This window comes from Pedobacter jeongneungensis, from assembly GCF_039538295.1.
In the GTDB taxonomy this organism is placed as follows: Bacteria; Bacteroidota; Bacteroidia; order Sphingobacteriales; family Sphingobacteriaceae; genus Pedobacter; species Pedobacter jeongneungensis.
In genome coordinates this window covers 288,358-403,700 of record NZ_BAABBY010000002.1, presented here as the reverse complement: position 1 = coordinate 403,700, position 115,343 = coordinate 288,358, and the positions used below count along the sequence as shown (strand labels likewise).

The 115,343-nt window shown below is 39.9% G+C and carries 86 protein-coding genes and 4 tRNA genes (1 of these 90 running past the window's edge); 45 read left to right on the top strand and 45 right to left on the bottom strand.

The window, feature by feature from the left end; translation table 11 throughout:
* The first annotated feature begins 301 nt into the window (after nucleotides 1-301).
* The 7 genes from lpdA (at nucleotide 302) to asnS (ending at nucleotide 8,263) form a co-directional block, all read left to right on the top strand.
* Complete coding sequence (gene lpdA / locus ABD769_RS05400) at nucleotides 302-1,690, top strand: dihydrolipoyl dehydrogenase (RefSeq protein WP_344850034.1); 1,389 nt, start codon at nucleotides 302-304, stop codon at nucleotides 1,688-1,690.
* A gap of 35 nt (nucleotides 1,691-1,725) precedes the next feature.
* Entirely contained in the window at nucleotides 1,726-2,967 is a 1,242-nt protein-coding gene (locus tag ABD769_RS05395; RefSeq protein WP_344850032.1) for a porin family protein, read from the top strand.
* 101 nt (nucleotides 2,968-3,068) lie between these two features.
* The gene (locus tag ABD769_RS05390; RefSeq protein ID WP_344850030.1) at nucleotides 3,069-3,908 is read left to right on the top strand and encodes an MBL fold metallo-hydrolase; all 840 of its coding nucleotides are present in this window, start codon (nucleotides 3,069-3,071) and stop codon (nucleotides 3,906-3,908) included.
* Nucleotides 3,909-4,469, top strand: a complete 561-nt coding sequence (locus tag ABD769_RS05385; RefSeq protein WP_344850029.1) for a GNAT family N-acetyltransferase — start codon at nucleotides 3,909-3,911, stop codon at nucleotides 4,467-4,469.
* Nucleotides 4,470-4,581: 112 nt separating this feature from the next.
* Nucleotides 4,582-4,941, top strand: coding sequence for a hypothetical protein (locus tag ABD769_RS05380; RefSeq protein WP_344850027.1), 360 nt, complete (start codon nucleotides 4,582-4,584; stop codon nucleotides 4,939-4,941).
* 436 nt (nucleotides 4,942-5,377) lie between these two features.
* Nucleotides 5,378-5,905: a ferritin gene (locus ABD769_RS05375; RefSeq protein ID WP_344850023.1), complete on the top strand. Its 528-nt coding sequence runs from the start codon at nucleotides 5,378-5,380 to the stop codon at nucleotides 5,903-5,905.
* A 909-nt stretch (nucleotides 5,906-6,814) separates the two neighbouring features.
* Complete coding sequence (gene asnS / locus ABD769_RS05370; protein WP_344850021.1) at nucleotides 6,815-8,263, top strand: asparagine--tRNA ligase; 1,449 nt, start codon at nucleotides 6,815-6,817, stop codon at nucleotides 8,261-8,263.
* 413 nt (nucleotides 8,264-8,676) lie between these two features.
* On the opposite strand, the gene ABD769_RS05365 is transcribed toward asnS, so the two are convergent.
* The gene (locus ABD769_RS05365; RefSeq protein ID WP_344850019.1) at nucleotides 8,677-10,338 is read right to left on the bottom strand and encodes an FMN-binding glutamate synthase family protein; all 1,662 of its coding nucleotides are present in this window, start codon (nucleotides 10,336-10,338) and stop codon (nucleotides 8,677-8,679) included.
* Nucleotides 10,339-10,421: 83 nt separating this feature from the next.
* Between ABD769_RS05365 and ABD769_RS05360 the strand changes: the two genes are divergently transcribed.
* From ABD769_RS05360 to nhaA, 7 genes are all read left to right on the top strand, one after another.
* Nucleotides 10,422-11,042: an L-threonylcarbamoyladenylate synthase gene (locus ABD769_RS05360; protein ID WP_344850017.1), complete on the top strand. Its 621-nt coding sequence runs from the start codon at nucleotides 10,422-10,424 to the stop codon at nucleotides 11,040-11,042.
* Between the two features lie 1,004 nt (nucleotides 11,043-12,046).
* Nucleotides 12,047-17,803, top strand: coding sequence for a CehA/McbA family metallohydrolase (locus tag ABD769_RS05355; RefSeq protein WP_344850015.1), 5,757 nt, complete (start codon nucleotides 12,047-12,049; stop codon nucleotides 17,801-17,803).
* Between the two features lie 8 nt (nucleotides 17,804-17,811).
* A complete protein-coding gene (locus ABD769_RS05350; protein WP_344850013.1) occupies nucleotides 17,812-18,732 on the top strand; it encodes a PorP/SprF family type IX secretion system membrane protein in 921 nt (306 codons plus the stop codon).
* Between the two features lie 1,624 nt (nucleotides 18,733-20,356).
* On the top strand, nucleotides 20,357-26,440 hold the full coding sequence (locus ABD769_RS05345) for a discoidin domain-containing protein (protein WP_344850011.1): 6,084 nt from the start codon (nucleotides 20,357-20,359) through the stop codon (nucleotides 26,438-26,440).
* Entirely contained in the window at nucleotides 26,397-28,817 is a 2,421-nt protein-coding gene (locus ABD769_RS05340; protein ID WP_344850009.1) for a T9SS type B sorting domain-containing protein, read from the top strand. The genes ABD769_RS05345 and ABD769_RS05340 overlap by 44 nt, the downstream gene beginning before the upstream one ends.
* Before the next feature lie 8 nt (nucleotides 28,818-28,825).
* Complete coding sequence (locus ABD769_RS05335; protein ID WP_344850007.1) at nucleotides 28,826-29,746, top strand: PorP/SprF family type IX secretion system membrane protein; 921 nt, start codon at nucleotides 28,826-28,828, stop codon at nucleotides 29,744-29,746.
* 1,118 nt (nucleotides 29,747-30,864) lie between these two features.
* Nucleotides 30,865-32,022: a Na+/H+ antiporter NhaA gene (gene nhaA, locus ABD769_RS05330; RefSeq protein ID WP_344850006.1), complete on the top strand. Its 1,158-nt coding sequence runs from the start codon at nucleotides 30,865-30,867 to the stop codon at nucleotides 32,020-32,022.
* A gap of 597 nt (nucleotides 32,023-32,619) precedes the next feature.
* Here nhaA and ABD769_RS05325 read toward each other — a convergent pair.
* The 4 genes from ABD769_RS05325 to ABD769_RS05310 form a co-directional block, all read right to left on the bottom strand.
* Entirely contained in the window at nucleotides 32,620-34,026 is a 1,407-nt protein-coding gene (locus ABD769_RS05325; protein WP_344850004.1) for a TolC family protein, read from the bottom strand.
* Nucleotides 34,013-37,210 (bottom strand): efflux RND transporter permease subunit, encoded by a 3,198-nt coding sequence (locus ABD769_RS05320; RefSeq protein ID WP_344850002.1) that lies wholly within the window; start codon nucleotides 37,208-37,210, stop codon nucleotides 34,013-34,015. The genes ABD769_RS05325 and ABD769_RS05320 overlap by 14 nt, the downstream gene beginning before the upstream one ends.
* 22 nt (nucleotides 37,211-37,232) lie before the next feature.
* The gene (locus ABD769_RS05315) at nucleotides 37,233-38,435 is read right to left on the bottom strand and encodes an efflux RND transporter periplasmic adaptor subunit (RefSeq protein WP_344850000.1); all 1,203 of its coding nucleotides are present in this window, start codon (nucleotides 38,433-38,435) and stop codon (nucleotides 37,233-37,235) included.
* Nucleotides 38,436-38,507: 72 nt separating this feature from the next.
* A complete protein-coding gene (locus ABD769_RS05310) occupies nucleotides 38,508-39,113 on the bottom strand; it encodes a TetR/AcrR family transcriptional regulator (RefSeq protein ID WP_344849999.1) in 606 nt (201 codons plus the stop codon).
* Between the two features lie 181 nt (nucleotides 39,114-39,294).
* Between ABD769_RS05310 and ABD769_RS05305 the strand changes: the two genes are divergently transcribed.
* A complete protein-coding gene (locus ABD769_RS05305; RefSeq protein ID WP_344849998.1) occupies nucleotides 39,295-39,735 on the top strand; it encodes a GNAT family N-acetyltransferase in 441 nt (146 codons plus the stop codon).
* 147 nt (nucleotides 39,736-39,882) lie between these two features.
* Here the strand turns inward: ABD769_RS05305 and ABD769_RS05300 are convergent, their stop codons facing one another.
* The 5 genes from ABD769_RS05300 to trpD all read right to left on the bottom strand — a co-directional run bounded on the left by ABD769_RS05300 (nucleotide 39,883) and on the right by trpD (nucleotide 44,704).
* Nucleotides 39,883-40,533 (bottom strand): NAD(P)-dependent oxidoreductase, encoded by a 651-nt coding sequence (locus ABD769_RS05300; protein WP_344849997.1) that lies wholly within the window; start codon nucleotides 40,531-40,533, stop codon nucleotides 39,883-39,885.
* Nucleotides 40,534-40,998: 465 nt separating this feature from the next.
* Nucleotides 40,999-41,766: a tryptophan synthase subunit alpha gene (gene trpA, locus ABD769_RS05295; protein ID WP_344849996.1), complete on the bottom strand. Its 768-nt coding sequence runs from the start codon at nucleotides 41,764-41,766 to the stop codon at nucleotides 40,999-41,001.
* A 93-nt stretch (nucleotides 41,767-41,859) separates the two neighbouring features.
* Complete coding sequence (gene trpB / locus ABD769_RS05290; protein WP_344849995.1) at nucleotides 41,860-43,041, bottom strand: tryptophan synthase subunit beta; 1,182 nt, start codon at nucleotides 43,039-43,041, stop codon at nucleotides 41,860-41,862.
* Nucleotides 43,042-43,091: 50 nt separating this feature from the next.
* A complete protein-coding gene (locus ABD769_RS05285) occupies nucleotides 43,092-43,721 on the bottom strand; it encodes a phosphoribosylanthranilate isomerase (protein ID WP_344849994.1) in 630 nt (209 codons plus the stop codon).
* Nucleotides 43,715-44,704 carry an anthranilate phosphoribosyltransferase gene (gene trpD / locus ABD769_RS05280; protein ID WP_344849993.1) on the bottom strand — a complete coding sequence of 330 codons (990 nt, stop codon included), beginning with the start codon at nucleotides 44,702-44,704 and terminating at the stop codon, nucleotides 43,715-43,717. The genes ABD769_RS05285 and trpD overlap by 7 nt, the downstream gene beginning before the upstream one ends.
* Before the next feature lie 366 nt (nucleotides 44,705-45,070).
* On the opposite strand from trpD, the gene ABD769_RS05275 reads away from it, so the two are divergent.
* Nucleotides 45,071-46,012: an ion channel gene (locus ABD769_RS05275; protein ID WP_344849992.1), complete on the top strand. Its 942-nt coding sequence runs from the start codon at nucleotides 45,071-45,073 to the stop codon at nucleotides 46,010-46,012.
* Between the two features lie 371 nt (nucleotides 46,013-46,383).
* On the opposite strand, the gene ABD769_RS05270 is transcribed toward ABD769_RS05275, so the two are convergent.
* From ABD769_RS05270 to recR, 3 genes are all read right to left on the bottom strand, one after another.
* Entirely contained in the window at nucleotides 46,384-47,232 is an 849-nt protein-coding gene (locus ABD769_RS05270; RefSeq protein WP_344849991.1) for an alpha/beta hydrolase, read from the bottom strand.
* Nucleotides 47,233-47,424: 192 nt separating this feature from the next.
* Complete coding sequence (locus ABD769_RS05265; RefSeq protein ID WP_344849990.1) at nucleotides 47,425-48,243, bottom strand: SDR family oxidoreductase; 819 nt, start codon at nucleotides 48,241-48,243, stop codon at nucleotides 47,425-47,427.
* Between the two features lie 117 nt (nucleotides 48,244-48,360).
* Nucleotides 48,361-48,978 (bottom strand): recombination mediator RecR, encoded by a 618-nt coding sequence (recR, locus tag ABD769_RS05260; protein ID WP_344850280.1) that lies wholly within the window; start codon nucleotides 48,976-48,978, stop codon nucleotides 48,361-48,363.
* A 424-nt stretch (nucleotides 48,979-49,402) separates the two neighbouring features.
* Between recR and ABD769_RS05255 the strand changes: the two genes are divergently transcribed.
* From ABD769_RS05255 to ABD769_RS05240, 4 genes are all read left to right on the top strand, one after another.
* Nucleotides 49,403-50,911, top strand: coding sequence for a sodium:solute symporter (locus ABD769_RS05255; protein WP_344849989.1), 1,509 nt, complete (start codon nucleotides 49,403-49,405; stop codon nucleotides 50,909-50,911).
* 17 nt (nucleotides 50,912-50,928) lie between these two features.
* A complete protein-coding gene (locus ABD769_RS05250; RefSeq protein ID WP_029278019.1) occupies nucleotides 50,929-51,636 on the top strand; it encodes an LOG family protein in 708 nt (235 codons plus the stop codon).
* A 244-nt stretch (nucleotides 51,637-51,880) separates the two neighbouring features.
* Nucleotides 51,881-52,381, top strand: coding sequence for a hypothetical protein (locus ABD769_RS05245; protein ID WP_344849986.1), 501 nt, complete (start codon nucleotides 51,881-51,883; stop codon nucleotides 52,379-52,381).
* Between the two features lie 25 nt (nucleotides 52,382-52,406).
* Nucleotides 52,407-52,901: a hypothetical protein gene (locus ABD769_RS05240; RefSeq protein WP_344849985.1), complete on the top strand. Its 495-nt coding sequence runs from the start codon at nucleotides 52,407-52,409 to the stop codon at nucleotides 52,899-52,901.
* Nucleotides 52,902-53,046: 145 nt separating this feature from the next.
* On the opposite strand, the gene arsC is transcribed toward ABD769_RS05240, so the two are convergent.
* The 3 genes from arsC to ABD769_RS05225 form a co-directional block, all read right to left on the bottom strand.
* Nucleotides 53,047-53,391, bottom strand: a complete 345-nt coding sequence (gene arsC, locus ABD769_RS05235) for an arsenate reductase (glutaredoxin) (RefSeq protein ID WP_344849984.1) — start codon at nucleotides 53,389-53,391, stop codon at nucleotides 53,047-53,049.
* Between the two features lie 11 nt (nucleotides 53,392-53,402).
* Nucleotides 53,403-53,993, bottom strand: a complete 591-nt coding sequence (locus ABD769_RS05230; protein WP_344849982.1) for a DUF502 domain-containing protein — start codon at nucleotides 53,991-53,993, stop codon at nucleotides 53,403-53,405.
* A 251-nt stretch (nucleotides 53,994-54,244) separates the two neighbouring features.
* Complete coding sequence (locus ABD769_RS05225) at nucleotides 54,245-56,704, bottom strand: bifunctional UDP-N-acetylmuramoyl-tripeptide:D-alanyl-D-alanine ligase/alanine racemase (RefSeq protein WP_344849981.1); 2,460 nt, start codon at nucleotides 56,702-56,704, stop codon at nucleotides 54,245-54,247.
* Nucleotides 56,705-56,765: 61 nt separating this feature from the next.
* On the opposite strand from ABD769_RS05225, the gene ABD769_RS05220 reads away from it, so the two are divergent.
* The 3 genes from ABD769_RS05220 (at nucleotide 56,766) to ABD769_RS05210 (ending at nucleotide 57,577) form a co-directional block, all read left to right on the top strand.
* Nucleotides 56,766-57,254 (top strand): regulatory protein RecX, encoded by a 489-nt coding sequence (locus ABD769_RS05220; protein WP_344849980.1) that lies wholly within the window; start codon nucleotides 56,766-56,768, stop codon nucleotides 57,252-57,254.
* A gap of 94 nt (nucleotides 57,255-57,348) precedes the next feature.
* Nucleotides 57,349-57,424 (top strand) — tRNA-Gly (locus tag ABD769_RS05215).
* 69 nt (nucleotides 57,425-57,493) lie between these two features.
* A tRNA-Leu gene (locus tag ABD769_RS05210) sits at nucleotides 57,494-57,577 on the top strand.
* Between the two features lie 57 nt (nucleotides 57,578-57,634).
* On the opposite strand, the gene ABD769_RS05205 is transcribed toward ABD769_RS05210, so the two are convergent.
* On the bottom strand, nucleotides 57,635-57,904 hold the full coding sequence (locus tag ABD769_RS05205; protein ID WP_344849979.1) for a nuclear transport factor 2 family protein: 270 nt from the start codon (nucleotides 57,902-57,904) through the stop codon (nucleotides 57,635-57,637).
* Between the two features lie 220 nt (nucleotides 57,905-58,124).
* On the opposite strand from ABD769_RS05205, the gene ABD769_RS05200 reads away from it, so the two are divergent.
* Nucleotides 58,125-58,385: a hypothetical protein gene (locus ABD769_RS05200; protein WP_344849977.1), complete on the top strand. Its 261-nt coding sequence runs from the start codon at nucleotides 58,125-58,127 to the stop codon at nucleotides 58,383-58,385.
* Between the two features lie 48 nt (nucleotides 58,386-58,433).
* Here the strand turns inward: ABD769_RS05200 and ABD769_RS05195 are convergent, their stop codons facing one another.
* From ABD769_RS05195 to ABD769_RS05155, 9 genes are all read right to left on the bottom strand, one after another.
* A complete protein-coding gene (locus ABD769_RS05195) occupies nucleotides 58,434-59,945 on the bottom strand; it encodes a transglutaminase domain-containing protein (protein ID WP_344849975.1) in 1,512 nt (503 codons plus the stop codon).
* Between the two features lie 32 nt (nucleotides 59,946-59,977).
* A complete protein-coding gene (locus ABD769_RS05190; protein WP_344849973.1) occupies nucleotides 59,978-62,374 on the bottom strand; it encodes a TonB-dependent receptor in 2,397 nt (798 codons plus the stop codon).
* A complete protein-coding gene (locus tag ABD769_RS05185) occupies nucleotides 62,374-64,134 on the bottom strand; it encodes an O-antigen ligase family protein (protein WP_344849971.1) in 1,761 nt (586 codons plus the stop codon). Before ABD769_RS05185 ends, ABD769_RS05190 begins: the two co-directional genes overlap by 1 nt.
* 1 nt (nucleotide 64,135) lies before the next feature.
* Nucleotides 64,136-65,071 (bottom strand): hypothetical protein, encoded by a 936-nt coding sequence (locus tag ABD769_RS05180; RefSeq protein ID WP_344849970.1) that lies wholly within the window; start codon nucleotides 65,069-65,071, stop codon nucleotides 64,136-64,138.
* A complete protein-coding gene (locus tag ABD769_RS05175) occupies nucleotides 65,058-65,699 on the bottom strand; it encodes a hypothetical protein (RefSeq protein WP_344849968.1) in 642 nt (213 codons plus the stop codon). Before ABD769_RS05175 ends, ABD769_RS05180 begins: the two co-directional genes overlap by 14 nt.
* Nucleotides 65,692-66,057 (bottom strand): hypothetical protein, encoded by a 366-nt coding sequence (locus ABD769_RS05170; protein WP_344849966.1) that lies wholly within the window; start codon nucleotides 66,055-66,057, stop codon nucleotides 65,692-65,694. Before ABD769_RS05170 ends, ABD769_RS05175 begins: the two co-directional genes overlap by 8 nt.
* Before the next feature lie 82 nt (nucleotides 66,058-66,139).
* Entirely contained in the window at nucleotides 66,140-66,424 is a 285-nt protein-coding gene (locus ABD769_RS05165; protein ID WP_344849964.1) for a hypothetical protein, read from the bottom strand.
* A gap of 489 nt (nucleotides 66,425-66,913) precedes the next feature.
* On the bottom strand, nucleotides 66,914-67,219 hold the full coding sequence (locus ABD769_RS05160; RefSeq protein ID WP_344849962.1) for a hypothetical protein: 306 nt from the start codon (nucleotides 67,217-67,219) through the stop codon (nucleotides 66,914-66,916).
* Between the two features lie 181 nt (nucleotides 67,220-67,400).
* Entirely contained in the window at nucleotides 67,401-68,003 is a 603-nt protein-coding gene (locus ABD769_RS05155; protein WP_344849960.1) for a TetR/AcrR family transcriptional regulator, read from the bottom strand.
* An 898-nt stretch (nucleotides 68,004-68,901) separates the two neighbouring features.
* On the opposite strand from ABD769_RS05155, the gene ABD769_RS05150 reads away from it, so the two are divergent.
* Nucleotides 68,902-68,974 (top strand) — tRNA-Gly (locus ABD769_RS05150).
* A 72-nt stretch (nucleotides 68,975-69,046) separates the two neighbouring features.
* Nucleotides 69,047-69,130, top strand: a tRNA-Leu gene (locus ABD769_RS05145).
* Nucleotides 69,131-69,297: 167 nt separating this feature from the next.
* On the opposite strand, the gene ABD769_RS05140 is transcribed toward ABD769_RS05145, so the two are convergent.
* Nucleotides 69,298-70,590, bottom strand: coding sequence for a hypothetical protein (locus tag ABD769_RS05140; protein WP_344849958.1), 1,293 nt, complete (start codon nucleotides 70,588-70,590; stop codon nucleotides 69,298-69,300).
* A gap of 259 nt (nucleotides 70,591-70,849) precedes the next feature.
* On the opposite strand from ABD769_RS05140, the gene ABD769_RS05135 reads away from it, so the two are divergent.
* From ABD769_RS05135 to ABD769_RS05120, 4 genes are all read left to right on the top strand, one after another.
* The gene (locus ABD769_RS05135; RefSeq protein WP_344849956.1) at nucleotides 70,850-74,227 is read left to right on the top strand and encodes a SusC/RagA family TonB-linked outer membrane protein; all 3,378 of its coding nucleotides are present in this window, start codon (nucleotides 70,850-70,852) and stop codon (nucleotides 74,225-74,227) included.
* Nucleotides 74,228-74,243: 16 nt separating this feature from the next.
* Nucleotides 74,244-76,010 (top strand): RagB/SusD family nutrient uptake outer membrane protein, encoded by a 1,767-nt coding sequence (locus ABD769_RS05130; protein WP_344849954.1) that lies wholly within the window; start codon nucleotides 74,244-74,246, stop codon nucleotides 76,008-76,010.
* A gap of 76 nt (nucleotides 76,011-76,086) precedes the next feature.
* Nucleotides 76,087-78,279 carry an alpha-N-acetylglucosaminidase gene (locus ABD769_RS05125; RefSeq protein ID WP_344849952.1) on the top strand — a complete coding sequence of 731 codons (2,193 nt, stop codon included), beginning with the start codon at nucleotides 76,087-76,089 and terminating at the stop codon, nucleotides 78,277-78,279.
* A 189-nt stretch (nucleotides 78,280-78,468) separates the two neighbouring features.
* Entirely contained in the window at nucleotides 78,469-78,813 is a 345-nt protein-coding gene (locus ABD769_RS05120; RefSeq protein WP_344849950.1) for a lipocalin-like domain-containing protein, read from the top strand.
* A 164-nt stretch (nucleotides 78,814-78,977) separates the two neighbouring features.
* On the opposite strand, the gene ABD769_RS05115 is transcribed toward ABD769_RS05120, so the two are convergent.
* The 5 genes from ABD769_RS05115 to ABD769_RS05095 form a co-directional block, all read right to left on the bottom strand.
* On the bottom strand, nucleotides 78,978-79,328 hold the full coding sequence (locus ABD769_RS05115; protein WP_344849948.1) for a cupin domain-containing protein: 351 nt from the start codon (nucleotides 79,326-79,328) through the stop codon (nucleotides 78,978-78,980).
* A gap of 36 nt (nucleotides 79,329-79,364) precedes the next feature.
* Complete coding sequence (locus tag ABD769_RS05110) at nucleotides 79,365-79,868, bottom strand: VOC family protein (RefSeq protein WP_344849947.1); 504 nt, start codon at nucleotides 79,866-79,868, stop codon at nucleotides 79,365-79,367.
* A 141-nt stretch (nucleotides 79,869-80,009) separates the two neighbouring features.
* Nucleotides 80,010-82,184 carry an alpha-galactosidase gene (locus ABD769_RS05105; RefSeq protein WP_344849945.1) on the bottom strand — a complete coding sequence of 725 codons (2,175 nt, stop codon included), beginning with the start codon at nucleotides 82,182-82,184 and terminating at the stop codon, nucleotides 80,010-80,012.
* 256 nt (nucleotides 82,185-82,440) lie between these two features.
* Complete coding sequence (locus tag ABD769_RS05100) at nucleotides 82,441-83,418, bottom strand: YeiH family protein (RefSeq protein ID WP_344849944.1); 978 nt, start codon at nucleotides 83,416-83,418, stop codon at nucleotides 82,441-82,443.
* Nucleotides 83,419-83,520: 102 nt separating this feature from the next.
* Nucleotides 83,521-84,417, bottom strand: a complete 897-nt coding sequence (locus ABD769_RS05095; protein ID WP_344849942.1) for a LysR family transcriptional regulator — start codon at nucleotides 84,415-84,417, stop codon at nucleotides 83,521-83,523.
* A 207-nt stretch (nucleotides 84,418-84,624) separates the two neighbouring features.
* Here ABD769_RS05095 and msrB point away from each other — a divergent pair, with 207 nt between their 5' ends.
* Nucleotides 84,625-85,134 (top strand): peptide-methionine (R)-S-oxide reductase MsrB, encoded by a 510-nt coding sequence (gene msrB / locus ABD769_RS05090; RefSeq protein WP_344849940.1) that lies wholly within the window; start codon nucleotides 84,625-84,627, stop codon nucleotides 85,132-85,134.
* A gap of 68 nt (nucleotides 85,135-85,202) precedes the next feature.
* Here the strand turns inward: msrB and ABD769_RS05085 are convergent, their stop codons facing one another.
* Nucleotides 85,203-85,457 carry a hypothetical protein gene (locus tag ABD769_RS05085; RefSeq protein ID WP_344849937.1) on the bottom strand — a complete coding sequence of 85 codons (255 nt, stop codon included), beginning with the start codon at nucleotides 85,455-85,457 and terminating at the stop codon, nucleotides 85,203-85,205.
* 309 nt (nucleotides 85,458-85,766) lie between these two features.
* On the opposite strand from ABD769_RS05085, the gene ABD769_RS05080 reads away from it, so the two are divergent.
* Complete coding sequence (locus ABD769_RS05080; protein WP_344849935.1) at nucleotides 85,767-86,129, top strand: response regulator; 363 nt, start codon at nucleotides 85,767-85,769, stop codon at nucleotides 86,127-86,129.
* On the opposite strand, the gene ABD769_RS05075 is transcribed toward ABD769_RS05080, so the two are convergent.
* Nucleotides 86,126-86,944 carry an alpha/beta hydrolase gene (locus ABD769_RS05075; protein ID WP_344849932.1) on the bottom strand — a complete coding sequence of 273 codons (819 nt, stop codon included), beginning with the start codon at nucleotides 86,942-86,944 and terminating at the stop codon, nucleotides 86,126-86,128. The genes ABD769_RS05080 and ABD769_RS05075 overlap by 4 nt on opposite strands.
* 186 nt (nucleotides 86,945-87,130) lie before the next feature.
* Between ABD769_RS05075 and ABD769_RS05070 the strand changes: the two genes are divergently transcribed.
* The 8 genes from ABD769_RS05070 (at nucleotide 87,131) to ABD769_RS05035 (ending at nucleotide 97,942) form a co-directional block, all read left to right on the top strand.
* The gene (locus ABD769_RS05070; protein ID WP_344849930.1) at nucleotides 87,131-88,219 is read left to right on the top strand and encodes an AI-2E family transporter; all 1,089 of its coding nucleotides are present in this window, start codon (nucleotides 87,131-87,133) and stop codon (nucleotides 88,217-88,219) included.
* Between the two features lie 212 nt (nucleotides 88,220-88,431).
* Nucleotides 88,432-89,625, top strand: coding sequence for an SGNH/GDSL hydrolase family protein (locus ABD769_RS05065; protein WP_344849928.1), 1,194 nt, complete (start codon nucleotides 88,432-88,434; stop codon nucleotides 89,623-89,625).
* Between the two features lie 144 nt (nucleotides 89,626-89,769).
* Nucleotides 89,770-90,291, top strand: coding sequence for a protease (locus tag ABD769_RS05060; protein WP_344849926.1), 522 nt, complete (start codon nucleotides 89,770-89,772; stop codon nucleotides 90,289-90,291).
* Between the two features lie 115 nt (nucleotides 90,292-90,406).
* Nucleotides 90,407-90,826 carry an SRPBCC family protein gene (locus ABD769_RS05055; protein WP_344849924.1) on the top strand — a complete coding sequence of 140 codons (420 nt, stop codon included), beginning with the start codon at nucleotides 90,407-90,409 and terminating at the stop codon, nucleotides 90,824-90,826.
* Between the two features lie 346 nt (nucleotides 90,827-91,172).
* Nucleotides 91,173-92,564 (top strand): TolC family protein, encoded by a 1,392-nt coding sequence (locus tag ABD769_RS05050; RefSeq protein ID WP_344849923.1) that lies wholly within the window; start codon nucleotides 91,173-91,175, stop codon nucleotides 92,562-92,564.
* Between the two features lie 13 nt (nucleotides 92,565-92,577).
* Nucleotides 92,578-95,862, top strand: a complete 3,285-nt coding sequence (locus ABD769_RS05045) for an efflux RND transporter permease subunit (RefSeq protein WP_344849921.1) — start codon at nucleotides 92,578-92,580, stop codon at nucleotides 95,860-95,862.
* 14 nt (nucleotides 95,863-95,876) lie between these two features.
* Nucleotides 95,877-96,977 carry an efflux RND transporter periplasmic adaptor subunit gene (locus tag ABD769_RS05040; RefSeq protein WP_344849920.1) on the top strand — a complete coding sequence of 367 codons (1,101 nt, stop codon included), beginning with the start codon at nucleotides 95,877-95,879 and terminating at the stop codon, nucleotides 96,975-96,977.
* A gap of 23 nt (nucleotides 96,978-97,000) precedes the next feature.
* A complete protein-coding gene (locus ABD769_RS05035; RefSeq protein ID WP_344849919.1) occupies nucleotides 97,001-97,942 on the top strand; it encodes a helix-turn-helix domain-containing protein in 942 nt (313 codons plus the stop codon).
* 390 nt (nucleotides 97,943-98,332) lie between these two features.
* Here ABD769_RS05035 and ABD769_RS05030 read toward each other — a convergent pair whose 3' ends face one another.
* From ABD769_RS05030 to ABD769_RS05020, 3 genes are all read right to left on the bottom strand, one after another.
* Complete coding sequence (locus ABD769_RS05030; RefSeq protein WP_344849918.1) at nucleotides 98,333-98,638, bottom strand: GIY-YIG nuclease family protein; 306 nt, start codon at nucleotides 98,636-98,638, stop codon at nucleotides 98,333-98,335.
* A 579-nt stretch (nucleotides 98,639-99,217) separates the two neighbouring features.
* Nucleotides 99,218-102,739, bottom strand: a complete 3,522-nt coding sequence (locus ABD769_RS05025; RefSeq protein WP_344849917.1) for an ABC transporter permease/M1 family aminopeptidase — start codon at nucleotides 102,737-102,739, stop codon at nucleotides 99,218-99,220.
* Nucleotides 102,736-103,635, bottom strand: a complete 900-nt coding sequence (locus ABD769_RS05020) for an ABC transporter ATP-binding protein (protein ID WP_344849915.1) — start codon at nucleotides 103,633-103,635, stop codon at nucleotides 102,736-102,738. The genes ABD769_RS05025 and ABD769_RS05020 overlap by 4 nt, the downstream gene beginning before the upstream one ends.
* A gap of 258 nt (nucleotides 103,636-103,893) precedes the next feature.
* Between ABD769_RS05020 and ABD769_RS05015 the strand changes: the two genes are divergently transcribed.
* Nucleotides 103,894-105,390, top strand: coding sequence for a sensor histidine kinase (locus tag ABD769_RS05015; RefSeq protein ID WP_344849913.1), 1,497 nt, complete (start codon nucleotides 103,894-103,896; stop codon nucleotides 105,388-105,390).
* Nucleotides 105,387-106,112 (top strand): LytR/AlgR family response regulator transcription factor, encoded by a 726-nt coding sequence (locus ABD769_RS05010; RefSeq protein WP_344849911.1) that lies wholly within the window; start codon nucleotides 105,387-105,389, stop codon nucleotides 106,110-106,112. Before ABD769_RS05015 ends, ABD769_RS05010 begins: the two co-directional genes overlap by 4 nt.
* Nucleotides 106,113-106,115: 3 nt before the next feature.
* On the opposite strand, the gene ABD769_RS05005 is transcribed toward ABD769_RS05010, so the two are convergent.
* Nucleotides 106,116-106,709, bottom strand: a complete 594-nt coding sequence (locus ABD769_RS05005; RefSeq protein ID WP_344849909.1) for a 2OG-Fe(II) oxygenase — start codon at nucleotides 106,707-106,709, stop codon at nucleotides 106,116-106,118.
* A gap of 107 nt (nucleotides 106,710-106,816) precedes the next feature.
* On the opposite strand from ABD769_RS05005, the gene ABD769_RS05000 reads away from it, so the two are divergent.
* The 3 genes from ABD769_RS05000 to ABD769_RS04990 all read left to right on the top strand — a co-directional run bounded on the left by ABD769_RS05000 (nucleotide 106,817) and on the right by ABD769_RS04990 (nucleotide 109,502).
* Nucleotides 106,817-107,566: a peroxiredoxin family protein gene (locus ABD769_RS05000; RefSeq protein ID WP_344849907.1), complete on the top strand. Its 750-nt coding sequence runs from the start codon at nucleotides 106,817-106,819 to the stop codon at nucleotides 107,564-107,566.
* 9 nt (nucleotides 107,567-107,575) lie between these two features.
* A complete protein-coding gene (locus tag ABD769_RS04995) occupies nucleotides 107,576-108,577 on the top strand; it encodes a phosphotransferase enzyme family protein (protein WP_344849906.1) in 1,002 nt (333 codons plus the stop codon).
* A 61-nt stretch (nucleotides 108,578-108,638) separates the two neighbouring features.
* Nucleotides 108,639-109,502 carry a dienelactone hydrolase family protein gene (locus tag ABD769_RS04990; RefSeq protein ID WP_344849905.1) on the top strand — a complete coding sequence of 288 codons (864 nt, stop codon included), beginning with the start codon at nucleotides 108,639-108,641 and terminating at the stop codon, nucleotides 109,500-109,502.
* Between the two features lie 870 nt (nucleotides 109,503-110,372).
* Here the strand turns inward: ABD769_RS04990 and ABD769_RS04985 are convergent.
* The 7 genes from ABD769_RS04985 to ABD769_RS04955 all read right to left on the bottom strand — a co-directional run.
* Entirely contained in the window at nucleotides 110,373-111,335 is a 963-nt protein-coding gene (locus tag ABD769_RS04985; RefSeq protein WP_344849904.1) for a hypothetical protein, read from the bottom strand.
* An 8-nt stretch (nucleotides 111,336-111,343) separates the two neighbouring features.
* Nucleotides 111,344-112,441: a toxic anion resistance protein gene (locus tag ABD769_RS04980; RefSeq protein WP_344849902.1), complete on the bottom strand. Its 1,098-nt coding sequence runs from the start codon at nucleotides 112,439-112,441 to the stop codon at nucleotides 111,344-111,346.
* Between the two features lie 27 nt (nucleotides 112,442-112,468).
* Nucleotides 112,469-113,083, bottom strand: coding sequence for a TerD family protein (locus ABD769_RS04975; protein WP_344849900.1), 615 nt, complete (start codon nucleotides 113,081-113,083; stop codon nucleotides 112,469-112,471).
* Between the two features lie 4 nt (nucleotides 113,084-113,087).
* Nucleotides 113,088-113,642 carry a TerD family protein gene (locus ABD769_RS04970; protein WP_344849898.1) on the bottom strand — a complete coding sequence of 185 codons (555 nt, stop codon included), beginning with the start codon at nucleotides 113,640-113,642 and terminating at the stop codon, nucleotides 113,088-113,090.
* A gap of 1 nt (nucleotide 113,643) precedes the next feature.
* A complete protein-coding gene (locus ABD769_RS04965; RefSeq protein WP_344849896.1) occupies nucleotides 113,644-114,480 on the bottom strand; it encodes a phosphoribosyltransferase family protein in 837 nt (278 codons plus the stop codon).
* Entirely contained in the window at nucleotides 114,467-115,171 is a 705-nt protein-coding gene (locus ABD769_RS04960) for an HAD family hydrolase (protein ID WP_344849894.1), read from the bottom strand. The genes ABD769_RS04965 and ABD769_RS04960 overlap by 14 nt, the downstream gene beginning before the upstream one ends.
* 104 nt (nucleotides 115,172-115,275) lie before the next feature.
* Nucleotides 115,276-115,343, bottom strand: the final stretch of a protein-coding gene (locus tag ABD769_RS04955; RefSeq protein WP_344849892.1) for a TerC family protein. 748 nt of this gene lie beyond the right edge of the window; 68 of the gene's 816 nt are visible here — the last part of the coding sequence; its start codon lies beyond the right edge, outside the window — the gene reads right to left on this strand; the stop codon is at nucleotides 115,276-115,278.

Sequence of the window (115,343 nt, the reverse complement as noted above, 5' to 3'; positions counted from 1 at the left end):
AAAACAATATTCATCCATTGTAATTTTTAAATGCTATCTCAACATTGCCCTATTCAATTGACATTTTTTTTTTAGTTTTGAGCGATTATTAAGGAAATAGTATTCCTTTAATTTTCATGATGCAAAAGGTTTAATCCTTTATCCGGTAAAGAATCGGAGCATACATTATAAAATGCAGAACAATTAAGAAACAAATCTCTTTAAAATTAGATATGAACCGTCCATGATTATAAGTCTGTTAAATGATGATTAATTATGGTAAGCTCCATCTGACAGATAAATAACAAATTAAAAAAAACAGATGAATTACGACGTTATTGTTTTAGGCAGCGGCCCAGGTGGTTATGTAGCTGCAATCAGAGCTTCACAATTGGGACTAAAAGTTGCCATTGTAGAGCGTGAATCATTAGGTGGTATTTGTTTAAACTGGGGCTGTATCCCTACTAAAGCACTTTTAAAAAGTGCTCAGGTTTTCGAATATATTAATCATGCTGCTGATTACGGAATTACGACTGCCGGTGCCACTGCAAATTTTGCAGCTGTGGTAAAACGCAGCCGTGGTGTTGCCGATGGCATGAGCAAAGGCGTTCAGTTTTTGATGAAAAAAAATAAAATTGACGTGATTATGGGAACTGGTAAAGTTAAACCAGGGAACAAATTAGAAGTTAAAGGTGCTGATGGATCTCAACAGGAACTAAGTGCTAAAAATATCATCATTGCTACTGGTGCCCGTTCGAGAGAATTGCCAAACCTTAAACAGGACGGCAAAAAAATCATAGGCTACCGCCAGGCCATGGTACTTCCCGAATTACCAAAAAGTATGGTGGTAGTGGGTTCTGGTGCTATCGGTGTAGAATTTGCCTATTTCTACGCTACTATGGGCACTAAAGTAACCATCGTAGAGTTTATGGATAACGTTGTTCCGGTAGAAGACGAAGATGTGTCTAAACAATTATTGCGCAGCCTGAAAAAAGTGGGTATCGATGTAATGACTTCGGCAAGTGTTGAATCGGTTGATACCAGTGGTGCAGGTTGTAAAGTTTCAGTTAAAACAGCTTCAGGTATGCAAACCATCGAGGCCGATATCGTGCTTTCGGCAGCTGGTATTGTAGCCAACATCGAAAACATTGGTTTAGAAGAAGTAGGCATCAAAACTGAAAAAGGTAAAATTGTTACTGATGAGTTTTACAATACTTCAGTAAAAGGTTATTATGCCATTGGTGATGTAGTTGGCGGACAAGCTTTAGCACACGTTGCTTCTGCAGAAGGAATTATCTGTGTAGAAAAAATTGCTGGTCAGCATGCTGAGCCTTTAGATTATAACAACATCCCGGGATGTACTTATTGTACACCGGAAATTGCTTCTGTTGGTTATACCGAAAAAGCGGCAAAAGCAGCAGGTTACGAATTAAAAATCGGTAAATTCCCCTTCTCAGCTTCGGGTAAAGCAAGTGCTGCCGGTGCAAAAGATGGTTTTATCAAATTAATTTTTGATGCTAAATACGGCGAATTATTAGGTGCACATATGATCGGTGCGAACGTTACCGAAATGATTGCAGAAATTGTAGTGGCCCGTAAATTAGAAACTACCGGACATGAAATGATAAAATCTGTTCACCCTCACCCAACCATGAGCGAAGCCATTATGGAAGCTGCTGCTGATGCATACGGTGAAGTAATACATTTATAAAATAAACATCTGGATTAACGTCTCATTTTTTTACATTGAAAAAAACTTTCTTTTTAGCTGTGCTTTCTATCGTAAGCACAGCTCAATTTTTATATGCTCAAAAAAACATCCTTAAAGGCTATATCATTAAATTAAATAACGATACAGTTAAAGGATATATTGATTATAAAAACTGGAATAAAAATCCTGTATCAATTAATTACTACCCTACTTTAAATGATAAAGCACAAAGCCTGGATGTAAAAAGTATTAATGGTTTTGGAATTACCGACGATAAATACGTGGAATCGTATGTTTCAAAAGCGGTAAAACTTGAAACATCTCCACAACAATTAGGTAAACTAGGCTTCGATAAAGAACCTTCATTTGAAGATAAAGTTCTTTTTCTCCGTGTTTTAAATGAAGGCGATCTAACTTTACTTAAATATGTGGACGACCGAAGCCATTTTTTTATCTACGACGGGAACAAGACCGAAGAATTGATCAACAAGCGATATTATGTTAATGAATCAAAAAATCAGATCGCATATAATTCAGCTTATAAAGAACAACTTAAGGATCTGTTTATCAACAATAAAGACATCAATGAAAATGATATAGAAAAAGTTAGTTTCTTTGAAAGCGAAATTATCAGAATAGTCCAAAAATACAATCAGTCCAGGCCAAATTCATATAAGCCGATCAGCACTAAAAATGAGAAATTAACGGCTAAGTTCGGTCTTATTTTAGGCGGAAGTTATTCAACTTTATCTTTCAGAGATGTTGATTTTAAAGGTTCAACCAGTATTATTCCGGGGGTGTCCTTATTATTAACAATACCTCGGTCGTCAGAAAAATTGGGCATAAACTTCGATTTAGCCTATCGTTCATTTAAATTTGATGGTACATACCAGGATAAGCAATCTGATTTTCAATATTCAAATCAAACTTATGCTTTTGATGGAAAATATTTAAAGTTGAGCGCGATGTTCAGGTACACATTCGCTAGTGCTTCACTTAAACCTTTCTTAAATTTGGGCGTTAGTAGCGCTTATGCTTTCAAACTTGAAGAAAATACAATTTTCGAAGATACTTTTCATTCAACAACAACTGTAAACCAACGTAATTTTTTCGATGAACTTCGTAAATTCGATCAGGGCGCTCTTTTTGGTGCAGGATTAGCCATTAAACACTTCAGAATTGAAGCGCGTGGAGAAGTCTCAAACGGATTTTCAACAATAACAGCTATAAAAACAGGGATAACCAGTGGCTATCTCTTAGTAAACTATCAATTTTAGGTTTTTATACCTTAATTTAAGAAAACCCTTTAGTTAAAGCTAAAGGGTTTTCTTATTTTAGCCCGAGTTACATCACACATTTTACCTTTTACATCTTTCAAATGAAACTCCACACCATAAACACAGGCTTATTTAAATTAGATGGCGGTGCCATGTTCGGCGTTGTACCTAAGGTCATCTGGCAAAAAACCAATCCTGCCGATAGCAATAACCTCTGCACCTGGGCCATGCGTTGTTTATTAATAGAAGAAGGCAATCAATTGATTTTAGTGGATACCGGCATCGGAAACAAACAGGATGAAAAATTTTTTAGCCATTATTACCTGCATGGTGATGATTCTATGGAGAAATCACTTGCACAATTAGGCTTCAGTACTGCCGATATTACCGATGTTTTTCTTACCCACCTCCATTTCGACCATGTGGGCGGGGCAATCGTTAGAGAAAATGAAAAACTGATTCCTGCTTTTAAAAACGCAATCTACTGGAGCAACGAAAAACACTGGCAATGGGCCGTTGAGCCGAATGCAAGGGAGAAAGCTTCATTTCTAAAAGAAAATATCCTGCCTATACAAGAAAGCGGTCAGCTTAAATTTATAAAGGAGCAGGAAAATATAGAGTGGCAGAAAAATATCAATATCAGCTTTGCCTATGGCCATACTGATGCCATGATGCTGCCAAAAATTAATTATAAAGAAAAAACCATTGTGTATATGGCCGATCTTTTACCTTCAGTTGGTCACCTGCCGCTACCCTATGTAATGGCTTATGATATGTTTCCGTTAAAAACACTGACAGAAAAACAGGCTTTTTTAGAAGAAGCGGTTAACAATAACTATGTATTATATCTTGAACACGATCCCATTAACGAATGCTGCACCTTACAACGCACTGAAAAAGGAATCCGTGTAGCAGAAACTTTTAATTTGAGTGATATATAAATGATCAGACCAGCCAGCCCCGCAGATGCAGAAGAAGTAGTGCCATTGATTATCCAGGCGATGGGTAAACTGGCGCATAAATTAACCAATGTTGATGAGGAGAAAGTTTTAATAGAAATCTTTACTTATTTTTTTCAACTAAAAGGCAATCAATACAGTTATGAAAACACACTGGTTTATGAAGAAGAAGGTAAAGTTCTCGGATCACTGAACGCTTATGATGGAGGAAAGCTGCCAGAACTCCGCAAACCATTTCTGAATTATGTAGCCGAATGCTACCAAACAAGCAACCTCAATCAGGGCACAGAAACTGAAACCGGGGAATTCTACCTCGATAGTATCAGTGTTAATCCTACAGCCCAGGGTAAAGGAATTGGGAAACAGCTGATTATTTCAGGCATAGATTGGGCTGAAAAACTCGGTCACCATACCGTTGGCTTGTTGGTAGAAAATAATAATCCTGACGCCCAAAGGCTTTACAAAAAAATGAATTTTGTTATTCAAAACGAAAAACAATTTATGGGTGGATTATATCACCACATGGTTTTTAAAATCAAATAATCAGCCTCTGGTCATTCACCTGGCACTGCCAAGCGCCCAACTCCAACTGCTTCCAAAATTTATTTCCATTTTTATTTGTATTTAATCTAAATAATACCAATTTTTGTAAACGATGGAAAAAGCATGTATCGATATTAACGAACTGGTTAACGTATTCTCAAATACCCATGGTTCTATTTATCAGTCTGATAAATTAAATTGCTTTTATGTAGATTTTGGCGGCAAATTTGCCCGCTTTAATTGCCTTTCACTTCAAAAACTAAAAACGGTTGTCGAAAATATTGATATCGAAGCCCTTCTTTTAAATACCCACAAAGCCGATTTCGAACTGGTTACCTTTAATGGTTGCGAGCACATTTATTTATTAAGTGCTTTAGAAATTATCGCATTAAAAGATTTACTGCAAGGTACTTTTACCATGTTCAAACTTAACCACATCATCAGCGACTGCCTGTATAGATTAGTTTACTAATTATTGGTTAATCGGTTAATTGTCTAAATTGGTTAACTGACACCTGCATGGGTTCATTAGCCATTAGTTTTATTAGTTCATTAGTCATTTGTTTATAGGTATTGCAAATTGGTTAACTGACTCAAAACTCCTAATCGGGTTAATTGGTTAACTGATCCCAAACGCCAGGCCCAAAACTTCCAACTGAAAATTGCTAACTGCAAACTGATCATTGTTAATTAACCATCACTACTCATCTGATCCTCAAGCACTATCCGTTTCGCGTTATTCTTCCATTTTTCATCATCCGTCTTACCTCTTACATCATCCATCCGCCTTATTTAAACTCATTACAAATAACTAATTATCAGCAATTTAGACTAATTTCATATAGTAAATAAATTATAATTACGAACAAATTCAGTTTACATTTGTATTGTTATTAAAGTACAGAAATATGAAAGATCTAATGCGTATCAAATGTTTAATATCTCAGGATATCGAAACATTATTAAATCAGCAAATTAAAAAAGAAGCTCATTCTTCATCATTATATTTATCAATGTCATCCTGGTGTGACCAAAATGGATTCGATTATTCAGCAGATTATTTTTTAAAGCAATCTGAAGAAGAAAGAGTACACCAGTTAAAATTATTCAAATATGTGCTGGATATGGGCGGAAATGCAATCTCTCCCGAAGTATCAGGAATTAAAACTGACTTCGCCGGATTTAGAGAAGTTTTCGAAGATGCTTTAGAAGCAGAAATTGCCATTACGCAGAGTTTTAAAAACCTGGCTGCAAGATGCCATAAGGAACAGGATTTTGTAACCATGGAATTCTTAAACTGGTTCTTAAAAGAGCAACGTGAAGAAGAATACAAAGCACGCAGAGCGTTAGAGTTATTCGAGGTTATTGGTGAAGAAGGTACCGGAAGATGGGAAATCGATAAACATGTGAACAAAATCTCTTATTCAGAAGAATAACAACAACAAAACATATATTCAAAAGCTATCCTGAAAAGGGTAGCTTTTTTTTTGTGCTGTGATTTTTATTTCTGTTATCTCAAATAGAAAGCTCGTTATTACGGGAGGCTTTTTTTAGCCAAAAGCCTGTCTTAATTTTTAGGGAAAGCAATTTTCTACAATCGCTACCTTTATCTACTTACTAATACGCCTTTTTTTGAAATTTGTCAATGCCATCAAAATTCAAGTTCTTAAAACCATCAATAAAAAAGAAAAGCTCCGGTTTTACCGGAGCTTTCTTAGTTTAGGTTGTTTGGTTTATGTTGATTATGAATAAGTCTTGAAATTTTTATAAAAAAAGCGCCGTTACCAGCGCTTTTTTTAAACCAAATATATAATAATAATTAACGAGCATTACAAAAGTACAAACTTTATTGATATTCGCAAGTATTTTTAATAAAAAACTTAAAATTTTTAATAAAAAAATAAAAAACACAACGAATAAATTAAAAATCAAATAAAAAATCACACCAAAACCAATTTTAATACAACAAAATAGCATTATTTTAAAAAATTAATGCGCTTAATTAAAATAATCACATAAAAAATTATAATATTTCATAAAATACAACCTAAATCACACCCAATATCACACAAAAACCTAGTCAACAAAGATTATTATAAAATATTCCTTTAAATTTCAATAAAATAAAGATTTGATGGACTGAATTATCGCACAGAATTTAAACAAACACCAGAAAAAAATAACAATCACCATACATATGTTATGTATCCCACGATAGTTTACAATTTGAAGTTAACAGTTAGCAGTTTGAACTAACCGCAAACTAAAAAACTGAAAACTGTGTACCGAAAACTGCTAACTGATAAACTTTTTTTTCTAAATTTGCGCCTTTTACAAATAACAATATGATTAAGAGACAGCAAATTAAAGATTTATTAAAGTCGACAGCATTTGACACAGAAGTAACGGTTATGGGATGGGTTAGAACCTTCCGTAATAATCAGTTTATTGCCTTAAATGACGGATCTTGCATGAGCAATATCCAGGTTGTGATCGATTTTAATAATTTACCTGATGAGCTGTTAAAAAGAATAACAACCGGCGCAGCCATTTCGGCAACAGGTAAACTGATCGAATCGCTTGGTAAAGGTCAATCTGTAGAGGTTAAAGCAACCAGCGTAGAAATTTTAGGTGACAGCGATCCTGAAAAGTTTCCTTTACAGCCTAAAAAACACAGTTTAGAGTTTTTACGTGAAATTGCCCACCTGCGTTTCCGTACCAATACTTTTAATGCCGTTTTTAAAGTGCGCCATGCCCTGGCTTTTGCCATTCACCAGTTTTATAACGAACGTGGTTTTGTGTACATGCACACCCCTATTATCACGGCCAGTGATGCAGAAGGTGCGGGCGAGATGTTTAAAGTAACCACTTTAGATTTCGACAATACGCCGCGCGCTGAAGATGGTAAGGTAGATTTCTCACAGGATTTCTTCGCCCGTGCAACCAATTTAACGGTATCAGGACAGTTGGAAGGTGAATTGGCAGCGATGGCTTTTGGCAAGATTTATACATTCGGACCAACTTTCAGGGCCGAAAACTCGAATACTACGCGTCACCTGGCAGAATTTTGGATGATTGAACCTGAATTTGCTTTTGCTGATTTAGAAGATAACATGCAACTTGCAGAAGACATGATGAAGTATGTGATTAAATATGCTTTAGACAACTGCAAGGATGAATTAGAATTTTTAAACAGCCGTTTAGCGGAAGAAGATAAACAGAAACCTCAGAATGAGCGCAGTGAATTGAGTTTATTGGAGAAACTGGATTTCTGTTTGGCAAATGATTTTGAACGTTTAACTTATACGGAAGCCATCAGGATTTTAAAATCTTCGAAGCCAAACCAAAAGAAACAGTTCAAATACCTGATTGACGAATGGGGAGCTGATTTACAGAGCGAGCACGAGCGTTTCCTGGTAGAAAAACACTTTAAAAAACCGGTAATCTTAACCGATTATCCTGCTGATATTAAATCATTCTACATGCGCCAGAACGAGCCGGATGCGGAAGGCAGACAAACTGTTGCCGCAATGGACATTTTGTTCCCGGGTATTGGTGAAATGATTGGCGGATCGGCCCGTGAAGAACGTTTAGACCGCTTAACGAAACGTATGGAAGATTTAAATATTCCTCAAGATGAACTTTGGTGGTATCTGGATACCCGCCGTTTTGGTACTGCACCACACGCAGGTTTTGGTTTAGGTTTTGAACGTTTGGTATTGTTTGTAACCGGAATGACCAACATCCGCGATGTAATTGCTTTCCCAAGGTTCCCGAAAAACGCAGAGTTTTAGGTTTAGGGAGACAAATAGCCCATTATCAAAGAAGTCAAGTTTTAAAAACTTGACTTCTTTTTTTATGACGTAGTGAAAGATAAACATGGCTGAACCACAGATAAAAGGATGCACACAGATAAAAATCCGTGTTTATCTGTGTGGTTAAAAACCTTAACTTAATTGCCCGGCGAGACGCCTCGTGGGCAGAAACGTTTGGTGTTTTAAACATTAATAGTTTTCCTATCACTGCCAAATAAACCTGATTGGAGCGAAAAGCCCGCAGCATAGCGAGGACTTGCAGCGTAAAGCAGGACTGAACAATCCCAAGCACTACTGCACCTGCTTTTCTAAAAAAAGGTATATAACAAAGAAGTCAAGTTTTAAAAACTTGACTTCTTTTACTATCTGGAAAGACTTTCGAAGTTTGTTAACTACCGCCCATCATCATGCATGGTATCGCTATACGGATTGGCATGCGCATAATCTACTGCCGAAACTTTATAATCGGTTGGTGCAAAGCTGGCCGAAGTGCTCAATGCCATCCCCAGTTCGTAGCGGGTTGGATAAGGTGTTTGCAATAAACTGCCTGCTGGGATGTATGGAAAACTCTCTAAATAACTCTGCATCACGCTCGGGCTCACCCTCCTGTTGATATAAGCGCGGCTTAACTGATGTGTTTCCCTTAAACCCGCAGCGCCCAGCAGCTCTACTGCACTGGCTACGGTAAGGTTATGGAAGTTTTTAACGCGAACAGTTTTATCTTCTACCACAAGGCCTTTCATTAAACTCTGATCTTGTGTGGCCACGCCAGTTGGACAGGTATTGCTGTTACATTCCAAAGCCTGGATACAGCCTAAAGCAAACATCATTCCGCGGGCTGCATTACACATATCGGCACCTAGGGCAATGTTTTTTACCAGATCGAAACCTGTAGCCACTTTACCTGAAGCAATAATTTTTATGTGTTTTTTAAGGTCGAAGCCATTTAGTACATCGTAAACAAAAGCAACACCTTCGCGTAGTGGCATCCCTACCGAGTTAGAAAACTCCTGCGGGGCAGCACCTGTACCACCTTCGCCACCATCTACGGTAATAAAATCGGGATAAATTTTGGTTTCAACCATTGCTTTGCAAATGGCATAAAATTCGCTTTTACGACCGATACATAATTTAAAACCAACTGGTTTGCCGCCCGATAAATCACGAAGTTTTTTAACAAACTTCAATAAACCAATTGGTGTATTAAAGGCAGAGTGTGCAGGTGGAGACAATACATCTTTACCCTCTGGTACCAAACGGATCCTTGCAACCTCCGGTGTTACTTTTTTAGCCGGCAACATCCCGCCATGCCCTGGTTTAGCGCCCTGCGAAAGTTTAATTTCGATCATTTTTACCTGATCAGTTTTGGCTCTTTCGGCATAGGCATCATAATTGAAAGTTCCATCGGCATTACGGCAACCGAAATAACCGGTACCAATCTGCCAGATTAAATCGCCACCCGGCTGACGGTGATAATCGCTGATTCCCCCCTCGCCTGTATTGTGTGCAAAATTGCCCATTTTGGCACCACCGTTTAAGGCTAAAATGGCATTCTGGCTCAAAGAGCCAAAACTCATGGCCGAAATGTTATAAATACTGGCCGAATAAGGCTTTTTGCAATCTGGTCCGCCTACGGTAACGCGTGGATCTAAATTTAACTCGTGATGCGAAATCGCGGCAATGCTATGGCTTAACCATTCGTAACCATTATCATAAACGTTTAACTGCGTTCCGAAAGGAATGGTATCGTTATCTTTTTTGGCACGCTGATAAATCAACGAGCGGTTTAACCTGTTATAAGGTGTACCGTTGGTATCGCTCTCTACAAAATATTGGTAAACTTTCGGCCTCAGCTCTTCCATAAAATACCTTAAGCGACCAAATACAGGATAGTTTCTTACGATACTGTGTTTAGGCTGGTATAAATCGTAAACACCAAGCAGTACAAAAGGACCGGTGAAGATGAATGTCCACCATAAAAAAGGATGGTACAGGCCCAGCATAATGGTTAGGGCAATTAGAAATGCGGCAATGGCGACGAAAGCTTTTCTCATAATAATAGATTAGCGGATGTTTTGTTGATACAAAGATTAGGATTATTAAACAACTGACACCATTAAATTGTTATTTTTACGCTATGCTTATTAAGATTTATCCGGAAAACCCAAACGAAAGGGCTATTGAACAAGTTGTTGAAGTACTGAAAAAAGGTGGCCTGATCATCTATCCAACCGATACGATTTATGGTTTGGGCTGCGACATCACCAATCCAAAAGCGATTGAAAAAATCTGCAGAATCCGTGGCATCAAACCCGAAAAGGCTAATTTCTCTTTCATCTGTCACGATTTAAAGCACATTTCCGACTACATTAAACCCATTGATAATACCACTTTCAGGGTATTAAAAAAAGCTTTACCCGGTCCGTTTACCTTTATTTTTAACGCCAATAACAACGTACCTAAATTATTAAGTTCCAATAAAAAAACGGTGGGTATCCGTGTGCCCGATAACAACATTGCACGCTGTATTGTAAAAGAGCTGGGTAACCCCATTCTTTCTACTTCGATAAAAGATGATGATGATGTAATCGAATATTCTACCGATCCGGAACTGATCCACGAGAAATACGCGGACCTGGTTGACCTGATTATCGACGGTGGCTATGGAGATAATGAGGCTTCTACGGTGATTGATTGTACCACGGGTGAGTTTGAAGTAATTCGTGAAGGCAAAGGAAATATTGAGGAGTATTTGTAAGCTTTTTCTAGTAGAGCCAGATCGCCTGTTTTACCAGGCCTGTTAGATTGCTTGTTTTTGGAAGTGATGGTTTCAGTTCCCTGTAGCGGCCTCTAGCCCTGCTTTACACTTCAAGTCCTCCCCGATTAAAATCGGGATGCGGGCTTTCCGTTTCAATCAGGCTTATTAACAAAGGGTGCTCTCCGAAGGTGAATAGCAATTAGCAATTAAAGCAGGTTTTTATCATATATGTAATTCAATTCGAATTTGTCAGATTGAATCGTATCGTGCGGGTTTTTGGCATCATGCTGGCTTGCTTAAAAAATTCCGCATCCCGCACCGAAGCACACCGTCAATCCCAGGTGGCGGCCAAATCAACTTTCGTTTCGCAGAAACGAACAAAACAAAGTGCCGCTGTTTTTTTGATGAGCGCGGGTAGTAAGAAGCCACATTGCGGGATTGACAAAGCGCTCTAGTTACTTTGGCGCTCCAAAGTACCATGCCTCGCAGCATAGAGCGGAAAGAAAATCCTTCTTAACAATTGTACATAAAATCTGCAGACATGAGAATGCAAAAATTCCCAAATCCTCAGAATTTATCAACATTTCACCTAAATATCAAAGAAATATATAAATTTATGTTTTTAAAAGTTTATTCCCCAAGCTTTTAGCCAAACTAACAACTAAATTAATATAACTGTAATACAGAATTAACCTTCTACCTCTATTTTCGTAACCTAATCACTTTATATGGCGCTACCATTACTCCAGTAACTGTTTTCCGGTTAAAATCAGCCAAATAGTGTTCGCAATACAGCTATATGTAAAATATAGCCAAAATTGTTTGCGCTAAATGATCAAAATCCTTTAATCCCAATCCTTATTATTCTTGTATGGCAAAACTTTACTTCTAATCATTCAAATCCTTGCGGGACCGTTCCCGAAAAATAAAGCAATTACTCCTGATTCGCTTCACTAACTTATTCAAAAAAATCATCCATTATTTCATATCCCTAAACAAATTATATGAAAAAACTTTTACTATTTTGTTTTACAATGCTCTTGGCAACATCGGTATTTGCCCAGAGTTTTAGCGGAACGTACAATTTTAGCAGCGTTTCTACTACCACAGGTAAAACTGATCCTACTGCAGTTCCAACCGCAACAGGGGTTACCTTTGGCTCTTTTACGGCCAACGGGGCCGTTTCTACCAATCCGAATGCAAGTGGCAGGTTTTCTTTTACCAGCCAGCCAACCGGGGCAACCAATGCCAGTGATGTTTTTACAGGCGCAATAGACTTAACTAAATATTACGAAGTAACCATTACGCCGGCTTCGGGTTATACCTTAAACATTACCGGAATTAAGTTTTCAGTACAACGCTCGGCAACCGGGATCAGGCAGTACAGTGTCCGTTCGAGCAAAGATGGTTACGCAGCTAACTTACCGGCAAGCATATCGCCTGCCAATTCAGATTTACAGGTGGTATCTGGAAATGTATTTCAGGTAATCGATATAGCAACAGCTGCTGAGGTAGGCAGTACCATTAACTTAACCGGTTTCACCAGTATTGCTACCGCAACCACTTTTCGTTTTTATGGTTACAATGCCGAAGCTTCCGGGGGTACTTTTAGTATAGATGACGTTGCAATTTCAGGATCTGCGGTTTCTGCCACTGATAACACACCTCCTGTAAATGCCGCTACCTACCCAAAAACTTCGAATATCACCTCAACAGGTTTTAACCTTACCCATAATATCGATGAAGCCGGTAAAACTTATTATGTTGTTACCGCATCAGGCAGCCCTGCACCAAGCCCTGCACAGGTAAAAGCCGGTTTAAACGGAAGTGGGACAGCAGCGATTAAATCGGGTTCGTTAACCAATGTGGCCAATACCGATGTAAGTACTTCAGTTACGGGATTAACTGCGGCAACAAATTATGCTGTTTATGTAGTAGCCGAAGATGTGGCCACCACACCAAATATACAAACCACCGTATCGCTTTTAAATGTAACCACACTTCCTTTGGTAGATGTTACGCCACCCGTTTTTGCTGCAAATTCGCCTGCAGTAACGGGTATCGGTACCACTTCATTTAACTTAGGCAGCAACATTAACGAGGCTGGTAAAACTTATTACGTTTTAGTAGCAGCCACTGCCCAGGCACCAAGCCCTGCACAGGTAAAGGCAGGACTCGATGGTTCAAATGCGGCAGCACTAAAATCAGGCTCACTTAACAATGTTGCCAATACAGATGCAACTTCAGGCATTACAGGTTTAACCGCCTCAACTGCTTATAAATTATATGTAGTAGCAGAAGATAACGCCACTTTGCCCAACCTGCAAACCGCTGCTGTATCATTAAACATTACCACTTTTGCCCCGCCTACCATTATCATCAGCCAGTATTACGAAGGCTCGGGTGTAAACAAATGGATAGAATTAACCAACTTAAGCAACAGTCCTGTTAATACCTCTACCCCACAGTTAAAACTGGGTTTATGGAACATTTCGGGCGATGCAGGCAACATCAATATCACCGGGGCACCATCGCAGGTGTATAACTTAACCGTAACCATCCCGGCCAGGGGAACCGTGTTGATCGGAAATACCAACAATTCGCCTGAAGAAATCCCATACCTTACCGCCGCAAGTGCAGCCGAAACAAGCAATTCGGTAATTAACTTTAACGGTAACGATGGCGTAGCGCTTCTGGATGCTAACAACAACATTATCGATGCTTTTGGCCAGGATGTAAACGCGAAAGATGTTTCTTATGTAAGGCACCTTGATGTTGCAACAGCAAGCTCAACCTTTATCGCCGACGACTGGACCAGATTAACCGTAGATATTGTAAAAGATGCCGTAGATGATGATGACGCGAATAAACTTGGCGTTCATTTTCCACCAAACCTGCCTAACTGTGCCGCACCAACTATTGTGCCGGGCAATGCTCAATTTACCAACACCACACCAAACAGCATTTCGTTTACCTTCACCAAATCAGACGATGCGACCGAATACCTCATCATCAGAAGTTTAAACAGCACACTTTCTGTTAACCCGACCGATGGAACAACTTATGCTGTAGGTACTGCATTGGGAGGCGGAGTGGTAGTAGCCCGCCAGGCCACACCTGCCTTTAACAATACCGGTTTAACAAGCGCCACCAAATATTATTATTTTATTTATGCCCTGAACAATACGTCTTGTTTGGGTGGCCCTAAATATTTAACCAGCGCACTTATTGCGAGCGAAACCACCAAAACGCTCCTCCCTTGTGTAAAACCAACCAGTCAGCCACAAAATTTCCTGGTTACCAATGCCAACCACAACTTTGTTCAGGCCTCTTATGCAGCTGCAGCCAATGCCGACGATTACCTGGTGGTAATGGCCACCAAACCATCACTTACTGCTTTGCCAGCCGACCAAACCATTTATAACGTAGGCGACAACCTGGGCGGTGGTATTGTAGTAAAAAGCGGTGCAGGTACCAGCTTTACCCGATACGGACTTACACAAAATACCCAATATTACTTCTTTATCTTTTCGGTAAACAGCAATTGTACCGGAGGGCCATTGTACCTGACCACAAACCCGCTTGTGGGACAGCACAAAACCAGTATCCTCGATGTAAATAAACTGAATTTCTATTACGGTAACCTGCACAGTCACAGTAGTTATTCGGACGGTAACCAGGATGATAAAACCAAAATCCCTGTTGATGATTACGAGTTCGCAAAGAAATCGATGAACCTGGATTTCCTCGGTATATCGGAGCACAACCACTCGCAGGCCGGTATGATGAAAGCAAACTGGCAAAAAGGCATCGATCAGGCCAAAAATGCGACTACACCAACTTTCCTGGCCTTACACGGTATGGAATGGGGCGTAATCAGCGGTGGCGGTCACGTAATTGTTTATGGTATCGATTCGCTGGTGGGGTGGGAAAACGACAATTACGATATCTTTGTACCGAAAAACACCTATACCGGCAACACCGGATTATTCAGAATCATTAACAGGCATGGTTTAAATGCGGTAGCCACACTGGCTCACCCAAATACCACCGATTATAATAATTTAGTAGCCAATTACGATATCAGTGCCGACAGTGCAATTGTAGGAACTGCGCTTGAAAGCGGTCCGGCCACTTCAAAGAATATTACTTATTCAGATCCTGCCAGCTCAATGAGTTACCTGAGCTATTACAACAGGATGCTTGCAAAAGGTTATCACCTTGGTGCCACAATCGATCATGATAACCACAACCTTACTTTCGGTCGCCATACCAAGGCCAGGCTGGTAGTACTTTCGCCTGCCCTCACCGAAAACGACATCCTCGATGCCGTTAAAAAAATGCGCTTTTATGCTTCAGAAGATTCGGCAGCCAAGGTGCTTTTCACCATCAATAAACAACCCGTTGGCAGCGTATTTACCGTAGCCGGCGCACCACAGATCGAGGTTACTTCTAAAACCACAAAAGAAGTAATCAGCATTAAATTAATGTATGGCGAACCCGGTACCGGAGTAAACCCAACAGAACTCTTAACAAGTACCACAGGACAGTTAACCTATAGCCACACTGCCCTGGCCAATTTAAAAACGGGTTATTATTATGCAGACATTGTTGAATCAGACGGAAGCAGGATCATTACCTCCCCTATCTGGTACACCAGAGATGATGCAGTGGTAAAAAAAGACCAGCAAATCACCTTTACGGCCACCAAAACCGTTACCTATGGCGATCCTGATTTTGATGCCGGCGCAACCAGCGACAATACCAGCATCAATATTGTGTACACCAGCAGCAATACCAGTGTTGCAAAAATCAGCAATAACGATATTCAGATTGTTGGCGCAGGTACGGTAACCATTACCGCAACCCAACCGGGTGATGCATTTTATAATGAAGCATCAAAACAATTAATCCTGACGGTGGCTCCTAAACCAATCAATGTGAAGGCCGACGCCAAAACAAAGGTTGAAGGAACGGCAGATCCGGCCTTTACCTATGTTTCTAGCCCAGCTTTATTGGGTACCGATGTATTTACAGGCACCTTAACAAGAGATGCAGGCGAAACTCCCGGCGATTTTGCCATCAAAGTGGGTACCCTCGCCATTAATCCGAATTATGCGATTAACTATACCGCAGCCAACCTGCATATTTATGCCAAACCGGTTGCAGCCTTAAGCGGTAACATTTCTATTCCGGTAAATACCACCGCACCGGCAATTACCTTCACCGCAACCGCAGGTACCGCACCATTTACTTTTACGTATAATATTAATGGCGGGGCGAGTCAAACTTTAACATCAACAACAGGCACTGCAACCATCATCCCACCAAGCAATACCGTGGGTACCTTTGTTTACACAGTAACCAGCATTGCAGATGCTTACAGTACACAGCCTCAAAACATTTCCACCACGGTTAAAATTAACCCTATCCCTGTGGCAGGCATTGCCGGAACTACCGCCTTATGTTTAAACGGCACTGCACCAACAATTACTTTTACCGGTGGAAACGGGACAGGCCCGTATGTATTTACCTATAACATTAACGGCGGTACAAGCCAAATGGTGAGCACTACAGGAACCAATACAACAGCTACAGTATCTGCTCCGGTAAACGTTGCAGGCACCTTTAACTACAATTTGCTTCAGGTGAGTGATGTAAACGCAGGTCAGGCGCAAAGCGGAACCGCAACCATTACGGTAAGGGCTTTGGCTACTGCAAGCATTTCGGGCTCAACAGCAGTACCAAACCTGGCTGCAGCACCTAATATTACTTTTACCGGAGCCAACGGAACCGCGCCATATACCTTTACCTATAATATTAATGGCGGGGCAAACAGAACGATAACTTCAACAGGCAATACGGCAACCGTTTCTGCGCCAACTTCGGCAGTAGGAACCTTTGTATATAACTTAGTAAGCGTGGCTGATGTAAACTGTGGTCAGCCGCAAACCGGTTCAGCAACCGTAATTATCCGTCCATTACCAATAGCCACCATTGCAGGTAACGCTTCGGTGTGTAATTTTGGTTCATCGCCAAACATCACCTTTACCGGATCAGTTGGGACGGCTCCTTACACCTTTACCTATACCGTAAACGGCGGCAGCCAACGCACAGTAACCACCAATTCAACTACTGCTACAGTTAGTGCGCCAACCAACGCGGTGGGTACATTTACCTATACATTAGTGAGCGTGGCCGATGCTTATGCCAGTCAATTACAAACCGGATCGGCAACGGTAACCGTAAATGCTTTACCAGTGGCTTCGATCAGCAGCAATAAAGGTTTGTCCATTTCTAAAGGTGATGCCATCGTGTTAACCGCAAGCGGTGGTACACAGTACAACTGGTCGGGCGCCGATATCATTAGCGGACAGAATACGCCTGCTTTAACCATCCGCCCTAAACAGAGCGGCACTTACCGCGTTACCGTAACCAATGCAAGCGGTTGTGTGAGCGATAAGACCATTGCCATTACGGTGATTGATGATTATAAACTGGAAGCCAGTACGGTAGTAACACCAAACGGGGATGGTTACAACGATAAATTTATCGTGAAGAACATCGATTACTATCCGAACAATACCTTAAAAATATTCGATAAGGCTGGAAGGATGTTATACACCAAACATACCTACACCAATGATTGGGACGGAACCATAAATGGTAGTCCGTTGAGCGAAGGCACCTATTATTACATCATCGATTTGGGTAATGGCATCGGTTCATTTAAAGGTTACATCAACATCATCAGAGACTAATTACAGACATGAGAGCAATTACAAAAAACATAAAGCAAATGCGTCGCGTAACGTTTCTATTTGCTGCTAGCACATTATTTATAGGATCTGCAAAAGCGCAGATCCTTCCACTCAATGCACAATATTTCCAGAACCGTTACCTCGTTAACCCTTCAATGGCCGGTATCGATGAAGGTTTTAACATCAACGGAAGTTTCCGCAAACAGTGGTCGAACATTCCCGGAGCACCCATTACCCAAAGCGTAACTTTAGATCAGCAGGTGAACAAAGTGGGCTGGGGCGTAAACATCTATAATGAGAAATCGGGCGGGATCCAGCGTACTAAGGCGGTTGGAACTTTTGCCTATCACCTGCCATTAAACAGCAACGACCAGAAATTAAATTTCGGGATCTCTTTCGGCGCAAGTCAGGATAAGCTCGATTTAAGCAGCGTAAGGAACAGCGACATTAACGATCCTTCCATCGCTCGTTTTAACGACAGGGGCTATTATCTGGACGGCGATTTCGGGATTTCTTATACCTCCAGAGGATTAACTGTTGAAGGCGCCGTGCCTAACATGCGTTCGGTTTTCAGAAAAGACGATTTAAATTTTGCCGATAAACCCACCTTTTATTCTGCAGTAAGTTACAAATTCGCCTTAGGATCTGGCATTAATGGCATCAGCCTCGAGCCAAAAGGTGTTTTCAGGGGCATTAAAAACTACGAAAATTTATGGGATGCAGGGGTTAACGCCAACTTCGCCAACGATAAATTATACCTGATGGCTATGTACCACAACACGCAAAATGCTACCGTTGGTTTCGGAATGAACTATAAATCGACTTTGTATTTTATGGCGTACTACAATACCGCCACTTCAGCCATCAGCGGTTATACCGACGGTGATTTCGAAGTAAATATCCGCTTAAATATTAGTAAAAAACCATAATATATAGCCGTCATTCCAAACTTGTTTCGGTTTTAAAGAGAATCGTCGTTATTCCGAATAATCCGGGATTTTAATGCTTAAAGCATTACATTTTTACCTAATCCGCAGAATAAAATCTGCGGCTTTTTTATTGGTCGCAGCGCCCCTATCCGCCTAACGGCACCTTTCTACTGAAAGGGAAAGGCCTTGAAAAACAATTTACCGCACCCTGCAATATGCTCCATGCGACCTGCTCCCTGCTATCCGGCCTTGCAGATTTCCGCCGGAAAAAGCATGAAAATCTTTGCAGCTCCCCTCATTACCCCACAGCCCAAGGCAGGATCAAAGCGGGAGTGGTGGGGATAAGCAAGGGTAAGAGCCTCGATGCTGCCGCAATCAAGATTTCCGTAGCTTTTTACAAGGAAGGATGCAAGCCTTGATTTTTTGGTCCCTTTTTCATCAAGGAAAAAGGACTAGCCCCGGCGGCAATGAGCCGATAGAAAATTTTAATCTGTAGAGTTTAAATTAATAGATTTCTCCATTACGCTACGCTCCAGTCGAAATGACGGATTGTTCGCGGTAGAAATTACGCGTGATATTTCTCTGCTCCCTGCTACCGGCCTCGCAGATTTCCGCAGGAATAAGCATTGAAATTCCTGCAGCCCACTCTCAATACCTCACTGCCCAAGGCAATATACAGTCCCGATTTTTCATCGGGGCCTCCATATTGCCGCAGTGGGAATTTCGATAGCTTAGTTCAAGAAAAGGTGCAAGCCTTGGTTTTTTGTTTCTTTTGAACGAAGCCAAAAGAAAGAGCCCCTCGGCGGCGGTGAGCCGAGGCAAGCCCGAGTAAGGGGCAAAATAGAAAAGAAACTTAGCCAGTGAGCAAACACAAACCAGTGATCAACACTTAGAGATCCTTCGTGCCTCAGGATGACAATAACTCTTTTTAATGGGATTGCGGCGGCGAACCGATAGAAAATTTTAATCTGTAGAGTTTAATTTAATAGATTTCTCCATTACGCTGCGCTCCAGTCGAAATGACGGATTGTTCGCGGTAGAAATTACGCGTGATATAGCTAAACCATTAAGATTCCCGCCTGCGCGGGAATGACGACCGCTTTAGAAATGATCCTATACACCTCGCTATCTGCTCCCTGCTCCCGGCCTCGGATATGATGGAAGGAGAAAGCGTTAAAGCTTTTGCACCTCCATTCAATCAGCACAGCACTGAGGCAGCACGCCCACCCCGATCCTTCATCGGGGGCTTGTGCTGACGACTTAAAAGCTTTGACGAATTTATCCGACATCAGATCCAAGCCTTGGGTTTTTGTTTCTTTTGGGCCAAGCCAAAAGAAAGAGCCCATCGGCGGCGGTGAGCCGAGGCAAGCCTCAGTAAGGGGCAAACACTTACAGATCTTTCGTGCCTCAGGATGACAATAATTCTTTTTAATGAGATTGCTTCGGCTCGCTCAAACCCAGCCTCGCAATGACGAAAATTGGCTTTTAGTTACCACATCAGTAACCCTTAAAAATCTACCAGAAACATGAAATATGCTACTTTTCTTTACATCTGGTACATTTTTTTTTTGCACTTAATTTAAAACAATAATTTCGTTTCACAAACCTACTACAAACCTACTTTATGAAAATAAAATTACTTACGTTACTAATATTAATTGGTATTGGCGCAAAAGCGCAAACCTACAAGCCAGACAGGCAGCATAACCTTGTAGTGGTATATCTCATTCCACAAGATATTACCCCCTTACCTAATTACGAAGAAAGAATTAGCAAGGCCTTACTTTATGGGCAAGAGTTTTTCCGCCAGCAAATGATACAACAAGGATTTGGCGATAAAACATTTGGCCTTATAAAAGATAACGCCATGCAACGGGTGCAAATATGTACTGTTAAAAGTAACAAACCCGCTAGCCAGCTAAGTAATGCCGGCGCAGTTAAGAACGAAGCAGATGCCTATCTGGCATTGCCAGAAAATGTAGGTAAAAATACCAGCCAGCACATGCTCATCATTACCCCATACGACAATAAGCTTTACGGCGGTTGGGGTAAATATTGTATTGTGTACGATAATTTGGGTTTGGATATGAACAACCCCAATAAAGATAATTTAGCGCTTTGGGTTGGGGGTATGTTGCACGAGCTTGGCCATGCCCTGCAGTTACAGCATAATAACGAACCTTTTCCCGTGGGCGGAGATATGCGTTCGCAAAATGAGCCAAAATCACAGGCAAAACGTTTTCCAAATACCTATAGGCCTACATTAATGGGCATTGGTAACTATAGCCTAGAGGTTTTCCCAAATAACCCAACCATTTTAACCAAGGCCGATTGCGCCATGCTTGATGTTTGTGAAATTTTAAACGACGTAACCATCCCTACCTATTATGGAGAAGCCTCATCAGCGGTTGATATCATCCATGGAAATTATAATACCGCTACCCAAAACTTAGAGTTTAGCGGAAAGTTTTTAAACAGTTCACCAGCAAATCCGGTAAAGCACATTGGGGTTTTTCTCGATCCAAATGTTGAGGGCGAAGGTGAGGGCGCTAATCATGATTACAACGCCATATCATACGAAACAGAACCTATTGGTACCGACAGTTTTTCGATCGCTTTACCTTTATCAGGTTTATCTTATCAGGGCAATACAACTTATGAGGTCAAAATTAAACTCATACATGCCAACGGATACATTACGCAGGGTATTGCACACATTTATTTCGATGCAAATGTACCCGGGTTGGCTACAGAATTTGCCCCTAAAAATATAACCAGGGCTGACAGAACCAATTGGACCATTACCCCAGGCAACAAAATTATTGGCGGTAGTACCAAAATTGATGAAGATGCCAATGGAAATATTGGTTTGGCAACGAACATTATTGACAACAACCCCAATACCACGTGGAATTCCTATAATGATGCCAAAACCATGTACCCTCACCAGGTAACCATTGATACAAAAACACAGCAGGATTACGTTGGCATAAGCTATCTCCACAAAAAAGGCTTATCAAATGCCATTAAAAATATTGAGCTATACGGTAGTAATACGGGCAAAGAGGGCGATTTTGTTTTGTTAAAAACAGACGTTTTAGGGAGAAGCGACGGGGGCAAATACATCAGCTTTAACAAAAAAGAAAATTTCAGATATTTCCGTTTTGTGGCCATAAGCCCTCAAAATAGTAATGATGGATGGGCGTATTTAGCTGAACTTAACTTATGGCAGGGACCTGATCCCATTAACCAGACTAAGCCTGCAAATACTTTAGTTAGCCGTAACGGGTGGACCATAAGAGCGGGCAATAAATTAAAGCCCGATAATGTAACCACTTACGAAGACGAAAATAAAACTACACCTGATGGTCAATCGGCTGTTAACGAATCGGCCGAGTCTGCAATTGATGGTAGGGATAGATCTGGTTGGGAATCTAATTATGATACTTATTTTCCACATGAGCTCATCATTGATACCAAATCGGTACAACGCTTTACCGGCTGGAGCTATAATCAGCTTTACGATATGTATGTGATGGTTAAAGATGTTGATATTTTAGTGAGCGACGACGATGTAAATTATACATTGGTAGGCAGTTATACGCTTAATTATAATAACGGAGTAAATCAGATTAATTTTGAGCCCAGAAACTTCAGGTATTTTAAATTTGTTACCAAAAACGCATTCGACGGACTACAATATGCTGCCATTGCCGAACTTAATTTATATAACGACCCAACGGTTAAGGGAAATGTACCGTCACCAGCTTTAAAGGTAAATCAAACAGCTTTCGATTTTGGTTCGCAGAATACAGGGACCAATTCTACCGTACAAACGTTTAACCTGAATGCAACGGGCTTAACTGATGCAGTAAACATCACCACCACTGCACCTTTTTACCTCTCGAAAGATAATATTACCTACAGCACTTCTCTGGTTTATACCGCAGCCGAACTTGCAGCCGACAAAACAGTTTCAGTACGTTTTAGCCCCACAACAGCCTCGGCAGCATCGGGCACTATCAGTATTTCGAGCACTGGGGCAACTACACTGAATATTACTGCAACAGGTGTAGCTACCACCCCACCCGCAACACCAGCACATATTGTCATATCAGAAATTTACGGTGGCGGCGGAAACTCTGGTGCTACCTACAAAAATGACTTTATCGAATTGTATAACCCGGGGAATACAGCAGTCGATTTAACCGGCTGGAGCGTTCAATATACAAGTGCTACCGGTGCTGGCAACTGGACAGCAACCAACTTATCTGGTGCCATTGCTCCAAAGGGTTTTTACCTCGTTCAGGAAGCAGCAGGCGCAGGTGGTACAGTAGATTTACCAACGCCTGATAAGATTGGCACGCTTAATTTATCGGGTACCACCGGAAAAGTATTGTTAAGCAATTCGGTTACCCTTCAAACAGGAGCAAACCCGACTGGTGCAAATATTATTGATAAAGTTGGTTTCGGAACAGCAAATGGTTTTGAAGGTACTGCGCCTGCAACAGCCACAACCAATTCCACATCCATAGAAAGAAAAGCAAGCGCTACATCAGATGCCACTACCATGGGAACTGGCGGTACAGAAGAGTTTGCTGGTAACGGATACGATAGTGATGATAATTCTTTAGATTTTATATTGAGACCACCAAATCCGCAAAACACCTCTGTAACTGAGCCGGCTTCTACCTCTGGCCCGAATTTAGTTGTTACACCAAAAACTCTGGCTTTCGGCAATCAGGCCATTAATACCACTTCGGCACCTAAAACCTATGTATTATCTGCCGGTAACTTAACCAATGCCACTACCCTGACTACAACTGCACCTTATTCTATTTCGAAAGATAACATTACCTTTTCTTCCACATTAACTTACAGCGTGGCAGATTTAGCCACAAACCAAACGGTGTATGTAAAATTCAGTCCAACGGTTGCAGGCAATTCTACTGGTGCCATTTTACATGAAAGCACTGGTGCAACTTCGGTTTCACTGTCATTAACCGGCCTGGCAGTTGATCCCAGCCAAACAGCTTTTAACTTCGAAAACTGCACTACTGCGGGGAGTGCTGCACTATCCGATGGTTTTTATCAATACAGCGTAACCGGCGCACAAACCTGGGCTTGTACCACTACTTTCGGACACGATCCGGCCGACCCTACAGGTGTGGCAAATACCGGAAATGCCCTTCAGATTAATGGTTATTCAGGCGGTAATATTTTGAATGAGGATTGGTTAATCTCGCCGGCTTTAAATATTTCTTCATTTAACTATGCTATTTTATCTTTCTACACAAGATCTGCTTTCGCAGGAGATAAATTACAACTCAAAATTTCAACCAACTATACCGGTTCGGGTGATCCTGCACTGGCCACCTGGACCAGCTTAGACGGTAAATTTCCTGAAACAGGTACCGATAAATGGACCAAATCGGATAATATAGATTTATCAGCCTACAAAGCAACGCCGGTTTATGTGGCTATCGTATATAATTCTACCACCTCGTCGGCAAGCCGCTGGACAGTAGATGATTTTGTGGTAACCAATTCCAATACGCCACCTGCGGTAGATATTACTACTTCGCCATCAAGCATTAGCTTTGGTTTTCAGGCGGCCAACACCACTTCTGCAGCAAGTACCTTTGGCTTTTCTGCCGGTAACTTAACGGATGATGTAACCCTAACCGCCCCGGCTAACTTTACCTTATCTAAAACCAGTACCGGAACATACAGCAGTACCATTACTTATCCAAAAGCCGATATCAACAATACGTCGCCAACAGTTTATGCTAAATTTTCACCAGCTACGGTCAATACCAGTTATACAGGAAATGTAAACATCGCCACTGCTGGTTCAGCAAACAAAACGGTAGCCTTAAGCGGAAACACCTTCGATGCTGCCAATACTTTAGAAGTGGTAAACTGGAATATCGAATGGTTTGGCAGCCCTGCCCAGAACCCATCGAACGATGCCCAGCAGGCCGCTAATGTTAAAACAGTGGTGAATAATCTCAATGCCGATATTTATGGTTTTGCTGAGGTTGTAGATACCACTTTGTTTAGAAATACCGTTTTACCGGCCGGATACAATGTTTTATTCAGTGATTTCGGATCCTATGCCGATAATAAAGCAGATGCCGATTATCCCCTGGCGCAGAAACTGGCTTTTATGTACCGTACCGATCTGATTAAACCCATTTCAACTTTAGGGATTTTAAGAGATACCTATAATCCGGCTGTACCTGCAACCAGTGCCGATGGTAGCCCTTACAAAAACTGGTCGTCGGGCCGCTTCCCTTACCTGATGCAGGCGCAGGTAAAAATCAACAATAAACCGGATACCGTTTATTTTGTAGAGATCCATGCAAAAGCCAATACCGGTACTACAGCCGATCAGATTGATGCCTACAACCGCAGAAAAGCAGGAAACAAACAGTTAAAAGACTGGCTGGATCTTAATCTGGCTGGCAAAAAAGTAATCATTCTCGGCGATTTTAACGATGTACTGGATGCGGATAAAACCATTGCTCCAATGCCCGGCACCGGAACTTCGTATTCAGATTTCACCCTGGATGCGGCTAATTATTTCCCGGTAACCTTACCTTTAAGTTTAGCGGGCAAACAATCTACCGCCGGATTTAATACAGTAATTGATAACGTCATCATCACGAAAAACCTTAACCTCAATTACATCCCGGCATCGGCAGAGGTTTTAGATGCCGTTAAAAACCTGGTTTCCAATTACAGCACTACCACAACCGATCATTATCCTGTTAAAACGAGATACCTGTTCGGCAATGGTGCGCCTACCCTCGATGCCATAGCAGATCAGGCTATCTGTTATGCTCCGGCTAACCAAACCATTGCTTTAACCGGAATTTCTGCTGGTCCTGAAACCACACAAAACACTACACTTTCGGTAACTGCTGATAACGCGAGCCTGTTTGATGTATTAACGATTGCAGCAAACGGTACCGGTAAGGGCACCATTACCTACCATTTAAAAAACAACATAAGTGGCGAAGCCAATATTACCATTACAGTACTGGATGATGGCGGAACAGATTTTGGAGGTGTAAATAAAATCACCAAATCTTTCAAATTAAAGGTTACCTCAACCGCTACAGCAACTGTTACAGGTACGGCTGCAGTGTGCCTAAATGACGCTGACCAAACCATCACCTTTACAGGAGCAAACGGAACTGCCCCCTATACATTTACCTATAATGTTAATGGAGGAGCAGATCAAACTGTAAGCACTACCGGCACAAGTTCATCCGTAACGGTTTCAGTGCCAGGCAATGTTGAGGGTACATTTGCCTATAATTTACTGAACGTTAAAGATGTTAACTGTGGTCAGGCGCAAAGCGGAACCGCAACCATTACCGTAAGGGCTTTAGCCACTGCAAGCATTTCGGGTTCAGCAACAGTACCCAAACTGGCTGCAGCACCTGATATTACCTTCACCGGAGCCAACGGAACGGCACCATACACTTTTACCTATAATATTAATGGCGGGGCAAACAAAACGGTAACTTCAACCGGCAATACTGCGACCATTTCAGTGCCAACTTCGGCAGCGGGAACCTTTATATATAATTTAGTAAGCGTAGCCGATGTAAACTGTAGCCAGCCGCAAACCGGTTCGGCAATGGTAACTGTAAATGCTTTACCAGCGGCCACCATCGCAGGTAATGCTTCGGTATAACTTTGGTCCATCGCCAGACATCACCTTTACCGGATCAGGTGGAACAGCACCTTACACTTTTACCTATACCGTAAACGGAGGCAGCAACCGCACCGTAACCACCAATTCAACTACCGCAACGGTTAGTGCGCCAACCAATGCAGAGGGTACATTTACCTACACTTTGGTAAGCGTGGCTGATGCTTATGCCAGTCAAACACAAACCGGATCGGCAACAATTACTGTAAGGGCTTTAGCCACTGCAAGCATTTCGGGTTCAGCAACGGTATCCAAACTGGCCGCAGCACCTGATATTACCTTCACCGGAACTAACGGAACCGCGCCATATACCTTTACCTATAACATTAATGGCGGGGCAAACAAAACCGTAACTTCAACCGGCAATACCGCAACCGTTTCAGTGCCAACTTCGGCAACGGGTACATTTGTGTATAATTTAGTAAGTGTAGCCGATGTAAACTGTAGCCAGCCACAAACTGGTTCGGTAACGGTAACTGTAAATGATTTACCAGTGGCCACCATTTCAGGTAATACCTCGGTGTGTAATTTTGGTCCATCGCCAAACATCACCTTTACCGGATCAGGCGGAACAGCACCTTACACCTTTACCTATACCATAAACGGAGGTAGCAACCGCACCGTAACCAGCAATTCAACTACGGCAACGGTTAGTGCGCCAACCAATGCAGAGGGTACATTTACCTATACTTTGGTGAGCGTAGCTGATGCTTATGCCAGTCAAACACAAACCGGAACCGCAACCATTACCGTAAGGGCTTTAGCCACTGCAAGCATTTCGGGTTCAGCAACGGTATCCAAACTGGTCGCAGCACCTGATATTACCTTTACCGGAACTAATGGAACCGCGCCATATACCTTTACCTATAATATTAATGGCGGGGCAAACAAAACGGTAACTTCAACCGGCAATACTGCGACCATTTCAGTGCCAACTTCGGCAGCGGGAACCTTTGTGTATAATTTAGTAAGTGTAGCCGATGTAAATTGTAGCCAGCCGCAAACCGGTTCGGCAACGGTAACTGTAAATGATTTACCAGCGGCCACCATCGCAGGTAATGCTTCGGTATGTAATTTTGGTTCATCGCCAAACATCACTTTTACCGGATCAGGCGGAATAGCACCTTATACCTTTACCTATACCATAAACGGAGGCAGCAACCGCACCATAACCACCAATTCAACTACTGCTACAGTTAGTGCGCCAACCAACGCGGTGGGTACATTTACCTATACATTAGTGAGTGTGGCCGATGCTTATGCCAGTCAAACACAAACCGGATCGGCAACAATTACTATAAGGGCTTTAGCCACTGCAAGCATTTCGGGTTCAGCAACGGTATCCAAACTGGCTGCAGCACCTGATATTACCTTCACCGGAACTAACGGAACGGTGCCATACACCTTTACCTATAATATTAACGGCGGGGCAAACAAAACCGTAACTTCAACCGGCAATACTGCGACCGTTTCAGTGCCAACGTCAGCATCGGGAACCTTTATATATAACTTAGTAAGTGTAGCCGATGTAAACTGTAGCCAGCCGCAAACCGGTTCGGCAACGGTAAACGTAAATGCTTTACCAGTGGCCACTATTGCAGGTAATACCTCGGTATGTAATTTTGGTCCATCGCCAGACGTCACTTTTACCGGATCAGGCGGAACAGCACCTTACACTTTTACCTATACCATAAACGGAGGCAGCAACCGCACCGTAACCACCAATTCTACTACCGCGACAGTTAGTGCGCCAACCAACGCGATGGGTACATTTACCTATACATTAGTGAGCGTGGCCGATGCTTATGCCAATCAATTACAAACCGGATCGGCAACCGTAACCGTAAATGCTTTACCAGCGGCTTCGATCAGCAGCAATAAAGGTTTATCGGTTTCGAAAGGTGATGCAATTATTTTAACCGCTACCGGTGGTACACAATACAGCTGGTCGGGCCCGGATATCATTAGCGGACAAAGTACTGCTACCTTAACCATTCGTCCGAAACAGAGCGGCACTTACCGCGTTACCGTAACCAATGCCAGTGGCTGTATGAGCGATCAAAACATTGCCATTATGGTAATTGATGATTATAAACTGGAAGCCAATACGGTAGTCACACCAAACGGGGATGGGTATAATGATAAGTTTATCGTAAAAAACATCGATTACTATCCGAATAATACCTTGAAGGTGTTCAATAAAGCCGGAAAGATTTTATACACCAAACACGCTTATACCAATGATTGGGACGGAACCATAAACGGCAGTGCGTTGAGCGAAGGCACCTATTATTACATCATCGATTTGGGTAATGGTATCGGTAAGTTTAAAGGTTACATCAATATCCTTAGAAACTAATTACAGACATGAGAGCAATTACAAAAAACATAAAGCAAATGCGTCGCGTAACGTTTCTATTTGCTATTAGCACATTATTTATAGGATCTGCAAAAGCGCAGATCCTCCCACTCAATGCACAATACTTTCAGAACCGTTACCTGATTAACCCCTCAATGGCCGGTATCGACGAAGGGTTTAACATCAATGGAAGTTTCCGCAAACAGTGGTCGAACATTCCTGGTGCACCCATCACCCAAAGCGTAACTTTAGATCAGCAGGTGAACAAAGTGGGCTGGGGCGTAAACATATACAACGAGAAATCGGGCGGGATCCAGCGTACTAAGGCGGTTGGAACTTTTGCCTATCACCTGCCATTAAACAGCGAAGGCCAGAAATTAAATTTTGGGATTTCTTTTGGCGCAAGTCAGGATAAGCTCGATTTAAGCAGCATAAGGAACAGCGACATTAACGATCCATCTATTGCCCGTTTTAACGACAGGGGTTATTACCTGGATGGTGATTTCGGGATTTCTTATACCTCCAGAGGATTAACTGTTGAAGGCGCCGTGCCTAACATGCGTTCAGTTTTCAGAAAAGACGATTTAAACTTTGCCGATAAACCCACTTTTTACTCTGCAGTAAGTTACAAATTCGCCTTGGGATCTGGCATTAACGGCATCAGCCTCGAGCCAAAAGGTGTTTTCAGAGGCATTAAAAACTACGAAAATTTATGGGATGCAGGTGTTAACGCCAACTTCGCCAACGATAAATTATACCTGATGGCTATGTACCACAACACGCAAAATGCTACTGTTGGTTTCGGAATGAATTATAAATCGACTTTGTATTTTATGGCGTACTACAATACCGCCACTTCAGCCATCAGCGGTTATACCGACGGTGATTTCGAAGTAAATATCCGCTTAAATATTAGTAAAAAACCATAATATATAGCCGTCATTCCAAACTTGTTTCGGTTTTAAAGAGAATCGTCGTTATTCCGAATAATCCGGGATTTTAATGCTTAAAGCATTACATTTTTACCTAATCCGCAGAATAAAATCTGCGGCTTTTTTATTGGTCGCAGCGCCCCTATCCGCCTAACGGCACCTTTCTACTGAAAGGGAAAGGCCTTGAAAAACAATTTACCGCACCCTGCAATATGCTCCATGCGACCTGCTCCCTGCTATCCGGCCTTGCAGATTTCCGCCGGAAAAAGCATGAAAATCTTTGCAGCTCCCCTCATTACCCCACAGCCCAAGGCAGGATCAAAGCGGGAGTGGTGGGGATAAGCAAGGGTAAGAGCCTCGATGCTGCCGCAATCAAGATTTCCGTAGCTTTTTACAAGGAAGAATGCAAGCCTTGATTTTTTGATCCCTTTTTCATCAAGGAAAAAGGACTAGCCCCGGCGGCAATGAGCCGATAGAAATTTTCATTACTAGATTTAAGTTAATAGATTTCTCCATTACGCTGCGCTCCAGTCGAAATGACGGATTGTTCGCGGTAGAAATTACGCGTGATATAGCTAAACAATTAAGATTCCCGCCTCCGCGGGAATGACGATCGCTTTAGAAAACATCCCTATACATCACGCTATCTGCTCCCTGCTACCGGCCTCGCAGATTTTCGCCGAAATAAGCATTGAAATTCCTGCAGCCCACCCTCAATATCTCACTGCCCAAGGCAATATACAGTCCCGATTTTTCATCAGGGCCTCCATATTGCCGCAATGAGAATTTCGATAGCTTAGTTCAAGAAAGGATGCAAGCCTTGGGTTTTTGTTTCTTTTGGGCCAAGCCAAAAGAAAGAGCCCATCGGCGGCGGTGAGCCGAGGCAAGCCTGAGCATAAGGCAAAGAAAAACTTAGCGGGTGAACAAACACAAACCAGTAATAAACATTTACAGATCCTTCGTACCTCAGGATGACAGAAAACCAATTAAACTAATAGCGAAAGCTTTAAGATTCCTGCCTGCGCGGGATCGATAGCCATCCGATAACGACCATATAGAAACTTATTCTTCACAAAAACCACCCCCTATCCCTCCTTTTTCCTATTTTTACCCCTATGGCTAAACTCATCAACCTTGAAGCATTTCAGCGTTTCTTCCGCTCCGGACAAGTGGGCGGATTTTTATTACTGATCTGCGTAGCCATCTCCTTAATCATTGCCAATACCGCTTCCAAAGAAAGTTTTGAAGCTTTTTTAGCCACCAGATTAGGCTTTGGCGAAGTAAACTACAGTATTTTAGCCTGGATAAACGACGCCCTCATGGCCATATTTTTCCTCCTCGTAGGACTCGAAATCAAACGCGAACTTGTAGAAGGCGAACTCTCCTCCCTTAAAAGCGCAGCTTTACCCGTTATCGCCGCCTTAGGAGGCATGCTGATACCCGCTATAATTTATAGCCTGTTTAACAAAGGTGCAGAAACCGCCGGTGGCTGGGGCATCCCCATGGCTACCGACATTGCCTTTGCCCTCGCCATTATCGCCATGCTGGGTAAAAGCGTACCCGCCAGTTTAAAAATATTCCTGGCCGCTTTGGCCATTGTTGATGATCTCGGTGCTATCCTCGTTATCGCGATTTTTTATACGCAACAGATCCATTTCGAATACCTGGCCATGGCTGGGGGCATCCTTGTGCTTTTAGGCTTAATGAATTATTTCGGCGTAAAGAAGCTCGTATTTTACCTCATCCCGGGGATATTCCTCTGGTATTTCATCCACCACTCGGGCATCCATGCCACCATTGCAGGGGTATTACTGGCTTTCACCATTCCCACCAACGAAACCGACATCGAATCGCCCTTAGAAAAACTCGAGCATTTTTTAACCACTCCGGTAAATTACCTCATTATGCCGGTTTTCGCATTGGCCAATACGAATATCACTTTCCAGAAAGAAATGCTTACGGGATTGGTTTCTCCTTTAGGACTCGGAATTATCGTAGGTTTATTTGCAGGCAAAACCATTGGTGTAACCTTTTTCAGCTGGCTCGCCGTGAAACTGAAATGGGCTGACTTACCCACCGGAACAGGCTGGAAACACATCTTAGGTTTGGGCATGCTCGCCGGAATCGGTTTTACCATGTCGATTTTTATTGCGCTGCTCTCTTTTAGCGAGGTGTTACATGTATCGGAAGCGAAGTTTGCGATATTAACGGCCTCGATCTTATCGGGCGTGGTGGGTTTTGTGTTTTTGAAATCGGTGAAAGCTAAGGGTTAACCACAGAAAGCAATTTTTACCACAGAGATCACAAAGAAAAAATCACAGAGTGGCACAGAGCCCCTATCCGCCTATCGGCAGCTTTCTGCTGAAAGAGAAAGGGTTTGAAAAGACAAATTACTGCGCCCTGCATTATGCTCCCTGCTATCCGGCCTCGGAACTGATGGAAGGAGAAAGCGTTAAAGCTTTTACACCTCCTTTCGTCTTACCACTACCCCGAGGCAGCACGCCCTCCCCGATTTTTCATGGGGAGCTTGTGCTGGCGAACTAAAAGCTTTGACGAATTTATCCGACATCAGATCCAAGCCTTGGGTTTTTGTTTCTTTTGGACCAAGCCAAAAGAAAGAGCCCCTCGGCGGCGGTGAGCCGATAGAGATTTTCATTACCAGAATTTAAGTTTAACAGGTTTCTTCCCGAACCTTCGGGATCGAAATGACGGATTGATCGTTGTAAAAATTACGCATAATAACTTAGAGATCCTTCGTGCCTCAGGATGACATTTAATAATAAAAAAGCACCAAGAACCTCGCGTCCTTAGTGCCTAAATTTATACACAAACCTATAAAGCCTTTTACAAGCCTTATAGGTTTTTGCAAATTAATTCCAGCCGCCGCCTAACGAGCGGTACAAACCAACCACAGCATTTAACTGCTCTGTTTTAATGGTGGTAAGTTCCAGTTCGCTTTGCAATAAATTGCCTTGCGCCGTAATTACCTCCAGGTAGTTCGCCATGCCGCTTTTAAACAACAAACTTGCATTTTTTGAAGCCTGCTGTAAAGTTTGCGCTCTTTTTTCGGCAATGCTATATTGTGCTTTCAACTTCTCTACTTTCGTTAACTCATCCGACACTTCGCCAACCGCATTCAATACCGACTGACGGAACTGAATCACTGTTTTCTCACGGTCGATTTTAGCCAGTTCTAAATTGCTTTTTAACTGTCCACGTTGAAAAATAGGCTGAGTAATCCCTCCCGAAACCAGTCCGAATAAAGATGCCGGTACATTAAACCAGTTGCTTGCCTTAAAAGAGTTCACGCCACCGCTTGCGGTAATCACCAGTGATGGATATAAACTCGCTTTCGCCACGCCAACTTTTGCGTTCGCTACCGTTAACGCTAACTCTGCACTTTTAATATCCGGTCTGCGGCTCAACATTGCCGAAGGGAATCCTGCGTTTAAATCATCCGGAAGCACCATTTTATCCAAACGGCTCTCACGGTTAATCGCTTTTGGTAAAGTACCGATCAGTACACTTAAAGCATTTTCCTGCAGGGTTACATTTTGTTCTAAACGGGGGATCAGCTGTGCCGCAACCAATTGCTGTGCCTGCGCCTGCTGAATGGCCAGCGAAGTAACCTGACCAGCATCAAACTGTAAATTGATAATCCTTAACGTGCTATCGTTCAGTTTTAAGTTCTTTCTGGCAATTTCCAGTTGCGCATCAAGCATCAGCAGGTTGTAATAACCTTGCGCCACATTGGCAACCAAACGGGTTTGAACCGCTTTACGAGCTTCCTCAGTCTGCAAAAAACTGGCTAAAGCACCGGCTTTTTGATTGCGGATCTTCCCCCAGATATCGGCCTCCCAAAACACGCCCAGATTAGCGCTGTAATCTTCGATGTGTGTAGAACCCGTAAACTGGTTCAGGCTTAAACCATTTAAACTGTTATCGCTCGGACGGCTGGTACTTGCCGCAACCTGCAATTTAAGCTCAGGTAAATAACCCAATTTAGATTGTTTGAACAATACTTCTGCTGCATCAATATTTTTCAATGCAATTTGCATGTCGTAATTTTTAACCAAAGCTGTATCAATTAAATTCTGAACAGTAAGGTCGTTAATAAAACTCTTCAATGGCATGGTGCCAATGCTCGAAGAATCGCGTGGTGTGGTGTTTCTGAATAAGCCTGGCACAATATTGGGCAGAGCTGTATCTTTCGAAACCGAACATCCGCTCCAGATTAAAGCAAGGAGCAGGATGCTAACTATATTAAACCGTTTCATAAACTACATGATTATTAACAGGCTCTTCATGGTGGCGAACAACCTCATTTGATGATTTTTTTGATATTTTTTCCTGTAAAGCCTGGAAGATGACGAAAAGTACCGGAATGATGAATAAACCTAAAATTACACCTGAAACCATACCTCCTGCGGCACCAATACTGATGGAGTGGTTACCCTGTGCCGACGGACCTGTTGCAATACTCATCGGGAATAAACCAAACACAAAAGCAAGTGAGGTCATGATGATCGGTCTGATCCTTAATCTGGCGGCTTCGATAGCCGAATCAACCAGACTCAATCCTGCCTTTCGTCGCTGCACCGCAAACTCAACGATCAGAATCGCGTTTTTAGCCAGCAAACCAATCAACATAATCAGCGCTACCTGTACATAAATGTTGTTTTCGATACCGGTTAAACCCAATACCACAAACACACCGAATACACCTGTAGGGATTGAAAGGATTACCGCCAATGGCAGGATATAACTTTCGTATTGTGCTGATAAGAGGAAGTAAACAAACACTAAACATAACAGGAAGATCACTGTCGACTGTCCGCCTGAAGAAATTTCCTCACGTGTTTGTCCCGAGAATTCATAAGCATATCCGGTTGGCAATTGCTCTCTGGCCGTTTCTTCTATCGCTTTAATCGCATCACCAGAACTGAAACCTGGTTTAGGGATCGCATTGACTTCGATAGAGTTAAACAAATTATAACGCGAAGCCGTTTCCGAGCCATACACACGGGTTAATTTAACCAGCGTACTGATCGGCACGCTTTCTCCGGCTTTGTTTTTCACAAACACTCGGTCGATACTCGCAGGGTCAGTCCTGTCAGCAACATCAGCCTGAACCACCACACGGTAGTATTTACCAAAACGGTTAAAATCTGATGCCTGTGCCGTACCAAAATAGGTCTGCATGGTTTGTAAAATATCTTTTTTACTTACACCCAGCTGATCGGCTTTTTCGTCGTTCACATCCAGTTGTAACTGAGGATAATCGGCTTTATAAGAAGTAAAAGCATAGGCAATAGCCGGTTTCGCCATTAACTTACCGATGAAGTTATTCGCTACACCACTAAATTTATCCAGTCTGCCGTTGGTTTTATCCTGTAACATCACGTTCATCGCTTCCACATTACTAAAGCCCGGTACGGTTGGGAAACTGAATACGAAGAAGGTACCTGCAGATATGGCTGCCATTTTAGCCCTTACGATATTCTGGATCTCATCGATATTTTTTACTGCTCCCCTTTCTTCATTTGGTTTTAACAATAAGAAAATCTGACCAGCGGAAGGACTGTTAGATGCTGTTAAGAAGTTATAACCTGCAAGCGACATCACGAATCTTGCCGATGGCATAGCCCTCAATTCCTCTTCAGCCTGTTTTAATATTTTATTGGTATTGGCTAATGAAGTTCCCGATGGACTGGCAACCGCAATGGCCACAAAACCCTGATCCTCTGTAGGGATAAAGCCCGTTTTTGTTCTGCTTACCAGAAGAACAGTAACCGCAACGATTAACGCAAGTCCGGCCATGCTGATCCATTTATTACGGATAAGCACTTTTAAACCACCAACGTAACGGTTGGTCATATAATTAAAACCACCGTTAAAGCCTGCATAAAACTTTTCTACAAAACCTTTTTTAGGTGCTTGATGACCGCCTTCAGCGTGTTTGTTCTTTAAAAATAAGGCTGCCAATGCAGGACTTAAAGTTAAGGCGTTAACCGCAGAAATAATAATGGCAATAGCCATGGTTAAGGCAAACTGTTTGTAAAAGATCCCTGTTGAGCCGGTCATAAAACCTACCGGTAAAAACACTGCCGCCATTACAAGCGTAATGGATATAATGGCCCCGGTAATCTCATTCATGGCCTCGGTAGTTGCCGCTTTCGGACTAAGCGAAGGATTTTCTTCCATCTTGGCATGCACCGCTTCCACCACCACAATCGCATCATCCACCACAATACCTATGGCCAGTACAAGTGCGAACAAGGTTAAAAGGTTAACAGAGAAGCCAAACAACTGCATAAAGAAGAAGGTACCGATAATCGCCACCGGAACCGCAATGGCCGGGATTAAAGTAGACCTGAAATCCTGAAGGAAGATAAACACTACGATAAATACCAGTAAAAAGGCTTCCACCAGGGTGTGTTCCACCTGATTGATGGATTCGTCCAGATCGGTTTTGGTACGGTAAAACTGATTGTATTTAATGCCTGCAGGGAAATCTTTTGATAGTTTTGCCAATAATTTATCAATGGCAATCTGAATTTCGTTGGCATTAGAGCCTGATAACTGGATTACACCAATGGTAATTCCATCGTGTCCGTTTAAACGGTTAACACTACCATAACTGTAAGCACCCAGTTCCACACGGGCCACGTCTTTTAAACGTAATATAGAACCATCAGAATTGGAACGTATCGCGATATTCTGATATTCCTCAGGTTTAGTAAGTTTACCTTTATATTTAATGATGTACTCAAACGCTTCATTACTTCTCTCTCCAACCCTGCTCGGTGCCGCTTCCAGGTTTTTATCCTGAATGGCCGTAATCACTTCATTTGGGGTAATTTTATAAGTAGCCAGCTGACTTGGATTTAACCAGATACGCATCGAATAATCTTTAATACCGCCAAACACACTGGCAGAACCTACACCCGGGATACGTTTAAGCTCCGGAATGATATTGATCTGTGCATAGTTGTTTACAAAAACCGCATCGTATTTTTTTGGATCTTCAGAGTAAACCCCGATAGCGCCAATAAAACTGTTTTGCTGTTTCGTAGTGGTGATACCATATTGTACTACCTCTGCTGGCAATTGGCTGGTGGCCTGCGAAACACGGTTTTGCACGTTAACAGCTGCCTGATCGGGGTTGGTACCTTGTTGAAAGTACACCGTAATCGCCAGCGTACCATCGTTACTGGCGCTCGAGGTCATGTAGGTCATGTTCTCCACACCATTAATGGCTTCCTCCAATGAGGGGGTTACCGAACGTAAAATCGTTTCGGCGTTGGCCCCAGGGTACACAGCAGTTACCAATACCGACGGAGGTGCGATATTTGGGAAGCGCTCTAAGGGCAGCTTTGTTAAGCCCAGTATCCCAACTATTACCAATAAGATGGAAATAACAGTCGAAAGTACAGGCCTGTCTATAAATTTCTGAAACATGATTGCTTAAACTTTAAGTGTATTAATTTTTCGATTTTGCAACAGCTACTTTATCTGCTGCTTTTTGAGGCTGGATCACCATACCCTCCTGTAGTTTGTCAATGCCGCTTAACACAATCTGGTCGCCTACTTTTACCCCTGCATTAACCAGGTAATTTTCGCCGGCTTTACCCACAATGGTAATGGCTTGTTTTTTCACCTTACTGCTGTCGCCTACAGTAAATACAAATACTTTGTCCTGCATTTCTACTGTGGCCGACTGAGGAACCAGAATGGCATCATTATGCTGCAAGCCTAAGTGGATTTTACCGGTATTACCCGAGCGTAACACACCGCTTGCATTAGGGAAACTGGCCCTTAAAGTAATGGCACCGGTATTTTTATCAAACTGACCATCAATCATATCGATTTTACCTTTAAGCGGATAAACCGAATTGTCTGACAATAAAAGTTCAACCGCTGGTAAATGTTTAATCCTGTCGGCAGGGGTTTTACCAGGGTAATTTGCATTAAAGTTATTGAAGTCGTTTTCTGCAAGTGAGAAATAAACGTGTACTTCGTGGATATCAGATAACTGAGTTAACGCCACCTGATCAGTTGGCGAAACTAAACTTCCCTGTTTCTTAGGGATACGACCAATGTAACCACTTACCGTAGCCTTAACATTAGTATAACCTAAGTTGATCTGTGCAGAAGCTACGCTGGCTTTAGCTTGTTCGGCATTGGCCTGGGCAATTTTGTAAGCTGTTTTTGCAGTTCTTAACTGGATATCAGAAACCACTTTATTCTGAACCAATGGTGTTAACTTATCCACTTCCAGCTGTGCATTTAACATGGCAGCTTCTGCAGCATGTAAACTTGCTTTAGCGTTGTTTAAAGCCTCGCGGAAAGGGTTTTCGTTAATTTTAAATAGTGTTTGTCCGGCTGTTACATAAGCGCCTTCATTAACCAAAACGCTTTGAAGGTAACCGCTCACCTGCGGACGAACATCGATATCAACCGCTCCCTGTATAGAAGCCGGGTAGTCTACAAACGTGGTTTCGGTACTTGCGTTAATCGCACTTACAGGTAAAACCGGTGGTGGTGGCGCGGCAGCTGATTGCTCTGGAGATGATTTACAGCTAATCAAAATTATAGATAAAAGAGAAATTGTTAACAATGATTTAATACCATTAAACCATTTAACGGTGTTAAGTAATGGATACAAGCGATGTAGAGACTTCATATGATTAAATTTAATTGGATTATAGTGTATAAATAATCTAACAGTGTTAAATTACTGTGTAAAAAAAATATTTTAACTGTTAATAGATAACGTGATACCTTTGATGGCATCTTTTAAAATTTGCTGGTTTAGTTCGTCTGTTGTTCTTCCGTTCGGGCGCACCAGGTTAATCGAAATTAACCCGTGGATGATTGACCAATAGGTATAATACTTCATGCAGATATCATCTTCAGATACTGGTTTCTTCTCGAATAATGATTCAATTACTTCGCCTAACATACCGCCTACATTTTCAGCTTCGGGCATTGAATTTTTGACGGTACAACAAACCATATCCACACCATACATCAGCTGATAAAATTCTTTGTGGGCAAAGGCGAAGTTCCAGTAGGCAATCCACATGGCTTCCATTTTATCTTCCGGAGATTCGTGTTTATCCCTGGCTTCGCGGATATCTTTGGCCAACATTAAATATCCTCTTCTGGTGAGTTCCAGTAAGATGCCATCTTTGTTGGAAAAGTATTCGTAAATAATTGGTGCAGTATATTCGATCTGGTCGGCAATTTTACGCATACTCAATGCCTGCCAGCCCTCTGTTTGAACAATGTTCAAGGCAGCATCCAGAATTTTTGTTCTGGTTTCATCTTTTAAACGTAGAATTCTTTCTTTACTTCCCATGATCTGGAATATAAGGTGTAAATAATCTAACACCGTTAAGCAAATGTAGAACCAATTGCACAATTCACAATCATTCATTTGTCATAAACATTTTATTGCTTAGTTTTATCACTTATAATTAACCTTTACAGCGCTTAAATGAAGATTTTTAATCAGTCAAATTTTTAAGAAAATATAAATCATGATTTTTCGCTTTGCAAAAACAACTGACATCGCTGCCATGCAAATTGTCAGACATACTGTAAAAGAGAACATTTTGTCCGATCCGGCTCTGGTTACTGACAAAGATTGCGAAGAATTTATTATTGAGCGGGGCAAAGGATGGGTTTGTGAGGTTGATGGTGAAGTGGTTGGTTTTTCGATCGTAGATTTAAAGGAGCATAATATCTGGGCTTTATTCCTTCGGCCAAAGTTCGAAGGGAAAGGTATTGGTAAGAAACTGCACCCGTCAATGCTGGACTGGTATTTTGAACAGACTAAAAAACCGGTTTGGTTAGGGACAGCTCCAGATACCCGTGCCGAAGAATTTTACAGCAGACAGGGCTGGAGAAAAGTTGGCACGGTAAATAAAGGCGAAGTGAAATTTGAAATGGGTTATGAGGATTGGGTGAAACAGCCTTAGTAATGACCACAAAGGCACGAATAGTTCTCTTGAACAGATTTCAATAAAAAAGTCGTCATTGCGAGGCACGAAGCAATCCTAAAGCGTTCGCTAGTAGCGATAGTATAAGATTGCTTCGTCGTTCCTCCTCGCAATGACGAAACTGTGCTATTTAAGCATACTATTCCAGATAAGAGGTGCTTGTTTTACAAACTTACCCTCTCCTAACTCCTCAATAATAAACTCCGCAATGTTGGCCGCATTAATCTGATCGCCATCGCAATTAAGCAAACTTGTTCCTATTGCCGTTTGTTCGTCGGTTTGCATAATTAAAGGTAAACGGATTAAAGTCCAATCTAGCTTACTTTCTGAAAGCATTTCGTATTCTTTTTGCCGGTTCGCTGTAGAAACCGGATAATTCTCGTACATCCATTGAGTAGCAAATTTGGTTTTGGCATCTTTTTCATCAAAAGGCGTATCTACATTAATACCTGTAAGTACGATATAACGTTTCAGTCCAAAAGCTTTCATTGCTGTTAATATATTAGCAGCTGATTGCGTAAAGATTGTTTTTTCACTGGCTGGTTGTCCCATGCCTAAAGCACTCACAACGATATCACAATCTTTTATAAAATGATGTACGGCTTCAGCATCGTTAACATCGCCTGTTACAATTTCTAAGGCTGAATGGTTGATCTGAAGTTTTTCAGGGTTTCTAACAAGGGCTTTTACCCTATAGTTTTGCGCCAACAGCGCTTTTAAAATATAAGTACCAGCTTTACCAGTAGCACCGATTAAAGCAATTTTTAAATCTTGCATGATGTTCTCTTTATAAAATTTTAGAAAATAATGGTTTAATCCCGGTTATCGAATGGATAATGGAATTTCAGAACGGGGTTCTGTTTGGTGAATATTTTATAAAGAGATTTTAATGAGACTAATATAAGAAAAAATAATCGTTATTTACATTGATTGTAAGTGAGTTACGTCATCTCGACCGGAACGCAGTGGAGTGGAGATATCTACCTCGAGACAGATTTCTCGACTTCGCTACACTCCGCTCGAAATGACGATAAGCGGGTGCTTCGCTACCATTACATAATTTAATAAAAAAAACGTCATCTCGACCGAAACGCAGTGGAGCGCCCGCCTGCTTCGGGCAGGGAGAGATCTACCTCGAGACAGATTTTGCTTCGCAGAGCCTTCGGGTTCTCGACTTCGCTACACTCCGCTCGAAATGACGGTGCGGGGGTGAATTCCGCTAACTTGAAAGGAGTTAAAAAACTAATCCTTAAACTTCTTCATAAAATCACTCACACTTTCCTCTAAATTTCCATCGGCGATGGCTTTAACGAAAGCAGTACCGATAATTGCGCCGTCTGCATACGAGCAGGCTTTATCGAAAGTTTGTTTATCGCTGATTCCGAAACCGATCATGGTAGGATTTTTAAGGTTCAGGTTTTTAATCCTGCTGAAATAGGCTTCGGTAGTATCGCCAACTTCGAGGTTTTTACCTGTAGTAGCTGATGAAGATAAAAGATAAATAAATCCGTTGGTTAAACCATCAATTTTGTGGATACGTTCTTCGGCGGTTTGAGGGGTAATTAAAAAGACATTGCTCAAGTTGTGTTTTTCGAAGCAATCTTTATAAAATTCCTCATACTCTACCATAGGCAGATCGGGCACAATACAGCCGTCTACCCCTACTTCGGCACAGGCTTCGCAGAACTTTTCTACGCCAAACTGCAAAACAGGGTTTACATAGCCCATTAATAAAACAGGGATACTTACTTTTTTCCGTAAATCTTTTAACTGTTCGAAAAGCAGCTGAAGTGTCATGCCCTGATCAAGCGATTGTTTGCTACTCGCCTGAATTACTGGTCCATCAGCAACAGGATCTGAATAAGGGAAACCGATTTCGAGCATATCGGCACCTGATTGCTCTAGTAATTCAGCAATTTCTAAAGTGTCGCCAGTATTTGGATAACCAGCGGTATAATAAATTGATAATATATTTTTCTTCTCCTGGAAGAGTTGTTTAATTCTATTCATTTTTTTTTGAGATGTGAGATTGGAGATGTGTGATATGAGATTGATGACCTGGTAAGGAAATCTACTGTCTCATATCTCGCGTCTCAAATCTATCTATAGGTTAAAATATTTAATATAGGTATCCAGATCCTTGTCGCCACGGCCTGAAAGGCAAACGACTACATTTTCGCCGCCTTTAAATTCCATTTTTTCTAAGTAAGCCAGGGCATGTGCACTTTCGATGGCAGGAATAATTCCTTCCAGTTGAGTACAAAGCAAACCAGCATCTAAACTTTCTTCGTCGGTAATAGAAACATATTGTCCGCGGCCGGTTTTAAACAAATGCGCATGTTGTGGACCAATGCCCGGATAATCTAATCCGGCTGAAACCGAATGCGGTTCAACTACCTGCCCGTCTGGTGTTTGCATTAAAATACTTCTGCTGCCGTGTAAAACACCTTCTTTACCCAGATAAGTAGTCGCGGCAGAAAATCCGCTCGATACGCCTTTTCCAGCTGCTTCAACGGCAATGAGTTTAACATTCTCATCATCCATAAAATGATAGAACATTCCCATGGCGTTACTTCCACCGCCAACGCAGGCCAGAACATAATCAGGCTGGTCGCTTCCGGTTTGTTCCAATAATTGTTTTTTGGTTTCTTCGGAGATGATCGATTGAAAAATCGCCACCATATCAGGGTAAGGGTGTGGGCCAACCACCGAACCGATGATATAATGTGTATCAACCGGGTTATTGATCCAATCGCGCATCGCCTCGTTAGTAGCGTCTTTTAAGGTTTTACTACCAGAACTTGCCGGAACAACCTTTGCTCCCAGCATCTTCATGCGGGCCACGTTTGGTGCCTGACGTTCGATATCGACCTCTCCCATGTAAATTACACACTCAAGATTGCGTAAAGCACAAACCGTTGCCGTGGCTACCCCATGCTGCCCAGCACCTGTTTCGGCGATAATCCTTTTTTTACCCAGTTTTTCGGCCAATAAAATCTGTCCGATGGTATTGTTGATCTTATGTGCCCCGGTATGGTTTAAATCTTCCCTTTTTAAGAAAATATTGACACCATATCGCTCCGAGTATCTTTTGGCAAGATATAAAGGCGAAGGACGCCCAACGTAATCTTTTAATAATTGATGAAATTCTTTTTGAAAACCGGCATCATCAATAATCTTTAAATAGTTTTGACGCAATTCTTCTACGTTTGGATAGAGCATTTCGGGAATGTAGGCACCGCCAAAATCTCCGTAATATCCTTTTTCGTTTACTTTGTATTTCATATTTCTTTTCTTTTCCCCCTTGGTTGAAACCAGGGGTTATGAATAACAACTTATTTATTCATTTCTTTAATAAATGCTTTAATTTTTTCTGCATCCTTCAGGCCAGGTTCGGTTTCGAAACGGCTGTTGATATCGAGTGCATATAAACGTTCGTCGTTTATGTTTTTTATAGCAGCGGCATGTTCTAAATCAATTCCACCGCTTAAAAAATAGGGTTTGGTGTGAGTATATCGGTCTAAAACAGACCAGTTAAATGTTTTTCCGGATCCGCCATGTATTTTCGTTTTGGTATCAAAAAGAAAATAATCCACCGCATCTAAATAAGGTTCTAAAGCTGAAAAACCGAAATCTTCATCTATTCCAAAAGCTTTAATTACTTCAAGAACAGGAAATGTTGATTTTAGTTCCGCACAATATTCAGGAGACTCACCTCCATGTAACTGAACTGCTTTCAGCTTTAATAAGTGTACCCTTTCCTTTACTTTTTCTAAGTCTTCATTGACGAAAACACCTACAGTTTTAATTTCTGAGGGAATATATTTAATCAATTCCGCAGAAACCTCACTGATTACCCTTGGCGTTTTTTCATAAAAAATAAAACCCATGTAATCCGGCTGCAATTCAGCAACCGCAGCAATATTCGCTGCCAAACGCATTCCGCAAACTTTTAATTTTAACATGCCAGTAAGTTTTTGAAACTGTTTAATGCTTTTTTACCCATTAACGAGTCTTCTGCTTCGTAATAACAATCAGCAAAAGACAGCTCAGGTTTTATGGTTTTAATGGCCAGTGCCGAATTGCACAGCACCACATTGTTCTGTACATCGGTAGCTTCGCCGTTAAGTACATCCATAAATATTTTGGCTGATGATTCTACTGTATCACCACCTTTAATGGCATTAACATCCACTTTTTCGAAACCCATATCATCAAGCGTTAAAATCTGCTCCCCCCTGTTGCTAAAAGTTTTCACATCGCAGGTTAACGAAATCTCGTCGTAGCCTTCCAAAGCGTGAACAATGGTGTAACTTTTATCGGTATCCTGATATAAATAAGCATATAAACGCGCCAGTTCCAGACTGAAAACACCTACCATCTGGTATTTTGGCTGTCCGGGATTAACCATCGGCCCCAACATATTGAAAAACGTTTTCACGCCCAGTTCCTTACGGATCGGTGCAACAATTTTCATCGCCGGATTAAACAGAGGAGCATGCAGAAAACAGATCCCCGCTTTATCCAGGTTGCGTTTTAAAGTGTCTTCATCATTGGTAAAGGTGTAGCCTAAATATTCCATCACATTCGATGATCCGCAACCGGATGAAACGCCATAATTACCATGTTTAGCCACCGGATGACCGGCACCTGCCACTACGAAAGACGATAAGGTAGAAATATTGAAAGTGTCCTTTCCATCGCCTCCGGTACCACAAAGATCAATCAGATCGTAACCAGATAAGTCTGTTTTTACACACATATCCAGCATCGCATCTCGGAAACCCTGTAATTCCTGCACGGTAATATTGCGCATGGCATAAGCGGTAATAAAAGCGGCAATCTGCGAAGAATTGAAAGCACCTTCTGATATGGAGATCAGGATATTTTTCGCCTCTTCCCTGCTAAAGCTCTTGTTCTCGAATAAATGGTTTAATATTTTTTTCATGTTTATTGCCAATATTATTTAACCACAGATGAAAAGGATGAAAACGGATAAAAATCTGTGTGTATCTGTGCTCATCTGTGGCTCCTTTTTCATTTATCTTGTTTTGCGCCATGGTTTGTGTCGCCACAAACCATTTGTGTTTATTCCGGTTCGTGGAGACACGAACCGTGGCGCATAAAAAAAGGATTGCTTTTTGGGCAATCCTCTTCGTTCTGTTTAAAATATTTTAAAATATATAACAATAGAATTTGCCTAACGAATTTCGTTATGCCACCACCAATTGTTATTTAAGTTTTTAATTATCATGTTTGTATAAAGCAAATATTGATATAGTTTTTTAATATTCCAAAATCTTTCTAAAAATATATGTCTTTCTTTAAAAGAAAAGTACAGTTTAATGATGATTTGGGGTTCGGATCCAATCCGGTAACCAAAAATCAGCGTATGCTAAATCCCGATGGTTCAGCAAATATCGAACGTACGGGTTTGCCATGGTTTAAGTTTGATGATACCTATACCCGTTTGGTTACCATGAGCTGGACGCGGTTTTTCTTCGTTATATTACTTGCCTACCTCGTGGTAAATACCATTTTCGCAGTTTTATATAATTTAATCGGTATCGAAAACCTCGATGGTGCTAAAGGAGTAACCCTCCGCGATCAGTTTTTTGATGCCTTTTTCTTTTCGGCACAAACCATTTCTACGGTAGGTTATGGCCATATTTCGCCGCAGGGTTTTATTACCAGCGTATTGGCCGCTTTCGAAAGCATGCTGGGTTTACTGGCATTTGCACTGGCCACAGGCTTGCTGTATGGCCGTTTCAGCCGACCTACGTCTAAGGTGAGTTTTAGTAAAAAGATGGTGATCGCTCCTTACGAAAATGGTCATGGGTTGATGTGCCGTCTGGTTAATTTACGGCGCAACCAGCTTATCGAGGTGGAGGTACAGATGGTGATGTCGTATAACGAAACCGTTGATGGTAAACATGTACGGAGGTTTTATCCTTTGGCTTTAGAACGCGATAAGATCGGTATTTTATCTTTAAACTGGACACTGGTGCATGCCATTACCGAAGATAGCCCGTTTTACGAAAAATCGTTAACAGAACTGCAACAGGCGGAGGTCGAAATTTTTGTGATGTTAAAAGCTTTCGATGATACCTTTTCGCAAACGATCCATACCAGAACGAGTTATCAGGACGAAGAAATAGAAATGGACGCCAAGTTTGATAAAATGTATTACCATAACGAAGAAGGCAAAATGGTGATGGATTATAGTAAGCTGGATAAGGTAACGCCAACAGTGTAAAGGTTTTCTGTTTTTGAAAAGGTTTGAGTTTTTTAGGAAAGCTTTATTTTTTTAGGAAAGCAAGGTTCTGTGCTAATCTGTTGCGATAGTCCCGCCATTCGCTACAATCTTTTTGTGGTGCTGTCATCCCTGAGGCACGAAGGATCTGTTCATAGCTTGCAGATGCCTCGTACCTCAGCGTGACAGTCTATTCAAGGTTGCTGCAAACAAAAAGGATTTTCGCTGCTACCGGGTTTAGGTGGGTTGTGTTGGTGCAATGAATAGAACCACCCCGCCTTGCAGGCACCCCTCCAAAGGAGGGGAATTGCCCCTCTTAGTTTCTATGCGATTTGTATTCCCCTCTCCCAGAGGGGTGTCCGCAGGACGGGGTGTTAATTATGCCCTATAAATTCCACAATATCTTTATACAACTGATTTCCACCAAAAATCATCTGGCTGATCATCGGAACATGGCTTTTGCCTTTAATCTCCTTTATTTCGACAGGAACATGGTTCGCTTTAAGCTTTTCGTATAACCTTGGTGTTTGCAATTTAATGGCGCCATAAGTTTTACTACCGTAAAAAAGCAGATGCGGATTTTTGATATTGTTTACATAATCCAGCGGCGAAGCCACTTTCCAAACCGCCGGCTGATCGGTAAAAGTCCTGATGAAATCGAAATAAAAATGATCTTTTTCGGCTGTGGTTAAATATTCTTGCATATCCAAACCAAAGGGATCGTTCAGGATTACGCCTTTGATTGGGTTTTTAATTCCGGCTTTTTTAAAATATTTAGGATCAGCATTGATCAGTTCGCCCAGGTGTGCTCCGGCCGAATGTCCCATAACAAAGATCTTGTCAGGGCTGGCAGTATAATCGGCAATATGTTCCTGAACCCATTTTACAGCTAAAGCACAATCATCGGCCATTTTTTCGTACTGAACATTTGGTGCCAAAGGATAATTGATGATTATGGTAACAACGCCTTTCCGAGCGAAATTTCTGCCCAGCCACCAATACGTTTCCTTTTTTCCACTACTCCACGAACCACCGTGAATAAAAATTAAAACAGGTTTATTTTTAACGCTATCGTTTTTGTAAAAAATATTCAGCGTATTGGCCTCATCGGTATTGCCTGCGTAATTGATGTTTTTTACTTTTTTAACCTGTGCAGAAGAAAGTATCGTTTGAAATAGGAGCATCAATAAAACAAGGTATTTGTACATAAACAAGGTTTTCATCTCAGCTTAAATAAACGAAATTGTTGAGGTGGTGGATTTTTGGAATAGGACAGCCCGCTTGATCGTCATTTCGAGCGAAGTGCAACGCAGTCGAGAACCCGAAGGCTCTGCGAAGCAAAATCTATCTCGAGGTAGATCTCTCTCCCGAATATTTGGGACGTTTCGGTCGAGATGACGACTTTTTATTAAACCTTAAGCCTTAATCAACGGATTCTTTTCTTTCGCAAACAAATCAAATACTTTTTTATCTACAAAAGCCGGGAAAAGTTTATTCATCCAAACGGCTAACTTGCCTTGTCCGGTCATGATGAGGGTGCGTTTACGTTGTTCGATCCCATCGGCGATAATGCTGGCCACTTCTTCTGACGACATCATTTTACCTTCGTCCATACTGGTTTCGCCATGCGCAGCGCCATCTTTAGATAAAGCGGTAACACGGATGTTGGAAGCGGTAAAACCAGGACAGGCCAACAGCACATTTACGCCGGTTTTTAACAATTCGGTACGCAAAGATTCGAGAAAGCCGTTCATTGCAAATTTAGATGCCGAATAACCTGTTCTGCCCGGTAAACCACGGTAACCGGCAATTGATGAAACGCCAACAATAGTTCCTTTAGTTTTTAAAATCTCAGGCAAGGCATATTTGGTACAATAAACCGTTCCCCAGAAATTTACATCCATCAGGTTTTTAAGCACTGATAAATCCAGGTCGTTAAACAGGGCACGCATCGATAATCCGGCATTATTAACCAAAATATCAATCTGTTGAAACGAAACTAAAGCTTGTTTAATAATCAGTTCGCAATCCGCTTCTTTACTCACATCGGCCTGAACCGCTACCGCCCTGATGTTATATTTTTTCTCCAGTTCAGCAGTGATTTCGCAAAGGGTTACATATTGACGTGCAGCTAAAACCAGATCGGCACCGCGTTTTGCAAATTCTTCGGCACAGGCTTTTCCAATTCCGCTAGAAGCTCCGGTGATGATGATTACTTTATTTTTTAGGTTCATTTGTAGTAGTGAGGTTTGAGTAACAGTATTGAGTAGTGAGTATCAAGTAGTGAGTAGCGAGTATTGAGTATTGAGTAACAAGTATTAAGATTTGATATCGCTAGGGTTATATTGTGATTATTTCATCATTGCGGTTTCGTAAGGTACGCGGGTAATGATCGATCTGCCCAGCGTAATTTCATCTGTATATTCCAGTTCTCCGCCAAAGGCAATTCCGCGGGCAATGGTGGTTACTGGTACATTAAATTCTTTTAGCCTTTTGTACAGATAAAACAAGGTGGTATCGCCTTCCATGTTCGGGCTTAAAGCTAAAATCACTTCTTTAATGCCACCGTGTACCATTCTGGCCACCAATCCATCAATAAACAAATCAGAAGGGCCGATGCCATCCATTGGAGAAATTAATCCACCCAAAACATGGTACACTCCGAAATATTGTCCGGTGTTTTCGATCGCCATTACATCGCGGGTATCTTCTACTACACAAATGGTTTCTTTATCGCGTTTAATTGAGGTACAGATTTCGCACACGGCATAATCAGAAATATTATGGCAGGTGCTGCAATGTTTAATCTGCTGTTTTAACCTGATAAAGGTATTGCCAAACTGATTCACCTCCTCCTGTTCTTTGTTTAAAAGATGTAAAACCAAACGCAAAGCCGTTTTTTGCCCTACACCAGGAAGTTTCGAGAATTCGTTTACCGCATCTTCGAGCAGTTTGGATGAAAAATTCATGGTACAAAAATAGGTAAAATGGTTCATTGGTTCAATAGTCATTAGTGAAAGGGTTAAGCGGTTAATTGTTTAAATTGGTTAACTGAAAATTGCATATGCTTTAGTAGTTCATGAGTCATTCGTTTATTAGTAACTGTCAAATACCAGCTAAAAATTGGTTCATTGATCATTGTATATTGGTCATTGGTTATTGTTAATCGCTTACTGGTTCATTGATTCCTCCATTACCCATCATACATTTTCCATTTCTAAATCATTAAGAAGTTAAGAACATTAAGACTTATAGAGGATGGCTATTGATCATTGTATATTGATTATTTGTTATTGGTCACTTTGACTTTGGACCGCGGACTTCCGACTTCGGACTCAAGAATATTGCTTGATTTGATAGTTTTCTTTACATTTATCAGCTTAATACGAAACTATGTCCCCAACCATTCTCTTATGCTTTCTAATCGGTTACTTTTTACTGCTGATCATTATTTCATTTGTAACCTCAAAAAACTCATCCGATAATTCGGCTTTCTTTGTTGCCAACCGGAATTCTAAATGGTACCTGGTTGCTTTTGGGATGATTGGCACGGCGCTTTCGGGTGTTACTTTTATATCCGTTCCGGGTGAGGTTGGCGCACCCAGCGGAAACCAGTTTCAGTATTTTCAGTTTGTGCTCGGCAATGCAGTTGGTTTTATCATTATTGCCACCGTTTTGCTCCCGCTTTATTATAGAATGAACCTTACGTCGATTTACAGTTATATTGAAAGACGATTAGGCCATTATAGCTATAAAACCGCAGCCTCTATTTTTTTACTAAGCCGCACACTGGGTTCAGCCACCAGATTGTATTTGGTAGTAATTGTTTTACAGCGTTTTATATTTGATAATTATGGCATTCCGTTCTGGTTAACGGTATTGATTTCGTTAGCGCTGATCTGGTCGTACACTTTTAAAGGCGGTTTAAAAACCATCATTATTACGGATACCTTACAGACGTTTTTCCTGGTTTTATCGGTTTTCCTTACGATTTATTTCATCTGCAACAGCTTAAACTTCAGCATTCCACAGGCATTTGAAACGGTAAAAAACAGCAGTTATTCTAAAATATTCTTTTTAGATGATTTCCTGACCAACAAATTCTATTTCAGTAAACAGTTTATCGGTGGTATTTTTGTAACCATCGCCATGACGGGTTTAGATCAGGATTTAATGCAGAAAAACCTGAGCATGGGTACCATTAAGGAAGCACAGAAAAACATGTTTACGTTTACAGGGGTATTTGTAATCCTAAATGTATTCTTTCTAAGTGTAGGTGCTTTATTATACATTTTCGCTACAAAAAACGGCATCGATATTCCTTTGGATCACATTACCGGTAAACCAAGAACAGATTTACTATTTCCCGAAATTGCTTTAAATAATCTGGGCGCCATACCGGCCATTATTTTTATGCTGGGTTTAACTGCTGCCACTTTTGCCACTACCGATTCGGCACTTACAGCTTTAACCACGTCGTTTTGTGTCGACTTTCTAGGGATGGATAAAGCAGAAAATGTAAATGCAAAAGATGCTGTAAAAAAGCGTCACACCGTACACGTAGCGTTTTCTATTCTGATGTTTTTAGTGATCATCGTCATTAATGCATTTAACAGTTCGTCGGTAGTGAGTTTAATTTTTACCATTGCCTCTTACACCTACGGACCGCTTTTAGGGCTTTACAGTTTTGGATTATTTGTCAAAAAACGCGGACTTCATGATAAATTAGTGCCGATAGTTTGCTTATTATCACCTTTTTTATGTTACTTGCTTGCAACGAACTCGACCACTTTATTGGGCGGTTACGTTTTTAGTGTCGAACTGATTTTAATTAACGGTTTAATCACATTTATAGGCTTGTTGTTCATCAGCAAAAAAACTGATGCGCAAACCAAATTTTAATATTAGAATAACAGTATATGACGAGTGAAGAAAAAATTAGAAGTGCTTTCGAAAACAAAGACTGGCAGGAAATTAAAGTAACCGATTCCTGGCAAATTTTTAAAATCATGGCCGAATTTGTAGATGGCTTTGAAAAACTGGCTAAAATTGGCCCATGTGTAACCATTTACGGATCTGCCCGTACGGCCCAAACACACCGATATTATCAATTGGCAGAACAATGCGGTAAATTATTAACCGATCGCGGTTATGGCGTAATTACTGGCGGTGGTCCGGGTATTATGGAGGCCGGTAATAAAGGCGCGCATACTAATGGCGGTAAATCGGTGGGTTTAAACATTGAGCTACCTTTTGAGCAGTTCCACAATAAATACATCGATCATAATAAATTACTGGAGTTTGATTATTTCTTTGTGCGCAAAGTAATGTTCATGAAATATAGTCAGGGTTTTGTGGTTTTACCAGGTGGTTTTGGCACCATGGATGAGCTTTTCGAAGCTTTAACCTTAATCCAGACCGGAAAAATTGCACGTTTCCCAATTGTATTGGTTGGTGTTGATTATTGGGGCGGGTTAATTGACTGGATTAAAGGCACCATGCTGCAAAAAGAACACAATATCCACGAAGAAGATTTAAACCTTTTCAGATTGGTAGATACGGCAGAGGAAGCTGCTGAGCATATTTTCCGTTTCTACGATAAGTATGTACTTAAACCGAATTTCTAGATTGGTTTAATCGTTCATTTGCAATTGCTTTATAGTCCTTTGTGGATGGTTAATTGTTTATCCTTCGACTACGATCAGGATGACAGAAATGATCAAACTGAGAATTGCAAATTGATAATTGAACTTTGATAATTGGTCATTTATAAAAAAAGTGCTTACAAACAATAAGCACTTTTTTTATTCCTTTTAAGGTGTAACTGTAACAATTCCAAGCCACTTCCATCTAAAATGAAACGCAATTAATATGTCGAAATTTATCAATTGGAGAAGTAACTGGCTCAGCGGTGATTTTCAGCTTTTCACAGATGGTGTTCAAAAAGGTATAATTTCTTTCAGTAGCTGGAGAAGCGATGCAGAAAGTATGTTTGAAGATAAAAACTATTTTTTCTCAAATGTGGGTTTCTGGCAGTCACAAACCAATGTAATCGACAGGAAAACCCATGAAGTGGTTGCAATTATCACTTACGATAGCTGGAAATCGAAGGCGGTAATCAGCTTAAAATCAGGCGAGCAGTACGAATGGAGATCAACTGGTATATGGAAATCGCAGTTTACCGTAAGCAATTATAAAGATGAGCATATTATGTACAGCTCGAATAGCAATACCGGAACAATATCTTCTGATACAGATAATGAATTATTGATTGTTGCGGGTTTATTCATCAAACACATTTACAATAAACGTGTTGTTGTACTTGTTGCTTGCTTTATGCCCATTATAATGATATCAATTAACCGTCATTAAAAAATAAATTAAATCCTTTTGTGAGATGGAACAGGTATTGAATTGGAGAAAAGGTTTATTTGATAGTAATTATCAGGTAATTAATAATGGCTATTTAAAATTTTCGCTGAATTTTGGTTCGTGGAAAAATACGGCCATCGCCACTACACAGGCGGGAATTTACCTGTTAAAAAGTGAAGGTTTTTCTAAACCTGAAACCAAAATCATTGATAATAAAAATACGGTTTTAGCTGTAATTACTTACGATTGGCTGGGTTTTAAAGCAAGAATTGAATTTGCCTCTGGCGAAACTTTCGACTGGAGCTATCAAAACAGCTGGTTAAGCCGCTGGTCGTTAAATAACCATAAAGACAAACAGATTCTTTTTAACGCCTCAGCAGGAAATGGATTGATCCATACCAATGTGGATGACGATATGCTGGTTTTGACAGGGCTTTTTATCCGTGAATACTATTCGAGGTTACTTTTTGGACTTATCGTCTTTATATGCTGCATGCTGACTTTTAAAAGTATTTTTTAATTCATCAACGACCGTCATCCCGACTGAAGCGCAGCGGAATGGAGAGATTTACATCCATTAGCACCCAACTCGGGCTTAGCGTCACGCAAAATAATTTATCGAATATCGTAGCGAGACGCTACGACTAGAAGAGAGGACGACCGGATTACCCCAAAATCTCTTGAATCTTTTCCGTTGGTCTGGCGATAACGGCTTTATTTTCAGCAATTACAATTGGTCTTTCGATTAAAATGGGATGAGCAATCATGGCATCAATCCATTCTTCATCATTTAAATTTTTTCCTTTATAATTTTCGGTAAAAATTTTTTCACCTTTACGGATCAGTTCCAAAGGCTTAATGCCCAGTTTAGCGATAATTTCTTTCAGTTCAGCTTTATCGGGAGGTGTTTCGAGGTAATAAACGACTTCGAAATCTTTTCCTCTTTTTTCCAGTTCTACTAAAGCATTACGGCTTTTTGTACAGCGATTATTATGGTAAATTGTGATCATTCAGCAAAATATTAAAGTCCGCTTACACCCCCACTCACTACCAGTTTCATGGCGTCGGCAGCAGTCATGTTTAAATCGGTAACTTGATCTCTTTTTACAATGCAAAGCTGACCTGCGAAGGAGTAAGAGAGTGGGAAATATACCGCTACTTCATCAGGGAGATTGAGTTTATGCAGGTCATTCTGTGTTAAAAAACCAATTTTTTTTAATCCCCCTTCCACTTCTACCAGTACAGGGTGATTAAATTTTTTCTCGTCGCCTACAAAAGCTTCTGTTAAATCTTTTATGGAGGAATAAATAAAGTTCAGAAGCGGCAACCGTTGCATCATCCGCTGGAACCAATTGTACATTGGCTCGGTTACCAAATTGGTTACAAAAATACCTGCAAGTAAGATAATCGTTAAAACCGTTAATAATCCTAAACCCGGGATGTTGCGGCTTTCTCCTGTTCGTGGATTTACGCCTAAAATATTATTTACGTTTAACCAGCTATCAACAGTTGTAACTGCCCAAACTACAATAAAAATACTCACGGCAATGGGCACAACAATTAATAAACCTTTAATCAAATAGTTTAAAATAGCTTTCCCGACTTTATTCATGGTGCAAAATTAACATTTTTTAGTTATAAGTGTTTATTGGTCATTAGTCATTTGTTCATTTGTGTAGGGTGCATGCCTTTGCAATCGGTTATAATGAAGTAGTTCATTCGTCATTAATTCATTTGTATAGGGTGCATATTTTAGCAATTACTGGTTACTGCTGTCTATGAACTATCAACTATTGACCAATTAACAAATTAACCAATAAGCAATTCGCAATACTATTGACCAATTAACCAATGACTAATAAATTATTCGTAGAAATAAACCCTCTTTACCCTTTGCGAGATATTAGTTAAAATTTCATAAGGAATGGTATTAATGTCTTTTGCAAGCTGCATAATGGTGTGTTGCTGATTGAAAACGATGGCTTCATCACCCGGTTTTACGTCGATACCGGTAACATCCAGCATGGTCATATCCATACAAATTGAGCCTATTACCGGCACTAAATGGCCATTAACGAGCATTTTGCCTACACCATTACCAAAATACCTCGTATAACCATCAGCGTAGCCAATTTTTACGGTGGCTATTTTTCCGCCATTGGGCATCACGCCTTTTCTGCTGTATCCCACGGTTTCGCCAGGTTCTAAAGTTTTTACCTGTGTTACGGTTGTTTTAAGTACCATTACCGTTTGCAGGCCACGATTATTAGCCAGGGCAGAATCAAAACCATATAAACCAATACCTAAACGCACCATATCAAATTGTGCTTCGGGCCAGCGCGAAATACCAGAAGTATTGGAAATATGCAGCAATGGTTTATAAGCTAAAACATTGACCAATTGATCTGCAATGCTCTTAAATTTGTCGATCTGTTGCCCGGTAAAGCCGTCATGCTCTGCGGCATCACTGGCCACTAAATGAGAAAAGATACTTTGCACTTTTACCCTTGCCGAATCTTTTAACAGGCCAGATAAGGCATCCATTTCCGGTTGATCAAAACCTAAACGGTGCATGCCACTATCGATCTTGATGTGGATCGGATAATCAAAGTCATAATCCGATAAGGCGTTTAAAAAGCTGTTCAGAATTTCTACACTGTAAATTTCGGGTTCGAGCCTGTGTTTAATAATGGCTTCGAAAGCAGATTCTTCGGGACTCATCACCATAATAGGCAGCGTAATTCCGGCTTTCCGCAAAGCGATGCCTTCATCTGCATAAGCTACCGCCAGGTAATCTACCTTGTGAAACTGGAGTAAATTGGCAATTTCAAAACTTCCGCTTCCGTAAGAAAAGGCCTTAACCATAGCCATAATTTTAACTCCTGGCTTCACCTTAGAGCGGTAAAACTGCAGGTTGCCCACCATGGCATTGAGGTCGATTTCTAAAACTGTATCGTGTATTTTCTGTGTAAGAAGTTTACTAATCCGTCCAAATTCGAAACGCCTTGCCCCTTTTACCAATATGGTTTCGTGGTTAAACTGCAAACCTGGAAAAGCTTCGATAAAAGCGTTGGTGTCATTAAAAAATTGTGTTTCGAACTTAAAGAGATCAGCATAACGCGAAATGTGCGTTCCGACACCAATTAACCTGTTTACCTTTTTCTGTGAAAGCAGTTCGGCAATTTCGGTGTACAAATCCATATCGTCCCTGCCTGTTTCAAATAATTCGGAAAGGATAACAGTCTTTTTAGGATGCTGGTTTTGCTGATTTAAAAAATCGAGTGCAATAGCTAAAGAAGAAATATCAGCACTGTACGAATCATCAATAATCGAACATTGGTTAATGCCATTTTTCAGTTCGAGGCGCATGCTTACATGGCTTAATTTTTCCAAACGCTGATCGGCCTGCTCCGGAGTATATCCTAAAGCCAGTAAAGTTGCCCAACAAATCATGCCGTTTTCAATTGAGGCTTTATCCTTAAATGGCAACATGCATTCTATTTCTGCGTTCTGGTAAATGGCTCTTAAATAACAATTTCCCTCAATAGGTTCAACAGTGGTAATCTGTAAATCGGCCACCTGTTTACTGCTCCAGCTGAACTTTTTCTTCCCCGGTAGATCTTTTGTATTTACCTCAGTTACATATTCTGGAGCATAAATAAATAATTCTGAAGCTGCAAAAAGTTTCAGTTTTTCCGTGAGTTTTTCTTTTTTAGAGCTGAATCCTTCTGCGTGGGCTTCGCCGATATTGGTTAAAATTCCGACTTGGGGACGGATAATTTCGGCCAGGCGATCCATTTCGTTTACCGAAGAAATTCCGGCTTCAAAAATGCCCAGCGTATCATCGGCCTCAATCTGCCAAACGGAAAGTGGCACCCCAATCTGCGAATTATAACTTTTTGGGCTTTTTACGATACTGAAATCAGCAGCCAGAAGCTGATAGAGCCATTCTTTCACGATCGTTTTTCCGTTACTTCCGGTAATGCCAATGGTTTTAAGGTTAAACTGATTACGGTGATAAATGGTGAGCAGTTGTAAGGCAGCCAAAGCATCATTTACCAATAAAAAATTACAATCGGGATATTGATTAACATATTTGGCTTCAGTAATCACAAAATTACGGATGTCTTTTGCATAAGCATCTTTTATAAATTCGTGCCCGTTACGGTGCGACGACAAGGCAAAAAATATAGAATTTTCCGGCACCAAAACCGAACGGCTATCAATTACAAGGTAGTGTATAATCACCTCTCCATCAACTAATTTCGTGTCGGCATTTAAAATTTCGGCTATTTTGGCCAGGGTATATATCGGATTTTGCATGCTATTATATTCAGAAAAATACTGTAATCGCTATTATTTTTACGAATTTCAGTAATTAATTATGAAAAGCGGTAAACAAGAGGCAGTATTATTGGATAAAAAACAAGCTTTGGCCAAAGCGGAAAGTTTTTGCGTTTATCAGGAACGCTCTCAAAAAGAAGTGCGTTATAAACTGGTAGAATGGGGCATGCGTGGTGATGAGCTGGAAGAAACTATTACCGACCTGATCATCAACAATTTTTTGAATGAAGAAAGGTTTGCCAAAAGCTATGCATCTGGTAAATTTAACATTAAACACTGGGGCAGGGTTAAAATTAAGCAGGGATTAAAATTAAAAGGCGTACCTGATAAAATTTTACAAAAGGCAATTTACAGCATCGATGATGATGATTATTTGCAGACGATAGAAAAGTTAGCCCTCAAAAAAGCAGAAAGTTTAGGTGAAAATGATCCTTTTAAAAGAAAAAACAAGCTGATGAGCTACCTTCAGGCAAAAGGTTTTGAAACTGATTTAATTTTACTTGTACTGAAAGCCAGCAATTTAAATTAAATATTAAATTTTTAACAAGAAATCTCTTGACAGAAATATAAATCTGCCTATATTTGCATCACCAAAACGAAACAACAACATCAGTTTTGTTAATGCGAAAGTAGCTCAGTTGGTAGAGCACGACCTTGCCAAGGTCGGGGTCGCGAGTTCGAATCTCGTCTTTCGCTCCAAAATGCCTTCCTACCAGAAGGCATTTATTTTAAACTTAACCAAGCCGGTGGAGATCGGCAGCGGCTAATGCTCGGGTGGTGGAACTGGTAGACACGCAGGACTTAAAATCCTGTGCTTTCAAAGGCGTGCGGGTTCGATTCCCGCCCCGAGTACATCAAGAAAAATCGAACAAAAACCTTTCAGAAATGAAAGGTTTTTTTGTTATAGGGTTATTTATACCTTTCACTATCATTGTATTGCCAAAGCACATTAATAATCTTCCAAGCCCCGTTCAATTTAACGACATGAATATAATCTATCCATTCATCTGCTATAAGCTTCACTGAAGCTGTTCTGTCAGGTACGTCAAGAAATTTAATTTCTTTTTTAGGAACAGCAGGAAATTTGTCCTTCTTTTTATTGTAGCTTTCCGCCAAGATCATCATTGATTCCGTGTATGTTTCTCTAACATAGTTTTTGCCAGTTTCCTTGTCTGCCAAAAAGTACGCTTAACCATCCTGCAGGCTAAAGCCTGCTCACCTACGGCAAACTGCTGGCGGAAGTCACCCCTTTTTTAAAGGAGAGATAGTCATCAGTCAAAAACGAGCAAAGGACTTTAAGCGGTGCCTGGAAAATTAAAGTAACCAATATTAATCAAGGCAGCATCGGGATGCAAACTATTATCATCTTACCCCCTGTCGACTTATATATCGATCAGGAATGGAAAAAATAAAACTCAAACGGCTTTATGTTACTGTTGAATTTGCAGGTCTTAACGCCGAATACGGTCTGAAAGCTGGACAAAGGTACCAGATGACCATTGCGTATCTGATAGATTTAGGAAGTACGCAGTCCATTTTAGAAAACGTTGAAGATTACTTATTCTTCATTAATTACAGCTTTGCCAGGGGTTTTGACCGGGACTGGAAAAGTTTATTATCATGCCGAGACTTAAATTTGATGACCTACTTGATCGGGTGAATTAATTTAGATAGCGTATTATGTAAGATACTACCCATTGTGTGTTGCTTAATACCAAATTTGCTGGCCATGCTCATACAAAAATATTCTCTCCAGCTTTTTATTATTCTTTGTCTCTTTAAGCATATAAAAAGCACCGCTTGGAATACTAGTAAAAGTCAATGTGGAGTCCTGATCACAGAACTTACTACCAATACCTTTCCATACATTATCTTTATCTAAAAACATCAGATTATATTCCCTGTTTTTTTTCACCCATGATTCCTGACCTACATTTGTTTTATTTAAGACGATATTTATTTTACGGTCAAAATTGGGATTTGAATAACTAATATGATTCATAGAATCAAGAATGAAAGGCTTGTCGATTAATTGATATTTATTTCCAATAGGAACAGCAATGTGATAGGCCATGTCTTTCGCCATTGCATTGAATTTTACATATTTCCCGTTTTGGAAAACCCGTCCGTAGAAAACCGGAACCCATTCCCCATAATTATATACACAAATATAAGCCAAAGGCACACCTAGCCTTTTTTCGAATTGATAAACCAAATTTGATGATGAGACATACTCTTGCGTAACATCTAATAAGTGGTCTGATTTCAGAAAATCCGGAATATAATAATTCTTATTAACGATGATTGGCTTTATGGAATCTGACCATAAATTAACCTTCCTGAAGCTCATCCTTAGAACTTTTGGAGGAGAAACGAAAGGATCGCCGGGCCTTAACCCGTATCGCTTAATAACACCGTTTTCCCTTATGGGGCCGTAAAAAACGTCCGCCGCATGACTGCCGCCGGTCTTACCCCATAGAGGGACAATATCAATGGTTGCTGGAATGCCTGCTGACCTTGCGATATATACAAAAAGATGAGACAGCTCGTAGCACTGTCCTTTCTTTACTGCCAACAGTTCGGATAGTGATGGAGATTGGGTTATTTTGGTAAAATCGTTCGTGTATTTTAACCATGACCAAGCTTCTTTTTTTAGGCTATAATACAAATGTTCACTGTTTCTATCTCCATTCCGCTCATGCTTTGCAATGCTATCCTTATATTTAAGGAACAGCCTTCCCCTCCAGTTTTCGGGATTTTCACACAATACTTTATAAGGAAGAAGGTAATTTAGAAAAATATCCTTTGAAACATTTTTATTCCAGGGATATGTCTTCCAATCTGATATTGCTTTGTTTATATTGTCCTCCAATATTTCTGAAGATAAGATGTCAGCATCGCTGATGCGGAAGGAAGAAAAATCTATTTTCTCCTTTTTCAAAATAGATTTCAGGGAACTGTCTGAAGTAACTGTATCCAGTATAAAATTCGCTTTTTCTTTATTTTCATTATAAAAATAGGGTTGTTCCGAAGTTATATCTTTGATATTGTCCTTCAAAAAAATTGCACATTGCAATTTCAAACTGTCTTTTTTTTCTTTGGAATATCTTTCAATCAATTCATCAAAATCGACCTTATCTTTATTACAAGATTGGGCCAGCATTATCACAGTTAATAATGCTATGTATTTAAATAAAATATTTATTCTTTCATTTTTCATGGTTTGGCTCTATAATGGTGTTGAACTAATTATTAAATTTTGCCATTATTTAATCTTTCCTGGGCCTTTTTTATATCATTTGATTTATCATTAAAACTTTTGGCCTTTATAGATTGCTTTCCAAAGCTCCACTTTAGCCCAAGCCTAAAAAACCTCGAGTCGTTATATTGACCGGAGTTATATAAAAGATACATAGCATTATCTTGCATGGCTCCGGTTTTCAAAATATCGGATATACTCGCGGACACTATTATACCTGGCTTTTTCCATTCTTTTACCAGTGCCATGTTTACATTTCCATAGTCAAAATGTTGGTAATAGCCGTCAAATATGGTGGAACTGTATAGGCCGCTCAACTCATAATTCCAATTATTCCCTAAAGAAACAGAGTTTATAAGGTTGAGATTTCCTGCAGGGGATAGTTTAGATTTCGGGACATCGGCATATGCCTTGACATCAATATAAAGTGCCTGACCATTAAACTGGATTTTCCAAAACTTAAGAGGATTAATGGAGTAATAGGCGCTCAGATAATAGGATCTTGCATTGAAATTGTCATATTTCTCATAATAATTTGATTCATCTTTAAGCATTATAGTACTAATAAGATTTTTACTAATCTGCATGCCAACCGATAAACTGATGTTGCGGTTGTTAGACCAGGTGATATCAATCGTATGGTCTAATTGGGGTTTGATGGAAGAGTTGCCGCGAAATTCAGCAGAACTATTTCCAGAGAAGCGTGTATAAGGGTTAAGCTGGTAGTAATCTGGTCTCATCAACTCCTTTTTGTAATATGCGACAAGGGAATTTTTTTCATTTGGAGACCACTGGAGGAGCAGGTCCGGAAAAAGAGTAAACAATTTGTAATCATTTTGAAGATTTAAGGTCAGGTTATTGGCCAGCACTTTGTTATCCTCAATCCTCAAGCCCAGCTGATAGAATATTTTTCCTATTTGCAACTCGTACGAAGTAAAAGCACCATAATTGACTTCTCTATATTTATTATTATCAAACGCAATCAGATTTCTTTCTTTAAAATTATTTCCTGATGAAAATGATTGGTTCTGATTTTCTAATTCTGTTTTACTATACCTGACACCAAATGCCCACTCACCTTTTCCTATGGGACGACGGTACTGAATTTCAGAAGTCAAGATGCTCAGTTGTTGGGGCAAAACGTCTTCATAACGTAGGCTTTCAAGGACGAAACCACCGGTTCTAAACGTTTCATTATATCTATTTGTAACACCAGCTCTTTTATTGGACAGGTAGGCCAGCTGTATTTTTACTGATTGTTTCGTACTGTCCCATTTTAATTGATAGATACCATTTAGCGAATAAGATTCTATATCATTATCGGTCTGATAAAATGCCTTAAAAATAGAATCCCTTAATATTATTCTTTCGTCGGTAGGCATTCCGTTATTTCCAAAAACATTCTGTACATTACTGCTGGGCGCTGCTTCAGCATAAATCGACAACTGGCTGTTATTATTAAAATCAAAACCCAGATTGGTATAAATCCTATTTGAATTTTGCTTGTAGTAGCTGGATTGGTTCACTGACCATGGCAATGATGAATTGCCATCTCTAATCGTTAGCGAATTAGTCTCTATTTTAGAATGGGTAAGAGAATAACCAAGTTGTGAGCTAAAGAATTTCTTTTTGACGTCAAAGGATACACTTTCATTTATACGGGGATGCCTGCCGTAGGCAAATCCGGAATTGAAGGTGCCTCTTACACCTTCGTATTTGATATGATCTGTAGTTATGTTGATAAGCGTTTTTATGTCAGATGAAAAAGAAGAGCCAGGATGGGCTATTACCTCTACCTTTTCTATATTCCCAGCAGGAATATTTTTTAAATAGGTCATTAACTCATCACCCGATAGCGTTAAACGCCTTCCATCCAGGTAAACGGTTGCTGACTGCCCCTTTACAGTTAAGCCACCAGACTCTGTTGTAATAACGGACGGCGCATATTTCAGGGATTCCCACAGGCTGCCGGATTTAGCAAGCGGGCTTTGCTGGATATTCAAAGTAAAACGTCCCCTTTGCATTTGAAGCAACGGTTTGCTACCGACAACATGTACCTCATTAAGTGTATTCGAAGATGGATGAATGTATAAGATCAGCGGCTTCGAATTTGGAACAACATTTAAGCTGGTATCGATTTTTTCATAGCCCACGTAGCTGATCTCAAATTTGTAAATTCCAGACTTAAGCCCCTGCATCTCGAGTCTTCCATTGTTGTCGGTCAAAAATACTTTAGAGGAATCTTCAAGACTGGCTTTAATCGTAACCATTGGAAGCCCAATATGCATTAGACTGTCTCTTACTTCTAATTTCAAAGAGATCATCTGGGCATGTAATCCAAAGCTTATCATGACGAAAAAAAATGGAAATAGAAATCGGCTTTTAATCATTATTTTTTGTAGACATAGTTAGATTCAATCAAAAATTTATTTGCGCTCCGCTTAATCAAATCAACTTCTTTTGAAGGGACTTTAACTTTATAGGAAATGATGTTTTTAGCCCATAGAATTGCCTTATCATTTTTTCCTGTAGCGATAAAATAGGCCATTACAAGTTTTTTGGGAACAAAACGGTTAGGTACCATATAGGCTGCAGTCAGGAAGCATTTTTCTGCATTCTTATGATCTGCCATTTTGAAGTAGTTCATACCTAATGTTGCGTAAAGCATATAATAGCCGGAATAAACAGTAGCTAGATTTAATAACTCGGTTGACTCTTTGATTTTGTTGTTCCTGGATAAATACGTCGCATAAGCCTGCAGATATCCCTCGTCGGTACTCAGCTCATGGAAGGTCTGGACATAGGTTTCTGTAATCGTGCTTTGGTCCATTGGCTGATGTTTGCTATAATTTAGCATCGTTTGCCAAAGCGTTAATGCGTTGTAAGTTTTATAAATTCTACCGAATAAAATCAGCAAAGCAAGCGCGGTACCTGAAATAACAAACTTCATTATCCTGGTGCCTGGCTTTAGGGAAAAGACACTTTTATCTATTGATGCGCTTACTGCTAAAAAAATAATAAGATTGGTAAAAGTAAAAAAGGACCTGAAGGGAAAAGAAAATATGCCCAGCAGAAGTATCGAAATAAGAGAGAGGAAACACCCTTTAACGAGGTCAGAATTATTTTTTATATTCTTCCCAATCTTGACTAATCGGGTAAAGATTAATATCAATAAAATCAGCGAGGCAAGACCGCCTTCGACAAGCAATTGTAAATATTCACTATATCCAACATTGATGTAGGAAGCAAAGGCTTCGTAAGAAGAATTAGGATGGCTTCTAAAATAGTCTGCCTGATAATTATTGTAATAATGATTAAAATTTCCAAAACCGACACCGTAAAGAAAGTTAGATTTTAGTATTGAAAGTTCATTCATCATTACAAACAGACGTCCGGTTGTGGACCCCTGCTTCATGCTCACCAGGAAAACTAACAACAAGGTAGCAATCAATGCTACTGAACCACAGAATATATACTTATTGACTTTTAGAATTACCTTGAATTTCGACAGATCAATTTTATCGGATTCCATCCACAATGTGATTGCTAATAAAGCAATGCAGGTAATCCAGGACATACGGGATTCTGTAAAACCAATGATGGCAACCAGGTTTAACAAAACAAACATTACCCGACAAATTAATTGGAATTTCGGTGATGTAGACCTTCCTGAAAGAATGGGGCTAAAAATAAAAAAGCCCAATGTACTGCAAAGAAAATTGCTGTAATCGGTAGGGCTATTAAAGCTGCCGGTCACACTGTAAAAAACGGAGTTGGTTTCAAGAAAATGGATAAATTGCAAAAAACCGATAACAATTTCAATTCCGGATAATAAAACTAATGTTACGCCAATTGCCCGAAGAATATATTCATGCGCATATACTGAAACAAGTATTTTCACAAAAGCATATAAAAATACTGCAACAAAAAGCGTGTAGTGATTTTGTATTTTAAAAAAACCATAGTTGGAGATTGTCCCTGTAAATATGACTGATGCGAATAGAAGCATCACGATATCAAGAACGGATAAGGTTAAAGTGATTGATTTGACAACAGCAACTTTATTTACACTTGCCTTGACTATCCAATATAGCAGCACGAAGAAAAATAAAAGTGGATAAAAATAATCATATGAAAATATGGGATTCATATTAAACTATTTTAGCTTTTCCAACTTCTTCTTTTGATAAATTTAAAAAAGCTGATATATTAAGAATTATCATTATGGCCGAGAAAAAATATAGATTCAAAAAAAGCAGGATTCCAATATGCATGGATACAACCATGGCCAGCCAGTATTTTGACGTTGATTTTCTGAATATAAAGAACGGATAGGCCAACTCAATAACGATAACTGACCAGCCGATTACCGTCGGCAAAACAGACCAGGTAGCTAAGAAAGAAAAATCATAGCTATGATTCCCTAGGATGGGCATTGTGAGCGCTTTCCAAATTGATTCGCCATTCCACCAATTTTCACCAAGTGCTTTCTCAAAGCCCGAAAAAAAGTAGATAAAACATAGATGTATTTGAAGTATTTTTCGATACTTAGAAATCGAGGTAGGTTTAAGTTTAAAAATTAGGCTATCAATAGAAAACCTCCGGTTCAACGGAAAAACCATACAATAAAATAATGCAATGGTAGTAAAATTGTCCACCCCATAGGTATAAAGGGAAGCGCCCTTTGCTAGAGTAATCTGCAAAATCAAAAGGAACAATGCGCTTAATCGCGTTAGAAAACCTAAAGCCAGGGACAACGAGAAAAACAGGTAGAGTATTTTAAATAAGATAATACTTCCTGCTTCGTTAAGCCCGAATGCAGAGAAAGCTAATTTTGAAAATTCGCTAAAACCAAGGATGCCATACCCCTTGAATAACTCTCCAACCTCAGATGGAACAAAGCCATTTTTACCGTATAAAACCTGGAAATCGGAAATTATGGAGAGAAAATGAAGCATGCAAAATAATCCGACAAGAACTCTAAAGAAAGGCGCAAAATAATAATCAGTATTTCTTTCCCTTTCTATATCTGCTTTTATCTTAGACAACAGATCTAATCCACTCCCGCTGCTTTTAAGATGCCTCATAACTTTTTAATAAAATTAGTTTTGCGTTGTTTTTGATTCGGAAAGAATCTATAGTTGGTTGATCGTAAAGGAAAAGAATGCTCTTCACCTTATAAGTTCCTTTATTTTTGTTTACAAGTCCCTTGCTCATCGCTTTAATTACGACATTTAGATATTTAAGCCCGATCTCGTCTTTTTTTTTGGGTTTATGGTTGTCAAGATCTCTTAATATTTCCTGGAAGTTGCCTAGTAGAGCTGAATATCTGTTAACACTCTCTACTCTTTTAAATGGTGGCAAAATAAATTTGGATACCAGCTTATTTTTTTCATTAAAACAGCTGAACTCTATAATGTACGAGCTCGCAACATTTGGGGCAAAATAGCCGTAGGGATTTATCGTTCCGCTATATGTTCCGTAGAAATTAATGGCTGTTGTTGAGAGCACAGATCCGATGATGTTTTCAACCTTTGTTTTATCGTCTCTATTCTTAGTGATTAGAGTTGTATTTATCGTATGAACTAGACTCTTAAAACACACCATAAAAATGACGAAGAAGTGGAAAGCGGTAAAAATGAGGAATAAGTTGTTTCTTTTTACGCCTTTAATAAATCCAGGAACTGACATTTTAAAACGGGAATAATTATTCATATTTTTTGAGGACATCTAGAATTTTAGCGTAACGCTTGGTTTTTTCTAGCGTATCAATTGAAGAATTCGGACCTATAATAGTTTTTAAGAAACTCTTTGCGCCGAACTTCTTTGTTGCCGTTGTCCTGCCAATAGACAAATTGCATAGTTTTTCGTAATCTTCCTTGCTTAAAGGGATGGTTGCGGTAATCTTGAAATTAATCAAATTGAAAGACTTCCCTATTTCGTTCCTATGATGCAACATCTTGTTTGTTCGAAGCATTAAAGGCATTTCTGCTTCAATAAATGGTTTAGAATAAATGGGAGCTAATCCAAATAGAAATAGGAACATTACAACTGTAAGTAAAATATTTCGCATAATATTTTTGATGGGTTATCATATAAAAAATGGCCTATTACTCTGCGGGAGAGTTCTAGGCCATGAAAAGTCATTTTTCTAATTAATACTTGGAAAGCACTTGTTCAACTTCCAATGAAGGCTGGGATGTATCACTTCTGGTAACCGTTGATTCAACGTTTACTTTGTGCGTTTCCGTATCAATCGTTTGCTTTTTAGTAACGAAACTCCCATCAATATTTTTAATGTTCTTAGAGTAGGAAGAATAACTTTCAACTTTCAGATTCATATCTGTAGGAATAGAATTTACTGCAGACTTGAATGATGAAAATGCGATCACACCCAGGATTCCGCATGGTACAATGAATTTTAAGATATTTTTTTTCATTTTAAAAAATTTAGTTATATAAAAATAAAGTGTAAAAAAAACCTAAGTGGTAACAATTAATAATTTTTTATTTCTTTCAGAAGAAAAAATTCTATTGCTTCTGAAGATTACCTAGCCTTGTCGAGCTTTTATGAAAGTCAATTAATATTTATATAAAACATTGCTTAAACTTTCTTGGTCCATAGCCATACTTCTACTGTCATCTTCGGAATTAACGATTCTGATTGTCTGGGGTGCGGGCATCATAGATAAAGCTCTCTCAGCAATATTTCCCTTGTTTTTGTATTTCAAATAACTTTCGACCTCAATGTTCATACTTGCCATCCTAACACTATTGGACGACTTGAAAGATGATAATGCAAGTATGCCTAGAATACCGCATAGGATAATGAATTTTAATACATTGGTTTTCATAATCTTTCGAAAAGTTTATTTTTTGGTTTAATTATTAATTCTTTGGTCCAGCCATTTTCTGGTTTAAATAGGTAATCAATATTTTTTTAATATTGCTTCAGCCGAATTTGTGGGCTTTAAATCTTCATTGGAGATAAGGGAGTCAGTATTTACTTTCTTTGATTCGGTGTTTATCAATTTGTGGGTATAAAAGAAGGCATCAGACTCCTCCTCTGACACGCCATACATTCCAGGATAATAGTCCAACCGATTCAGCATCATTAATTTATGGCAAAGAACATTGTCTTCCGGAGATAGATTTTTAAAAGATTGGAGCGAAAGAACTATTAGTACAAGAAGTGATGTCGTAAGAATTAATCCTAATTGTTTTTTTCTATTCATAGCAACTTTTTTATTTGCTAAAATAGCGTTGGAAAAAGTCGTAAGTGGTAACTTTTAATAATGTTTCTAAAGCCCTATTCACCGCATAGTAGCATGCCATAATGTGAGATAAGTAAAAATATATCCTTCATATTGGGAGCACAATGCTTCATACTAATATCCCAACCAGAACGAGTAGTTGTTATTGAAACATTAAAGAAACAATGGAGCTTATCGCGTTGGTAATCCTTTCTCTCCCCGTGGGTGTTTGAATATCTATCCCACAAAACTCACCATTGTTCCTGGCATGTAACACTAAAAAGTAGGTTGCAGACATGAGAATCGCTGAAATAGCCCGTACGTCTATCTTATCTTTGTTAAACAAATCTTCTAAATTTTTGAAGATCGGCTCATTGTATTTTTCTCTTCTATCTGAAAGATCCCTCATAAATTTGCTCCTCTCAGTTATACTATGCAGTATGATTGATTGAAAACTATAGTTATCAAAAAAATCATTAAAACCTTGCTTTAAAATAAAATTCATTTTTTCTTTTAATTCGGTTCTTTGGCTTGATATAATAAACTCTTCTCCCTGCATATGATTTGTCCAATAGTCTATCTTTGAAACATATGTTCTTACTAGTGCCTCAAGAGATCCAAAATACCTATAAATAAGAGGCTTTGGAACAATAGCAACTTTACTTACCCTATTAACTCCGAGTGCCCCAAAGCCATAATTTGCAATAATCTCATGAACAGCCTCTAAGATTCTTTTCTCTGTTTGAATTCTTTTTTCAGATATCATTGGAACATTTAATTTAGATTGAGGATTTTTTTTGTTATTGCTTAAACCATAACTGTATTAATTTATCTATTTTTACAGCGACGTACCTTTTGTAAGTTGGAATTAAACTAAATGAGTAGTATAATATTTGATTCTCATTTTTTTGGACTCCGATGTAAATTTCGTTATGCAAAATCCACGCTCAAAGAGACACTCCATGGAACGCCTTTTTGTTTCTTTGAAAAGCCATTTTAAATCGTTGGAGGATTTATAACTGCAATTTAAAGTAGCCTTTTTGTAATTAGTGCTGGTATTGAAATTGATAATGACTTTATATGAGTGACGAAGCCTAAGCATTGAATCATTTGTTAGATCGAGCCCAACATTTGTCATTTTATGTATGATATCAAAAAGATCACCAGACAGGCCCCAAGTGTCTGATGCTTTTTTTTGCTTGATAGGCTTCAATAGACCTAACCAAATTATTGTACGTTAAATGACAAGATAAAAAATCTTCATGATGTTCAAGGCAAATGAAATATTTTGTATTGGCTAGAGTTGTATATTTATTAAGGAGTATATACAGAGGCAGTGTTTCTGAAACTCGTAACCATTGGAGCCTTGAACGCCAGAATTTGTATATTGATTGAGTTGAGGCATAATTTAACTCAATTATAGTTATTTTTTTCCATACCATGCAGTAATTAAACTCAAAAAAACCTGTTGCTAATTTCAAATACCGGATGGTTAATATTTTCACCAAATTAATAAACATATTTTACCAGTTTAAATTAAATTTATCGTCCTGATTTTTAAGTATTAATACATCAACCCTAAATTTTATTTTATTTTTTTTTGCATTGAAAAGTTTAATTTCTATATTTGCAACCCCAAAGGAACACAGCTGATGTGTAAATTTGCGAAAGTAGCTCAGTTGGTAGAGCACGACCTTGCCAAGGTCGGGGTCGCGAGTTCGAATCTCGTCTTTCGCTCTAAAATGCCTTCCTACCAGAAGGCATTTTATTTTAAATTAACCAGACCGATGGAGATCGGCAGCGGCTAATGCTCGGGTGGTGGAACTGGTAGACACGCAGGACTTAAAATCCTGTGCTTTCAAAGGCGTGCGGGTTCGATTCCCGCCCCGAGTACATCAAAAATCGAACGAAAACCTTTCAGAAATGAAAGGTTTTTTTGTTTATAGACTATAATAAATAGTAGTATCTGCCAAATAACAGTTGTCTGTTCTGCTTCCTCAGGCAGTTAACAGATATATTCAACCATTATTACCTGAACGTTTAGCGTAAAGAAATTGCTTCTAAAACCTTTCGCCGGTTAAGAGATCTGTTAGTTCGGGTGAAATGGCCCTGCCAATTCCGTTAAACAGAATTTTAATCCCCATTACCTCGCCTATACTCTTATTATATTTTACGGTGAGTACCCTTTTATTATTTAGCAGAACAAAGGCCATTTTGTTTTGTACATTGATAATTACCTCGCCACCATTTTCAGGATCGAAGGCTAATGCACTTAGATCTTTATTGGTACCCAATTCCTTTACATCGGAAAATTTATAATCACAAAAAGCTGCACAGCTTTTTCTAAACAGGTTTATAACGTGTTTATCTTTCGAACCGAGGATGAGGATCGCTGTTCCTACACATTGTGTACCCGGTCTGTCTTTTTCAGAGAAAACCTTGCAGTGGAACGAAAAATTGTCGCCATTAATATGTGAAGGTTTAATATTACTAAAACCAACCATGAAAGGTTTTTCGGTATCGAGGCCTGCCGAATCGAGTTGCCGGGGAGAAACGTAGATGTTTTTTGGATCGAGCTTTTTCAGCCCAATAACCGGAAAAGCGCGTGAAGTATCATTTCCCGAGTTGGCTACCCAACCTTTTGTTTGCATAAATACGCTTGCAGTATCAATGGCCTTGCCATTATGAAAAAGAGTAGCATAAACCACTCCCGGGTTTTTAAAAAACTTTGTTACTTGTTTATTGCCGCTGATTTCTGATTTGGTTGCTTCTTCGGCCAGATCGAGCTGAAATTTTTCATCATGATCAAAATCCTTGTCAGCTTGCAGCCTGAAAATTGCAGAATGCGGTACCGTACCAAAAGGATTGATGCAGATAAGCTTTACCTGTACCGGCGTGTTGTGCCTAAACCTGATTAAGGTGATGAAAACCAAAAGAAACAGCGCTACAGAAGCAGCCAGTACAATAAAAAGCTTTCGCCTACCCTTAACTGGCTTTTCGGTCAAAACAATTTGGGATTCCTGAGCTGTTGCTTCCCGGGCATTTTTAGTTTCCCTGTAAAAACGTTCGAGTTCCTGCCAGTCGCGATACCCGATAAATTGAGCAAGTACATCTCTGGTTGCTTTCTGCGGATAATAACGGTTGGAAGTTTTTAAGGTACCCAACAGGCGGCGGAGTGTGTTTTCGCTTAAATAAACTTTCGTGTCTTTTCCAATCCGGGTACTCAGGGTTGTATAATTTCCAGATCGCCATTCAGCCAAAGGCAGCCCGCCCATTTTTTTTAAGATTTCGGCTACGCAATAATCTAACAATTCAAAAAATGTATGGGTTTCCTTATTTCCAGAGTCCGACATTACAAAAAATAATCAACTATAAATCAAACGGTTAAACATACAAAACAATTCAAAAACTTTGTAGCAACAATCATTAACCACCAAATTATATTTCAAATAGTTTTACTAAACCTTAAGGGCACATTACAAACATAACATATTCCAATTAAATACAGGATGACAACCTGCATTCAATTACAAGCGCAAAAAAAACTATTAATTATTTAAATAATCAATCCCTTAAATAGTTTAAAAACCAAATAACATAACCAACAAAACTATGTCTTTAATTAAACAACACAATTCTTCACACAAATGTGCAGAGTGGTTACCTGTTAAGAAACTATCCCAAAACCGGTGGTTAATTTTGGCCTTTTCTTTTGCCCTGATTAGCCTGCAATCTAATGCTAAAAATCTATTACTGAATATTGATATGGGAAAAACCAGACTGGAAAAAACCAGCTTATTCAATAATGAGTTCTCAAAGGCCAATTTTCTTGATATAAGCGGAAAAGTTGTAGATGAAAACGGGTTACCCATCCCTGCAGCAACCGTTACGGTTAAAGGAACCAAAATATTTACCCAGGCCGATGCCAACGGCCGGTTTTTGCTCAAAAACATCGAAGATGGCGACATTATCATTGTTACTTACGTAGGTTATAAGCCTTTCGAAGTAAAAGCTTCGGCCGGTATGGTGATTAAAATGGTGCCTCAATCCAACCTGGATGAAGTTGTTGTAGTAGGCTACGGATCGCAAAAGAAGAGAAACATTACAGGATCAGTGTCTTCTGTAAAAATGGATAAAATTGCTGTTATTCCGGTTTCTAATCTTTCAAATGCCTTAGCGGGCAGGGCTCCGGGCATTACGGTTACCAACAGCTCAGGCCTTGCTGGCGCCACTTCCAGTATCCGTGTAAGGGGAAGTTTCAGGGAACCCCTGTATGTTATTAATGGAGTAATAAAAAACAAAGCTTCTTTTGATGCGCTGGATCCGAATGAGGTAGATCAGATCAGTATTTTAAAAGATGCGGCATCTGCTGCAATTTATGGTGCACAGGCGGGTAATGGCGTGGTAGTGGTAACCACTAAAACAGGTAAGGTGCAAAAGCCACAGTTTAATTTTCAGGCAACCAACACATTATCTACCACTACCCAAACGCCACTGGGCGATATTACGACAGCCGCTGATGAGCTGACCTATCAAAACAGGGTAACCAGGTTTGAATGGGAACAAGGCCCGAGAACAACCCCTTATGTGCAGCCCAATAACCAGAGAGAGTTTGATTATTTTAAGGATAAGATCTACAACGTAAACGATTATGTGTGGCGCAATCCATATTCTCAGAAATATGCCTTTAGTGTTAATGGCGGCAGTGATAAAATTACTTATTACACCATGGCGGGTTATACCAATGAGCAGGGCACTTATAACAATGTAAACTTCGCAAAATTCAATTTGCGATCGGATGTTACCACCCAATTGAGCAATGCCATTTCGATGAATTTGAATTTATCGGCCTCCCAGCAAAACAACCGCCGCTTTTTTTGGCAGGGCGATTCTGCCGATGATTTTAACGTGGGTGATTTTTACCGCGTAACCTTTAACTGGACCAAACTATATCCTTTTTATACAGAGGCTGATGGCACCCCTGCCAATCATGTTACGGCATTTCCGGTGCAAACCCCGTTAGGCAGTTTTCAGGCCTGGAGTGTTATCGATCAGGTGAATGGCGACCGGTATATCGACACTAAAAACAGGCAGTTCAACCCTATTTTAACGTTTAATGTAAAATTAGATGCCATTACCAAAGGTTTATCTGCCAAAGTTGTTGGAAATTACGAGGCAGTAGATTACATGCGGAAAACATTTATTACTTACCAAAAAAACTATGTTTTTATTCCGAAAGAGGCAAGCGGCAATCGTTTTATTCCGGCAGCGCCAGATCCGGCAAGAACAAATACCTATACCTTCGGTCAAACCCAGCCAAGCTTAAGTTATGAAATGAACAATGCCTGGCGGTACCAGCTAAACGGCTTTTTAAATTACGACAGGTCCTTCGATAAACATAAAGTAACTGCACAGGCTATATTCGAGCAATCGGAATTTAAAACCACTTACATTACCACTACCGGATATGCGCCTACAGCGAGTATCGACCAGATGTTTGCCTACTCCACCTCGGCCGGCAACAGAACTGGCAATGCAACTGAAGCCGTTGGCGTTAACGGTGGAAACGCCTTTAACTCATGGATTTCGAACATGGCATGGATCGGCAGGCTGGGCTATAATTTCGACGAAAAATACCTTGTTGATTTTTCATTCCGGTACGATGGAACACCACTCGTTGCGGAAACTAAAAGATGGGGTTTCTTCCCTTCTGTATCTGCGGGCTGGAGAATATCTCAGGAAAGTTTCGTAAAAGATCACGTAAAATGGCTGAGTGATTTAAAACTACGCGCATCATATGGTACAACCGGAAATTTAGTCACTACAGATAACAACACACTTAGTCCTTTTGGCTTTGAACAAACCTATGGCAACGGCAACTCCTATATTTTTGGCAATACCCTTTTCCGTGGCGTTTCGCCGGGCAATATTCCCAGTCCAAACCAAACCTGGGCAACCATTTATAACTACAACCTAGGCCTGGATTTTGGTCTGTTAAACAATAAACTAACCGGCTCCGTTGATGCTTTTTTAAACAACATGAAAGATATCCTGGGAACCCGGTCGGTTACTATTCCGGCAAGTTTCGGACAAGGTACAGCACCAGAAAACTATGCAGCCAGAAGTTTTAGGGGAATAGATTTTAACCTGGAATGGCAGGATAAGGTTGGCGAAGTTTCTTATTCGGTATTTGGCAATTTAGGTTATGCAAAAGACCGCTGGGATGTACTGGATCAAAGTGCAGATTATTTGCCGGGTGGCGCAAACGCCTGGCGTAATGCAATCGGACAGCCAAACAACAGGATTATCGGTTTAAAAGCCATTGATTTAATCAGAACGCAGGAACAGCTGGATGCCTTAAACGCCAGGGGATTTTTACAATATGGCAGAAAACCTTATCTGGGTGCTATTCTTTACGAAGATGTACGTGGTGATGCTTATGCCCCCGGTGCCAACAATAAAATAGACGACAATGATTTTCAGGTGCTGAGCAATAATGCTTTGCCAAGAATAAATTTTGGTTTTGGTTTCAGGGTTAACTGGAAAGGTTTTTCTGTAGATGCATTATTACAGGGTGTTGGCGCTTACGATAAAGTGATCAGTAACCAGGAAGGAGGCGGTATGCGGCAGCATGGCGGTAATTTCCGCACGTATTACCCGATATGGGCCGGCGATGTATGGACACCCGAAAATCCTAATGCCAAATATCCAAGGCCTGTTGGCCAGAACTGGCAGGAATCCGGCACGGGGACTTCGAGTTTCTGGATGGTTAATGGTTCTTACCTGCGTTTAAGAAACATCAATGTGGCTTACGATTTACCGCAAAAATGGGTAAGCAAAGCCGGACTGGCCGGTACACAGATTTACTTTAATGGCACCAACTTATTAACCTTTTCAGCCCTGAAAGAGTTTCAGGATCCTGAACAAAATAACTATGATTCCTTCCCGATTATGAAAACCTTTACCCTGGGCTTAAATGTTAAATTTTAACCGGTTATTCTAAAAAATGAAAAAGATATTTCTATTCCTCATAGCCGTTACCTTGTTCTCGGCATGCAAAAAAGCACTCGATGTTGATAATTTAACGGCTTACGACCCTGATCAGATCTGGAATGATCCGTTGCTTGCCGATGCCTATTTAACCAATATTTACCCTACTGCATTTGGCAACTGGAATGTGGGTGCCGATCGCAACAGCGACCAGTTATCGGGTATTGTTTTTCCGCAAGATGCCGTAACCATTACCAACGGAGGTTTGGGCAACTGGAACTATAATCCCGTTAGGTTGGTAAACCAGGCCATTTTAAACATTCCGAAAGGAACTTTACCCGAGGCCACCAAAAACAGGATTTTAGGGGAAGCTTATTTTTTAAGGGCTTACTTTTATTTTGGCATGGTGCGCACCTATGGCGGAGTGCCCTATATTAAAATCCCTCAGGACAGGTACACCGACGAGCTAAACGTGCCCCGCAACTCCACTAAAGAATGTTTTGATTTTATGAATGCCGATCTAGACCAGGCCATTACTTTATTGCCAAAACGTAATTTACCCACCGCAGCAAACTGGGGAAGAATTGACGGGAACTTTGCCTTAGCTTTTAAAGCCAGAATGGCACTTTACAAAGCTTCGCCGCAGTTTAATCCGGGTAATCCATGGGATAATGCTTACTGGGCCGATGCATATACGGTAAATAAAAAAGCTTATGATGATTTAAAATCGCAGGGTTATAAACTGGTAAGTGATTATGCCAACATTGCACTAGCTGAACGTAATACGGAAGTGGTGTTTTCCGTAATCAATCAGTTTCCTGATAAAACAGCCAGCTGGGACAATGGTGCACGCCCTTTATCATTATCAAGGGGAAATGTGGTAGCCGGTCCAACTTTAGAGTTTGTTAAGGCTTTTCCCATGAAGGATGGAAAGCTATATAACGACGTTTCTGGCAAATACACGGTTTCTGATGCAGATTTTTTAAAATCGTACTGGAAAAACAGAGACCCAAGATTTGAAAAATCGATGGTGTGGAATGCAAAAACGTATCCTGTTGCCGGTACCGTTACAGGCTATCGCCAATATACAGCTTTAGGTATTGCCAATGCGCTGGATAACAACGGAATTAACCCAAATTCGCCTGACCGATCTACCAACAACAACGTACATACCGGTTTCTTTATCCTGAAAAACTGCGACCTGAGCTTAACCCAGGCCACAGTATTACAATACGGAATTGATTATGTATTAATGCGTTATGCAGAAGTAATGCTCAATTATGCAGAGGCGGCGAATGAAACCAACCATTTGGCAGAAGCACTGGATATTTTAAAGCAGATTAGAACCAGGGCAGGCATTGAACCTGGTACCGACGGTAATTACGGTATTGTGGCAAATACCCGCGAGCAAATGCGCAAAGCCATTATGGACGAACGAAACATTGAACTATGTTTTGAAGGTTTCAGGTTTAACGACCTGCGAAGATGGCGGATGTTCAGTTTACTGGATAATAAAGGTAAAACCGGATTGGAAGCCATAGCCATAGAGGCTGATGGTACAGAAATGGCATTGGAAAAGGCAAGATCGCTTGGTCAGGCCAGCCAGCTGCTAGAAGAAAATTTTAAATATGTTCCACTGGCTGTACCACAATCGGGCAATAAAATAAATGTTGTTCCCGATAAATATTATTTCGCTCCGATACAGCAGAGTATTATCGCAAACGCCAATAAACTACAGCAGAACAAAGATTGGGGAGGCACTTTCGACCCTACGCTCCAATAATAAACAGAAAGAATAAGGGGTGTGCCCTGTAGCCGCCCCTTTTTTTAATAAAACACTGTTAAATAAATGATCATAAATGACTAAACCCATAAAACCACTTCCCTACTTATTTTTCATCTTCTTTTTTACCAGCTTATTTTCCAATGCCGCTACCCCTATCGAAGATTTAGCAAAAAGGATAGCCAAACCCTACGCCAAAAACATCATTTTTGAACAAATACCAGGCAATAATGGAAAAGATTTTTTCGGGCTGGAAAGTAAAAATGGCAAGCTGCTTGTAAAGGGGAACAGCTATAACGCTATGGCTTATGGCCTTAACCACTACCTCAAATATTATTGCAATACCTCAATTTCGTGGTATAAAGACGATAAAATTGACCTTCCGAAAGTAATGCCGGTAGTAGCGGGCAAAGTTAACCAGGAAGCCAGGGTTAAAAACCGTTTCTTTTTAAATTATTGCACTTTTGGCTATACCATGCCCTGGTGGGGATGGAAAGACTGGGAACATTTAATAGACTGGATGGCGCTTAACGGCATCAACATGCCACTTTCCATTACCGGGCAGGAGGCCATCTGGTACAAAGTATGGACAAAAATGGGTTTAAGCGATGAGCAGATCCGCGGTTATTTTACCGGCCCGGCTTTTTTGCCATGGCACCGCATGTCGAACATCGACCACTGGGACGGTCCATTACCTAAATCGTGGCTTGAGAATCAACTCGCACTGCAAAAGAAAATTGTTAAACGCGAACGTGAACTGAACATGAAACCAATTTTGCCAGCTTTTGCAGGGCATGTTCCACAGGCCATTAAAACCAAATTCCCCAATGCAAAAATTACCGATCTGGGTACCTGGGGAGGTTTTAGTGAAGAATATTACAGCCACTTCCTCGATCCTTTCGACCCTTTATTTAAACAGATACAAACTGCTTTTTTAGAAGAGCAGACCAAAGAATTTGGTACCGACCACATTTATGGAGCTGATCCATTTAACGAAGTAACTCCACCCAGCTGGGAGCCAAAATACCTGGCCAGTGCTGCAGATGTAATTTATAGCTCGATGAAATCTGTAGATCCATCAGCCGAGTGGCTGCAAATGACCTGGGTATTTTATTTTATGCGCAAAGACTGGACAAATGAGCGCATTAAAGCGTTTGTAAGGGCCGTACCACAGGATAAAATGACACTTTTGGATTATTATGCTGAAAGTACAGAAGTATGGAAACTCACCGAATCTTATTTTAATCAACCTTATATCTGGTGCTACCTGGGTAATTTTGGTGGCAACAGTATGCTGGTTGGCAACCTGCAAACAGTAGAAGACAGAATGGAAAATGCATTTAAAAACGGTGGTGCAAATTTAACCGGAATAGGCTCTACCCTCGAAGGTTTTGATGTTAACCCCATTATGTACGATTATGTTTTTGAAAAGGCATGGAGCACAGGCAAAACAGATGTAAGCAATTGGACAAATAACTGGGCCAACAGAAGATTGGGCACTGTAGATGCAAATACTCAGGCCGCATGGAACGAGCTGGTAAAAGAAGTGTATAATAAGCCTTCGCAATTGGGCCAGGGGATCTTAGTAAACGCGAAACCCAGTTTAAAAGGTACTGTACATTGGACACCCAACCCAAAATTTAACTACAATAACAAAACACTTTTTGGCATATGGCAGAAAATGCTTGCGGTTCCAAATGCAGCGCATCAATCTTACAGTTATGATCTTGTTAACATTGGCAGGCAGGTTTTGGGTAACCATTTTATAAAATTGAGAGACGACTTTACAGCAGCCTATGAAAAAAAGGATATTGCAGAAATGACCAGAAAGAAAGAAGAGATGTTAAGCCTGATTGATGACCTTGATAAATTGCTGGCCACGCAACCAAGCATGCTTTTAGGAAAATGGATAGCTGACGCCAGAAAACTCGGTAAAAATGCCCTTGAAAAGGATTATTACGAAAAGGACGCCAGAATGCTGATAACCGTATGGGGTGGCAAACAACGCTCGCTAAACGACTATGGCAACCGCAGCTGGGCAGGCTTAACAGGCGATTTTTACAAAAAAAGATGGCAAATGTTTTTGGATGATGTTTTACTGAGTGCTAAAGAAGGAAACAAATTTGATGAGAAAGCTTTTAAACTAAAAACGTATGCTTTTGAAGATAAATGGCTTTTAGAAAAACAAAAATATGCCGATAAACCAAAAGGCAATAGTTATCAGCTTAGTTTAGAACTGATGCATAAATATGCAGCATCGGTTAATTAAAATAGATCCGGAATCATAACTCTTCTATCAATATAACGCCTGAGATCATTTGATTTTGGGCGTTGTATTTTCTGCACGCTTTTACCTGCAGTAAGTTTTTATATCCGCTCGCGAATACAATTGTATAAATTAAAAACAACCGGCTGTTTATTTTTATTATCCTTAAATTGGAACAAAAATCTATAGCATATGAAAATCCTGATTACTTTTTTACTTTGTGTTACCGGTTTTGTAAGCCAGGCACAAACCTCTAAAGAACTTATTGGAAAATGGAAACTGGTAAAGGAGACGACAAATGGCGTGGTAAAAACGCCAGACAATGTGTACCAGGTGTTTATGGAAGGTGGTAAATTTGAAGGGATTAACGGAAACAATTCGCGTACCGGCAAATGGAAACTTTCCGAAGACAATAAAAAACTAACGGTCAGAATCAGTATTGTGTCCATCAAATTTGACGTGGAGTATTTTGATGCTAAAAAAAGGATCATCAGCAGCGACAAAATCGGAACACTGGAATATGAGAAAGTTGAATAATGCAGTTTATTTAAGTTAATCATCCCGCTCCGATGTTTACCAGATTCAATCCCGTAGAAAAATCAGTCCACTTTCCTGACGACAGGAGGTTTGTTGCATAAAAAGTTATTCTGGAATGATTTGCAGAAGAAGGAAAGCAGACAGGGACGGTTATTTTCTGTAATCTAGCTTGCATCACATCGAACCGTTTCCATTGCTGCAAGCTCAAAGGTTAGGTTAACCGATCGCCCGTGAAGCGGTCTGGTGCAATGCTTAACCATTGCAGGAATGGTAAACAGCTGTCCTGGTTTCAGCTCAACCGTACGGTCTTCAAGATCGATTAATAAAATGCCTTCGATGGCCATAAAAGTTTCATCACTGTTAGGATGGTAGTGCCAGTAAAAAGATTCTGTCATTACCCCTACCCTTACTATATGGTCGTTAAAAAGTGAAAGCGGAACATTTTTATAGCTGCTTATACCAGCAGTTTCCTGCTCAATATCAATTACGGTAAGCTGAGGGATCGTCTTAGTCATTTTTATTTTAGTTTAAAATAGGGCCCGAGTTCATTCTTACAGTGACCAAACAGCAAGTTCATAACCATCAGGATCAAGAAACTGGAACCTGCGTCCACCAGGAAAATCAAATATTTCTTTTGAAATCACCCCTCCTGCGTTAAGCACCTTTGTTTTGGTTGCTTCCAAATCCTCTGAGTAAAGAATAACCAGGATACTTCCTTTCGAAGGCTCACCCAAAGTAAAACCTCCGTCTACAAAATCCCCTTCAAAAGCGGTATATTCCGGCCCGTAATCGGTAAAATTCCATCCGAACGCCCCGGTGTAAAATGCTTTTACCTTCTCCAGATCGCGCGAGAGGAATTCAAGGTACTGAACCTGCTGGTGCTTAAGTTTCTGCTGGTTGTTGCTCATAATATTCCTTTTTTTTTCAAAAATACCGATAAATGACCTTATCCTTTTCGAAAAATTCAATAAATCATTTTCCCTTACACAAAAACCTTTACGGCGATGGTTTTCTCTAAAAATAATCTGCCAGATTGTTGGGTTGCTGATCTCCATACATCTTAAATCGTTAAAATTGAGGCATGTAATTGTTTTATTTAAGGATCATTCTATATTTATGCCTGCTGAAAAATAAATTTCAATTTAGCGCATTTAATTAGCCCAGGGCATATTTAAACAACATTATCACGCGTATAATTAAATAGCCTCTAATGTTAATATCGAGCTTGTTTCACTACGGAACAAATACCACTTTAATCCTGAGCTCATTAAACTTTCTCCACTATAAACCTGTCCATCTTCAGTAAACTGCGGTTTAGCCTCTGCTCTCAGGTTTATTTCCTTAATTTTGTACTTCTTTTTCGGATCCAGACCATTTAAGATGATGGCCGGATAATTTTGTGCCTCGCTCACCATCAAATTATAAGCAAAAAGTATAGCGTTAGTTTTAGTACTATCTATGTACATTAAAGAGGCACTATTCGTTTTATATGGAGATACCAGGCGGTATAAGTCGCCATAATTGATTAAAGGTTGTAATCGCTTATAATTTTCTACTGCCGCTTTACTAAATTCGATATCCTTCTGGCTCATTTTCTTTACCTGCACATCGAAACCCATTTTGCCCGACATTGCCACATCCAGCTTAAATTTTAAGGACTGCTTGCCCCAGTCGGTAACATGGTTACAAATGGTTAAGGCTGGAAAGAAATAGGAATATCCCCATTGTATCTTTATGCGGTCTAACGGATTGGTATTGTCACTTGCCCAAAACTCCTGAAAGTATTTAAGTGCCCCATACTCTACCCTGGCGCCTCCACTGGCACAAAGCATCATTTCCAGATCCGGATATTTGGCTCTTACCCGGTTCAACACATGGTAAAGTCCCTGAGTGTATTTCACAAATAAGGCATTCTGGTCTTTTCCCATAAAGACGCTGTATGGATTGCTCATCACGCGATTGCAATCCCATTTCATGTAAGCTATACCGGGCGATTGCCGCATTAAATTATCCACCACACCAAACACAAAATCCTGAACTTTCGGATTACTAAGATCGAGCACCAGCTGGGTACGCTGCAAATCTTCAGGACGATTTGGTGCTTTTAAAAGCCAATCAGGATGTTTTTCATATAACTCACTTTTAGGATTAACCATTTCTGGTTCTATCCAGATCCCAAAATTAATATTTTTGTTTTTTGCTTCTTTTACCAGATAACTTATACCGTTGGTTAGCTTTTTCTTATTCACTTCCCAGTCTCCAAGTCCGGCTTTATCATTATCACGCGGATATTTATTTGCAAACCAGCCATCATCCAGTAGAAAAAGATCGACGCCCAATTTTTTCGCACCATCAAATAAATTAACAAGTGTGTCCTGATTAAATTTAAAATAAGTTGCCTCCCAATTATTCAATAAGGTCTGCCTGCGCTGTTCTCCCTTCCAGATGCCGTTTTTAATTGCCCAATGGTGAAAATTTCTGCTTACCTGACCCTGCCCGCCGTTGGTATAGGTAAAGATGAAATGCGGTGTCGAAAAACTTTCCTTGGTTTTTAAGCGATAGGCTGATGCATAGGCGTTAATGCCACAGATCACTTTCAGTGCCTCTCCAAGTCGTGAGTTGTTTTTAAAAGTCTCAAATTGTAAATCAAAATTACCGCTCCAGGCCAGAGAGCCACCAAAAACCTCTCCTTTATTTTCGTCGTCAAGCTGCTCTTTCGATAGCATAAAAGATGACAGGCCATTTTCTACAGTTTTAACACCAAGTTTAGATTGAATGCTGTAAAGCCCATTTGGCAGCAGAAATTGTTCCATCTGCGCCTCTATTCCCCAATCGCCGTTAAAACGTGTAAGGTAATTGGTAGCGCCGGGGAAATTTAAAAATACAGAAGCATAACGGTTCAGCAACACATCACCTTTCTCCTGATTTTCGATAACCGTCCAGGTTTCAATAATATTTTCTTTTTGAAAAGCCTTAAAATGCAGGTTTACATAAAAATCATATGCCGGATCTTTTAACCGGATATTAGTTTCAATTACGTTATCATCCAACTTCCTTATTTCTTTTGATAAGTACGCCAGCTGCAGCGACATATTGCCATCTGCATGTGTTACGGCTAAAGCAGGTTCCTGGAGATAAGTAGCTCCGCCTGTAGCATAGGCTGGCAATTCGTATGCATTTATATTCCGGTAGGAGGCAGAATCAAGCAGATTAGTACCAAAGTAAATTTGGTTTAACTGTTTGTCTTTATTTACGCTGTAAACCAATGCTGATTTCTCGGTACCGATTATAATTTTTTGTGCATTTAAATTTAAGTGGTAAAATATGGCCAGGGCAAATATCAAAAAACCGCGATTGTTTCTATACTTCATTTGTAAGAGATGCTTGTTTGTTAAAGGATATAATGATGTAAAGCCACATTCTGCATGGTTAGATCATCAGCAACATCAGTAAACAAATTTAACAAACACTAAACAAAAGACTAACCAGCTATTAACGGATTAAGATAAGATCTTAACCTAAGATATACCACAGCACATTAATTTGTGATGACCGGTAGCCAAATAAGAAACAAAATATTTAGATGATAACCGGATGGTTTAAAGACTTTTAACTGTATCTGAATTTTTATGCCAAATGCATTACCGCATAAAGCGCTGTTAAAGAAACCATTATCCACAGCAACAAACCCTGAAGCAAAGGTTTAAAACCTACCGCTAACAATATTTTCCGCGATAGTCCTGCCCCTATTAAAAAAAGTGTAAGGGTAAGCCCTGCTTTTGCAACAGAGATTAAATAAGGACGCCATGCAGCAATGGCCGGCAAATAGGTATTGACTACAATGGCCAGTACAAACAAGATAATAAAGTAGGGAAAACTGATTTTTTTGGATGGGTTTTTAAATAAAAAGGTAGACAGAAAAGCTACAGGAATAATCCATAGCGCACGTGCCAGTTTTACGGTTGTGGCCACCTCAAGGGCTTTTGCCCCGAATTTACTGGCTGCTCCTACCACCGAGCTGGTATCGTGAATGGCAATGGCGCACCATAAGCCAAACTGGCTTTGCGAAAGGTTTAAATAATGCCCTACGAGTGGAAAAACTAAAAGCGCCAGGGCATTAAAAATAAATATGCAGCCTAAAGCTACAGAAACCTGCTTCTCTCCGGCAAGTATTACGGGTGAAATGGCGGCAATGGCACTTCCGCCGCAAATGGCCGTCCCTGACGAGACGAGGTAAGCAGTCTTTTTATCGATACAGAGCCATTTGCCAATAAAATACCCCATAACCAGCGTTCCGATAATTGAGAATAAGGTAAAAATTATACCTTCTTTACCTGCCTGAAGCGCCGAATGCACGTTCATCCCGAAACCAAGCCCTACAACAGAAAACTGAAGCAATAAACTGGTACCTTTATGATTAAGCGCCATATAAGGATGGCCGGTAAACTGAGCAACAGCAAAACCTAGCAAAAGCGCAACTGTTGGACTTACAAATGGGGTAAGGCAAAGTATTATGCAACCTGTAAATACAATTTTTTTAGTGCGTGGATTTACTTTGAAAATAAGCCCCTCATCAGATTGGGCAGAATGGCTATGAATATTCATTTCGTTATGGTTTTGACATTCAAATATCCATAACAATAAACCTGTTTTTAAATTACAATTACGAATGATCGATAACTAAAAGTTATTAAATAACACATTTAATTAATGTATTTTTTGTTTTTTAGCAAAGCGGATAAACAATTCTGCAAGCGAAGAGGCCTGCCCGTGTTGGCGGATAAAATGAAATGGCCGTTCGATATTCAATCCCTTTACATCAATAATCCGGAGTTCATTATTCCTGAGTTCTTTTAATATCGAATAAACAGAAACAAAAGCCAAACAATCGCTATGGCTCAAATACGATTTAATACTTTCCGTACCACCCAGCTGCATTTCCATTTTCAGGTCAGAAAGTTTAATGTGTTGCTTAGCCAATGCCACACCAATTACTTCGCGTGTGCCAGACCCCGGTTCTCTTAATAAAAACGGATAATTAAGCAACTCTTCGGGTTTTAAAATATCCTTTCTGATTTTAGTATTGCCTGAGGCGGCTACCAGCACAATTTCATCACGCAGATAAGGTTCATAACTGATTTGCGGGCTACGCGAAATACCTTCAATAATGCCAATTTCTACCTCTCTGGCCAACAAAGCCTGTTCGATATCTTCCGTATTTCCGGTTAGCAACTGAACATTTACCGAACCAAATTTTTTATGGAACAATGCAAGCACTTTTGGCAGGATATATTGCGCAACGGTTGTACTGGCTCCTATCCTCAGCACACCACCATGTTCCTTATTCAGCAGGTTCAGATCATATTCCAGCTCGCCATATACCGCAATTAGCTGTTCGGCATAAGCAAGCAGTACCTTTCCGGCAGCGGTTAGTGCTATTTTTCTATTTCCACTACGTTCAAAAAACGTTGTTTTATATTGTATCTCTAATTCTTTAATGTGTTTGGTTACCGCAGGCTGCGAAATAAAAAGTTCAGCCGCCGCACGGGTAAAACTGAGGCGCCTGGCCACGGCATAAAAAACCTGCAATCTGAAATCGAGCATATTCTTATAAATATTTACAAGTATATAAAATCTGGTTTATTTGTTATTGGTTAACTGGTTAATGGTTTGATTGTTTATAACCAACGATAATAAGAAATTTGCCTGTGCAAACAATTAACTCCAGATCTGGGACTAAAGACTACGGACTAACTTAACCAAATCCATTTAAGCTTATTATTCGTTTATTTACATATAAAAACACATACAATGAAAATATTAATCGCACTATCATTTCTGTTAAGTTTTGGGTTCTATGCCAATAGTCAGGAAACCAAGACTCAAATAAAAAACCCATATTATTCCCGCACCGATACTAAAAAATTAAATGTTAAAAATTCGGAATGGAAAAAAATCTTATCTCCTGCTTTGTATGCGGTAGCGCGGGAAGCGAACACCGAAAGGGCCTTTACAGGAAAGTTATGGAACGCCAACCAGAAAGGAACCTACTATTGTGCTGTTTGTGGCAATGCCTTATTTAAATCGGACGCTAAGTTTGCCAGTGAATGCGGCTGGCCAAGTTTTTTTGAAACCATCCGTAAGGGAAGCACCATTTACAAAGAAGATAACAGTTTAGGTATGGAACGCACAGAAGTAGAATGTGGCCGTTGTAATTCGCATTTAGGGCATATTTTCGACGACGGGCCTGCTCCTACCCATAAACGTTATTGCATGAATTCGATCGCGCTTGACTTTGAGCCTGATGGTTTCGCACAGTAAACAGGCTTAAATAAAAAAGGCTTTCTTTACCATTAAGAAAGCCTTTTTTTTTACAGATCAGTATCTTTTTAGCTTAAGATAATCTGGTAATTTACATTTACTCTTTTCGGATAATTGCTTTCCTCACTGTTTAAGGAAACAAATGCCGCATTGCCATGAACTTCATTTTTCAATGCATGTTCGTAATGCGCCTGGATAGCTTCCTGATAATTCTGCTGAACGCTTTTTGTAGTTTCGGCTAAAAGATTTCTGTCATTCAGGTTTTCCGGCAATAAAGTAATATCGCAGTTTCCTTCACTGATTTCTTTGACTAAGTATTTCATTTTTGGTTTTAAATCTTCGTTTCCTGTTTTATGAATAACATTTCGAGAACAGCCAAAAATATGGTAACGCTTTATTTTTCATGTAATCTAAAAGTTAATTTTTAGCCTAAAATCATGTATTAATTTTAATTCAACGCGTATCATTCTAACCACAGCAGGCTGGCACCATCAAAATAAGGCTTCACAGCCATCCTAATCACATACTTATAAACGAATATAAAAAGACTGAAACTTTTAGTTAATGCCTTTGTTTAATTATACAGAACGCATTTATTTACAATACGTTAATCTAAATTAGAGGATAAGGAAATGAAAAAGATATTGGTGGTTGATGATAATAAGGAGATATTAGAGGTTATAGAACTGATTTTAGGATCGGAAGGCTACGAGGTAAATGGGTTATGGGATGCAAGCAAGCTGAATCAAAGGATTACGGATTTTAAACCAGATTTAATTTTACTCGACGTTATGCTGGGCGTGCTGGACGGGCGTGATCTTTGTAATCTACTTAAAAAGAACAAATTAACAGATCATATTCCTGTGATTATGATATCAGCCAGCCATACCCTGGGCGATATGAAAAGCCATGTTTGCCACCCGAACGATTTTATAGCCAAACCATTTGATATCAATAACCTGATTAATAAAGTAGGCGCTCAGCTCGTAGCTTAAGGTTTCTGATTAAAGAAATTATTCATAAAAACGCTCTGAAATTTAATGGCATTTGCCCAGTATTCCCAATTGTGGGCACCTGGTCTTGTAGTAAAATCGTGAGGAATATTATTATACAACAGTTCATCATGCAGGCGCACGTTAACTTTATAGAAAAAATCCTCTGTTCCGCAATCGATTGTAATCGCTAATGATTTGGGTTTAATAAGATTCACCAGATCAATCACACTGTGTTGTTTCCAGCGTTCAGGAAATTCATCTTCCGCTCCCAGTCTTTTCGGAATGTTCCATCCGTTCGGGAAAGGTTTAATATCAACACCACCGCTCATACTGCCCGCAGCACCGTAAACATCCTGATGTTTAATGGCCAGATAAAGCGCCCCATGGCCGCCCATACTTAAACCCGTTATTGCCCTCCCCCTTTTTTCGGCTATAGTTTTATAATGTTCATCAATATACCCTACAAGTTCTTTGGCAACATAGGTTTCGTACTTCCATTCAGGATCAACCGGACTATCAAAATACCAGCTGGTTACATTTCCATCAGCACATACAATAATGAACTGGTACTCATCTGCCAGGTTTTTAATTTCAGGTACTTTTTTAACCCACTCGGCATAATTGCCTCCCGCACCATGAAGCAGGTACATTACAGGAAAAGATTTTCCGGTTTTGTAGCTATCGGGCTTAATTACCACAGCTTTAATATTTTTTTTCATCGATTTGCTATAGGTTAAAGCGGTATCTACTTCGGCAGCATAAACTATTTTTGTAAATAAAAACAAACAAACGGTGAGTAAAAAGTGGTTTTTCATTATCAAATTATAATATGGTCAGGCAATACGATGCTAAATTTATAAAATAACCCCATATTCTTTACAATTTCTTACAATTAAAAATAAAAATGATACTTGCTGTGTATAAATCCTCCTTCTAAAAGAAATAAAACTTTAAAACAATTTTGTTACATTATGGTTGTTGAACGGATGAACCTGCAAAACATGAATAAAACCTATCCATTTTACATCAAGGCGCCTGTAATCCTTTTAGGCCTGGTTATTATAGTATTTATGATGAGCGTACTGCGAGATATCCTGGTACCATTGGCTTTCGCGGCCTTAATCGCCATTTTACTTAATCCGCTCACCAACCGTTTCGAAAGAAAAATGCCAAAAATATTAAGTATCATCCTTTCCATGCTGATCGGTTTGTTGGTTGTGGCAGGAGTACTTTATTTTCTATCTTCGCAGGTGGCCCACTTTTTTGATGACCTGGACAGCATTAAGCATAAATTATCACAATTACTTGAAGAAATAAGAAGCTGGTTACAAACTACCTTTGGTATTTCTACACAAAAGCAGATGCAAATGGTTAATGATGCCGCGAATGGCAGTAAAGCATTGATCGGCCAAACACTTAGCGGCTTAATGGGTGTTTTAAGTGTGGTTTTCCTGATTCCGGTTTATACTTTTTTAATTTTGTTATATAAAACACTGATCCTCAATTTCATTTACGAAGTATTTTCGGAAGAGAACAAAGAAAAAGTTGCAGAGATTTTGGGCGAAACTAAAGCAGCCATACAAAGTTATATTATTGGTTTATTGATTGAAACTTCTATTGTTGCAGTAATGAACTCTGTAGCTTTATTGATCCTCGGTGTACAAAATGCTATTCTCATCGGTGTTATCGGCGCCATATTAAACCTGCTCCCTTATATTGGTGGTATTATTGCTATTGCATTGCCGGTATTGATGGCCACCTTAACTAAAGATGGTTTTACCACCCAGTTATTAATTATTGCGGCTTATGCTTTAATCCAGTTTATCGACAATAATATTCTCGTACCACGCATTGTTTCGAGCAAGGTGCAGATTAATGCCTTAATTTCTATTGTAATTGTACTAATGGGCGCCGCACTTTGGGGCATACCGGGCATGTTCCTGTCCATCCCATTTATTGCAGTATTAAAAATCATTTTCGACCGGATCGACGGACTGAAACCCTGGGGTAAACTGCTGGGCGATAACATCCCTACAGAGCATATGGGCCAGATGAAAAGGTTTAGGAGGAAGAAAATTACAACTGCATAAAGTTTATAGATTTAGTTAAGGGAAGTCATCATCTCCTTGGCATCGCAACGTGGAGAGATCTATATTGAGATAGATTGCTCTGCTACGCTCGAAATGACGGTAAATTATGGAAGTTATAGATAGAAATTTTTGCAGATCATATCGATTTTATGCAATAAACTCAAACTCGAAATAACGATTTGTTTTATTACATTTGGGCTACACAAACAACCATGAAACTAAGCTCTTTTCTGTGCCTCACGCTATTGGCTATGGCGCTAATTTCTAAAAGTTTTGCCCAAAACAAACTTCAACCTGCCTCATTTATCACATTTAACGGTTACAGCACCAACTTTGCCGAAAAAATAGATAAAAAGGAACCTGTAACTATTGCTTTTTTAGGTGGATCGATTACCAATATGGAAGGCTGGCGTGGTTTAGTCTGCAATTATTTAACTAAAACCTATCCGCAAACAAAATTTAAATTTATCAATGCAGGTATTCCTTCATTAGGTAGTTTACCACATGCTTTCCGCCTGCAGCGTGATGTGCTCGACAGCGGGAAAATAGATTTATTATTTGTAGAATCGGCCGTTAATGATCATGTAAACAAAACGGCAGAACAAAATCAACGTCGCGCTTTAGAGGGTATCATCAGGCATACATTAAACAAAAACCCGAAAACCAATATCGTATTGATGGCTTTTGCCGATGAAGACAAAAACAATGATTTCGATAAAGGTAAAACACCGGTTGAGGTAAAAGTACACAGCGATTTAGCCGAATATTACCATTTGCCATTTATAAACCTGGCTTTAGAAGTTGATAAACGCATTGCCAACAAGGAATTTACCTGGGCCGCTGATTTTAAAGATCTTCACCCTGCGCCTTTCGGGCAACAGCTTTATTTTAATACTATTAAAACTTACCTCGAAGAAAACCAGAAGAACACCAATAAAAAAGCAGATTCTGGTGTACCTAAAATCATTGATAAATTTGCCTATACCAAAGGTCAGTACGTAAACATTAGCGCGGCAGAAAACCTGAATACCTTTAGCATTAACAAAAACTGGAAACCTGCTGACGGTTTAGAAGCCAGGCCTGGTTTCGTAAATATCCCTGTACTGGAAAGCAGCACGCGAAACAGTAGCTTCGATTTCATTTTTAAAGGCAATGCAGTAGGTATCGCCGTTTTATCAGGACCTGATGCCGGCATGCTGCACTACCGGATTGATGGCGGAGAAGAGAAAATAATTGATCTGTACACACAATGGAGCGCAAGCCTGCATTTACCCTGGTATTTGTTATTAGGCGACCAGTTAGGAGGTGGTGAGCATAAACTAAGTGTGCGTACCAGCGAATATCACCATCCAAAATCTACAGGATATACCTGCCGTATTGCTTATTTTCTGGTAAACAATAATTAACTGTTAGTATGGGTTTACAATCCATACCGATCGAACATCAACTTTTCAAACGGTTAACCGGTTAATTAAAATTACCTTACTTAATCGATTTAGTTTAAAGCAAACAATATCCATCCTTATTTGCTTATATAACAAAAACAGCTCATGAAAAACATCAAATTAATTATCCCTGCCCTTCTGGTTTTATTTTCAGCCTGTAGCGAAGCCACAAGAAATACGGCAAACAGCAAAAGCGACAGCACAGCACAGGCTACTACATCAGGAAAAACAGATTCGCTTGAAGCCAAAATAAAAATTAATGGTAATGTTGCCCCCGGCGATCCACTATTATTAAGGTTTGTGGTGTACAATAACAGCGATACGGCCAAAAGTTTCTGTATCTGGCATACCCCGTTTGAGCCCTTAATGAGCAGTTATTTAAGCATCACCGACGAAAAAGGAGAAGAAGCACAGTACAAAGGGGCGATGGCAAAAAGGGTAATGCCGCCACCTGCATCCAGTTATTCGAAAGTAAATGCCGGAGATAGCCTGGTTGCAAACGCAGATTTGCTTAAAGCTTACGATTTGAAAAAAGGATCGAGTTACAAAGTAATTTACACCGGTGGCAATATGAGCGGACTGGTATCGAAAGATACAGTAACCTTTATCTATACCGAATTACATTAATTTTCAGTTTTTCCAGCAAATTACCCGAAGCATTTCACCCCTAATTTTGTCGCATTTACACTTTTGCGGTTGTAAAAGATCCAATAACTTTAAATAAAATTTAAAACAAAAAAAAATGGAAAATACAACAGCAATCACCGTAGAAACAACAGTAAATGCACCGGTAGAAAAAGTCTGGGAATTCTGGAACAATCCTGATCACATTACCAAGTGGAGTTTTGCTTCGCCAGACTGGCATACTCCATATTCGGAAAATGATTTAAAAGTGGGTGGTAAATTTAAAAGTACCATGGCCGCAAAAGATGGCAGCATGAGTTTCGATTTTGGCGGAACTTATACCACGGTTGATACGAACAAAAAAATTGAATATAGCCTGGAGGACGGCAGAAATGTAAGTATCATTTTCGAACCTTTAAGCGAACAAACCAGGATTATTGAAACTTTTGATCCGGAATCTACCAATCCTGTTGAAATGCAACGTGGCGGATGGCAGGCTATCCTGGATAATTTTAAAAAATATACGGAAGAGGGGTAATAATTTCATAAACGCCCTCCTCTCGAATGGAACGCAGTGGAGTGGAGAGAGCTACCTAGAAACAGACTTCTCGACTTCGTTGCACTCCGCTCGAAATGACGACCTGACTGGTAAATGTTCATAGCAACGGATGATCATTCAAAATGAATGTGGCACTTTTTTGTAATCCTTTTGTCTTATTTTGAGGTTCGGCATGATAACTGATTAATCAAAATTGGTTAAAAGGGTGTTTTTATTGGTCAGTAAGTAACATTTCGAATATTATTTGATTCGCATAATTTTTGATTTGAACCGAATACTTTGATATTGCGGCCATAATTTACATTTGCCGTGTAAATTATACACTATGCCACGCATATCTTTATTTTATTTTTCACTATTATTATTTATTAGTTTCTCTGTTGGTACAAGCGCGCAAACACTTAGCTTAAAACAAGCTGTTAACACCGCCATTACCAATTACGGCACCATTAAGGCAAAAGATGATTATGCAAATGCATCAAAATCTTCTGTACAACAGGCCAGTAGAGAGTATCTCCCCAACTTTAGTTTAAGTGCCCAACAAGATTATGGCACCATTAATGGCCAAAACGGTCCGCAGTATGGCTTAGGTGGCTTAGGTACTGCTTCATCTGGTCCATCTTTAGATAAGCAAAACTGGAATGCTGCATTTGGCGGATTATATTTAGCCAATGTAAACTGGGACTTTTTCACTTTCGGAAGAATCCGCGACCGCATAAAAGTGGCCAATGCTGCTTATCAAAGGGATAAAAATGATCTGGAGCAGGAGAAATTCCAGCAGGAAATCCGCGTATCTGCTGCTTATTTAAATTTACTGGCTGCCCAGCGCTTAACCAGATCGCAACAAAAAAATCTCGATCGTGCCATTACCTTTCAAAATACAGCCATTATCAGGGCTAAAAACGGCTTAATTGCAGGAGTAGATTCTTCCTTTGCTAAAGCCGAGGTTTCGAATGCCAAAATCGCTTTAACCAAGGCAAAAGACCTGGAGCAGGAACAAGCCAACCGTTTAGGGGTTTTAATGGGTTTAACGGCCACCTCTTACGACCTCGATACTGCTTCCATTACGCGTATCCCTGGCAATCTGCTCGAAGATACTTTAGTTAAAACGTCACATCCGCTTTTAAAGTTTTATCAGAACCGGGTAGATGTGAGCGATCAACAGGTTAACTATTTCAAAAAACTCTATTACCCTACATTTACTTTTTTTGGCGTAATGCAAGGAAGGGGATCTGGTTTTGGCCCGGGTTACGCCCTGGATCAGAGCGCTTATTCTACCAGTTATGCAGATGGTATAAATCCCACCCGCGGAAACTATTTGATTGGCATAGGAATGACCTGGAATTTATCTACTTTGTTAAAAAACCGTCCGCAAGTACGTGCACAAGAATACATTAGCCAGGGCCTGAAAGAAGAATACAACATGGTAGATCAGCAATTGAGGGCGCAACTGGCACTGGCCGAAACCAAACTGAATAATGCATTGGCCAATTACAGGGAAGCACCGATCCAGGTTAAAGCCGCGTCTGACGCTTATCTACAAAAAAACACTTTGTATAAAAATGGATTAACCACCCTGGTTGATCTTACGCAGGCACTTTTTACCCTAAACAGGGCCGAAACAGACCGGGATATTGCCTTTACCAATGTATGGCAGGCGCTGCTGCTAAAATCGGCAGCTTTGGGCAATTACGATATATTTATCAACGAATTTTAATCTGGCTATATAAATGAATTTAATACGTTTCGCACTCCGCAAACCCATATCCATCTTAGTTTTAGTAGCAGGATTGTTCTTTTTCGGTATTGGGGCCATTAACCAGATCAAGGTTGATATCCTGCCACAAATGAACCTTCCCGTAATTTATATTGCCCATCCTTTCGGCGGTTACACTCCCGATCAAATGGAGGCTTATTTCGGTAAACAATACGTTAACATCCTGCTTTTTGCAAACGGTATCAAAAGTATCGAAACCAAAAATACGCAGGGTTTAATGCTGATGAAATTAACCTATTATGAGGGTACAAACATGGCCCAGGCCGCAGCCGAGCTTAGTGCGCTTTCTACCAGAGCGCAGGCCATTTTCCCGCCGGGCTCGCAACCTCCCTTCGTCATCCGTTTCGATGCTTCTTCACTACCAGTTGGTCAGTTGGTATTGAGTAGTCCGATACGCACAAACAACGAATTGCAGGATTTAGCAAACACTTATGTTCGTCCAAGTTTCTCGGCCATTCCGGGTTTACTTTCTCCTGCCCCATTTGGTGGTAGTCCGCGTACGATAGAAATCAATGTGAATCCTTCCTTACTCCGTTCGCATAATTTAACGGTAGATCAGGTGGTGGAAGCCATCAGGTTAAATAACCAGACAGCACCTTCAGGAAATGTGAGAATTGGCGATAAAAACTACCTTACGCCAACCAATTATACCATCAAAAAAGTTAAGGATTTTGAAAACATTCCGCTGTTTAAAGGCAGTGTACAGAATTTACAGCTTCGCGATGTGGCTACGGTTAAAGATGGCGCCGATCTGGTGGCTGGTTACGCTTTAATTAACGGTAAACGTTCAGTGTATTTAAGTATTGCCAAATCAGGAGATGCTTCTACCTGGGATGTGGTGAAAAATTTAAAGAAAAACCTGCCAAACATTCAAAATTCATTACCAGAAGATGTTAAACTTTCATATGAGTTCGACCAATCGGTTTATGTAATCAATGCGGTAAAAAGTTTGATCAGTGAGGGAGCAATCGGTGCAATATTAACCGGATTAATGGTTTTACTTTTCCTTGGCGATAAACGTGCAGCCTTGATTGTGATCCTCACCATCCCGACATCCATCATTGCAGGGGTTTTGTTCCTGAAACTATTCGGACAAACGATCAACATCATGACTTTGAGCGGGTTGGCTTTGGCTATTGGTATTTTAGTAGATGAATCAACGGTGACGATAGAAAACATCCACCAGCATTTTGATATGGGCAAACCCAAGGCCCTGGCCATATGGGATGCCTGTAAGGAAATCGCTTTCCCGAAATTGCTGATCCTGTTCTGTATCCTTGCCGTATTTGCACCTGCCTTTACCATGACCGGTATCCCCGGAGCATTATTCCTGCCATTGGCACTGGCAATCGGTTTTTCTATGGTGGTTTCGTTCCTGTTATCGCAAACTTTCGTTCCGATTATGGCCAACTGGCTGATGATTGCTCACCCTAAAAAAGGCGAGGCACACCATCCGGGCGTTACACAGGATGAGGCAGATTTTAAAGCAACCGGCATTACACTCGAATCGGAAAAAGATACCCTGAACCAAAAAAGAGTTCTGGTAGAACGCGAAGATTTTAGTGGCGATGGCAAAATAGGCTTCTTTGATAAGTTCAGGAACCGTTTTATGCGTTTTCTTGATCGCATACTCCCTTACCGGAAATCTGTTGTGTTAATTTATCTGGTACTAATTATTGGATCAGCTGCCCTGTTATTGGCGAATATTGGCCGTGATGTATTGCCCAGAGTAAATTCAAGCCAGTTTCAGATGCGTTTGCGAGCACCTGATGGCACACGTTTAGAACGTACAGAAGAAAAAGCAAATGTGGTATTGGCCGAACTCAAAAAAATGGTCGGTGCTGAACATGTGGGTATTTCTTCAGTGTATGTAGGCCAGCATCCATCGCAGTTTTCTGTAAACCCCATCTATCAGTACATGGCTGGTCCGCATGAAGCCGTTTTTCAGGTAAGTTTAAAAGATTTTGAGGAAGACATGGACGATTTTAAGGATGAGTTCAGGGATAAAATCAAAAAACTTTTGCCAGATGTTAAACTTTCTTTCGAGCCTATCGAATTAACAGACAAGGTGTTGAGCCAGGGCTCTCCTACTCCTGTTGAAATCCGCATTGCCGGAAAAAACAAAAAACTGAACGAACAATATGCCAACAAAATACTGGCCGAATTAAAAGAAATTCCTTACATGAGGGATGTTCAGATTGCCCAGCCGATTAAATATCCATCTTTGAATATTGATATCGACAGGACCCGTGCTGCGCAGATTGGTGTGGATATGGCCGATATTTCGAGGTCGCTGATTGCTTCTACCTCATCATCACGTTATACAGATAAAAATATCTGGCTGGATGAAAAAGCAGCTTTGCCATACAATGTGCAAGTGCAGGTTCCGCTTAACCAGATGACCAGTAAGGATGATATCGGAGAAATTCCATTATTGAAAAACTCGGCCCGTCCCGTGTTAAGTGATGTGGCCAAAATTACGCCAGATACCACTGCCGGTGAAAATGATAACATTGGAGCCATGCCTTTCCTTTCGGTAACGGCAAACCTTTACCATACCGATTTGGGAACTGCATCAAAAGATATGGATAAAGCCATTAAAAACCTGGGCGAATTGCCACGGGGATTAAATGTTACCGCAATTGGAATGAGCAAAGTATTGGGCGATACCTTAGATAGCTTACAATCAGGCTTATTTGTGGCAATAGTAGTTATATTCCTGATGCTGGCTGCAAACTTCCAGTCGTTTAAAGTGCCATTGGTTATTTTAGCAACCGTACCTGCGGTAATTCTGGGGTCTTTATTGTTGTTAACCCTAACCGGATCAACACTAAACCTTCAATCGTACATGGGGATTATCATGTCGGTTGGGGTATCCATTGCCAATGCGGTGTTGTTGATTACCAATGCAGAACAACTGAGGAAACACAATGGCAATGCGCTCGAATCAGCACGCGAGGCAGCAGCTTTACGTTTACGCCCGATCATTATGACGAGTATTGCCATGATTGCCGGTATGTTGCCTATGGCCATCGGTCATGGCGAAGGTGGCGGAGCCGTTTCCCCACTTGGCAGGGCAGTTATCGGTGGTTTACTGGCCTCAACATTCGCGGTATTGATTATATTGCCGCTGGTATTTGCATGGGTTCAGGGCAAACAAACAACCGATTCGATGTCGCTTGATCCCGAAGATACAGAGAGCATCCACTACATTAAAGGTTTAGAAGAAAACGAATAAAATCATCAGCACAAATGAATACAAAGATATTTTCAACAGGATTATTAAGTACCGGATTTTTAATGCTAACAGCCATATACGGCTGTGGGCATTCAGAATCAAAATCTGCGGCAAAAAAAGAAAAAGAAGTAAGCATAGCCACCTTCGATCTTAAAAAAGAAAAACTATCCACACAACTGAGCTTACCAGGTGAACTGATTGCTTATCAACAGGTTGACCTATATGCTAAAGTAAGCAGTTTCGTTAAATCGCTAAAAGTAGATATCGGTTCGGAAGTGAGCAAAGGTCAGTTATTAATGACCCTGGAAGCACCAGAAATGACTTCGCAACTGGCTGCAACACAATCAAGAATTAAAGCTCAGGAAGCTATCTATACTGCCAGTAAAGCGAATTATAACCGTTTGTACGAAACCAGCAAAACCCCGGGTACCATTTCTACCAACGATCTTGACCAGGCGATGGCGAAGAAAAATTCAGACCTGGCGCAACTCGAAGCCGCAAAAGCAGCTTATAAAGAAGTAGGTTCGGTACAAGATTATTTAACCATCAGGGCACCATTCAGCGGAATCATCTCTGCCAGAAATGTAAATTTAGGCGCTTATGTTGGTCCGACAGGAAAAGGTTCTGATTTACCTTTATTTACCTTGCAGGACCAGAAAAACCTGCGTTTGGCGGTTTCCATTCCAGAGGTTTACACCGGATATTTAAAAGCTGGCGACGAAATCAGTTTCACTGTTAAATCGTTACCCAGCCAAACATTTAAAGCGAAAGTAAAACGTTTATCAGGCGCCTTAGATGTGCGCTTACGTTCAGAACGGGTAGAAATGGACGTACCAAATACTTCAAAAGTATTATTGCCAGGAATGGTAGCAGAATTGAATATTCCGCTTCCGGCCAATGCCAGTACTTTTATCATCTCGAAAAAGGCCTTATTAGACACCAGCGAAGGATTATTCGTATTAAAAGTAGCTGATAATAAAGCGGTTAAAGTAGCTGTAAAAAAAGGCAGGGAAACCGATGATAAGGTTGAAGTATTCGGAAATTTAATAGAAGGTGACAAATTAGTGGCAGAACCAACAGAAGAAATGCATGAAGGAATGGTGATTAAACCATAACTTTACGTGACTAAGGATTAATTATGTTATCAAAAAACCAAGAGCTTTCTACGCTTCAAAAAAAGGAAACTTTAGAGGATTTTTATAATAGGCTAAAAATTACCCGCCCAGAAATCCCTACGCCAAGCTTAGGGATGATTAACGATATTGGACACTTTAATGTTTTTAACAGAAGTGTGGTTTGCACCAATATTCCCTCTGCTTTTAGCCGCAGGGATTTTTATAAAATTTCGTTAATTATTGGCAATGGGATTTTACATTATGCTGATGCAGATATAGAAATAAAAGGGCGGGCATTGCTGTTTACCAACCCGAATATTCCGTATTCGTGGGAAAGCACTTCGCCAAAACCTGCTGGTTTTTTCTGTCTTTTTACCGAAAATTTTATCCATAACCGCAACGAAACCCTTCGCGATTCGTTATTGTGGCGCATAAACGATAGTCCGGTGATTCATATTGATGAGGATCAGGAATTAACTTTAAGGGATATTTTCTGCAAAATGATGAAAGAAATGGATGGCGATTACATCCATAAGTATGATCTGCTGAGGAATTATGTGCAACTGATCGTGCATGAAGCATTAAAAGTTAAACCTCAGGATATTTTATTTAAACAGAACAATGCATCGGCACGTTTAACCGCATTGTTTCTTGAACTCTTGGAAAGGCAGTTCCCGATTGGTTCTACCGAGCATATTTTAGAGTTAAAAACTGCTCATGATTTTGCCTGCAGGTTACTGGTACATGTAAACCATCTTAACCATGCGGTGAAGGAAGTAACCGGTAAAACTACGTCAGAGCATATTTCGAAAAGAATTGCAACAGAAGCCGTTGCTTTATTAAAACATACGGAGTGGAACATTGCACAAATTGCATACTGCCTGGGTTTCGAATATCCGGCTAATTTTAATATATTTTTTAAACGCCAGATGCAGTGTACGCCAAAGGGCTTTAGGGCTAATTGAGTAATCGTCATTTAGACTGACCTTTTTCGTCATTTCGACTGAAGCCTGCCGGTTCTTCACCGGTAGCGAAACGGAGAAATCTATCTGGAGCAATCGTCATTTCGACCGTAGTGGAGAAATCTATCAAAACAGATTTCTCGGCTACGCTCGAAATGACGAGACTAGACTTTAGATAAAACCATTAGTAAAATCGTCATTTCGACTGAAGCGCACCGGTTCTTCACCAGTAGCGAAACGGAGAAATCTATCAAGTTAGATTAGCTTCTCTGAGCAATCGTAATTCTCGGCTTCGTTGCGTTCGCTCGAAATTACAGAACTAGAGGCGTCATCTCGACTGGAGCATAGCGGAATGGAGAGATCTATCAAGACAAATTAAATCACATCTCCAAATTATTCATCCCACTCATTTATAACTTCAGTTAAATCGTTCCAATCCTTATTAAAATTATTGATTAGCGTTTCTTTCTTTAATCTACTCCATTTTTTTAATTGCTTCTCCCGGTTGATGGCCTCTTCAATCGATAGAAAATCCTCGTAATAAATACAATAAATCAAATTATACTTAGCAGTGAAGGAATGGGGATAAATTTTATTTTGATGGTCGTAAATACGGCTTCTTAGATTAGAAGTTACGCCAATGTATAATGTCGTCTTTTCATAGTTGGTCATAATGTAGATCCATCCTCCGAATTCCATGTTTATCAATTTACAGAGAAAAATTGTTATTCGAAAAAAATATCTTCATTTAGATTATAATTTAAAGACTATTAGTTACTGCAAAATGGAGAAATCTATAAAACAGATTTCTCGGCTACGCTCGAAATGACGAGACTAGTGAATTAGACTTTAGATAAAACCATTAGTAAAATCGTCATTTCGACTGAAGCGCACTGGTTCTTCACCAGTAGCGAAACGGAGAAATCTATCGAAACAGATTTCTCGGCTACGCTCGAAATGACGAGACTAATAAAAATATACTTACGAAGAATCTATAAGTAAAATCATCATTTCGACTGAAGCGCACCGGTTCTTCACCGATAGCGAAACGGAGAAATCTATCTAGTTAGATTTCTCGGCTACGTTGCACTCCGCTCGAAATGACGAGACTAGGGAAATTAGACTTTAGATAAATCTAGTAGAAAATCGTCATTTCGACTGAAGCGCACTGGTTCTTCACCGGTAGCGAAACGGAGAAATCTATCAAAACAGATTTCCCGGCTACGCTGCGCTCCGCTCGAAATGACGAGACTAAGGAATTACGCTAGAATAACAATCCTATTGTTTCACCACAGCAACATGATCACTCCTATCCTCATCCAATAAATATCCATAAGGATCAACAGCTACCGTTTTTGGTTTACGATCGGCAATAATTGAAATTTTAGTTCTTTTATGCCTGATGTGATACTTCCCAAAATAAACCGGTTTCGTTTTTACATCCCAATCCTTTTCCAGCTGGTTAAAACAGGCTAAATCTATTTCCAGATCAGGCGATTGTTTATTGCCATCACTTAACCTTTCGGCAGCTATTTCTACATCTATTTTATACTTACCATTTTTTAAGGTTTCACAAGCAAGCACTTTAATGCCTAAATCGTAAGTTACCACCTGGTTAAAACAATCGTTTATAAACTTTTTTTGCTCAGCTGAAGCCTGCTTTAACAACGCATTTACAAAGTCGGCTGGTGTTGCTTTCGGCTTCGGATATTCGTGATCTGCAATCAGTTGCCGCAGTACTGCATTAAACTGCTTTTCGCCCATCAATTCTTTTATTGCGTACATAATCAGTCCACCTTTCTGATAGTGCACATAAGGCTGATCTAAGGTTGTAACCAGTGGCAATTCTTTTTCGCTGTTGTTCCTGTTCAAAAAATAGAGGTTATTATCATAAGCAAGGTATTTGCGCAGGTACATTTTACCAAACCGCTTTTCAATCAGCACATTTTCGGTGTATTTAGCCAGTGCTTCGGTAAGCATGGCATAACCTGGTCCATCCATTGGCGACAGCTTATTGGCCCACCATTGGTGCGCAGTTTCGTGAGCGGCAATAGCATAACTTTGATTAATGGCACTACTTTGGCTATAATCTCCTAAAAAATTAATACGTTCTGCACTAAAAATCACACCCGGGTAAGCCGTTGCCGCCCCTTTGTATTGTGGAATTTCGGCGATGGTAAATTGATTTGAAGGATATGTTGCAAAGTTTGTACCGCCATAATCCAAAGCATCTTTAATCCCATTAAACATACCTTTAAGGTTATACTCCTGCCCTCGCTGATAATAAATACGCAGATTTACATCTTTATGTTTTTCTTCTTTAACTGCATATCTTGCACTGCTCAATGCAAACATAAAATTGATTGGTTGAACTGTTTTATATTTAAAATATCTGCGTTTTTCCGAAACCCATTCTTTTTGCAACTCACTAGCAGTAATCACTTTTTGATCGGCTTCGGTAGAAATGGTAGTTTCTAAATCAATTAATTCGTAAGTGCGATTGTATGTGGGAGGTGTAGCAATTTCGGGCAAACCTGCTTTTTTACGCTCCAGCTTATTATCACTTTCAAAATTATAACAGTAACCAAAATGGGGCACAAATTTTTCCAGTTCGATATAGGTTCCGTTTTTTACAATCGAATTTTCGCTATCAAAAGTGGTAAAACCAGATCGGATCACTTCAACAGAAAAATTCATTTTAATCTCTTCATTCGGTTTTAAGGGTGTTTTTAGCGTGATAAACTGCTGACCAAAGCGTTCATCCCTTTTGTTGTTTTGGCCACCAATCATGTTTACAGAAAAAGAAGTTACTTCAGGATTAATATAAGTCCAGATTTTAGAAACAGGCAATTTTGTTTCATTTTTCAGCAGATAAGTGCCGGTTACTGTGTATTTTCCTTCATTTGGATATAAATCTACCTTCGTTTTGACCGATTTGATAACCGGTTGGGGCAAATTTGCTAATGATTTATATTTCTTTTCATAAGTTAAACGCCATTCCAGTTGTGCATCTTTATTCTGATATTTTCCGATAATATTAGTTTGATGGTAAATGAACGCAGCAGCGGAAATCCAGATCAGCAATGCAGAAATGGCGATCCAATTGTGTTGCTTAAATGTTTTAACAATGGATTTAAACCGGTTACCTGCCTTTATTTCAACCATATTTTCCCACATTCCGATGGTTAAAACAGCAATAATAACGGCGAAAGCCGAACAATATAACATGTACCAGTTAAATGCATGGGCATAATAACCAAAACCGTTGAAGTAGGAATGCAGCAAATCGGGCACTGTAGCAAAACGGAGCAGATAATGTTCAATGCCAAACCTTTCAGCATACGAAATCAAAAACACCATTATCATGCTTAATACCATGCCCAGGTATTTGTTGCTGCTTAAATTTTGGATAAACATGATCAGCACCACAAAAAGCAGCATCGGCAATGCACTATAATAGTATAAAGTTAAATACAAGGGCAATTGGATGTGGTAATAACCGTGTGTAACCTGCAGAACAATGCCAATCCCAATATTTAAGGTAATCAGCGTAAATACCAGCAGGAAAAGACTTCCACATTTCGCCATCCACATGGCCGAATTTTGAACGGGTGTACTATAAATTAAAGCATGGATATTAACTGATTTTTCCCTGCTAATGCTTTCTGCAGCGTAAAACAGGATCAGGATCAATCCGAATTTCATGGAACGCATTTCTTCGATGATTATACCGGTTGCGGGATAACTGTGGATGCCATAAATACCGCTGAACAGCTGATCTTTTAATTCGACCCCGTACAAAAACACCCATAATAAAAGCATCACCATAATGGGGATATTTTTAAACAGGAAAATGATTTCGAGCTTAAATTGTGTTTTTAAAGTAGCTAAATAATAGCTTAAACCATTTGATGAAACCGGCAAAACGCGATATGGAATAAATGCTACCTGCTCTGATTTAACTGTTTTTACTTTCACCTGCCTTTCGCGCTGCGATCGGAAGTTGAAGAGCCTGTAAGAAATTATAGTGATTAAAGCGGCGATGCAGATCCACAACACCCTGTTAAATAGAAATGTTCCTGTTAAAGGGAATAACTGTTGATTGCGTTGCAGATCGGTCCAGGTTCTGGTTTCGCCGAAAAATGAAGCAAGTGCAAAAGGATCTAGTAGTAAAGGCAAAACATCGGGTGTACCGGCTTTCATGGTAGAAGTAGCCAGCAATGGTGAGTTGCCTAATATTGATGCGAGCATGTATAAAATGTAAATCAGCACACCAGCCACGTAAATAGCCCTGACACTTTTGCTTAATAAAGCCGTACAAAATAATGTTCCGGTAGCAAACAATACATTGGGCAGCGCGAAAATGAAAAGTGGCTGTAAGAAACAGGAAATATTTAAGGGGCCTAAACGATCTGCATCGATAAAAACCGATCCTGTAAAAATCCCAATCGCAACAAGGATATACAAACTGAAAACAGCCAGGAATAAACCCAGAAACCTTACCCCAAAATATGTTAGTTTGTTAATTGATGTAGTAAAAATAACCGCTTCTATCCGGTACATCGCATCCCTTAACACCACATTCGCACTAAATATGGTACCCGAAAATATGGAAAACAGCGAAAGTAATGCCGTGATATTGGTGATTACATAAGGCGAATTTTTATGTACCTCTACCGAACCAAAACCACCCTGAACCACACAGAAATAACCCAATATAAAAAACAAAAGTGCAGCAACTTTATAAGACACTTGCCCGAAATGATATTTCAGTTCGAATTTGATTAAATTACTGATCATAGCCTTGCCTCCAGATTCTGACTTACCGATCCAAATAAGGACGAAAAATAAACCTCTTCCAAGCCCGGATAAACCGCTTCGAAACCTTCAGCCGGGGTTTGATCAGCTAATACAAATAAATTCAGTTTACCTGATATGATTTTAGTCGAGATCACACTATAAAGCCTGACATAATGGGGCAGATCAGCCTTCTCAATTACCTTACGCCAGATCTTTCCATCCAGTTTCTGCGTTAAACCTGCCGGTTTGCCCTGTAAAATCAATTTACCATTGGCCATTACAGCCATTTCAGGACAAAGATCGTTTACATCTTCAACAATATGGGTGGATAGGATCACCACCCGGTCGGCACCGATTTCGCTCAACAGGTCATGAAAACGGTTCCGTTCCTGCGGATCGAGACCTGCAGTAGGTTCATCTACAATAATCAATTGCGGGTTGCCCAATAAAGCTTGTGCAATGCCAAAACGCTGACGCATGCCACCGGAAAAAGTACCTACTGATCTTTTCCTTACTTCGAAGAGGTTGGTTTGTTGTAAAAGTGAAAGCACTTGCTCTTTTCGCTCATTTTTATTTTGCAGGCCTTTTAAAACCGCTAAGTGGTTTAAGAGATCTAAAGCCGAAATTTTAGGATAAACACCAAAATCCTGTGGCAAATAACCCAGTTTATTCCGCATCTCCTGCGGATTTTGTAGTACATCATTCCCGTCGAATAAAATTTGCCCTGCATCTGGTAACTGTAAGGTAGCGAGCGTGCGCATCAGCGATGATTTACCGGCGCCATTTGGTCCCAATAAACCAAACATACCATTAGCGATATTCAATGTAACATCATCAAGGGCTTTCACCCCGTTCTGATATGTTTTTGTAAGTTGTTGTATTTTAAGCCTTGCCATATTATTCTAACATAAGATGGGTGCAAATTATATAGCTTAAACTGGTCTGTTAAATTTAAGTGACGAAGGAAGCTGAAATGATGATGAAGGGAAATTACAGACCTGATATTGCTTTCATCATGAAAAACAGGCCTTTCATCATCTATATTTTAAGCAACCTGCAAAGTTTCTTAATTTTAAAAAAGAAAAGTGGTCTGTGGGGATACAGACCACGGCGACTCATAGCAGACCACAGTGACAGAAGATTAAAACAAAGAAATGCTCAACACCAAAAGCTTAAACTTCAGTTATAAATACCAGGATTTCTTCATCAATGTTGGACTTTTGTTATGGATTGCCATATTTAATACCTACTCCTTATCTAGCAGCATTTGGTCAACTTATGTGAGCTGCATTTTGGCTTTGGGCTTTTGTTTATTGCCTGTACTCATTTTTTCTTTCATTAAATCCAGATTAAAACAAACCTTAAATAAAAAACGATATGCCATTTACCTGGGCATCTGCTACTTCATCCTCTTACCTGTTTTTACAGATATTGCATCTAATCTAAAAATCGGGGGACTGGATAGCTCCGTTTTTATTCCAACAGCTTTGGCTGCAATTCTTCTCGAACTGATGTTGATTGCCAATCAATATTACCAGAAAAAAGTGCAGCATATTAAATGGATTAAGAAAATCGGTTTGGAAAATGCTGTATTGATTACCATCATTTTACTTGCCGCAACCATTTCGGTGATGGCGGTATCGAGTTTAGAAAACCCCATTTATCAAAGAAAAGGTTTCCGTTTGGTGGGTTTTGAATTTGATATAAAAATGCTCCTGCATAATTTCGGCACTTTTCTCGCTTTCTTTTCACAATTTCTGATCATGTACCTCTGCGGATACCTGCTTTTTTTTATCAACAGCAGGTTTCTGGTTTCAAAAATCCTTAAAGAAAAAGGGCTTTTGATTTATCTCCTAACACTTTCTGCCACTATTGCCGTTTTTTACCCCTTGTTGGCGCAGATATTAATTTCACTGCCCATTAATACAGTTTTTGGGCGGAGTATATTCGTGGCCAATCCTTTCGAGCTTGAAAATGCTTTCGGTGCCTTCGCCATTATGCTCATCAGTTTGCCCGTAGTTTTGGCGCTACAGTGGGGAAAACAGAACAATAAAATTTTAGCATTGGAAAAAGAAAAATCGCAAACTGAACTCGATTTATTAAAACAGCAGCTCAATCCGCATTTCTTTTTTAATACCCTGAACAACCTCTATGCATTAAGTCTGCAGAAATCGGAGAAAACGCCCGAAAGCATCCTGCAATTATCAGAATTAATGCGCTATACCATTTACAAAGGACAGGAAAAAACGGTTAAACTATCACAGGAAGTGGATTATATTGAAGATTATATTCAATTGCAACAGATCCGTTTACGAAAAACATTAAATTTTGAGTTTCATAAACATATTGATAATGATCAGATCGATATCGCCCCACTCCTCTTCATCGTTTTTATCGAAAATGCTTTTAAACATGGTATTGAGCCTGCAGAAGATTCGGCAATTTTGAATCTTTTACTAAAGTGCACAAATAATTCACTCAGTTTTACCTGCGAAAATTCATTCGACCGCGAAGAATTACACAAAACCAAAGGAATCGGACTAGATAACCTGAGAAAAAGGCTGGAACTGCTCTATCCAAACCATTTTACATTGCAAATAAGCACAATTGGTAATATCTTTAAAGCAGAACTTAAACTCCAGCTAACATGAGCTTACGTTGCTTAATTGTAGATGATGAACCGCTTGCGCATGGCATAATAACCGAATATGCAAAAGAAATCCCTTTCATTACCATAGTTGGGCATTGTTATCGTGCTACAGAAGCGTTGGATTTTTTGAGCAGGCAACAGGTAGATCTGATTTTCCTTGATATCAGGATGCCAAAGCTAAACGGTCTGGATTTTTTAAGGACGTTGCAGCATAAACCTCTTGTAATTATTACTTCGGCCTACGAAGAATATGCTTTAGAAAGTTTTGATCTGGCTGTTTGCGATTACCTTTTAAAACCCTTCAGGCTCGATCGATTTTTAAAAGCTGTTAACAGAGCTTTAGAGTTCCAACAACTCCATAAACAGACTATTAATACTGCTGATACAGAAAAAGCAACTAATAAAACCGATCAACAAATTTCACTAAAAGTAGATAAGAAGTATATTCTGATCAATATCGAAGAAATACAGTTTTTGGAAAGCCTGGGCAATTATGTAAAAGTTTGGAAAGACAAAGAATTCTTACTTACGCCACGAACATTAGGCAGTTTTGAGGAGCAATTGCCATCCGTTTTTATCCGCATCCATAAATCTTTTATCTTGAATAAAAAATACGTCGATTATCTCGAGGGCAATACCATTGTGCTTAAAAACGGTCAGGAGGTGCCTATTGGTAAAAACTTTAAAGGCATTATCAAACAACTTCTCCATATTGAGAATTAGCCTTTAACCGATCTTCAACCAGCCTGTAATGCTCATCCGCGGTATATTGTTGAGTAGTACCTCATGTGCCAGATCAGAACTTTTAAAGAAAACACTTTTCCCGTTATCAGGTGAAATATTTTGTTCATCATCCATATGATAAATGCGTAACTCTCCGCCATCTTCTGTTTTCCAACCTGCATTTAAATACATAACCATCGAATATTGCCGGCTTCCATTGTTTTGAAACTGATCGATATGCTTTTTGTAAAAATTACCCGCTTCGTAAAGGGTATAATGAAACTCGTAACCCGTGATTCCCGTATAACAGGTACGGTTTAAATAAATCACGAACTCGTCCATCAGATCGAAAAAATCATTTTCATATTGATTATTATGCTTTCTATCGAGCCAGTAAATCACATCACTACGGATCAGTTTGTCCTGATTAATAACCGCATTATTCCCTATTCCCGCATTTAAAAGTTTCTTGTTTTCAAACAGGGCGATCAGGTTTTCTTTAAGGTGGGCAGCCAATGGGATGCTTAAAAAGTTTTCCGCAATCCCAACTTTATCTTCGATAAAACTATTGATAAGGCAATCAAATATTTTTTCCAACAGATTGGTTTAAATCTTAAAACAGCATGCCTAAGGCTGGTAAGGTAGTTTTAATTAATGGTTAAGTTTAAAACTAAATGTTAAATTGCATGTCAAAACCAAATCCTATGAAATATCTGATAACACTCTCACTGCTTTTGGCCTGTTTTTATTTGCGGGCACAGGATAGCATAAAAACAGTACGTACAACAAGCGCAATAATAAGCTTGAAGGCCAGTATGATCCCTAAAACAGATACCAACCAGGTATATTATGATGAAAAAGGGAAAGCGCTGCGCTATTATCAGTATGATAAAATGTTTCGTACCGGTTGGTATAAGCTGGTACCAAGTACCGACAGAACGCTGCCACAGAAAATGGTAGTTACCAAATCGACAGAAGAGGAAATTAACAGATTCACCTCAATCATCAGGGAAAATACAAAGGTTAAAACTCCTTATATTTATGAAGGCAAAAAATTGGATATAGCACCCCTGACTGCATTTTACGAACAGAATAAATTAGAGAATAAGGTAATCGTACAAATATATTGGTATGCCAGCTGCAGTACCTGTACCGAAAACTTTGCCGAGATAAGTACTTTTATTAAGGAACTGGGCGACCCAAAAGATTTGTTGGTTTTAGCCATCACAACCGACAATAGTGAAGTGGCCCTTAAAAAATTAAAAGAACAACCTTTACGTAATGCCGAATTAATCAGTTCTGGAAGGGCCGTTTCTGATGCCTACCAACTTACGCGTTATCCGGTATATATTGTTTCGGATAAGAAACAGATCATTAAATATGCCGTTGTGGGTAGCTCGAGGTTAACCATTCCAGATCTTAAAACAGCCATTAATGCCGCTTTGGGCAGATAAAGTAATTAGATGAATACCTTCCCCGCACAATACTCCACCTTATCTGCCGCTGCTTTAAAAGATTATCTGATTAAAGCTTATCAGTTAAATTCTGCTACAACCTGCAGGTTGCTCATCAGGAATGTAAGCGATACTTATATTCTTGAAAACGAAAATGAGAAATACATCTTCAAAATTTACCGTGATGCACACCGGAAACGCAATGAAATTGAAGCAGAGGTAGAATTACTCAATATTTTAAAGGAGAATGGAAATTCGGTTTCTTATCCGATAGCAGATGTGGAGGGAAATCAGATCCAGCAGTTTAATGCAGCTGAAGGTTTAAGAAACGGCATATTGTTTTCTTTTGCAAAAGGTAAGGTAATTTTGGATCTGGAAGATAAACATCTGATACAACTAGGGCAAGATATTGCCAAATTGCATCAAACCACTTCATCGGTAAAACTGAGCAATCACAGACCCATATTCAACTTCGAAACTACATTATTTGAACCTTTAAGAGATTTGAAACCTCATTTTACTGAAATGCCTGAGGAATTTGAATACCTGATTGATATAGCCGGCAAACTGGTCAAAAAATTCGAAGATTTTGACACTTCAACCTTCAGTTATGGTTACTGCCATTATGATTTCTTCCCCAAGAATTTCCACTTCGATGAAAACGGAAAAATTATTTTTTTTGATTTCGATTTTGCCGGTGAAGGTTACCTCATTAATGATTTAATGACCTTCCTGAATCATTATTTCTTCCACCAGCTCAATAACCTGATTACTAAAGAACAGGCGGAAAAAGATTTCGGTACTTTTTTAAAGGCTTATCAGGAAGTAAGGCCATTAACCGAAGATGAATTAAAGGCCATTCCCTATCTGGGCATTACCTTTCATATTTTCTTCCTCAAATTCTTTTACGATAATTACGATGACTGGTCGAATGCTTTTTTAACGCCGCGCTATACGAAACACCGAGTGGAGCTGATCAAAAAATGGGAAGAACTGTATTGTAACTTTTAGGCAACGCTGTATCAAATATCACCAGCTCTTTTTATCTTGTAAATAAATCAAAATCAATAAGATGGACCAGAAAATAATCAACCTGTACGATGAGTACACCCATAGCAATATCGGTAGAAAAGATTTTATGAAAAAGCTGGCCGTACTGGCCGGCAGCACGGCATTGGCTATGACTATTTTACCCATGCTCGAAAATAACTACGCGGCAGCGGCCGGGTTTAGCAGCGATGACATTGAGGTTGAAAATATTACCTATCAGGGTGTTGATGGCGAAATAAAAGCTGTACTGGCAAAGCCCAAAGGCAAAAAGAATTTAGGATGTGTGTTGGTGATCCATGAAAACCGTGGATTAAACCCGCATATTATTGATGTAACCAAACGTGTCGCTGCCGAAGGTTTTATTGCCCTGGGAGTTGATGCACTTTCGCCATTGGGCGGAACACCTGCCGATGAAGATAAAGGCCGCGAACTGATTGGGAAGCTGGATCCGGAGAAAAACCTGCAGAATTATTTAAAAGGATTGGATTATTTACGCAACCGTAAAGATGGAAACGGAAAAGTAGGTTGTGTTGGCTTTTGCTGGGGCGGTGGAATGGCTAATAAACTGGCCGTTAACGACCCGAAACTACAGGTAGCTGTTGCTTATTATGGTGCACAGCCCAACGCCGCCGATGTTCCAAAAATTAAAGCCAGTATAATGCTGCATTATGGTGGTTTGGATGAGCGTATTAACGCCGGAATACCAGCCTATGAGCAGGCTTTAAAAGACAATAAAATTGATTATAAACTTTACATCTATGATGGAGTGAACCATGCGTTTAACAACAATACCTCTCCTACCAGATACAATGAAGCAGCTGCAAAACTGGCCTGGAGCAGAACCATTGATTTGTTTAGACAGAAATTAGCGGTGTTAACGAGGTAGGTTTTCGTGTCTCAGTATCATTTCGATCGGAACGTCCACTCGTCCCGTCATTTCGAGCGAAGTGCAACGTAGCCGAGAAATCTATCTCGAGTCAGATTTCTCCATTCCGCTACCGATGAAAAATCGGCACGCTACAGTCGAAATGACGATTTTTGTAGTAATATCAACTAAAATGAAGTTCCTTTAGTGCCTTCATTTCGAGCGGAGCGCCCACTCGTCCCGTCATTTCGAGCGAAGTGCAACGCAGCCGAGAAATCTATCTCGAGTCAGATTTCTCCATTTCGCTACCGATGAAAAATCGGTACGCTACAGTCGAAATGACGATTTTTATAGTAATTTATCGACTAAAATGAAGTTCCTTTAGTTCCGTCATTTCGAGCGAAGTGCAACGTAGTCGAGAAATCTATCTCGAGTCAGATTTCTCCGTTTCGCTACCGATGAAAAACCGGTACGCTACAGTCGAAATGACGATTTTTGTAGTAATTATCAACTAAAATGAAGTTCCTTTAGTTCCGTCATTTCGAGCGGAGCGCCCACTCGTCCCGTCATTTCGAGCGAAGTGCAACGTAGTCGAGAAATCTATCTCGAGTCAGATTTCTCCGTTTCGCTGCCGATGAAAAATCGGCACGCTACAGTCGAAATGACGATTTTTGTAGTAATTATCATCTAAAATGAAGTTCCTTTAGTTCCGTCATTTCGAGCGAAGTGCAACGTAGCCGGGAAATCTATTCGATATAGTTATAAATAGATTTCTCCACTGCGGTCGAAATGACGATTGTTCCAGATAGATTTCTCCATTCCGCTGCCGATGAAAAATCGGCATGCTACAGTCGAAATGACGATCGCTATAGATCAATGTATAAACCAACCTTAAAACAAATCCGTATTCAACATGGTCTTCAAAATATTCGACTGAACATCGAAATTATTGAGGTGGTTTAAGAAATTGATATCCGATATTTTATGGTAACTATCTTCCAGTAAACTGAGAACCTCGTGTGGAATGGCAGTTTTTAACACCGCTGCATTGCTTTTCAGCTTATCGTTTTTATACTGAAGCTCCTGCATAATCTTCCCTTTTTCGGAGAGATTGGTAGAAGTGTCCAGATCTTTCAAAACCGTTAAATCACAGAACAGGAAGAGATTTCTACTTGGAAAAAAGAGATAATGGCTGTCTGTTTCCAAAAATTTATAAACTTCGATAACCTGCTCACCAGATTTTAAACCGATGTAAAATTCTGTACGAAAATCGTACTTACACAATTTCCCCATCAGTTTTTTCTCAATTGTAGCATAAACATTGGTGTACACCTGTTTATCCTGAAAATTAATCAACTGAGCAAACTGATTGGTGGTTAAATCGAAATAAAAATCGTTGGCGTATTTAGAACTGAAAACGTTAATATTTTTAGAGAAAGGAAAATCTGTACTCAAATCAGACAGGACACTGAAGAGTTTCCGCAGCGACAGGTTTACTTTAAGCGATTGCTTTTGCTTATCCTGCTGAAAACTTTTCTGATCAACCAGCGTTCCGGCCATACGGTCTATCAGTTCTTCGTTAAGATCGATCTCATCATAAATGAGTGATACATTTTTTTCGTTGCTCTTTTTAATTTTTCTGAGCAGTTCGATTACACTATCGGTAAACTGAAGGTGAAAAAGATCGAGTTTTTCGATCTCCAGTTCTTCATTATTGGCAAAAAGCTGATGAATAACCTGGCTCCGTAAGTAAATTTTATAAATCACTTCATCATCAAAAAACACAGAGAGCAACTGTAAACGGTTGATCTCTGCGCTTGATTTTTTGATAATATTTAAACGGTATTCATCCATAGGTTAATTTAATTCACCCTCGTAACGTTCTTTTTTAACTCTGCTTCCAGAGTTTTAAGTTCGCCATCCAACACACGTCTGCTTTGTGCACCAGCCTCATGGATCTGTTTCACCTCATTAAGCGTTTCAATCAATGATGATGTGGTACGTTTCAGGGTTTCCAAAGATACCACAGTTTTTTCATTTTCTTTGGCCACATCAATACTGTTCTGTTTCAGCATTTCTGCATTTTTCTGCAAAATAGTATTCGTGGTATCCGAAATTTTCTTCTGCATTTCTACGTTGGCCTTTTGCCTTTGTAAAGCAACCGCAATGGTTAACTGGTTTTTCCACACTGGAATAGTGGTAGAAACAATCGACTGGGCTTTTTCTGCAATAGAAGTATTGTTGTTCTGCACCACACGGATCTGCGCCAAAGATTGTAGCATAATAAAACGCACAATCTTCATATCTGCCAGTCTCTTATCCAAACGGCTGATGAAATCCCTTAAATCGGCAATTTCATAATCCTGATAATCAGCAGGCCTGCCTTCCATTTCTGCCAGTTTGATACTCAGTTCGTTGTATTTAAGCTGACCAGCAATAATCAGTTCTTCCATCTGGTGGATGTATCCCACATTGCTGTCGAACATGGTTTGCAGCGAGCTGTTATCTTTAATAGAATTTAACCTTCCGGCTTTAATTTTGTTGGTGATTTTATCGATATTATTCACCACCACATCATATTTCTGGAAAAGTTTCTTCACATCAACTACCAAACTCTTTAAAAACGGAATTTTAGAGATAAAACTCTTAAAACCGCTCTGTTCAAGTTCAGAAACGTCGATATAATTCAGTTCGGTTAGCAGTTCGTTAATTAAACCGCCAACTTCGCCACTGTTATAAGTACGTACAGACGATAAAAATTCGTTACTGTATTTCTCCATTGAGTTTTGGGCATCGCTTCCGTAATTCAGGATAGAATTAACATCTGATGGTTCGAGCGATTTTCCAATTTCATGGTATTTAGTGGTTTCCTCGCTGGTTATTTTTTCGAGGTCAACATTTCCGTCCTTATCCAGTTTAACCGGAGTAAGCACCTGGGGAAGATTTGGGTTGGTTTCCATAGTTGATTATATGATCGGCTTTGCAGCTTATAAATAATGTTGGGTTACGGTTTTAACGGTATCTTCCAGTTTTCTATCTTTGGTAGGCTCGCCGATGGCATTAAATTTCCATTCGCCGTTTTTCTTATAAAAAACACCCATTACCATCGATACGTGACCTGCAAAGTTAGATCCGTTGGCAATATCATATTTAGCAAAAACTTCATTTACACGTTTGGTTGTACCCTCGTAAATGCGGATAGATGCAAACGGAATGGTACCGAAATCGTGCCCTCTAAAACTGTTCAACACAAAGGCTACGTAACTTACGCTGGCATCCAACATTGAAAAATCAAGGGTAATAATTTCATTGTCCAGGCCATCATCACCACCCATATCGCCTGTTAAATCATCGCCACTGTGTTTTACCGATCCGTTTTTAGATTTCAGGTTACCAAAGTAAACTACTTCTAAAAGCTGCTTGTTTTCGTTGTACAAGGCACAACTTGCATCTAAATCTACAGCCTCTTTTGAAGATCCGAAACCGAAAAGGCCTTTCTTTTCGATAGCGCCCCAGTTAATGCCCACGCAAACATTCTGCAGTTTGCTACCATTGCTTTTTTCAAGACTGATGCGCTGTCCTTTTTGAAGATTGATTGCCATAATATTATTGATATTTGTTTAAATAATCCTGTAAACCACCTTTCATGCCTACGCCTACTGCCTCAAATTTCCATTGATTTTCGCGTTTGTAAATCCTTCCGAATTCTACAGCGGTTTCGATAGAAAAATCTTCTTCCAGTTCGTACTTTAAAATCACTTCGTTGGTTACGGCATCAAAAATACGGATGAAAGAATTTCTTACCTGACCGAAGTTCTGTCTTCTGCTTTCTGCTTCGTGAATGGTTACTACAATGCAGATTTCGCTTACTTTAGCATCAATTTTGGTCAGATCGATTTTAATTTGTTCGTCATCGCCATCACCATCGCCTGTTAAATTATCGCCGGTATGTTCTACAGCGCCATCCGGAGAAACCAGGTTATTATAGAAAACAAAATTTTCGTCAGAAACTAATTTTCTCTGATCGTTTAATATAAAAATCGAAGCATCTAAATCGAATGCAGAACCTGTAGAAGAGCTGTTGGTATCCCAACCTAAACCTATTGTAAATTTAGGAGCACTGATATTTTCTCTCTGCCCCTTTTGCAAATTAATAGCCATATTAAATTAATTTATAATTATTGTTTTTGATATAGTCTTTGATAAGATGTAAATTTTTCGAGTACGCCTCTATGGTATGGTAATTATTACCAAGCGAAAGGTCGTAAAGCTGATTAATAAAATCGGCACTTCTGCGTTCTAAAAATATGGTAAAACTGCTCGAAGTACTGTTTAAAATGTATTTTACAATACGGGTATTGAAACAGAAATTTCCACCGTCTATAATTTCTTCGAGATCGAAAATAGACTTGATCTGATGGTAATTCAGAAAGTTTTCTACGTTGGGGTGGATATTTTTGTTTACCAGTTCGGCAAAGTAAAGCATATGCATTTCGTTGCTGAGGCCATATTCTTTCGCCATTTTTAAAATCATGCGCTCATGACTTCCGGTAATTTTAATATCATCCAGAAACAAAAGCGTTTTTCCTGTCAGAAAATCCTTATCGATATGGAAAGAATCATTTCCGATGAGTGAAAGCCTTTCTTCGGCACTTAACTCACCATAATCTTCCTTATAGGTAATGGTACGGTGTACTTTTGTTTCCTGCACAGCCAAACCACCATTTTCGACCAGCCAGCGGTTAAGCTGACTCACGAAATAATTTTTCATGGCAAAAGTTGCGGTGGGTATAAAGCTGTAAGGACTCGAAATGACCACAATCTGGTCGGTAATCAGGTTATCAACCAGGTAATAGCGGATAAAACCATCGGCAAGTGCCTTACCAAATGATCGGGCTACTAAATCATCGCCAAACTTAAAGCGGCTGTAATCATCGGCACTAAAACCGAAATCGGTTGTGTTGTCGATTTTGTGGAGTGAATAACTATACGGTATCATAGAGTAGGTTTGAGATAGATAGATGGTTTGAATTGATCAGCATGCTGTTAATGCCCATGGCTTCAGCGCCACGTACATCTGCGTGCGGGTTATCGCCAATGTGGATTACATCGCTTAACAACAAATCAGGATGTTTTGTTCGGTCAATCGTATCCAGCATCAGCTGAAAAAATCCGCTGCTGGGTTTCGACATGCGCACTTCATCCGAATAAAGCTGAAAATCGATATACTGACCGATTCCTAAATGGTTGATGACTTTTTTGAGGGTTTTGCCTTTAATAAAACCGGTGTTGCTCAAAATATTGGTAGAACTTTTGCCCGATTCTTTGATTTTTGCCAGCACATCTAAACAGTTATCACAGTAAAGCTTTGGCATATGGGCAAATACGATTTCTTCCATATCCTGATCAAGCAACTGCAGGTCTACTTCACGGAAACTGTAATCGTAATCATTGATCATGCTAATGATCATGAGGTACATCTCGTCGGCATCTACATTTTTACCGGCTTTTTCATTAATGGCATTTACCATTAAATCAACCTGACGGAAAATAACCGCTATTTCTTCAACAGATTTATGTTTGCCATTAAAATTCCGGTAAAAGTACTGTACCCTTTCCTGCTTGTACGTTGGATTGGATTTAATCAGCGTTAACCAAAGATCGAATGAATAATGTTTGTAAAAAGCCATTTGTCCCTGTTTCCTAATCTATTTATTAAATCCTAATATTACAAAATTTGATTCTAATATCAGGAAGGTTTGATTGTAAGATTTATCACAGATAAGCCTTACAATTAAGATTTATCCAATACATCTTCGGCATCATCCGAAATGATAATATCGCTTTTATGTTTTTTGGGAT

What these genes read in the sequence shown, in the direction of transcription:
- ABD769_RS05380 (WP_344850027.1), top strand. Translation starts at nt 4,582, where the DNA reads ATGGAAAAAGCATGTATCGATATTAACGAACTGGTTAACGTATTCTCA.
- ABD769_RS04965 (WP_344849896.1), bottom strand. Translation starts at nt 114,480, where the DNA reads ATGATACCGTATAGTTATTCACTCCACAAAATCGACAACACAACCGAT.
- ABD769_RS05130 (WP_344849954.1), top strand. Translation starts at nt 74,244, where the DNA reads ATGAAAAAGATATTTCTATTCCTCATAGCCGTTACCTTGTTCTCGGCA.
- ABD769_RS05070 (WP_344849930.1), top strand. Translation starts at nt 87,131, where the DNA reads ATGAATAAAACCTATCCATTTTACATCAAGGCGCCTGTAATCCTTTTA.
- ABD769_RS05040 (WP_344849920.1), top strand. Translation starts at nt 95,877, where the DNA reads ATGAATACAAAGATATTTTCAACAGGATTATTAAGTACCGGATTTTTA.
- ABD769_RS05305 (WP_344849998.1), top strand. Translation starts at nt 39,295, where the DNA reads ATGATTTTTCGCTTTGCAAAAACAACTGACATCGCTGCCATGCAAATT.
- ABD769_RS05225 (WP_344849981.1), bottom strand. Translation starts at nt 56,704, where the DNA reads ATGCAAAATCCGATATATACCCTGGCCAAAATAGCCGAAATTTTAAAT.
- lpdA (WP_344850034.1), top strand. Translation starts at nt 302, where the DNA reads ATGAATTACGACGTTATTGTTTTAGGCAGCGGCCCAGGTGGTTATGTA.
- ABD769_RS05025 (WP_344849917.1), bottom strand. Translation starts at nt 102,739, where the DNA reads ATGATCAGTAATTTAATCAAATTCGAACTGAAATATCATTTCGGGCAA.
- ABD769_RS05250 (WP_029278019.1), top strand. Translation starts at nt 50,929, where the DNA reads ATGACGAGTGAAGAAAAAATTAGAAGTGCTTTCGAAAACAAAGACTGG.
- ABD769_RS05045 (WP_344849921.1), top strand. Translation starts at nt 92,578, where the DNA reads ATGAATTTAATACGTTTCGCACTCCGCAAACCCATATCCATCTTAGTT.
- ABD769_RS05175 (WP_344849968.1), bottom strand. Translation starts at nt 65,699, where the DNA reads ATGAATAATTATTCCCGTTTTAAAATGTCAGTTCCTGGATTTATTAAA.
- ABD769_RS05190 (WP_344849973.1), bottom strand. Translation starts at nt 62,374, where the DNA reads ATGATTAAAAGCCGATTTCTATTTCCATTTTTTTTCGTCATGATAAGC.
- ABD769_RS05240 (WP_344849985.1), top strand. Translation starts at nt 52,407, where the DNA reads ATGGAACAGGTATTGAATTGGAGAAAAGGTTTATTTGATAGTAATTAT.
- ABD769_RS04975 (WP_344849900.1), bottom strand. Translation starts at nt 113,083, where the DNA reads ATGGCAATCAATCTTCAAAAAGGACAGCGCATCAGTCTTGAAAAAAGC.
- ABD769_RS05125 (WP_344849952.1), top strand. Translation starts at nt 76,087, where the DNA reads ATGACTAAACCCATAAAACCACTTCCCTACTTATTTTTCATCTTCTTT.
- ABD769_RS05100 (WP_344849944.1), bottom strand. Translation starts at nt 83,418, where the DNA reads ATGAATATTCATAGCCATTCTGCCCAATCTGATGAGGGGCTTATTTTC.
- ABD769_RS05060 (WP_344849926.1), top strand. Translation starts at nt 89,770, where the DNA reads ATGAAAAACATCAAATTAATTATCCCTGCCCTTCTGGTTTTATTTTCA.
- ABD769_RS05065 (WP_344849928.1), top strand. Translation starts at nt 88,432, where the DNA reads ATGAAACTAAGCTCTTTTCTGTGCCTCACGCTATTGGCTATGGCGCTA.
- ABD769_RS05320 (WP_344850002.1), bottom strand. Translation starts at nt 37,210, where the DNA reads ATGTTTCAGAAATTTATAGACAGGCCTGTACTTTCGACTGTTATTTCC.
- ABD769_RS05095 (WP_344849942.1), bottom strand. Translation starts at nt 84,417, where the DNA reads ATGCTCGATTTCAGATTGCAGGTTTTTTATGCCGTGGCCAGGCGCCTC.
- ABD769_RS05375 (WP_344850023.1), top strand. Translation starts at nt 5,378, where the DNA reads ATGAAAGATCTAATGCGTATCAAATGTTTAATATCTCAGGATATCGAA.
- ABD769_RS04995 (WP_344849906.1), top strand. Translation starts at nt 107,576, where the DNA reads ATGAATACCTTCCCCGCACAATACTCCACCTTATCTGCCGCTGCTTTA.
- nhaA (WP_344850006.1), top strand. Translation starts at nt 30,865, where the DNA reads ATGGCTAAACTCATCAACCTTGAAGCATTTCAGCGTTTCTTCCGCTCC.
- msrB (WP_344849940.1), top strand. Translation starts at nt 84,625, where the DNA reads ATGAAAATATTAATCGCACTATCATTTCTGTTAAGTTTTGGGTTCTAT.
- ABD769_RS05185 (WP_344849971.1), bottom strand. Translation starts at nt 64,134, where the DNA reads ATGAATCCCATATTTTCATATGATTATTTTTATCCACTTTTATTTTTC.
- ABD769_RS05360 (WP_344850017.1), top strand. Translation starts at nt 10,422, where the DNA reads ATGCTTATTAAGATTTATCCGGAAAACCCAAACGAAAGGGCTATTGAA.
- ABD769_RS05300 (WP_344849997.1), bottom strand. Translation starts at nt 40,533, where the DNA reads ATGCAAGATTTAAAAATTGCTTTAATCGGTGCTACTGGTAAAGCTGGT.
- ABD769_RS05000 (WP_344849907.1), top strand. Translation starts at nt 106,817, where the DNA reads ATGAAATATCTGATAACACTCTCACTGCTTTTGGCCTGTTTTTATTTG.
- ABD769_RS05220 (WP_344849980.1), top strand. Translation starts at nt 56,766, where the DNA reads ATGAAAAGCGGTAAACAAGAGGCAGTATTATTGGATAAAAAACAAGCT.
- ABD769_RS05365 (WP_344850019.1), bottom strand. Translation starts at nt 10,338, where the DNA reads ATGAGAAAAGCTTTCGTCGCCATTGCCGCATTTCTAATTGCCCTAACC.
- ABD769_RS05160 (WP_344849962.1), bottom strand. Translation starts at nt 67,219, where the DNA reads ATGAATAGAAAAAAACAATTAGGATTAATTCTTACGACATCACTTCTT.
- trpA (WP_344849996.1), bottom strand. Translation starts at nt 41,766, where the DNA reads ATGAATAGAATTAAACAACTCTTCCAGGAGAAGAAAAATATATTATCA.
- ABD769_RS04990 (WP_344849905.1), top strand. Translation starts at nt 108,639, where the DNA reads ATGGACCAGAAAATAATCAACCTGTACGATGAGTACACCCATAGCAAT.
- ABD769_RS05080 (WP_344849935.1), top strand. Translation starts at nt 85,767, where the DNA reads ATGAAAAAGATATTGGTGGTTGATGATAATAAGGAGATATTAGAGGTT.
- ABD769_RS05230 (WP_344849982.1), bottom strand. Translation starts at nt 53,993, where the DNA reads ATGAATAAAGTCGGGAAAGCTATTTTAAACTATTTGATTAAAGGTTTA.
- ABD769_RS05020 (WP_344849915.1), bottom strand. Translation starts at nt 103,635, where the DNA reads ATGGCAAGGCTTAAAATACAACAACTTACAAAAACATATCAGAACGGG.
- ABD769_RS05275 (WP_344849992.1), top strand. Translation starts at nt 45,071, where the DNA reads ATGTCTTTCTTTAAAAGAAAAGTACAGTTTAATGATGATTTGGGGTTC.
- ABD769_RS05345 (WP_344850011.1), top strand. Translation starts at nt 20,357, where the DNA reads ATGAAAATAAAATTACTTACGTTACTAATATTAATTGGTATTGGCGCA.
- ABD769_RS05030 (WP_344849918.1), bottom strand. Translation starts at nt 98,638, where the DNA reads ATGGAATTCGGAGGATGGATCTACATTATGACCAACTATGAAAAGACG.
- ABD769_RS05120 (WP_344849950.1), top strand. Translation starts at nt 78,469, where the DNA reads ATGAAAATCCTGATTACTTTTTTACTTTGTGTTACCGGTTTTGTAAGC.
- ABD769_RS05050 (WP_344849923.1), top strand. Translation starts at nt 91,173, where the DNA reads ATGCCACGCATATCTTTATTTTATTTTTCACTATTATTATTTATTAGT.
- ABD769_RS05015 (WP_344849913.1), top strand. Translation starts at nt 103,894, where the DNA reads ATGCTCAACACCAAAAGCTTAAACTTCAGTTATAAATACCAGGATTTC.
- ABD769_RS04970 (WP_344849898.1), bottom strand. Translation starts at nt 113,642, where the DNA reads ATGGCTATTAATTTGCAAAAGGGGCAGAGAGAAAATATCAGTGCTCCT.
- ABD769_RS05245 (WP_344849986.1), top strand. Translation starts at nt 51,881, where the DNA reads ATGTCGAAATTTATCAATTGGAGAAGTAACTGGCTCAGCGGTGATTTT.
- ABD769_RS05155 (WP_344849960.1), bottom strand. Translation starts at nt 68,003, where the DNA reads ATGATATCTGAAAAAAGAATTCAAACAGAGAAAAGAATCTTAGAGGCT.
- ABD769_RS05170 (WP_344849966.1), bottom strand. Translation starts at nt 66,057, where the DNA reads ATGCGAAATATTTTACTTACAGTTGTAATGTTCCTATTTCTATTTGGA.
- ABD769_RS04980 (WP_344849902.1), bottom strand. Translation starts at nt 112,441, where the DNA reads ATGGAAACCAACCCAAATCTTCCCCAGGTGCTTACTCCGGTTAAACTG.
- ABD769_RS05200 (WP_344849977.1), top strand. Translation starts at nt 58,125, where the DNA reads ATGGAAAAAATAAAACTCAAACGGCTTTATGTTACTGTTGAATTTGCA.
- ABD769_RS05340 (WP_344850009.1), top strand. Translation starts at nt 26,397, where the DNA reads ATGCTTTACCAGCGGCCACCATCGCAGGTAATGCTTCGGTATAACTTT.
- ABD769_RS05165 (WP_344849964.1), bottom strand. Translation starts at nt 66,424, where the DNA reads ATGAAAAAAAATATCTTAAAATTCATTGTACCATGCGGAATCCTGGGT.
- ABD769_RS05270 (WP_344849991.1), bottom strand. Translation starts at nt 47,232, where the DNA reads ATGAAAACCTTGTTTATGTACAAATACCTTGTTTTATTGATGCTCCTA.
- ABD769_RS05010 (WP_344849911.1), top strand. Translation starts at nt 105,387, where the DNA reads ATGAGCTTACGTTGCTTAATTGTAGATGATGAACCGCTTGCGCATGGC.
- ABD769_RS05110 (WP_344849947.1), bottom strand. Translation starts at nt 79,868, where the DNA reads ATGGAGATCAGCAACCCAACAATCTGGCAGATTATTTTTAGAGAAAAC.
- ABD769_RS05055 (WP_344849924.1), top strand. Translation starts at nt 90,407, where the DNA reads ATGGAAAATACAACAGCAATCACCGTAGAAACAACAGTAAATGCACCG.
- ABD769_RS05335 (WP_344850007.1), top strand. Translation starts at nt 28,826, where the DNA reads ATGAGAGCAATTACAAAAAACATAAAGCAAATGCGTCGCGTAACGTTT.
- ABD769_RS05115 (WP_344849948.1), bottom strand. Translation starts at nt 79,328, where the DNA reads ATGACTAAGACGATCCCTCAGCTTACCGTAATTGATATTGAGCAGGAA.
- ABD769_RS05105 (WP_344849945.1), bottom strand. Translation starts at nt 82,184, where the DNA reads ATGAAGTATAGAAACAATCGCGGTTTTTTGATATTTGCCCTGGCCATA.
- ABD769_RS05180 (WP_344849970.1), bottom strand. Translation starts at nt 65,071, where the DNA reads ATGAGGCATCTTAAAAGCAGCGGGAGTGGATTAGATCTGTTGTCTAAG.
- asnS (WP_344850021.1), top strand. Translation starts at nt 6,815, where the DNA reads ATGATTAAGAGACAGCAAATTAAAGATTTATTAAAGTCGACAGCATTT.
- ABD769_RS05385 (WP_344850029.1), top strand. Translation starts at nt 3,909, where the DNA reads ATGATCAGACCAGCCAGCCCCGCAGATGCAGAAGAAGTAGTGCCATTG.
- ABD769_RS05075 (WP_344849932.1), bottom strand. Translation starts at nt 86,944, where the DNA reads ATGAAAAACCACTTTTTACTCACCGTTTGTTTGTTTTTATTTACAAAA.
- ABD769_RS05285 (WP_344849994.1), bottom strand. Translation starts at nt 43,721, where the DNA reads ATGTTAAAATTAAAAGTTTGCGGAATGCGTTTGGCAGCGAATATTGCT.
- ABD769_RS05255 (WP_344849989.1), top strand. Translation starts at nt 49,403, where the DNA reads ATGTCCCCAACCATTCTCTTATGCTTTCTAATCGGTTACTTTTTACTG.
- ABD769_RS05390 (WP_344850030.1), top strand. Translation starts at nt 3,069, where the DNA reads ATGAAACTCCACACCATAAACACAGGCTTATTTAAATTAGATGGCGGT.
- ABD769_RS05140 (WP_344849958.1), bottom strand. Translation starts at nt 70,590, where the DNA reads ATGTCGGACTCTGGAAATAAGGAAACCCATACATTTTTTGAATTGTTA.
- ABD769_RS05135 (WP_344849956.1), top strand. Translation starts at nt 70,850, where the DNA reads ATGTCTTTAATTAAACAACACAATTCTTCACACAAATGTGCAGAGTGG.
- ABD769_RS05355 (WP_344850015.1), top strand. Translation starts at nt 12,047, where the DNA reads ATGAAAAAACTTTTACTATTTTGTTTTACAATGCTCTTGGCAACATCG.
- arsC (WP_344849984.1), bottom strand. Translation starts at nt 53,391, where the DNA reads ATGATCACAATTTACCATAATAATCGCTGTACAAAAAGCCGTAATGCT.
- ABD769_RS05195 (WP_344849975.1), bottom strand. Translation starts at nt 59,945, where the DNA reads ATGAAAAATGAAAGAATAAATATTTTATTTAAATACATAGCATTATTA.
- trpD (WP_344849993.1), bottom strand. Translation starts at nt 44,704, where the DNA reads ATGAAAAAAATATTAAACCATTTATTCGAGAACAAGAGCTTTAGCAGG.
- ABD769_RS05035 (WP_344849919.1), top strand. Translation starts at nt 97,001, where the DNA reads ATGTTATCAAAAAACCAAGAGCTTTCTACGCTTCAAAAAAAGGAAACT.
- ABD769_RS05310 (WP_344849999.1), bottom strand. Translation starts at nt 39,113, where the DNA reads ATGGGAAGTAAAGAAAGAATTCTACGTTTAAAAGATGAAACCAGAACA.
- recR (WP_344850280.1), bottom strand. Translation starts at nt 48,978, where the DNA reads ATGAATTTTTCATCCAAACTGCTCGAAGATGCGGTAAACGAATTCTCG.
- trpB (WP_344849995.1), bottom strand. Translation starts at nt 43,041, where the DNA reads ATGAAATACAAAGTAAACGAAAAAGGATATTACGGAGATTTTGGCGGT.
- ABD769_RS04985 (WP_344849904.1), bottom strand. Translation starts at nt 111,335, where the DNA reads ATGGATGAATACCGTTTAAATATTATCAAAAAATCAAGCGCAGAGATC.
- ABD769_RS05325 (WP_344850004.1), bottom strand. Translation starts at nt 34,026, where the DNA reads ATGAAACGGTTTAATATAGTTAGCATCCTGCTCCTTGCTTTAATCTGG.
- ABD769_RS05265 (WP_344849990.1), bottom strand. Translation starts at nt 48,243, where the DNA reads ATGAACCTAAAAAATAAAGTAATCATCATCACCGGAGCTTCTAGCGGA.
- ABD769_RS04960 (WP_344849894.1), bottom strand. Translation starts at nt 115,171, where the DNA reads ATGGCTTTTTACAAACATTATTCATTCGATCTTTGGTTAACGCTGATT.
- ABD769_RS05085 (WP_344849937.1), bottom strand. Translation starts at nt 85,457, where the DNA reads ATGAAATACTTAGTCAAAGAAATCAGTGAAGGAAACTGCGATATTACT.
- ABD769_RS05315 (WP_344850000.1), bottom strand. Translation starts at nt 38,435, where the DNA reads ATGAAGTCTCTACATCGCTTGTATCCATTACTTAACACCGTTAAATGG.
- ABD769_RS05350 (WP_344850013.1), top strand. Translation starts at nt 17,812, where the DNA reads ATGAGAGCAATTACAAAAAACATAAAGCAAATGCGTCGCGTAACGTTT.